We start from the raw sequence: 96,097 nt of genomic DNA on the forward strand, positions 1-96,097 counted from the left end.
ATCGGTGAGATCTCCTCGATCGTCGCCCAGATCTCCGACCGCCAGACCACCATCGCCTCCGCGGTGGAGGAGCAGACGGCGACGACGAACGAGATGTCGCGGTCGGTGGCCGAGGCCGCCCAGGGCTCCGGGCAGATCGCCGACAACATCACCGGTGTCTCCTCCGCCGCGGACTCCACCACGCAGGCGCTGAGCCAGACCCGGGTCGCCGTCGACGAGCTCTCGCGCATGGCCGCCGACCTGCGCACCAGCGTCGCCCGCTTCACCTACTGACTGGCGCAGCGCAGGTCGCTCAGTCGGGCTGTGAGATGACGTCCGGGCTGTCGGCGACGTCGGCCGGGAGGCGGTTGGGGCCGGCTTCGGCGGGTCGGGCCTTCGGATGCCAGACGGGCCCGGGGTTGGTGCATCAGCTCACAGATGGGACTTTGTAGTTCCGCAACCGGGCTCTGAGCGGCAGAGTCATCGACATGCAGGGCCCTGACGCGCACCTCCGGGACATCGCGGATCACCTCGACCGGGTCGCCGACGCGCTCGCCCTTCTCGCGGACGGCCTGCCCGAGCGCCTGATCGCCGCAGTGGAACCGGAGTGGCCGTCATTGGACGAGCGCCTGCAGAGCCTCGCCGATCACTCGTTGCCAACGCCTGCCCGAGATCTCGTCCTGGGCCTTCGGTGGCTGCTGCAGCGTGCCCTTGGCGGGGGCACGTATCGCTCGACCTTCGAGAGCATGAAGCCCGAGCACGTCCAGAGCTACATCCGCGACATCCTGCGCCTCCGCACCGACGCTGCCGGCTACGTCGACGTCGGCTAGCTCCCCGCAGCGGACATGTCGGTACGGCGGCTCCGACTGCGCACGAGCACCACACCGACGCCCGCGGCGGCTGCGATGACGAGGGCAGCTCCGGCCCCGTTGCCCTCGACGGGCATCTGGGTCGGGCTGCGACAGGCAGTGTCTGTCTTGCGGGCGGCGAGGTTGGTGTCACCCAGGTGCCACATCGGTCCGCCACCCCTGCTCACGGTCACGGAGAAGACCCCGTGCCGGATGCCCGTAGCGAATGTCGTCGGCTGCGGCTGACCGGATGACGTGGGCGTGACCTGGTTGGCCGGTCCCACAGGGACGTCGATCGAGGCGCCGGTGCGGTTGTCGTAGCCGAAGACCGCAGTCCAGGTCCCGTCGGCGTGGCTGACGATGCAATCGACCAGCGGGATGACGTCCGGCGGGCTCGAGCGGTCGACACCCGACCCACCGGGAGCCGCGCCGGCCACCCCGGGACCGAGGGAGACCGAGCTACCGATTGCCGCCGCCATCACCAGACGTGCGACGCGGGACGAACGTCTCACCGCACGGTGTCGTCCGCTGCCGTTCATGGGGAGTGGTGTCCTGTCTCGTCGGCGGGGTGTCTCTCCTGACACCCATGCATCGGTAGTAGTTGCGGCGTTCGACAGCCCAGACGAGCAGTCACAGCCGGCTTCAGCAGATCCGGGCGCTGACCCGGAGATCCGCCGCGGTCCGGCGACGGAGGTGGCCATCGCGAGGGCGGCACGACTCGAGGGGGCTGACACGGGGCCGGCCCTGCGCCAGCCGGGGCGCTGCACACGGGACCGGGGCGGACGCGGCTGCCCTGTCGCTGCCGTGGATGAGCATCCCGAGGGTCCTCCCCCACCTCCGCGCCTCCGACGATCTTCGCTTCGCCGAACCGGAGAAGCCGTGATCACGAGGGCGCACACCTCCTGCACCAGGCGGCGCGGAACTCGTTGTGACGAGAAGGCGCGGCGACCGTCGACGGGTACCCATCGCTTCACCGTGCGCTTGTCGGGCGGGTCAGCGGGTCGATGGACAGCGCTGAGCGCAGGAGCCTGTCGATCGCCTCCGCCGGCATCGGCCGGCCGAACAGGTAGCCCTGGACGGCATCGCATCCGAGACGCCGGAGCACCTCGAGCTGCTCCTCCGTCTCGACTCCCTCGGCCACCACGTCAAGCCCCAGACTGCCGCCCATCGCGACCATGGCTCCGGCGATCGAGCCGGACTCCCCGTGCGGCTCGAGGGCGGCGATGAACGACCGGTCGATCTTCAGGCGATCGACGGGCAGGGCCCGGAGCCGTCCGAAGGACGAGTGGCCCATCCCGAAGTCGTCGATGGCGATCGAGACGCCGAGCGCCCGGACCTCCTCGAGAGCACGGGCGGCCTCGATCGCGCAGCTCGTTGTGGCGGTCTCGGTGATCTCGATCTCCAGCCGGGCGGGGTCGACACCGGCCGCTCGTGCGCTCGAGCGGACGGCCTCTGCGAGGTCCCCTCGAGCCAGGCGACGCGCGGAGATGTTGATCGCGACCTGCAGGCTCGGGAGGCCTGCGGCGTCCCAGGCGGCCAGCTGCCGGCACGCCTCCTCGAGCGCCCAGTCGTCGATGAGGTCGATCGCGCCGGTGTCCTCGGCCACGGCGATGAAGGTGTCGGGCAGCACGAGGCCACGGTGGGGGTGCTGCCACCGGGCAAGCGCCTCGACCCCGGTGACACGCCCGGAGCGCAGGTCGACCTGGGGCTGGTAGAGCAGGAAGAACTGGCCTCCAGCGGCCGCTGAACGCAGGTCCCGCACCAGTTCGCTGTGCGCGACGACCTTCTCGTGCATCGCCGGCTCGAACACCTCGAACCGGTTGCGTCCGGCGCCCTTCGCCGCGTACATCGCGATGTCGGCGTCGCGGAGGATCTCGTCCGGATTCCGGTCGTCGGCCGGGTCGATGAGCGTGATCCCGATGCTGCAGCCGACCTCGAAGCTCTCCGGTCCCCACGGGACAGCCTCGTTCGACGCGGCGATCAGGCGCTCGGCGACGGCGCCGATCTCCTGCCGCCCGTGCGCGGTGCCGATGAGGACGACGAACTCGTCACCACCGAGGCGCGCAACGGTGTCCTCCGGCCGCACACCCGCCTGCAGTCGGCCGGAGATGGCGGTCAGGACGGCGTCCCCGGCACCGTGGCCGAACACGTCGTTGACGGCCTTGAAGTCGTCGAGGTCCAGGAGCAGGACCGCACTGGGACCGGTGCGGCGAGCGCTCAGCACGGCCTCGAGACGAGTGCGCAGCAGTGCCCGGTTGGCCAGTCCGGTCAGTGGGTCGTGCAGGGCGAGCCTCCTCAGCTCACCCGCCTGCTCCTGGAGGCGCTGGGCACTGCTCAGCGCCTCTGCCTGGGCACGCTTCTGCTCGGTGACGTCCCGCGCGATGGCGGCGTGGCCGGTGAGCTCACCGTCCTCGCCCCGGATGGCGGAGACGGTGAGCAGCGCCTCGAAGACCGAGCCGTCCTTGCGCTGGTGCAGCCTCTCGATGTGCAGACCGGGGTTCTGCTGGAGCGCAGCCAGTGCCGGCGCGACCAGCCGCTCCATGCCCGGCGCGACCAGGATGCGGACGTGTCGTCCGAGGACCTCCTCGGCGGTGTAGCCGTACAGGCGCTGCGCTCCCGGGTTCCACGTCTCGATCAGTCCGCCGAGCGTCGCGGTGAACACGGCGTCGTCCGTGGACTGCACCACTGCCGCCAAGCGCACCAGCTGGTCACGCTGCTCGTGCAGCTGGGCGGTGCGGTCAGACGCCAGTTGCTCGACGAACTCGCGGCGGTCCTCGAAGCGACGCCAGGCGACGAAGCACGCCCACGCCTCGATGAGGATGAAGACGGCGTGCAGCAGGGACATCTGGAGGACGGAGTGGCCGTGCGGGAACACCGAACCGTGCAGCATCGAGCCGAGGAGGAAGTGGTGCAGGGCCACGAAGCCGACGGCCATGACGAACGGCACCGGGGTCGCGTACAGCGCAGCCAGGGGCAGCAGGGCGAAGAAGAGGAAGTGGGCCTCGGTGCGCCCGCCGGAGATGTGGACGACCACCGCAGCCGCGGTCATCAACCCGACGGCCGCGACGTTGGCCTTCTCGCCCCGGGTCAGCATCGGGAGAGCAGCGGTCAGCCCCAGGACCGCCACAGGAGCGGCAAGACCTCCAGCCCCCAGGACGCCATGACCACTGACGAGGGCGTAGACGAGGACGGCCACGGTCAATCCGGCCAGGGTCCGCAGGACGAAGCGGTGGTGCTGCTCCCACTGCTCGTCCGGGAGCTGACGTCCCGAGGGCAGCGCCCGGGCCACCCGCCGGAGGAGGCCGTGCGCCGGCGTCGAACTCCGGTCCGAGCCGATCGGGGCCTCGAGCCCGTCGCCTCTCGCGGCGCCGACGGCCCATGATCCGGACGTGACAAGTGCGGCATTCTCGGTACTCACGCCGCGCTCCCGTTCATCCTGTGGGGCTGTTACACGCGATATCGGAACGGAACCGACCAGGCTGAACGCGACTCCTCCGGAATGGGGAGCGCTTTCACCGGCGGATGCCGGAGCCGCTGACCGGACTCGCGACCCGCTGCCCTGCTACTGGAGGACTTCCGGAGGAGTGCGCACGCGACGTGGGCCAACGACCTCGAGACTCGGAGTTCGGCCGGTGCCTACCGACCGCTGCCCATCCACGTGCCGATGAGCAACCTGTGGACACGTCCGTCTCTACCGGCGGGCTGGCTGACTGACGTGGTGAGGGTTGGAGGAGGACGCGGTGTCCAACATCTCGCGGCGGCCCAACGGCACCTGGCGTGCGCGGGTACCGGGACCTCGCGGGCCCGATGCGCGGACGTGCTGCGGACGCACGTGCTGCCTCGCTGGGGCGACGTACCCCTCGTACGTATCGCCCACAGCGACGTCCAGGCCTGGCCGGCCGAGCTGAGCGACCGCGGCCTGGCCGGCGCCTCGGTGCGCAAGACGCAGGGGGTGCTCTCCGGTGTCCTCGGACTCGCGGTGCGCGACCGGCGACTCGTCCTCGACCCCGCACTCGGCGTCGCGCTGCCTGCCCTCGAGCAGGGGTGCCGGCGCTACCTGACGGCCGGGCGGCTCGGGGCCCTCGCAGAGGCGGCCGGTCCCGGCAGAGTCGCCGTCCTCGTCCTCGGCTACTGCGGCCTGCGGCGGTCGGAGCTCGCCGCGCTGCGCGTGCGGCACGTCGACCTGCTCCGCCGCCGGGTGCTCATCGAGGAGGCGGTGACCGAGGTCGACGGCAAGCACCTCGTCTGGGGCACGCCGGAGAACAACAGCCGGCGCACCGTGCGCTCCCCCGCTCCCTGGTCGACGCCGTCCTCCGCAACCGCAACGCCCGGGCCGCGTGGTTCGGCGAGGCGGCCCGGGAGATCAGGGTCCCGGTGCTGACGCCCCACGAGCTGCGGCACACCGCGGCGTCCCTGGCCATCAGCGCCGGGGCCAACGTGAAGGCCGTGCAGCGGATGCTCGAGCACGCGTCGGCGGCCATGACGCTCGACCGCTACGCCGACCCCTTCGACGACGACCTGGACGAGGTGGCCGACCGGCTCGACGCCCTGCGGTACCGCTCGTGCGGACCGCGTGCGGACTCGTTGCGGACCGGAGCCTCTCCGGAGCCTTGCCGAGACGTTCCATCGAACGGGAACGACCAGGTCAGAACGGGGTCGTGCGAGTGGAGACGAGGGGAATCGAACCCCTAACCCCCGCCTTGCAAAGGCGGTGCTCTGCCAATTGAGCTACGTCCCCGAGCTGTCCCCGGGCGCTCCCGGACGGGAGCGCGGGGTCAGCGGGTGGTGGGGCGACTGACCGACTGCGGGCCGTTCGTGGCCTCGTGCCACAGGTCGGCCTCGCTCGTGCCGTTGCCGGACGAGCGTCGGCGGACTGCAGCGACGGCGCCGGCCGCGACTGCGGCCAGGGCCAGCTTCTTGAGCACGCGGTACCTCCTGGGACGGCGGCCACGGACGGGGCCTCGCTGCCGCGGTGCCGGGGGCACCGGTACACGGGTGGGCCTGGGAGGACTTGAACCTCCGGCCTCATCCTTATCAGGGATGCGCTCTAACCGCCTGAGCTACAGGCCCGTGGACCTCGACGAGCGTACCTGGACCCCGCCGGGCTCCTGCACGCGGGTACCGGCTAGTCGCGCTCGGCGAGCGTGACCTCGAGGCCGCCGACGAGGTCGGCGCAGAGGTTGTAGACGAACGCCGCGACGGTGCACAGAGCCGTCATCAGCACGATGTTGATGGCGCCGATGACCGCTGCCCCGCCGAAGACGACGCCCGGCGTGATGACGTTGCTGCCGCCCTCGCCGTCCGACGCCGTACCGAGCTGGCCGAACAGGTCGTTGAGGGTGTCGAAGACGCCGAGGCCGGACAGGACGCCGTAGAGGATCCCGACCGCGACCATCCAGACGAAGAACAGCGCGATCGACAGGACCAGCGAGATCTTCAGCGCCGACCAGGTGTCGATGTGCCGCAGCTGCAGCCGAGCCCGGCGCGGACCGCGGCCACCGCGGCCCTTGCCCTTCCCGGTCGCCTGCTGCTGCCCGGTGCGGGCGCCGGCGGCCGGCGGGGGCGCCACGGAGGCCGGCGGCACGACCTGGGTGCTGCCCGAGGGAGGCGGGACGGTGGCGTCGGCCGGGACCTGACCGGGGATCTGGCCGGGGGCCTGCGCAGGTGCCTGGCCGGGGAACTGGCCCGGTGCCTGACCGGGGATCTGGCCCGTGGGCGGCTTGGCCAGCGACGGGCCACCCGGGCCCTGCTGGCCGGCCGCGGACGCACCCACCGGAGACGCACCGACCGGGGACGCAGCCGCCCCCGGCGTGCCGTCCGACCCGAGCGCGCCGTCCGGGCGGACCCCGGTGCGCACCGCCTGCGGCCGGTCGCTCATGCCGTTCTCCCGTTCGCCTGCGGCCCTCGCCGCGTCGTCGCGTCCGGTCGCCCCGGCGTGGTGCCGGAGGCGCCCGAGCGCCGGTCGTTCCCGTCAGAGGGAGCCGGGGGCGAGCGGCGACCCGAGGTCGCCACTCGCCGTGCTCCCGGTCTCACACTAGGCGGCGGGCTCGTCGTTGTCCGTCGTCCGGGCGATCGCCACGATCGTCACGTCCTCGGGCAAGTTCATGAGCTTGACACCCATCGTGGCCCTGTCCTTGTTGTGGCGCACGCCGTTGACCGGTGTCCGGATGACGCCGCCGCCGGAGGTGATCGCGTACAGCTCGTCGCCGAGCCGCACCGCGAGGGCCCCGACCAGGGCGCCCTTGCGCGCCTTGGGGTCGGCGGTGAGCACGCCCTTCCCGCCGCGGCCCTGCGCCGGGTAGTTCTCGATGCCGGTCCGCTTGGCGAAGCCCCGCTCGGTGGCGACCATGACGTCGACGCCCTCCTCGACCACCATCATCGACAGCAGCCGGTCGCCGGGGGCCAGCACGATGCCGCGCACGCCCTCGGTGGCCCGGCCCATCGGCCGCAGCGTGGCGTCGTCGGCCTTGAACCGGATGGACATGGCCGCGCGGGTGACCAGCAGCAGGTCCTGCTCCGGGTCGATCAGCGCGGCGCCGACCAGCTCGTCGCTGTCCCGCAGGTTGATCGCGATGACGCCGCCGCTGCGGGGGGAGTCGAAGTCCGACAGCCGGGTCTTCTTCACCTGCCCGTTCGCCGTGGCCAGGACCAGGTACGGCGCGACGCCGTAGTCCTTGATCTGCATGACCTGGGCGATCTTCTCGTCCGGCTGGAACGCCAGGATGTTGGCCACGTGCGCGCCGCGGGCGGTGCGGTTGGCCTCGGGCAGCTCGTAGGCCTTGGCGCGGTAGACCCGCCCCTTGTTGGTGAAGAAGAGGATCCAGTCGTGGGTCGAGCCCACGAAGAAGTGGTCGACGAGGTCGTCCTGTTTGAGGGCGGCCCCCATCACTCCCTTCCCGCCGCGGCGCTGGGAGCGGTAGAGGTCGCTCTTCGTCCGCTTTGCGTAGCCGGTGCGGGTGATGGTGACGACGACCTCCTCCTCCGCGATGAGGTCCTCCATGGAGACGTCGCCGTCGTTCGCGACGAACTGCGTGCGGCGGTCGTCGCCGTACTTGTCGACGATCTCGGCCAGCTCGTCGCGGATGATCTCCCGCTGGCGCTGGGGCGAGTCGAGGATCGCCTGCAGCTCGGCGATGCGGGCCTCGATCTCGGCCAGCTCGTCGAGGATTCGCTGGCGCTCGAGGGCGGCCAGCCGGCGCAGCTGCAGGTCGAGGATCGAGATCGCCTGGATCTCGTCGACGTCGAGGAGCTCCATGAGTCCGCTGCGGGCCTCGTCGGCCGACGGGCTGCTGCGGATGAGCGCGATGACGGCGTCGAGCTGGTCGAGGGCCTTGGCCCAGCCGCGCAGGATGTGCGCGCGCTCCTCGGCCTTGCGCAGCCGGTAGCGGGTCCGCCGCTGGATGACCTCGATCTGGTGGTCGACGTAGAGGCGCACCAGCTCGTCGAGGCGCAGCGTCCGCGGGACGCCGTCGACGATCGAGAGCATGTTGCAGCCGAACGACGTCTGCAGCTGGGTGTGCTTGTAGAGGTTGTTCAGCACGACCTTGGCCACGGCGTCGCGGCGCAGCGTGATGACCAGCCGGCGGCCGACCCGGTCGCTCGACTCGTCGGCGATCTCGCTGATGCCCTGCAGCCGGCCGTCCTTGACGCCCTCGGCGATCGCCTCGGCGAGGTTGTCCGGGTTGACCTGGTAGGGCAGCTCGGTGACGACGAGCTGCACCCGGCCGCGGGCGTCCTCCTCGACGGTGACCACCGCGCGCATCCGGACCGAGCCGCGGCCGGTCCGGTAGGCGTCCTCGATGCCGTCGCGGCCGACGATGAGGCCGTGGGTCGGGAAGTCGGGGCCCTTGATCCGCTCCATGCACGCGGTGAGGGCCTCCTCCGCCTCGGCGTCGGGGTGCTCCAGCATCCAGAACACCGCGGAGGCGACCTCGCGGAGGTTGTGCGGCGGCATGTTGGTGGCCATGCCGACGGCGATGCCGGCCGAGCCGTTGATGAGCAGGTTGGGGATGCGCCCCGGCAGGACCAGCGGCTCCTGGTTCTTGCCGTCGTAGTTGGGCTGGAAGTCGACGGTCTCCTCGTCGATGTTGGCCAGCATCTCCATGGCCAGCGGCGTCAGCCGGGCCTCGGTGTAGCGCATGGCCGCGGCGGGGTCGTTGCCCGGCGAGCCGAAGTTCCCCTGGCCGTCGACCAGCGGGTAGCGCATCGACCACGGCTGGGCCAGCCGCACGAGGGCGTCGTAGATCGAGCTGTCGCCGTGCGGGTGGTAGTTACCCATCACCTCACCGACGACGCGGGCGCACTTGACGTAGCCGCGGTCGGGGCGGAAGCCCTGGTCGTACATCGCGAACAACACGCGGCGGTGCACGGGCTTGAGGCCGTCCCGGACCTCCGGGAGCGCGCGGCCCACGATCACGCTCATCGCGTAGTCGATGTAGCTGCGCTGCATCTCCTGCTGGAGGTCGACCGGCTCGACGCGGTCGCGGGGTGGGGTCTCCGTCACGGTTCAGTTCTCCACTGTCGAAGGAGGAAGTCGCAGGCCGGCGTGGTGAGGTCCCCGCACGCCCGCTGCGGACGTGCCGGCAGCGGGGGGCACGGGGTCCTCGTCACACGTCGAGGAAGCGGACGTCCTTGGCGTTGCGGGTGATGAAGCTGCGGCGGGCGTCGACGTCCTCGCCCATGAGCACGCTGAACAGCTCGTCGGCGGTCGCGGCGTCCTCGAGGGTGACCTGGAGCAGGATCCGGGTCTCGGGGTTCATGGTGGTCTCCCACAGCTCGGTGGCGTTCATCTCGCCGAGCCCCTTGAACCGCTGGATCGCGTCGTCCTTGGGCAGCTTGCGGCCGGCCTCGGCGCCGGCCTTGAGGACGGCGTCGCGCTCCTTGTCGGTGTAGACGTACTCGTCACCGAACTTGCCGCCCCACTTGATCTTGTACAGCGGCGGCTGGGCCAGGTAGACGTAGCCGGCCTCGACCAGCGGCCGCATGAAGCGGAACAGCAGGGTGAGCAGCAGCGTGCGGATGTGCTGGCCGTCGACGTCAGCGTCGGCCATCAGGACGATCTTGTGGTACCGGAGCTTCGAGACGTCGAACTCGTCGTGGATGCCGGTACCGAACGCCGTGATCATCGACTGGACCTCGGTGTTCTTGAGGACCCGGTCGATGCGCGCCTTCTCGACGTTGATGATCTTGCCGCGGATGGGCAGGATCGCCTGGAACATCGAGTCGCGGCCGGACTTGGCCGAGCCGCCGGCCGAGTCGCCCTCGACGATGTAGATCTCCGAGGCGCGCGGGTCGGTGGAGCGGCAGTCGGCGAGCTTGCCCGGCAGCGAGTTGTTGCTCAGCAGGTTCTTGCGGGCGAGCTTGCGCGCGTCCTGCGCGGCACGTCGGGCGCGGGCGGCTGAGGCGGCCTTGGTGATGATCGTCTTGGCCTCGGCCGGGTTGGCCTCGAACCAGTGCGAGATCTGCTCGTTGCAGACCTTCTGCACGAACCCCTTGACCTCGGTGTTGCCCAGCTTGGTCTTCGTCTGGCCCTCGAACTGCGGGTCGCCGATCTTGACCGAGACGATCGCGGCCAGGCCCTCGCGGATGTCCTCGCCGGTGAGCTTCTCGTCCTTCTCCTTGAGCAGCTTCTTCTCGACGGCGTAGCGGTTGACGATCGACGTCAGCGCGGTGCGGAAGCCCTCCTCGTGGGTGCCGCCCTCGTGCGTGTTGATCGTGTTGGCGAAGGAGTAGACCGACTCCGAGTAGGCGTCGGACCACTGCATCGCGACCTCGACGCTCATCCGCATGTCGTTCTTGCCGAGGCCCTCGGCGCCGAAGCCGACGATCGAGCGGTGGATCGGGGTCTTCTTCGCGTTGATGTGGCGGACGTAGTCCTCGAGGCCGCCGTCGTAGCGGTAGGTGATCTCGGTGGGCTCGAACGCCGCGGCCTCGTGCCCGGGGGCGGGAGCCGCCTCGGCCACCGAGATCTCGTCGGCCATGCCCGTGTCGGCCTTGCCCTGACCCGGTCGCTCGTCGCGCAGGACGATGGTCAGGCCCTTGTTGAGGAAGGCCATCTCCTGCAGGCGGCGGCTGATGGTGTCGAACGAGTAGGTGGTCGTCTCGAAGATGGACCCGTCGGCCCAGAAGGTGATCTGGGTGCCGCGCTTGGTGGTCGGCCCGACCTCCTCGAGCGGACCGGGCTTGGCCAGCGTGTAGGACTGGTGCCACTCCGTGCCGTCGCGCCAGATCCGGACGTCGAGCGAGCTGGACAGCGCGTTGACGACGGTGACGCCGACGCCGTGCAGACCACCGGAGACGGCGTAGCTCTTGCCGTCGAACTTGCCGCCGGCGTGCAGCACCGTCATGACGACCTCGACGGTCGGCCGCTTCTCGCGGGGGTGCACGTCGACCGGGATGCCACGGCCGTTGTCCTCGACCCGGACGCCGCCGTCGGCCAGCAGGGTGACCCGGACGGTGTCGCAGTAGCCGGCCAGCGCCTCGTCGACGGAGTTGTCGACGACCTCCCAGACCATGTGGTGCAGGCCGCGCTCGCCGGTGGAACCGATGTACATGCCGGGGCGCTTGCGGACCGCCTCGAGCCCCTCGAGGACGGTGATGGAACTGCCGGAGTAGGCGTTCTCGGTCTTCGGTCGAGCGACCACGTGGGGCCCTTCTGTCGAGCGACCGGCGTGCGGCACCCCCGCGGAGGGAGGGGGTCCGAGGGCGCACAGCGCCACTGAGCCGGATGCTGGGGATTCCTGGTTCCCATGTTACCGGGTCCACCGACAAGAACGGCGTCACGCACGCCCTGAGGGCGCTCCTGCGCCACTCACGGCCCCGGACGCACCACCTGTGTTGCCCCGGGGTCCGACACGCCCGCCCAGGGCCGCTGGCCGGGGACCGGGGAGCACGGAACCGTTCCGACCGTCCGGCGGGGGGTGCCCGCCGCTCGCAGACTGGTCGACATGGCACCAGCCGAGCGTGCACTCACCTGTCTGGTCACCGGCGCCACCGGCTACGTCGGCGGTCGCCTCGTCCCGGAACTGCTGGCCGCGGGACACCGGGTCCGCGTGCTCACCCGCTCGCCCCGCAAGCTCCGCGACCGGCCCTGGATCGGGCAGGTGGAGGTCGCCGAGGGCGACGCCTCCGACGAGGACGCCGTGGCCCGCGCCTGCGAGGGCGTGGACGTCCTCTACTACCTCGTCCACTCCCTGGGCAGCGGCCCGGAGTTCGAGGCGACCGAGCGGCGGACGGCGGAGGTCGTGGCCGGCGCCTCGCGCGAGGCCGGTGTCGGCCGGCTGGTCTTCCTCGGCGGGCTCGAGCCGGAGGACGAGGAGCTCTCCCCGCACCTGCGCAGCCGGACCGAGGTGGCGCGGGTGCTGCTCGACTCCGGGGTGCCCACCGTCGTGCTGCGGGCGGCGATCGTCCTCGGGTCGGGCTCGGTGTCCTTCGAGATGCTGCGCTACCTCACCGAGCGGCTGCCGGTCATGGTCACCCCGCGCTGGGTGCACAGCCGGATCCAGCCGATCGCCGTCCGCGACGTGCTGCGGTACCTGGTCGGCGTCGCCACGCTCCCGCCCGACGTCCACCGGAGCTTCGACATCGGCGGTCCCGACGTCATGGACTACGCCACGATGATGCAGCGCTACGCCGAGGTGACCGGCCTGCCGCGGCGGCGGATCCTGCCGGTACCGATCTTCACACCGTCGCTGTCGAGCCACTGGGTCGGCGTCATCACGCCGGTCCCGGCGGCCATCGCACGCCCGCTGGTGGAGTCGCTGCGCAACACCGTCGTGTGCAAGGAGCACGACATCGCGCAGTACGTGCCGGACCCGCCCGAGGGGCTGCTCGGCTTCGACGAGGCGGTGCGCCTGGCCGTGCTGAAGGTCCGCAACAACGCCGTCGACACCCGGTGGACCGGCGCCTCGGTGCCCGGGGCGCCGTCGGACCCGCTGCCCTCCGATCCCGACTGGGCCGGCGGGAGTCTCTACCTCGACGAGCGCACCCGCGAGACCGACGCCACCCCCGACGCACTGTGGCGGGTGGTCGAGGGCATCGGCGGGGAGACCGGCTGGTACAGCTTCCCGCTGGCCTGGGAGGTCCGCGGCTGGCTGGACCGGGCCGTGGGGGGAGTCGGCCTGCGCCGCGGCCGGCGCGACCCGGCCGACCTCTACGTCGGTGACGCGCTGGACTGGTGGCGGGTCGAGGAGCTCGACGAGGGCCGGCTGCTGCGGCTGCGCGCGGAGATGCGCCTGCCGGGCCTCGCCTGGCTCGAGTTCCACGTGGAACGAGCCGACTCCGGGCGTACCCGGCTGCGGCAGAAGGCGACGTTCCACCCGCTCGGCCTGCTCGGGCAGCTCTACTGGTGGAGCGTCTCGCCGTTCCACGGCGTCGTCTTCGGCAGCATGATCCGCAACATCACGCGCGCCGCCGAGGCGCTCGGCGAGAAGGGCACCCGGCCCCGCGACCGCGCCGCCTGAGGAAGGGCGAGCGTCCGTCCTGGCTCACCCTGACGCGTCCTGGCCCACCGTCGACCGTGGGCCAGGACGCAGCACGATCAGGTCACCTGATCGTGCGTGACCTCAGACGAGGAGCTGGGCGGTGGCCAGCTCGCGGTAGAGGGGGCTGGTCTCCACCAGCTCGGCGTGCGTGCCGCGGGCGACCACCCGGCCGCCGTCCAGGACGACGATCTGGTCGCTGTCGAGCACGGTGGACAACCGGTGGGCGACGACGAGCAGCGCCCGGTCGGCGGCCGCGGCGGCCAGTGTCTCGCGCAGCAGGTTCTCGTTGCGGGCGTCGAGGCTCGCGGTCGGCTCGTCGAGCAGCAGCAGCGCCGGGCGGGACAGCAGTGAGCGCGCGATGGCCAGCCGCTGGCGCTCCCCGCCGGACAGCAGCACGCCCTCGTCGCCGACGGGCACGTCCAGCCCGCGCGCCGAGCGCTGCACCACCCCGGTCAGCCCGACGTCGGCCAGCACCGCCCACAACGCGTCGTCGCCGGCGTCCGGAGCCGCCAGCAGCAGGTTCTCCCGCACCGTCCCGGCCAGGACCGGCGCCTCCTGCTCGACGTAGCCCAGCTGCGCGCGCAGCGCCGCCCGCGGCAGCTCGCGGACGTCGGTGCCGGCCCAGCGGATCGTGCCGCCGGTCAGCGGGTAGAAGCCCTCGACCAGCGCCAGCACCGTCGACTTGCCCGCGCCCGACGGCCCGACCAGCGCCACCCGGCTGCCGGCCGGGACCGACAGCGACACCCCGCTCAGCACCTGCGTGCCGTCGGGGTAGGCGAACGAGACGTCGTCGAGCTGCAGCAGCGGGACGCCGGCGGCCGGCCGGCGCGGTGCCGACAGCGACGAGACGTGCGCGCCACCCACCTCGGCGACGGCGTCGTGCTCGGGCTCGAGGACCAGCACCTCCTGGATGCGGGCCAGCGCCCCCAGCCCGGTCTGCAGCTGCGTCCACGCCGCGACCGCCTGCCCCAGCGGCATGACCAGCAGGAACAGGTAGAGGATGAAGGCGACCAGGTCGGCGACGGCGATCGAGCCGGTGGCCACGCGGTAGCCGCCCAGCCCGAGGACGGCGAGGAACGCGCCCTGGACGGCGATCGACCCCGCCGGCGCCACGTACGCCTCCACCCGGGCCACCGAGACGCCTGCCCGGTACGCCCGCTCGGCACTGGCGCCGACCGCGTCGACCTCGCGCGCGGTGGCACCGCTGGCCCGGATGGTGCGCACCGCCGACAGCGCCCGCTCGACGGCCGCCGTCATCGCGCCGACCTCCTCCTGCGCGACGCGCGACAGCGTCCGGATCCGCCGGCTGCTCAGCACCACCACGGTCAGGCCGACCGCGACGGCGGCGACGGTCACCAGCAGCAGCCAGACGTCGACCAGCGCCATCGCCACGAGGGCGCCGACGCCGACCACCGCCGAGCCCACGACCTCGACCACGCCGGAGGTGACCGTGGCGCGCAACAGCGTGGTGTCCGCGCCGACCCGCGACATCAGGTCGCCGGTCCGGCGCCGGTCGTACTCCGAGACCGGGAGCCGCAGCAGCCGGTCGGCCACCGCGCGGCGGGTGGTGAGCACGACGCCCTCCCCCGTGCGCTGCAGCACGTAGGACTGCACGGCGTTCAGCACCGCCCCGGCCACCAGCACCACCAGGAGCGCGGACACGGCGGGCAGCAGCGGCCGGCCGGCGCCGACGGCGGAGATGACCAGGCCGGTCAGCGCGGGCTGTGCCAGCGCGGCGGCCGCGCCCACGAGGGAGAGCCCGGCGGCGAGCAGCAGCGGGCGCCTGTGCGGGCGGACGAGGGGGAGCAGGTCGCGCAGGGCGGCGGAGGGCGCCTGCTCGGGAGCGGACACGCGCAGGTCAGGCGGCGCCGGCCAGGGCCGCGACCATCGCGCCCAGCAGGCGGGCGTGGTGCTCGATCAGCTCGGGGCGCTGGCCGTCGGGCCGGATGGCGGCGAGGTGACCAGCGGCCGCCCAGAACTCGTCGCCGTCGTCGGAGTGCATCAGCAGACCGCGGACGGTCACGTCGCCGACCAGCCGGCGCACCGCCTCGCCGTCCTCGGCGGCCAGCAGCACCCAGCGGGCGTCGAACTGCGGCTCGCCGCTGGGCACGTGCAGCAGGCCGCCGGTGCCGTGCCGCCAGAAGCGCGCCGGCGCGAGCCGCAGGCCGGGCAGCGGCAGGAGCACCGGCGCGGCGGTGACCGCGTACTCCGGCACGGTGTGCCGCTTGTCGACGAAGACGACGTCGAAGGCGACCAGCTCCAGGCTCCCGCTGCGGCCGCGCATCACCCCGGCCGGGCGGTGGTCCCTCGTCGCCCGCACCGGGGCGGTGGCCACCAGCTCGGCGAGGACGGCGTCCTGCGGCGCGGTGCCGTCGGAGATCTCCCAGCCGTGCTGCAGCGCCCAGCCCTGCGCGCCGACGGTGTCACCCCGGTAGGCGAAGACCTGCTGCACCACGCCCGGCTCCCGCGGCGGCCGGCCGGACCCGACGGTCACCGGGGCGCTCTGCGGTGCCCGGTCGTCGTCGCCGAGGTGGATCGGCTCCTGCCGGTCGTCGCGGGGGTCGTCGTCGCGGGGGTCGTCGTCGCGGGGGTCGTCGTCGCGGGGGTCGTCGTCGCCGGGCCGGTCGTCGCGGGGGCTGCTCATCGGGGCACCGTCCTCATCCGTACGTGTCGCGGGGCCCCCGCCCGCGGACCGACCGCGGGCCCTTCTTCCAGCTGGGGGCCGTCGGTCCGACAACGCGCAGCCGTGTCACGACGTCCCCGCCGACCGATGCGCGCAGCTTGGCGAGGATGGTCGGCGCGAGCAGCCGCAGCTGGGTGGCCCAGGCCGTGGACTCGGCGACGACGAGCAGCTCGCCCTCGGTGAGCGTCTCGGGCCGGCAGTGGCTGGCGATGTCCTGGCCGACGATCGTCGACCAGCGGCCGAAGACCGCGCCCACCCGGGTCTGCTCCGACCAGTCCTGCGTGCTGACCAGCGAGTCGACCAGGCGGGCCAGCGGCTGCGGGTCGTCCTCACCGGGTCCGGGACCGGTCCACCTCCGCCGCGGGCCGGCCACCCGGCGGCGGGTGGGCGCCGGGCGGGAGGCCGATGCCGCGCGGGCGGCCTCGAGCGCGGCGCGGGCGATGTCGCTGGGCCGGGTCGGTCGATCGGGTGGTGGCCGGTCGTCAGGCACCGGGACCCTCCTCGACGGTCGAGGCCAGCGTCGCCGTCCCCTCCCCGACCTCCACGCGGGCTCCCCTCAGCTCGTCGGGCACGTCGTCGAGCACGGCGGCGGTGATGAGCGTCTGCTCGGCGGACCGGGCGACCTCGGCCAGCGCCGCCCGCCGCCCGGCGTCCAGGGTGGCGAACACGTCGTCGAGCACCAGGATCGGCTCCTCGCCGTCGGCCCGCAGCAGGCCGAAGCAGCCGAGCTTGAGCGCCAGCGCGAGCGACCAGGACTCCCCGTGGCTGGCGAAGCCCTTGGCCGGCACGGCGCCCAGGTGCAGGACCAGGTCGTCGCGGTGCGGGCCGACCAGCGTCATCCCGCGGTCCACCTCGTCGCGGCGCCGCTCGGCGATCCGCTCGCGCAGCGCGGCCGACAGCTCGGCGGCCCGCGGCGTGGGTGCGTCCGGGACCAGCGGGGCGCCGTCGCCGGCCAGCGGCACGGTGCTGCTGTACCCGAGCCCCGCGGCCACGCCGCCGGCGCCGGCCACGGTGGCGTAGGCGCGCGCGACGTGCGGGACCAGGTCGGCGACCAGCGCGAGGCGGGCGGCCAGCAGCTGCCCGCCGAGCTCGACGAGGTGGGCGTCCCACACGTCGAGGGTGGCCAGCGCGTCGCCGCGGGCCATCCGCGCCGTCTTGAGCAGGGCGTTGCGCTGCTTGAGCACCCGCTCGTAGTCGCTGCGCACGCCGGCCAGCCGTGGGGTGCGGCTGACCAGCAGGTCGTCGAGGAACCGGCGGCGCTCGGCCGGGTCCCCGCGCACCAGCGCGAGGTCCTCGGGGGCGAACAGCACGCTCTTCACCAGCCCGAGGAGCTCGCGCGGGCGCGGCAGCGCCGCCCGGTTGACCCGCACCCGGTTGGCCCGGCCCGGGTTGACCTCGACCTCGACGAGCAGCTCGCGGTCCTCCCGGCGCAGCGCCGCGCGCACCACCGCCTGCCCCGCACCGTGGCGCACCAGCGGGGCGTCGGCCGACACCCGGTGGCTGCTCATGGTCGCGAGGTAGCCGACCGCCTCGACGAGGTTGGTCTTGCCCTCGCCGTTGCGGCCGACGAACACGGTCGGCCCGGGCTGCAGCACCAGGTCGACCTTCTCCCAGCTGCGGAAGTCCACCAGCTGCAGGTGCCGGACGTACATCAGCGCCCTGCGGGGAGGACGACGGCCGTGCTCACGCCGGGCGCTCGACCTCCTCGGCCTGGATCCCGCGGACCGCGTGCCCGCCGAACTGGTTGCGCAGCGCCGCGACCGCCTTCATCGTCGGCGAGTCGTCCTGGCGCGAGGAGAAGCGGGCGAACAGCGACGCGGCGATCGTCGGCATCGGGACGGAGTTCTCGATGGCCTGCTCGACGGTCCAGCGGCCCTCGCCGGAGTCCTCCGCGTAGCCGCGGATCCTCTCCAGCGCCGGGTCCTCGTCGAGCGCGCGCACCAGCAGGTCGAGCAGCCAGGACCGGATGACCGTGCCCTGGGTCCAGGACTTGACGACGCCCGGCACGTCCTCGATCAGGTCGACGGCCGCCAGCAGCTCGTAGCCCTCGCCGTAGGCCTGCATGAGCGCGTACTCGATGCCGTTGTGGACCATCTTGCTGAAGTGCCCGGCGCCCACGGGCCCGGCGTGCACGAACCCGGCACCGGGGACCGCCTGACCGGCCTCGTCGGTCGGCGACGGCGGCTTGAGCGCGTCGAACACCGGCTGCACCTTCGCGACGTCGTCCTTCGTCCCGCCGACCATCAGCGCGTAGCCGTTCTCCAGGCCCCACACCCCGCCGGAGACGCCGGCGTCGACGTAGCCGATGCCCTTCTCGCGGCACATCACGTCGTGGACCTGGTCGTCGGTGTACCGGGAGTTCCCGCCGTCGACGATCACGTCGCCGGGCTCCAGCAGGCCGGCCAGCTCCTTGACCGTGGCCCGGGTCGGCTCACCGGCCGGGACCATCACCCACACCACGCGCGGTGCCGACAGCGCGCCGATCAGCGCCTCGAGGCTGTCGACGTCCCGCTTCCCCGGCGCGCGGTCGTACCCGACCACCTCGTGACCGCCGCGGCGCAGCCGCTCGGCCATGTTGCCGCCCATCTTGCCCAGCCCGATCAGCCCCAGCTGCACGGTTCTCGTCCTCTCGTCGCACACCGTCGTCGTCACGCGGGCGCACGCGCCGGTGCGGGTGCCCGCGCACTGCCGTGCCCGGGCCGGCGGCCCGGGACACCTCGTGCCGGCCACCCTCCAGGTCCCGCGCCGAGCGTGCAGGCGTGGGGGAAGGGTGATCTTCGTTCAGCCGGGCAGTCGCACCGGCATGATCAGGTAGCGGTAGCTGCCGGGGCGCTCCGCGGGCCGCTGCCCGTCGTCGTCGGTCGCCGGCTCCTCGACGCCGGAGAGCACCGCGGGCTTCAGCGGGCTGGTGAAGTCCATCCGCGCCCGGCCGGTGTGCACCGCGGCCAGCCCGTCGAGCAGGAACGTCGGGTTGAAGCCGATGGTCAGCGGGTCGCCGTCGAACTCGACGTCGCAGCGCTCCTCGGCCTGGCCCTCGTCGTCGCTGCCGCCGGCGCGCAGGGTGACCTGCCCCGGGGTGAACTCGCAGCGCAGCGGCGTGCCGCGCTCGGCCACCAGCGCCACGCGCTTGGCCGCGTCGGTGAACTGCACGACCGGCAGCGTCGCGTACGCGGCGGACTCGCTCGGCATGATGGCCCGGTACTTGACGAACTCGGCGTCCAGCAGCCGGGTGGTGGTCTGCCGGTCCTTGCCCGACAGGCCGAGGATGCCCTCGCCCGAGCCGCCGGAGGACAGCGAGACGACGATCTCCGGGCCGCTGGTCAGCGTGCGGGCGGCGTCGGCGAGCGTGCGCGCCGGTACCAGCACCGCGGCCGAGGTGCCAGGGGTCTCCGGACGCCAGGCGAACTCGCGCACGGCCAATCGGTAGCGGTCGGTGGCGGCCAGGGTCACCCGGTCGTCCTCGATCTCCAGCCGGACGCCGGTGAGCATGGGCAGGGTGTCGTCCCGCCCGGCAGCGATGGCCACCTGGCCGACGGCCTCGGCGAAGACGTCGCTGTCGACCACCCCGGCCGACGAGGGCATCGACGGCAGCGACGGGTAGTCCTCCACCGGCAGGGTCGGGAGGCTGAAGCGGGCGTTGCCGCAGGTGATCGACAGCCGCGGGCCCTCGGCGCGGACGTCGACCGGGTGCGGCGGCAGCGCGCGGGTGATCTCGGCCAGCAGCCGGCCGGGCACCAGCACCCGTCCGCTCTCACCGGCCTGCACGTCGACCTCCGCGCGGGCGGACACCTCGTAGTCGAAGCCGGACACCGACAGCTGGCTGCCGTCGACCTCGAGCAGGATCCCGGCGAGGACCGGCACCGACGGCCGCGGCGGGAGGCTGCGCGCCGTCCACGCGACGGCATCGGCGAGCACCTCGCGTGTCACCCGGAACTCCATGACCGATCCACCCCAGCTCTGCACGGCTCACTGCTGTCTGTGCACCACTGCCGTCCGGCGTCCGTGCGGCGACCCGGAGCGGTGCTCTGTACGTCCTGCGCAGCTCATCGTGCCCGTCCGGCCACGGTGCGGGGAACCCGGGACCCGATCAGGTGTCCGTTCCGTTGCTCGTCGCTGTTGCTCGTCGCTGTTCCTGCGGCCCCGGAGCCCCTCCGGGCCGCAGCGTCCCCACCCCTACTGGGGTTCGAGAGATTCCCGGTCTACATCCCTCATCCTCGTCATCACCGGTGTGGAAGCTGGGGACGGAGCCCCTTCGTGCAGGTCAGCGCCCGAGTCGACATGTTGGCCCACTGTGGGGAACTCGTGTCCTCCTGTTGTCGACACGTGGATATCTCGACGGCCGTGCACAGTCACCCTCCGTCGTCCACGTCCTGTCCCCGCTCCGCCCCCTGCCTGTCCCCAGTCCGTGCCCAGGTCCGTCGGGCGTGCGCCGCCCGGCACCGGCGGGAGGTGGGGACGACGGCCCGCCGCAGCGGAGAAAGCGCAGGTCGGCGCGGCAGCGCCGAGCTGCGTGCACACATGGGGAACCACCTGGGGACGGAACGCGGTGCGACCGCTCCCCGGAGACACCCGGTCACTCACCGATCACGATCTCCCCAGGGTGTGCACATCCCTGGGGACAACTCGGCGGGATGTCGACGACACGGAGTCAGGTGACCGCCGGTCAGCCGCGCGACGACGGGCCACGACCCGGGTACGACCGGCCGCCGTCGACGTCCACGGCTGTGGACAGCGGGCGCGGCGTCCACACGCCGGCGGTGCTGCCGGTGGGCGCTACTGGCGGGCCCGGCTCTTGATGCGCGCGGTCAGCTCGGTGACCTGCGTGTAGGTGGCCCGGCGCTCGCTCATCAGGTTGGTGATCTTCTTGACCGCGTGCATGACCGTGGTGTGGTCCTTGCCGCCGAAGGAGGCGCCGATCCGCGGCAGGGACAGCTCGGTGAGCTCCCGGCACAGGTACATGGCGATCTGGCGGGCGTTGACCAGCGTGCGGCTGCGGTTGGCGCCCTGCAGCTCCTCCATCGTCACGGAGAAGTACTCCGCGGTCGCGGCCATGATGATCGCCGCGGTGATCTGCGGGCCCTGCTCGTCGCTGATCAGGTCCTTGAGCACCAGCTCGGCCAGCGGCAGGTCGACCTGCTGCTTGTTCAGGCTGGCGAAGGCGGTCACCCGGATCAGCGCGCCCTCGAGCTCGCGGATGTTGGTCTGCACCTTGCTCGCGATGAACTCCAGCACCGCGTCGGGCACCTGCAGCCGCTCACCGTAGGCCTTCTTCCGCAGGATCGCGATGCGGGTCTCGAGGTCCGGGGCCTGGACGTCGGTGATCAGTCCCCACTCGAACCGCGTGCGCAGCCGGTCCTCGAGGGTCGTCAGCTTCTTCGGCGCCCGGTCGGAGGTGATGACGATCTGCTTGCTGGCGTTGTGGAGCGTGTTGAAGGTGTGGAAGAACTCCTCCTGCGTCCGCTCGGCGCGCTCCAGGAACTGGATGTCGTCGATGAGCAGGAAGTCGATGTCCCGGTAGCGGCGGCGGAAGTCCTCGGCCCGGCCGGAGTGCACCAGGTTGATGAACTCGTTGGTGAACTCCTCGGTGCTGACGTAGCGCACCCGCACGTTGGGGAACATCCGCGCCGCGTAGTGCCCGATCGCGTGCAGCAGGTGGGTCTTGCCCAGGCCGGAGTCGCCGTAGACGAACAGCGGGTTGTAGGCCCGCGCCGGTGCCTCGGCGACGGCGACCGCCGCCGCGTGGGCGAAGCGGTTGCTGTTGCCGATGACGAAGCTGTCGAAGACGTACTTGGGGTTCAGCCCCGGGTCCAGGCCGGCCGGCGGACGGCGGTCGCCGAACAGCGGCACCGCCCCACCCGCGGTCCGGCCGGTGTTCCCGCGCCGCTGGGCGGACTCCTCGGGGGCGTCGTCGCCGAGGTCGAAGGGCAGCACCTCGGCACCCTCGCCGGCCGGGACCCCGCGGCGCCGGCCGCCGCTGCGCCCGCGGTTGGCCGGGCTCCAGTCGGTCCCGGGCCACTCGCCCGCCCCGTCACCGGAGGGTGCCGGCGGCTCGGCGGCGGCCGCCGGCACCGCGTCGTGGCGCTGGGTGTCGTAGGGCGAGCGGGGACCGGACTCGAACGGTGACGGCTCGAAGGGCGCCCGCTCCAGCGGCCGGGCGTCGCTGCGCACACCGAAGGCGCTGCGTCCGTCGTCGGCCCGCTCGCGGTCCTCGTCGGTAGGGCCGGCGTCGACCGGGGCCCACGGGCGGCGGGTGGGCGCCTGGTCGGGCTCCGACGCGGCCGACGCCGGGGAGTCCTCGAGCTGGATGGCCACGCCGATGTCACGGCCCAGCTGCTCGGAGAGCGCCTCGGCGAGCACCCGGCGCATCCGGGACTCCAGCACGGTCTGGGTGAACTCGTTGGGCGCGGCCAGGACCGCGGTACCGCCGACGAGCCCCACCGGCCGGGTGAGGTTGAGCATCGCGTTCTGCTGCCGGGTCAGGCTGGTGGCCAGCCGCTCGCGGACCGAGTCCCAGACCTCCGCCAGGTCCTCCGTGGCATCGGCCATGACCGTGTCCTCCCCTTGCAACTCGTCCCCGCTGTCGCGACCTCGGTGTCCCCGTGGCCGGCGTCCCCGTGCCGCGGTCGTCCGGGATGTGGACATCCAGGCACACGGGATCCACACGAGTGTCCACAGGCTGTGCACGACTGGCGACAGGGCGCCTTGTCGACCCGCTGTCGCGGGACGGTCCGGCGTCCTCGCTGGTCGGGAGGGAGGTCGTGATACGGCTCGAGGCGGACGGCGGTCAGGTCGACCGGGTGGTCGGCCCCCGGGCCGGACGGACTGTCCGGACCGGAGCGACGGCGACGCTAACAGCCCCGTCCACAGCCCGGCAACGACGTCCGGGGACGTTCGGGACGTCCGGTCCGCGTGTCGTTCGGCGTGTCGTCCCCCATCCGTCGGCGTGCCGACACGGCGCGTCCGCCCGGCCGGTGCAGCCTGACGGGTCGGTATCGTGTCGTCCCGGCGTCGGCGGGAGGTGCCCGGAGGGGTGTGCCTGGAGCGGGGTGCACAGAACGGTGCCGACGGCGTCCTCGGTCCTGACGGACCTCGGTTATGCTGGTCGGAGTCTGTGGACCGGTCCGGGCAGTTCCCCCCGGTCGGGCCGCAGCGACCAGCCTCGCGGGGTCCCGCGGAGGAGCCCGCCGCCCCTCCCCGGAGCCCCGCCGCGTGCCTGCCCGCCGGCCGGCCGCACCACCGATGTCCTGCCGTAGGAGTACCCCGTGAGCAAGCGCACCTTCCAGCCGAACAACCGCCGCCGGTCCAAGACCCACGGCTTCCGGCTGCGGATGCGCACCCGCGCGGGCCGAGCGATCCTCGCCGGCCGCCGCCGCAAGGGCCGCGAGAAGCTCTCCGCCTGAGGTGCTGCCCGCGCAGGCCCGCCTGCGCCGGCGTCCGGAGTTCACCGCGGTCGTCCGGTCGGGCCGGCGCGCAGGTCGGCCGACCATGGTGCTCCACTTCCTCCCCGTCCGACCCCCGGCCCGCACGGCCGGGGGTCTCGACGTACCCGCGGACGGTGCGGCGGGCGGCCCCCGGGCCGGGTTCGTGGTGGGCAGGGCGGTCGGCAACTCCGTGGTGCGCCACCGCGTGACCCGGCGGCTGCGCGCCGTCGTCCGCGAGGAGCTCGGCCGGCTGCCCGACACCGCCGACCTGGTCGTCCGGGCCCGTCCCGAGGCGGCGACGGCGACGTCGGAGCAGCTGCGCCGCGACCTGAGCGCAGGCCTGGACCGGGTGCTCGGCGACCGGCCCCCGGCCCCGCGGACCCGCTCGTGAGCACCCGCGGGGAGCGGCGCCCCGGACCGCTGGCGCGCGCGCTGCTGGCCGGCGTCGGCTTCTACTCCCGCGCCATCAGCCCCGCGCTGCCTCCGCGCTGCCGCTTCGCGCCGACCTGCAGTGCCTATGCCGCCGAGGCGGTCGCCGTCCACGGCGCCGGCCGCGGCTCCTGGCTGGCGCTGGTCCGGCTGCTGAAGTGCGCGCCCTGGCACCCCGGCGGCCACGACCCGGTCCCGCCGCCCCGCGCGGACCGGCGACGCCCTGGAACCGGCGGCGACGGCCGCACGTCGAGGACTGCAGGACCCGCAGCGGCTCCGGCCGCCGTGGTGCCCGCCGCCGACGGCGCCCGTCGTCCCGCCACCGAGACCCCGCCGGCTCCCCGCCGGACCCCGCAGCAGGAGGCTGGCGTTGCTTGACTGGCTGTACACCGCGATCGCCTGGGTCATGAAGCAGTGGCACGCGGTGTTCTCGACGTTCCTGCCGCCCGCGGGCGGCATCACCTGGGCCCTGTCGATCGTCTTCCTGGTCGTCACCGTCCGGTTGATCCTCTTCCCGCTGTTCGTCAAGCAGGTGAAGAGCCAGCGGGCGATGCAGGAGATCCAGCCGGAGATCCAGAAGCTGCGCAAGCAGTACGGCGCCGACCGTCAGGGCTTCAGCCAGGCGATGATGGCGCTGCAGAAGGAGCGCGGGGTCAACCCGCTGGCCGGCTGCCTGCCGATCCTCCCGCAGATCCCGGTCTTCCTCTCGCTGTTCCACGTCCTGCGCCGGCTGCGGCCGGACGCCCAGGGGCTCTACAGCTGGGACGACCAGCTCACCGACCAGGCCGCTCGCGCGGAGTTGTTCGGGGCGCCGATCTCCTCGTCGTTCAACATGACGGGGCAGAAGGCCACCGACATCCTCGCGCTGCCGGGCGTCACCGAGGGCGGCATCCGCGTGGTCGCGCTCGTGCTCATGGTGATCATGTGCGCGACGACGTTCTTCACGCAGAAGCAGATCATGGCGCGATCCGGCCCGGTCGAGGGCCAGGCCGCGATGGTGCAGAAGTTGCTGCTCTACGGCATGCCGATCAGCCTCTTCGTCACCGGCTTCTTCTTCCCGATCGGCGTCCTCCTGTACTGGATGACCAACAACCTGTGGACGCTGGGCCAGCAGTTCTTCATCCTCCGCAAGATGCCCCCGCCCGGGTCGCCCGGTGCCACGGCGAAGGCCGCGACCGACAAGCCGGCGATCGACCCGAAGGCCCTGGCGCCCAAGCCCGGCGCCAAGCCGGTGCGCACGAAGGGCCCCCGCCCCGCGAGCGGCGGCGTGGCGCTGACCAAGGACGGCGGCACGGTGGACGGCGCGGCCGGCGGCACCGTCGACGGCGTCCCTGACGGCACCGCAGCGGCCGGTACGGCTGCCGACGGCGTCGGCGCCGACGGCACCGGTACGCCCGGCACCGGCGCGACCGCGTCCGGCGCGACCGCGTCCGGCGGGACCGCGTCCGGTCGCCCCGGCGGCGCCAGCCGCTCCTCCCGGCCGTCGAACCGCGCGCCGCACGGCCGTCCCGCCGGCACCGGCGGGAAGCGCAAGCGCCGCTAGACCCGGGTCCGCACCGGCGTCCCCGCGACGCCGTCGCCCGCGGACCCGCCGGGAGGACGCCGCGCTCCCGCGCGCCCCCCGGCCCCCGACCACCGGGCCCGCCCCGGCTGCCCGCACCGACTGGAGGTACCTCCGTGAGCGTCCCGAACCAGAGCCCGGCCGCCACCGCGCCGGCCGAGACCCCCGACCTGCCCGACGCCGACGACGACAGCGCCGACGCCGTGCTCGAGCCCACCGACGAGGCCCCTGCCGACGGCACCTCCGACGGCGCCGCCGGCAACGGCCGGGCGGCCGCGGCCGGCGGAACGGACCTGCTGGTCCGCGAGGGCGACGTCGCCGGGGACTACCTCGAGCGGCTGCTCGACATCCTCGACGTGGACGGCGACATCGACCTCGACGTCGAGGGCGACCGCGCGTCGGTGGCCATCGTCGGCGGTGACCTCGACGACCTGGTGGGCGCCGACGGCGCGGTGCTGGAGGCGCTGCAGGAGCTCACCCGGCTCGCCGTCGCCCAGTCCACGGGCGTCCGCAGCCGGCTGATGCTCGACGTCGGCGGCTACCGGGCCCGCCGCCGCGCGGACCTGACCGCCATGGCCGCCGAGGCCGCGCGCCGGGTGGCCGGCGGTGGGCAGGCCGAGCGGCTGGCGCCCATGAACCCCTTCGAGCGCAAGGTCGTCCACGACGTCATCGCCGGCGTCACCGGGGTCCGCAGCGAGTCGGAGGGTGAGGAGCCCCACCGGCGCGTCGTGGTCCTGCCGGAGCGGTGAGCGACTCTCCCGTCCCGTCCGCCCCACCCGCCCCGGAGGTCGCGGCCTCCGTCTTCGGGGAGGGGCTGCCCGGCGCCGAGCGCTACGTCGCGCGGCTCGCCTCCGACGGCGTCACCCGCGGGCTGATCGGCCCGCGGGAGGTCCCGCGGCTGTGGGAGCGGCACGTGCTCAACAGCGCCGCCGTCGCCGAGGCGGTGCCCGAGGGTGCCCGGGTGGTGGACGTCGGCAGCGGGGCCGGCCTGCCGGGGATCCCCCTGGCGCTGGCCCGCCCCGACCTGCGGATGACGCTGGTCGAGCCCATGGCCCGGCGGGTCGAGTTCCTCGAGGAGGTCGTCGGCGAGCTCGGCGCCGCCTGGCGGGTCGTCCGCGGCCGTGCCGAGGAGCGCTCGGTCGTCACCGCGGTGGGGCCGGTCGACGTCGTCACCGCCCGGGCCGTCGCCGCGCTGCCCCGGCTGGTGGGCTGGTGCCGCGGACTGCTCCGCCCGGGTGCCCAGCTGGTGGCCCTCGTCGGTGCCCGTGCGCTGGAGGAGCTGCCGGCGCTGCTCCCGGACCTGGAGGCCGCCGGGATGCGCGACGTGCACCCTCGGGCTGTCGGCGCGGGGCTGGGGGAGGCTGCCACTACCGTGGTGGTGATGACGCGGGGCCGATCGTGAGGCCCCGTCGCACGGCGACGACGGCGTTCCACGTGGAACGCGCACAGGCACCCGCCCCGTTCCACGTGAAACGGGACGGCAGGGAGGACCCGCGATGACCGACCCGGGCCAGCGGCTGCGCAGCAGTCTCGCGGCCGACTCGCCGGCCGGTTCCGCCGGGGAGTTCGACAGCCCCATCGCCATGGAGGCGCTGCGGGCCACCCGGGTGCTGCACGCCGCCGACCAGGAGCCGTTCCCGCCACCCGGCCGCATCCGGGTCATCACCGTCGCCAACCAGAAGGGCGGCGTCGGGAAGACCACCTCGACGGTCAACCTGGGCGTGGCGCTCGCGCTCTACGGCCTGCGGGCGCTGGTCATCGACCTCGACCCGCAGGGCAACACGAGCACCGCCCTCGGCGTCGAGCACACGGTGGGGACGCCGTCCATCTACGACGCCCTGGTCGGGGACAGCTCACTGGCCGACGTCGTCCACCCGACGACGGCGAGCCCGAACCTGCGCTGCGTGCCGGCGACGATCGACCTGGCCGGCGCGGAGATCGAGCTCGTCTCGGTCGTCGCGCGCGAGTACCGGCTGCGCCGGGCTATCGAGGGCCACATCCACGCCCTGCCCGAGGACCAGCGGCCGCACTACGTGCTCATCGACTGCCCGCCGTCGCTGGGGCTGCTCACGCTCAACGCGCTGGTGGCCGGCGACGAGGTGCTCATCCCGATCCAGTGCGAGTACTACGCGCTGGAGGGTCTGGGCCAGCTGCTCAACAACATCGAGCTGGTGCGCGCACACCTCAACCCGGGGATCGCCGTCCGCACCATCCTGCTGACGATGTACGACGGCAGGACGAAGCTCGCCGACCAGGTCGCCGAGGAGGTCCGCAGCCACTTCGGCGACCTGGTGCTGCGGACGGTCATCCCGCGCAACGTCCGGGTGTCGGAGGCGCCGGGGTACGGCCAGTCGGTGCTCACCTACGACCCGGGGTCGCGGGGCTCGACCAGCTACGTCGAGGCCGCCCGCGAGCTCGCCGAGCGGGGCGTGCACCTGGCGCCGGAGACCGATCCACGGCCGATGGGCCCGCCACCTCCCCCGCTGCCGCCGGCGACCGCTCCCATGCCGGCGATCCGTCCGCAGACGGGCCGGGCCACCGGCTCGCGCACGGACAGCTCCCTCGCGAGCGGGGCCTTCGCCGGTACCGACGCCGCCGTCCTGCCCGTTCCCACCCCCGTCGACGAGGAGACCCGATGAGCAAGCGTGGCGGCCTCGGCCGGGGGCTGGCGGCGCTGATCCCCACCAGCGCCCCGCCGGTCGAGCAGCCGATGCTGCCCGAGACCGACGGCGGCGGCCCGGCACACGCCGCTGAGACGCCCGTGGCCCCTGGGACGGCCGGGACGCCGTCGGCGTCCGTGACGCTGCTCCCACCGGCCGCCCAGGCCGCCGCCACGGTCGCCGCGCAGGCCGTGTCGTCGGCCGGTGGAGCAACCGTCGGCGTCCCCGGCGCCCAGCTGCGCGAGGTCTCCGTCACCGACGTCGTCCCCAACCCCCGCCAGCCGAGGCAGGTGTTCGACGACGAGGCGCTCGAGGAGCTCACCTACTCGGTGCGCGAGTTCGGCCTGCTGCAGCCGATCGTCGTCCGCGAGCGCGGCGAGGGCGGCTACGAGCTCATCATGGGCGAGCGCCGGCTCCGGGCCGCCCGCGCCGCCGAGCTCGAGACGGTGCCGGCGATCGTCCGGGACACCGAGGACGACGCCCTCCTGCGCGACGCGCTGCTGGAGAACATCCACCGCGTCCAGCTCAACCCGCTGGAGGAGGCGGCGGCCTACCAGCAGCTGCTCGAGGAGTTCGGCGCCACCCACGAGGAGTTGGCGCAGCGGATCGGGCGCAGCCGCTCGCAGGTCACCAACACCATCCGGCTGCTCAAGCTGCCGGTGAAGGTGCAGACGCGGGTCGCCGCCGGGGTCATCTCCGCCGGGCACGCGCGGGCGCTGCTGGGTCTCGACGACGCCGAGGCGCAGGAGGCCCTGGCCGCGCGCATCGTCGCCGAGGGGCTGTCGGTGCGAGCCACCGAGGAGGCCGTCGCGCTGGCCGCCGCCGAGCAGCCGGCCTCCCGCCGCCGCAGCCGCCGGTTCAACGCGCCCGGCGTCGAAAACCTCGCCGGCCGGCTGTCCGACGTCTTCGAGACCAAGGTGAAGATCCAGATCGGCCGGGCCAAGGGGCGCATCGTCGTCGAGTTCGGATCGGTGGACGACCTGCAGCGCATCATCGGCCAGATGGCGCCGGACATCACCGGTCGCCGGGACGAGCCGGACGACGTCTGACACCACAGAGCCCGGGTTCCGTCACGGACGGAACCCGGGCTCTGTGGAGGGGACCTCAGGCGGTGCGGGCCCGGCGGGTGAGCAGCCGGGCGAGGACCTCACCCAGGTCGTGACCGGCGGCCTCCACGGCCATGGGGAACATCGACGTCTCGGTCAGTCCCGGGGACACGTTCACCTCGAGGAAGTGCACCTCGCCGTCGGGCGTGACGATCGCGTCGGTGCGGGACAGGTCGGCCAGGCCCAGCACCTCGTGCACCCGCACCGCCACCTCCGCCGCACGGGCGGCGACGTCGTCGGCCAGACGGGCCGGCGCGTGGTACTCGGTCAGGCCCGGGGTGTAGCGGGCGGTGTAGTCGAAGACCCCGGACTCCGGCTCGATCTCCACCGCCGGCAGGGCCTCGGGTCCCTCCCCCAGGTCGACCACCGACAGGGCCACCTCGACGCCGTCGACGAACCGCTCGACCAGCACCGTGTCGCCGTAGGCGAAGCAGCTGACCATCGCGGCGGGCAGGTCCTCGACCCGGGTGACCTTCTGCGCGCCGAGCGCGGAGCCGCCGGAGGCGGGCTTGACCATCAGCGGCAGCCCGAGCCGGGCGACGATGAGGTCGAGCACCGCGCCGGCGCCGAGCTCGCGGAAGGTGCTGTGCGGCAGCGCCACCCAGTCCGGCGTGGTCACACCGGCGGTGCGCACGACCGACTTGGCGGCCGGCTTGTCCCAGGCCAGCCGGCAGGCGGCGGCCGGGGAGCCGACGTAGGGGACGCCGGCCAGGTCCAGGACCGCGCGCAGGGCGCCGTCCTCACCGGTGGCGCCGTGCAGGGCGACGAAGACCGCGTCGGCCGGCGCGGCGGCCAGGCCCGGCAACAGCTCCGCGTCGGCGTCGCGCAGCTCGGCGTCCACGCCGACGCGGGCGAGCTCCTCGACCACCTGGGTGCCCGAGGAGAGGCTGACCTCGCGCTCGAAGGTCAGGCCACCGGCCAGGACGACGGCGCGCAGGGGGTTCTCCTCGGTGGGCCGGTCGGCGACCGGGGAGGGGGCGGGCTCGGTCACGGGCGTCAGTCCTCGATCCGGTCGCTGTTGGCGGGGCCGACGACGGTCCCGGCAGCGGTGCCGTCGGATCGGCCGACCGCGCGGAAGGTGCCGGTGTCGACCGCGTCGAAGGTGGAGTGCAGGTCCAGCTCGGCCTCGATGACCCGGGCGAGGCGGCGCACGCCCTCGCGGATCTGGTCGGGCTCGGGGTAGCAGTAGGACAGCCGCATGTACTCGCGGCCCGACCCGTCGGCGTAGAAGCCGATGCCCGGCACGTAGGCGACGTGCGCGCCGACCGCGCGCGGCTGCATCAGCTTGCTGTCCAGGCCGGCGGGGAGCTTCAGCCAGACGTAGAAGCCGCCGTCGGGGCGGGTCCAGGTGGTGCCCGGGGGCATGAGCGCGTCGAGGGACTCCAGGGTGGCGTCCCGCCGCTCGCGGTAGAGCTCGGTGAAGAGCTTGATCTGCTCGCGCCAGGGCTGGGTGTCCAGGTACCGGGCGACGGCGTACTGGGTGAGCGACGGCGGGCAGAGCACCTGTGCCTCGGTGGCCAGCACGAGCTTCTCGCGCACGGCGAGCGGCGCGAGCACCCAGCCCACGCGCAGGCCCGGCGAGAAGGTCTTCGAGAACGAGCCGAGGTAGATGACCCGCTGGGCGTCCCGGGCACGCAGCGCGCGCATCGACTCGTGGTCGAAGCCGAGCAGGCCGTACGGGTTGTCCTCGATGACCAGCAGGTCGTACCGGTCGGCGATGTCGACGATCGCCTGGCGGCGCGGCTCCGACAGCGTCACGCCGGCCGGGTTGTGGAAGTTGGGCACCGTGTAGAGGAACTTCACACGGTCGCCGTTGGCCCGGCACTCCAGGAGCGCCTGCTCCAGCGCCTCGGGGACCAGGCCGTCGTCGTCCATGGCCACGTGCCGCACGCGGGCCTCGGCGGCCTGGAAGACCCCGAGCGCGCCCACGTAGGACGGTCCCTCGGCGAGGATGACGTCGCCCGGGTCGACGAAGACGCGGGTGACCAGGTCCAGGCCCTGCTGGGAGCCGACGGTCACCACGACCTCGCTGGGCGAGGCGTCGGTGATGCCCTCGAGCGCCATGACGTCGCAGATCCGCTCGCGCAGCCGGGGGTCGCCCTGACCCGAGCCGTACTGCAGCGTCTGCGCGCCCATCCCGCTGACCAGCTCGCCGATCATCGAGCCGACAGCGTCCAGCGGCAGCGCCGTGACGGCGGGCATGCCACCGGCCAGCGAGACGACCTCGGGCCGGCTGACGACGGAGAAGAGTGCCCGGATCTCCGAGGCCTTCATGCCGTGCGTGCGGGCTGCGTACCGGTCGGCCAGCGGGTCCAGCCGCGGATGGCGGGGCACCACGTGCCCGTGCTGCTGCGGCGGCGTGCGGTGCGGCTGGCCGTGCGACGGCGGGAGAGAGGCCACGGACCGAGTGTAGGGAGACGCCGCGGCGCGCCCGCCCGACACGTCCGGTGAGACGGACCCGTCACACCTGGGGCGCCAGGCGCCCCACGCGTCACACGCTCCGGTCACGCCCTCTGGGGCAGCACGAAGGTGCCGGTGGGCGGGTCGGCGTCGGCGGGCAGGAACAGCCGCTGGACGGCGGCCAGGACGGCCGAGGCCACCGTGCCGCGCAGGCGGGCGTCGAGCAGCAGCAGCCGGTCGACCGGGTGGGACAGGTAGCCGACGTCCAGGCGCACCGCGGGCATCCGGGTCATCCGCAGCAGGTCCCAGGTCTTGGGGTGCCCGCCCAGGTCGAGCATGCCGGTCCGCGCCACCACCTCGCGCCGCGCGAGGTCGGCGAAGCGCTCCCCCACCGTCGACGACGTCCCGGAGCCGGTGCCGTAGTAGTAGCTGGCGACCCCGCGGGCGTGCGGGGAGTCCTGGGCGTCCACGTGCAGCGAGATGAACAGGTCGGCGCGGGCGTCGTTGGCGAACGCGGTGCGCTCGGCCGGCGTCGGGTCCTGGTGGCGGCCGCGGGTCAGGTAGACCGTCGCGCCCGCGGCGGCCAGCCGGCCCTCGATGCGGCTGGCGAGGTCGAGCACGAGGTCGGCCTCGGTGGTCTCACCGGCGGCGAAGCCGGTGTCCGCGCCGCCGTGCCCGGGGTCGACGACGATGCGCCGGCCGATGAGGTGCGGGCCGCTCTCGACGAACGAGGCGCTCTGCCGCAGCAGCTGGGGACGTCCGCCGGTGACCTTGCGGCCGAGCTGGCGCAGCGCCCGCAGCGTCGCCGGGCCGCAGGTGCCGTCGGCGGTGAGCCCGTAGTCGCGCTGGAAGGCCTGCAGGCCGGTCTCGGTCTCCCGGCCGAAGATGCCGTCGGCGCGGCCTGCGTCGTAGCCGAGCTCGAGCAGCCGCTCCTGCAGGTTGGTGACGTCGTCGCCGCGCGCGGGCCGCACCGGGTCGTGGTGCAGCAGCCGGTCGCCCAGCGACCAACGCGCCTCCGACAGCGCCCGGTAGGTCTCCTCGCCGACCCGGCCGTCCACCGACAGGCCGCGCACCTGCTGGAAGTGGCGGACCGCGAGCTCGGTGGCCCGGTCGTAGACGCCGTCGGAACCCGGCTCGAGCAGGCCCAGGCTGCGCAGCGCCGCCTGGACGTCGGCGACGGCGGCTCCGTGGCTGCCCGGACCCAGAGGCTGCATGTCGCTCTCGCTACCCATCGTGCTCCCGATTGTCGCCTCTGCGACCGCTGTCGGCCCAGCCGGGTGTCCCGGACCGGCCCGGGAGGTGTCCCGGAACGGCGAGGGCCCGCTCGTCCGGGTGGACGAGCGGGCCCTCGCTGACCGTCTGCGGCCCGTCCCGGAGGACGAGGGCTCAGAGGTAGTCGGACAGGTCGGAGAGGATCGCGCCCTTCGGCTTGGCGCCGATGATGCTCTTGACCGGCTTGCCGCCCTGGAAGACGGTCATCGTCGGGATCGACATGACCTGGTAGTCGCGGGCGATCTGCGGGTTCTCGTCGATGTTGAGCTTGGCGATCGTCAGCTTCTCGCCGTGCTCCTTCGCGATCTCCTCGAGCACCGGGGCGACCATCTTGCACGGCCCGCACCACTCGGCCCAGAAGTCGACGAGGACGGGCTTGTCACTGCCCAGCACCTGGTCGGCGAAGGTCGCGTCGGTCACCGTCACGGTGTTGCCTGCCATGGTCGTTCTCCCTGTGTCGCGTTCGAGGTCTGGAAGTGGGCTTCCGGGGGTGACAACCCGCGGAGGGGGCGCGCTATGCCCGGGGCCGGTACCCCGGCCCGGTGGTCGACTCAGCGCTCGTCGAAGGTCTCGGCGAGCCAGCGCTCGGCGTCGATGGCGGCGGCGGCACCGGTGCCGGCCGAGGTGATCGCCTGGCGGTAGACGTGGTCCACCACGTCGCCGCAGGCGAAGACGCCGTCGATGTTGGTGCGGGTGCTGGGGTGCTCGACCTGCACGTAGCCCTCGTCGTCGAGCTTGAGCTGCCCGGCGAACATCTCGCTGCGCGGGTCGTGGCCGATGGCGACGAACAGGCCCGAGACCGGGAGCTCCTCGGTGATGCCGGTGGCGACGTCGGTCAGCTGCACGGCGGCGACGGTCTGGTCACCGATGACGTCGGTGACCTGCTTGCCGAGCGCCCAGCGGATCTTCTCGTTGTCCTGCGCGCGCTTCTGCATGATCTTCGAGGCGCGCAGCTCCTCGCGCCGGTGCACCACGGTCACCGTCTTGGCGAAGCGGGTGAGGAAGGTGGCCTCCTCCATCGCCGAGTCGCCGCCGCCGACCACGACGATGTCCTGGTCGCGGAAGAAGAAGCCGTCGCAGGTGGCGCAGGCGGAGACGCCGCGACCGAGCAGGCGCTGCTCGTTGTCCAGGCCGAGGTACCGGTACTTCGAGCCGGTGGCGACGATGACCGCGTGCGCGAGGGTCACCTCGTCACCGACCTTGACCACCTTGGGCGTGGCCGTGAGGTCGACCTCGGTGACGTCGCGGGCGACCAGCTCGGCGCCGAAGCGCTCGGCCTGCTGGCGCATGTCCATCATCAGCTGGGGGCCCTGGATGCCCTCGGCGAAGCCGGGGAAGTTCTCCACCTCGGTGGTGGTCATCAGGGCGCCGCCGAACTGGGAGCCCTCGAAGACCAGCGGGTGCAGGTTGGCCCGGGCGGCGTAGACGGCCGCGGTGTACCCGGCGGGACCCGATCCGATGATGACCAGGTCACGGACGCCGTCGTGCTCCGCGGGCGGGATCACGGGCGAGTGGACCTCGGTGGTCGTCGCGGGGCCGGGGGTGGGCTGGGGATCGGTCACGCGCGGCACAACGACGCATCGTAGGGCGGGATTCCCGCCGGCAGGCCGCTGACGTGCGGCTCACCCTCAGGTGGCAGGGGTGACGCCGACCTCGGCGAGGGTGGCGGCGAAGCCGTCCTCGGCGGGCACGAGGCCGGTGACCCACACCAGCACGTAGCGCGCGGTGACCGGCTCCTCGAAGGCGAGGTCGGTGGTCCCGTCGACGCTGCCCGAGGTGGCGACGGCGAAGGAGTCGAGGTCGCCGTCGGGGGCGCCGCCGGTGCGGACCTCGACCGCGATGCCGGGCGTGGTGGTCGTCAACGTGATGCCGCCGACCGCCTGGTCGGAGCCGAGGTCGTAGACGATCCCGACGCCGGGCTTGAGGTTGCCGAAGTCGGCCGAGCCCCGGTAGTTCAGCGTCGACCAGGTGCTGGCCGGGTCGCCGTCATAGGTCGCGGGGACCTCGTCGTCGTTCTCCGGCTCGCCGTCGCCGAAGGGGTCGAACACCGAGGCGCCGGTGATGCCGACCAGTGGGCCGGCGGCGGAGGAGGGCGCGGCGCCGTCCTCGGCGGGGGGAGCGCTGCTCGTCCCGGCGGGCGGCGCGGTGCCGGGCCGCTCGTCGACGTCGCCGGCGACCGACAGCAGGTTGGTGCCGACCCACCAGGCCAGCAGCACGACGAGGACGACCGCGGCCAGCAGCAGGCCGCCCACCATCAGCCGGCGGCGGCCGGGGCGGTCCACCTCGTCCTCGTCGTAGCCGTCGGCGGCGTCCCCGAACACGTCGTGGACGTCGGCGTCGTCGTACGCGGGCTCTGCCGACACGGGCGGGAGCCCGCGCGCGCGGCCGGGGGGCACCGGCGGCAGCGTGTGCGGGTCGAGCCGCTGCGGGTCGTCGTCGGGGACCTCGGCGACCGCGGCGGCCTGCCTGGCGTCCCGGTCGGTCTCGCGGTCGGCCTCCCGGTCGGCCTCGCGGTGGTCGCGCAGCCGGCGCAGCCAGCCGCTGTCGCTCTCGTCGCCGCTGCGGACCGGGACGGAGCCGTGCGACCGCGGGCGCTCGGCGAGCAGGGCGGCCATCGCGGCGGCACTGGCCAGCCGCGCACCGGGCTCGGAGGAGCGGGCGCGGCGGACGAGCGCGGCCAGGTCGGGCGCCCCGATGACCGGCGGGTGGCCGGGGACGCCGTCGGGACCGGGGACACCGGCCCGCCGGCCGGTGAGGCAGTACTCGAGCAGCGCGCCCAGTGCCGCGATGTCCTCCTGGACGGTGCCCGTGGCGGCGGGGACGGCGCGCAGGCCGACCAGCCCGTTGGGCCGCAGGACGACGGTCTCGGGGCTCAGCCCGCCGACGGCGAGGCCGACCCGGTGCGCCTCGGCGACGCCCTCGGCCAGCCGGCGCAGGACGGTGCGGGCCTCCCGCTCGCCCATCGGCCCGGAGTCCAGCCGCTCGGCGAGGGTCCGGCCCTCGATCCACTCGTTGACGACGTAGGCGACGCCGCTCTCGCCGCCGTTGCCCTCGGAGGCGTCGTAGACCATCGCCAGCGCGGGGGTCGCGAGCCCGCCGGCGGTCAGCGCGCGGGTGATCCAGCCGCGCGCCGCGGGGCCACCGGGCACGTGCACGCGGATGGCGACGTCACGGTTGAGGATCCGGTCCTTGGCGCGCCAGCAGTGGATGACGCCGGTGTCGGTGCGTTCCTCGGGGCCGACCTCGTCCAGCGGGCGGTACCGGTCGGGGAGGCCGGTGATCGTGGCCGTCATGGACGCGTCCGACCCCCTGTCCTCTCCCCCGGCGGCGCGCTGCCCCGAGGACGGCGCCCGTGCCCGCGAGCCCGCGGCTCACCCGCGGCCCAGCCGCGCGCGGACGGCGGCGAGGGGTCCCCGGAGCTCCGGGATGCGGGCGAGCACGAACCCGGCGAGGGCCGTGACGCCGACGACCACGGTACCGATCAACAGGGTCCCGAGCGAGCCCGCCACGGACGATCCCAGGGCGTCGTCGGTCACGCGGACGACGACCCAGCCCAGACCCGCGGCGACGGCGGCGGCCACCACCATGCGCAGCACCGGGCCGAGCGCGCCGCCGCCCCGCTCGCCGGTGAGGTGCCGCCGCAGGGCGAGGTGCCCGAGCACCCAGCCGGCGAGGTAGGTGAGGCTCGTGGCCAGCATGAGCCCGGCGACGACGTGGCGGGGCTCGACCAGCACCGGGACCAGCAGCAGCAGCGGGACGCGGACCACGACCATGCCGACCTGGATCAGCGTCGGCGTCCGGGCGTCCTTCATGGCGTAGAAGACCCGCAGCTGCAGGAGCGTGACCGCCATCGGCAGCAGGCCGAAGGCGCCGACGGCCAGTGCCTCGCCGATCCCCCGGGCGTCCTCGACGGAGGTGTTGCCGCGGGCGAAGGCCACGATCCCCAGTGCCGGGCCGACGACGGTCAGCGCGGCGGCCACCGGCAGCAGCCCGAGCGCGGACAGCCGGGTCCCGAGCGCGAGGTCCTGGACCACGCCGGGGACGTCGTGCCGGGCGGCGGCGCGGCTCATCCGCGGCATCAGGGCGGTGAGCAGCGCGACACCGATGATCCCGTAGGGCATCTGGAACAGCAGGCTGCCGTAGGCGAACGCGCTCGAGCCCAGGCCGCCCTCGCGGGTGGCCGCGTTGGCCACGCGGGTGGCCACGATGACGCCGATCTGGCTGACCGCCACGTAGAGGACCACCCACAGCCCCAGCCCGCCGGCCTCGCGCAGGCCGGTCCGGCGCAGGCTCCAGCGGGGCCGCAGCGGGACGCCGGCCCGGTGCAGCAGCGGCACGAGGACCAGCGCCTGGACGGCGATGCCGAGCAGCGTGCCGCCGCCGAGCAGCCAGACCTGACCGGGGGTGACGGCGGCCGGGACGAGGCTGCCGGGCCCGCTGGCCATCACGAACAGCACGCCGGTGGCGATGACCACGACGTTGTTGAGCACCGGCGCCCACGCCGGCGGGCCGAAGACGCCGCGGCTGTTGAGGATCGCCTGCGCCAGCGCACCGACGCCGTAGAAGACGATCTCCACCAGCAGGATCCGGGCCAGCCAGTTGGCCAGCCGCACCTGCTCGGGGTCGCCCTGGATGCCGTAGAGGGCCGTGAGCAGCGGAGCCACGGCGACGGCGACGGCGGTGACCACCACGAGCCCGGCGATGGCCACCGTGGACAGCCGCTGCGCGTAGCCGACGCCGCCGTCGCGGTCGCGCTCCTGGGCGTGCACGAGCAGCGGCACGATGACCGAGGTCAGGACGCCGCCGAGTAGCAGCTCGTAGACGATGTTGGGCAGCGTGTTCGCGGTGTTGTAGGCGTCGTTGACCAGCCCGACGCCCAGCGCCGCGGCCAGCACCATCGTGCGCAGCAGGCCGGTCACGCGGGAGACCAGCGTGGCCACCGCCATCGTCCCGGCGGCCCGCAGGATCCCGCGGCTGCCGCCCGGGGCGCCCTCGCGCTCCTGCGCCTCCTCCTCGGTCTCCCCCTCGGGCGCCTGCGGGACCGGCGGCAGCTGCAGGATCGGGATGACCTGCGTCTCGTCGGCCGGGATGAACCGGCGCCGGGCCGGCGGGGGGACCGGCGGCAGCGGCCGGGGCGCCGGCCGCGCGGCCGCGGCCGGGGGGGTGGCCGCGGCCGGGGGGGTGGCCGCGGACACCGCTGAGGGCGCTGCCGGGGGCACTGCTGGGGTCGCCGCGGGGGTGGCGGGCGGCCGCGGCCGGGCCGGGGGCGGTACCGGCGGCATGGGACGGCGGGGCGCGGCACCCGTGAGGTCCGAGCCGGGGGGCGGCGCCACCGGGTACGGGGCCGGGGGCAGCGGCCGCGAGCGCTCGCGGGCCGGCCGCGACGGTGAGTCCCCCGACGCGACCGCCGGGGGCACCGGCGGCAGCGGGCGCTGCCCCGGCTCGCGGGCGGGGGCGTCCTCGTCGCTGCGCTGGCGGCCGGTCACACCGGGCTCCGGCTGGGCGGCCACGCGGCTCCGGCGCCGTCGGGGAGCTCCTCCTCGGCCCGCCCGCGGCGGCGCAGGAAGAGGACCCCGCGGCGGAGGAAGAGCAGCCCGAGCAGGACGGCCGCGCCGATGGTGATCGACAGCGAGATCGTCCCGTAGGCGGTGCTGCGGACCTGGATGGCGACGTCGTCGCCGAGGGTCCCGCCGCCGGGGGTGGTCAGGCTGGCGGTGACGGCGAAGCGCCCCGACTGGCGGACCTGGGTGGGGACCTCCAGCGTCGTGCGCTGGCCGGGGGCCAGTTCCTGCGCGCTGAGGTCGCCGATGGTCAGCCCGACGTTGTCGCGGGTGCGCACCTGCGGCAGCACCCGGACGGCGAAGGGCAGGTCGTTCTGGACGGTGAGCACCAGCGGCGCGTCGCTGGAGGCCAGGCTGTAGGTGCCGTCGGCCGGCGCCACCAGGGTCACCCGGTGCCGCAACCCCCCGACGGTCTCCCGGACGTCCCGCGCGGCGGCCAGGAAGCCGGCCGGGTCGTCCCGCCAGGCCGCTGAGGCCACCCGGGCCAGCGCGGCGTCGACGGAGGCCAGCGCCGTCGCCGGGTCCTCGCCGACGACGGCGCCGGCCAGGTCGTCGCGCAGGCCGGCGGCGGTGGCGAGCTCGCCGAGGCCGGAGGGGTCGGGCAGCCCGGCCCCGGCCTGGTCCAGCGGCGTACCGGCGTCGGCGACCGGGCCCGAGGCCAGGTCGGTCAGCGAGGCCGGGCGCAGGCCGGGCAGCGCCGTGTCGGCGATCATCGCGGCGACCGCCTCGGGATCGGGGTCGACGTCGCGGCCGGGGGCGACCAGGACGCTCTGGCCAGCGGGGTCGGTCCCCGCCTGCTGCGAGACCAGCACCAGCTCGGCGAGGTAGCGCTGCTCGGCGACCCGCGGCCCGCCCTCGGCGGTGTCCGCCGTGTCGACGACGGAGGACAGCCCGGCGTCGACCACCAGCGCCTCGACCGGGCCGTCGCCGGCGGGCACGGTCGCCCGCGCGGCGGCGCCGCCGTCGGGGACGCCGAGCACGGCGTCCCCGACGCTCAGCGCCGTGGAGGCGACCACCACCTGCTCGACCCCACCGGCGCGCAGCGTGGTCAGCGTGTCGGGCCGCAGGGCCCCGCCGGGCGCCCAGGCGAGGTCGGTCCGCGGCGCGACCCCGAGGACGTCGGTGAGCAGCGCGGCGCCGGCCGGTCCCGGTGAGGCGTCGGTGGCGGCGGGCCGCACGTCCGTGGCGCCGGGGTCCCCGTCGGTGCCGTCCCCGCCGGTCGGGGCGTCGGGCAGCGAGCGGGTGAGCGCGTCCGTCAGCCCGGTGGCCTGCAGCGCGTCGGCGTCGACGTCGCCGTAGGGCAGGGCGACGACGGGGTGGTCGGCGGCCGCGGCCCGCAGCCGCTCCAGCCACGCGCCGGCGGCCTCGGTGCCGGTGCCCGCGCCCTCCTCGCCGGCCACGTCGTAGGGGCCCTCGGCCATGACCGAGAGCTCCTCGACCAGCGCCGGGTCGACGGCGAGGGTCACCGGGGCGACCGGGGTCGGCTCGGGGGCGCCGGGCGCCAGCACCGCCGGCAGCCGCTCGACCACGGCCAGCGCACGGTCGAGCCGGCCGCCCTCGGACACCGCACCGGCCAGCCCGTCGTCGGTGAAGTCGCCGGCGGCGTCGCGGTGGCTGCGCTCGGTCAGGGGCCACAGCCAGGCGACGGCCGTGGCCGTGGCCGGAGGCGCGGTCTGCTGCACCAGGTGTGTGCGGATCTCGCCCACCCGGCGCTGCCCGCCGTCGGCGCCGGTGCCGTTGAGGTTGAGCAGCAGCGGGTAGACGCCGTCGCCGCCCAGGGCCAGGTCGGCGGTGGTCGCGGTGACGGTGAACGGGAGGGTGTCCCCGGGCGCGAGCGCTCCCGGCAGCGGGGAGAAGGGCGTGCCGACCACGGTGGCGAGGTCGGCGTCGGCGTCGGTGGCGAGCAGGTCGGCCCGGGTGGTGACGACCCCGCTGCGCTGCAGGCGGATGCCGAGGTCGGTCAGCGTCTCGCTGCCGGTGTTGGTGAGGGTGCCGGCCAGGGTCACCGTGCCGCCGGGGGCGACCGTGCGCGGGTCGAAGCGGGTGAGGTCGACGGTGACCGGGCGCTCGGCGGCCGGTGCGGGCGCGGCCGGTGCCGCCGCCGCGGGGGACACGGGGGCCACGACCGACGCGAGGACGGGCGCGGCGGCCAGCGGGAGGGCCAGCAACGCCGCCGTCAGGACGCGGTTCACCGTCCTCCCGTGCCGGCCGGCCCCGGGGTGCGGGGGACTCTGCCTGGGACGGACCTCGGGGTCCGGGTCACGCACTGTCGGCGAGCAGTGCGGGCGCCCGCTCGACCAGCGCCCGCTCGTCGGCGTAGGCCAGCCGGCCGGCCAGCTCGTCGAGGGGGACCCAGGCGACCTCGGTCACCTCGACGTCGGCGTCGGACAGGGCGCCACCGATGGCGCGCAGCAGGAAGTGGTGCACCGTCTTGTGCACGCGACGGCCCTCGGCGACGAACCAGAAGTCGATGATCCCGAGCGGGGCCAGCACCTCACCGATGATCCCGGTCTCCTCGGCGACCTCCCGGACGGCGGTGTCCTCCGGGGTCTCGCCCTCCTCGATGTGGCCCTTGGGCAGGGACCACAGCAGCCGGCCGCGCCGGTCGGTGCGCCCGATGAGCGCGGCGCGAGGACCGGTGAGGGGGTCGTCGGCGACGACCAGGCCCCCCGCGGAGGTCTCGTCGACCCGGCGCAGACGGCGACCGGGACGCCCTCGTCCGCCCGTCCCTGCCATGCGAGGAGGGTAGCGCGAGCCGCGCCACTACCCTGGCTCGTCGTGTCCGGAGAGCCGCAGAGTCGCCCGGCCGTCGGGGCAGTCCCGCCGGCGGTACAGCAGACCGTGCGGGAGCTGGTGGACGTCTCCCCGGTGCTCGTGGAGCTGGGCGGGCGCTTCGCCGCCGCCGGGTTCGAGGCGCACCTGGTGGGCGGCTCGGTGCGCGACGCGCTGCTGGCCGCGGGCACCGAGGCGGCGGCGCCGGCCGGCGACCTCGACGTCACCACCGACGCCCGGCCGGAACAGGTGCTCGGGCTCCTGCGCGGCTGGGCGGGTTCCACGTGGAACCAGGGCATCGCCTTCGGCACCGTCGGCGCCGAGGTCCGCGGCACCCGGCTGGAGATCACCACCTTCCGCGCCGACCGCTACGACCGGGAGTCGCGCAACCCCGAGGTGGCGTGGGGCGACTCGCTCGTCGACGACCTGGCCCGCCGGGACTTCACGGTGAACGCCATGGCGGTGTCGCTGGGTCCCGACCGCACGGTCACCGACCCGTTCGGCGGTCTCGGCGACCTGCTCGCCCGCCGGCTGCGGACGCCCGGAGCGGCCGCGGACTCCTTCGCCGACGACCCGCTGCGGATGCTGCGGGCGGTCCGCTTCGTCGCCCAGCTCGGTCTCACGCCGGCCGACGAGGTGGTCGGGGCCATGACCGCGATGTCCGGCGAGCTGGCCCGCATCACGCCGGAGCGGGTGCAGGCTGAGCTGTCGAAGACGCTGCTGCAGGACTCCCCCCGGGCGGCGCTGGAGCTGTTCGTCTCCACCGGCCTGGCCGACGTCGTCCTGCCCGAGCTGCCGGCGCTGCGCATGGAGATCGACGAGCACCACCAGCACAAGGACGTCTACAGCCACTCGCTAACCGTGCTGGACCAGGCGATCGCGCTGGAGCGCGCCGACCCGGACGCCCCGTCGCCGGACCTGGTGCTGCGGCTGGCGGCGCTGCTGCACGACATCGGCAAGCCGGCCACCCGCCGGCACGAGCCCCGCGGCCGGGTCTCCTTCCACCACCACGAGGTGGTCGGCGCCAAGCTCGTGCGCAAGCGGCTGACGGCGCTGCGCTACCCGAAGGACGTCGTGGAGGCGGTCGCGCGACTGACCTTCCTGCACCTGCGGTTCCACGGGTACGGCCGCGGCGAGTGGACCGACTCGGCGGTGCGCCGCTACGTCACCGACGCGGGCGACCTGTTGTCCCGGCTGCACAAGCTGGTCCGCTCGGACTGCACCACGCGCAACCGGCGGCGGGCCGCGGCGCTGTCGGCCACCTACGACTCCCTCGAGCAGCGGATCGCGGAGCTGTCGGAGGCCGAGGACCTCGCGCGGGTCCGGCCCGACCTCGACGGCAACGCGATCATGGAGATCCTCGGCCTCCCGCCCGGCCGCGAGGTCGGCGAGGCCTGGCGGTTCCTCAAGGACCTCCGGCTCGAGCGCGGCCCCCTCGACCGCGACGAGGCCGAGGCCGAGCTGCGCGCCTGGTGGGCCGCGCGCGTCTGACTCCCCCGCGCGCCCGGCTCACCCGCGCCCGGCTCACCCGCGCGGGTGGCACCGCCCGCCCGGCCCCTGCCCCGGCTCCCCGTCCGCCGGTAGGACGGACGGCCGGACCACGGGACGGGGCGACGGGTGCACGGGGCGGGACAGCAGCAGCGCGGCGGACGGCCGCCGTGGCCGTCGGAGCTGCCGCCCGGGCAGTGGCGGCCCCCCGTGCCGCCGCCGCTCCCGCCGGCCCTCCCGGCCTCACCCACCGCTCCCGCCTCGCCCACCGGCCGGGTGCCGCGGTGGGTGCTCGACGAGGCCACCGGCCGCGCCGTGGACCCCGCGCCCCGGCGCGCGTGGGAGGGCGGTCCCCCGCAGCCGCCGCGCCTCTGGTCGCCCGCCGTCCGCGGGGTGCTGTCGGTCGCCCTGGTCCTGGTGCTCCCCCTCGGGGCGGCCGTCCTGGCCGGCCCGCGCCCGTGGCCCTGGGAGGCCGGCTCCGCGTCCACCTCCCCCGACGTTCCGGCCCCCGGGGTCGGCGCGACGGCGGACCGGCCCACGCCCGGCCACGAGGCGGCGGACGCACCGCTGGGCACGCCGGCGGCGGCCTCCGCCACCGGGACGTACGCCTTCGTCGAGCACCAGTCCACCGACGACGCCGTCCCGGTCGCCTACGACCCCTGCCGGCCGGTCCACTGGGTCATGCGGCCCGACGGCGCGCCACCGGGCGCGACCGGCCTGGCCGAGGAGGCGTTGTCCCGGCTGTCGGCGGCCACCGGACTCCGGTTCGTCTTCGACGGCACCACCGACGAGGCGTGGTCGCAGGACCGGGCGCCGTTCCAGCCCGGCCGGTACGGCGACCGCTGGGCGCCGGTGCTGCTCACCTGGGCGACGCCCGACGAGGTCCCGGCCCTGGAGGGCACCGTCGCCGGCGTCGGCGGGAGCCAGGCCGCAGCGGCCGGCGCGACGTGGGTCTACGTCACCGGGGCGGTCGCCGTCGACACCGGCTGGACCGACACCGTCGCGGGGTCGGCCGAGGGGCGGGCGGCGATCCGGGCGATCCTCATGCACGAGTTCGCCCACGTGCTCGGCCTCGACCACGTCGACGACCCCGCGGAGCTGATGCACCCGGAGTACCGGGGGCAGGAGGGCTTCGGCCCCGGCGACCTCGCCGGGCTCGCGGAGCTCGGCCGCGGCGCCTGCGCGCCGGGCCTCTAGACCTGCGCGGGCCGCCGGCTGCCGCGGAGGAACGCGGCGGCGGTCAGCGCGTACACGGCCGCGACGGCGACCAGCACCGGCACCGAGACGCCCGAGGCCGGCAGGACCAGCGCACCGGCCACCAGCGCCGCGACGTAGGTGACGTTGACGAGGGTGTCGTAGACGGAGAACACCCGGCCGCGGACGTCGTCGCCGAGGGACTCCTGCAGCGTGGTGTCGACGCAGACCTTCACCCCCTGCGCGACGAAGCCGAGCACGAACCCGGCCGCCACGACGCCCGGCGGCGAGAAGGTCAGCCCCAGGAGCAGTTGCAGCGCACCGCCCCCCGCCAGCAGCAGCGCCGTCCACCGCCGGCGACCCAGCCGGCGCACCGCGGCCGGGGTGACCAGCGCCGCCAGCAGCGTGCCCACCGCGCCCGCGCCGACGACCTGGCCCAGGCCGACCAGTCCGCCGGGGAACAGCGGCCCGGACCCCTCGAGCAGGGGACCGCGGTAGAGCAGCAGCGACACCAGCGTCAGCAGGCCGTAGCAGACCCGGTGCCCGGCGATCGCCAGCAGCGCGGCCCCGGCCGGCGGGTGCGCCGCCACGGACCGCACGCCCTCGGCCATCCCGGCGACGACCTGCCGCGCCGTCAGCCCGGCCGAGCGGGTGGCGGTGTCCGGGCCCAGGTCGGTCCGGCCGAAGCCGGCGGCGGTGGCGGCTGCCGCCAGGTAGGGCAGCGCGGCGCAGAGCGCCACGGCCGCGTAGCCGGCGTCCCCGGCCGGTGCCAGCTGCACCAGCCCCACCGCGACGCCGCCGCCGCCGACGGTGGCCACCGCGCCGGACGTCGTCGACAGGGCGTTGGCGGTCACCAGCGTGCCGGCGTCGGCGGTGTGCGGCAGCCCCGCCGACAGCGCCGACAGCACGAACCGGGTCACCGAGAAGACCGCGAGCCCCGCGACGGCCAGCGGCAGGCCGGCCGCTCCGCCGAGGACCAGGGCCGCGACGACGGCGACCAGCCCGGCGCGCAGCAGGTCGGCGTGTACGAGCACCTGCCGCCGGCTCCACCGGTCCAGCCAGACGCCGGCGAACGGGCCGAGGAGCGAGTAGGGCATCAGGAGGACGGCGAAACCGGCTGCGACGGCGAGCGGATCGGTCGCCCGCTGTGGGTTGAACAGCACGGTCCCGGCGAGGGAGGCCTGGAAGACCCCGTCCCCGACCTGCGCGGACAGCCGGGTGAGGAGCAGCCGCCGGAAGTCAGGGCGGGACAGCAGGTGCCGCACGGTCGGAGCGGCCCGCTGCACCGGGTCACCCTACGGCGCGGGCTCGACCTCCCCCGGGCCCCGGACTGTTGCACACTGGACGGGATGACTCCGGTGCCCTCGTCACCCGATCCCGAGTCCGGCCCGCCGATCCGGCCGGTCGCGGGCCGACGTCGCGCGGCGGTGCCCCGGCTGTCGACCGGCACCCTCGACGACGTCGGCCCGGGCTCGCTGCTGGTCGCGATGCCCGCGCTCACCGACCCGAACTTCGCCGGCACCGTCGTCTACGTGCTCGACCACAACGACACCGGCACGCTCGGCGTCGTCCTCGGCCGGCCCAGCCAGGTCGAGATCCGCGACGTGCTGCCCGGCTGGTGCGACCTCGCCGTCGAGCCGGGGGTCTTCCACGTCGGCGGCCCGTGCGAGACCGACACCGCGCTGTGCCTGGCCAGCTGCCCCGGCGCCGCGGCCGAGGGCGCGGGGCTGCGGCGGGTGGCCGGCGACGTCTACCTCGTCGACCTCGACGCCGACCCCGACGCCCTGGACGGCGGCCTGGCCGGGCTGCGGGTGTTCGCCGGGTACGCGGGCTGGTCCCCCGGCCAGCTGGCCGCCGAGGTCGCCGAGGGCGCCTGGGCGTGCGTGCCGGGCACCCCGGGTGACGTGCTCAGCGACCTGTCCGGGCCGGAGCTGTGGCGGGCGGTGCTCGCCCGGCAGACCGGCCGGCTGGCCGTGCTGTCGACGGCGCCCGCGGACCCGTCCGCCAACTGAGTGATCCGGACACGCCGCAGGAGGACTCCGGGCGCGCACACCGGCGCGATCTGGTAAGAAAGGGGCCGGAGGGGGCGGTCTGGGGAAGAGGCCGCCCCCTCCTCCCATGTCCTGGTCCCTGCATAGGGTCCTGCGTCAGACCCCGACGGCCGCCGACACCTCCGGGTGCGCCGCCGCGTCCACCGTCTGCCCGTCCTCCGGCAGCGCGATCGTCCGCGGGCCGTGGTCGGACAGGGTCACGGTGACGTCGGCGTCCTGGCCGGGCAGCGGGGTCACGTACTGCAGCAGCAGGTCGCTGGTGTCGTCCACGGCCACCGACCAGCCCGCCTCGCCGGCGTACACCGTGGCCAGCCGCCGGTCGATCGAGCGCTGGCCCTCCCAGGTGTGCTCCCCGCCGCGGAAGGCGGCGGCGTCGTCGGCCTCCGCGGCGCCGAGGTTGAGCAGCACGGTCACGAGCACGTCGGTCAGCGGCACCGCGTCCGGGCCGGTCGCCACCGGGCGGCGGACGAAGGGGGCGTCGGGCAGGCCCGCGGCGGCCAGGGCGTCGGACAGGCCCGGCACGTCGCCGAACCAGATCTGCTCGCGCGTGAAGAACAGCGTCCGGACGTCGTCGGGACGCTCGTCGCCGTAGTCGGTCACCGCCTGGGCGCGGCCGGCGGAGCCGGCGAAGTCGACCTCGCCGGTGAGCGTCAGCAGCCCGCCCTCGCCGAAGGGCGCGGTGACGACGACGTCCGCGCCGCCCTCCTCGGTGTCCCGGGCCAGCAGTCCGGCGAGCACGTCCGCCTCCTCGGCGGTCACCGGGTCACCCGGCTGCCGGTCGGCCTCGGGGTCGGAGCAGCCCGCGAGCAGCACGCCGAGCGTGACCAGCGCGGACGCGAGCAGGCGGCGCGGCATGGCGGTCAGCGTAGGCAGCCCCTCGGCGTCGGCGGCGTCCCGACAGGCCCGGGACGCGACAGGGCCCGCCCTCCCGGAGGAGGACGGGCCCTGTCGCGGAGGGGGTCCTGGCGTCAGCGCTCGACGTCGCCGCGGATGAAGGCCTCGACGGCGTCGCGGGCCTCGCTGTCGCTGTACTGCACCGGCGGGGACTTCATGAAGTACGACGACGCCGACAGGATCGGGCCGCCGATCCCGCGGTCCATGGCGATCTTCGCCGCGCGGACGGCGTCGATGATGATGCCGGCCGAGTTCGGGGAGTCCCAGACCTCGAGCTTGTACTCCAGGTTCAGCGGGACGTCGCCGAACGCGCGGCCCTCGAGGCGGACGTAGGCCCACTTGCGGTCCGACAGCCACGGCACGTGGTCCGACGGGCCGATGTGCACGTTGTCGGTGCCCATGTCGCGGTCGACCTGGCTGGTGACGGCCTGGGTCTTGGAGATCTTCTTGGACTCCAGGCGCTCGCGCTCGAGCATGTTCTTGAAGTCCATGTTGCCGCCGACGTTGAGCTGCATCGTGCGGTCGAGCTGCACGCCGCGGTCCTCGAACAGCTTGGCCAGCACCCGGTGGGTGATGGTCGCGCCGACCTGGCTCTTGATGTCGTCGCCGATGATCGGGACGCCGGCGGCGGTGAACTTGTCCGCCCACTCCTCGGTCCCGGCGATGAACACCGGCAGGGCGTTGACGAAGGCGACACCGGCGTCGAGGGCGGCCTGCGCGTAGAACTCGGCGGCCTGCTGCGAGCCGACCGGCAGGTAGCAGACGAGGACGTCGGCACCGGACTCGCGCAGGGCGGTGACGACGTCGACCGGCTCCTCGTCGGACTCCTCGATCGTGGCCCGGTAGTACTTGCCCAGGCCGTCGAGGGTGGTGCCGCGCTGCACCGTCACGCCGAGCGGCGGCACGTCAGTGATCTTGATGGTGTTGTTCTCGCTGGCGACGATGGCCTCGGAGAGGTCGCGGCCGACCTTCTTGGCGTCGACGTCGAACGCCGCGACGAACTGCACGTCGGAGACGTGGTAGTCGCCGAAGCGGACGTGCATGAGCCCGGGCACCGAGGTGTTCTCGTCGGCGTCGCGGTAGTAGTGCACACCCTGGACGAGCGAGGCGGCGCAGTTACCGACGCCGACGATGGCGACCTTGACAGCTCCCATTGCTTTCCCTTCTCCCTGGACCGGGTGGTCCGTGTCGCGGGACCGTTCCGGTCCTGGCGGTGGCTGCCGGCGGGCTCGACAGCCGTCGTGCCTGTGGTGCGGTGCTGCTCGGGGTGGTGCCGCGGAGGTGCGGCGTCACCCGTCGCCGGTCGGCGGGCGCTCGTCCCCCGGGCCCGGCTCGGGCCGGCGCCGCTCGCTGTCGATGAGCTCCGACAGCCAGCGCACCTCCCGGTCGACCGAGTCCAGGCCGTGGCGCTGCAGTTCCAGCGTGTAGCGGTCGAGCCGTTCGCGGGTCCGCGCCAGTGAGGACCGCAGGCCGTCCCGCTGCCGTTCGACCGTGCGGCGGCGCCCCTCGAGGATGCGCAGCCGCACGTCGGCGGCGGTGTGCCGGAAGAAGGCGAGGTGGACGCCGAAGAGCCTGCCGTCGTCGTACGCCTCGGGGCCGGCCTGGCTGACCAGCTCCGCGAAGCGTTCCTTGCCCTCCGCGGTGATCGTGTAGACCACCTTCCCGCGCCGGCCGGTGAGCGGCGGTGCGTCGGCCGGCAGCGGTGAGTGCCGGTCGGGCTCGTCGGTGGTGACGAGCCCGGCGGCGTACAACCGCTTGAGCGCGGGGTACAACGACCCGTAGGAGATGCTGCGCAGGCCCCCGAGCACCTCTGCGAGCTGTTTGCGCAGCTCGTAGCCGTGCATGGGGGACTGCTGCAGCAGTCCGAGGATGGCGAACTCGAGCATCTCGCCTCCCGCCGGATCCTGCCGTTCGATGTATCGAGACGATACATCGGCAGGTGAACGGGCCGACAACTCGGCGTCCGTCGCCCGATCGGGGCCCGCCCGCACCCGTCCTCGCGCGCGGGGACGGGGGACGCGGGACTGCGTACATTGGCGGCCGTGCCCGGACGTCGCTCCGTCGTCGACTACTCGCTGCAGCGGCGGGCCGTCCTGGCCGACGTCAGGTCCGGCCGCACCGGCCTGTTCGAGGTCTGCGACGCCAGCCCGTACCTGACCCGCGCGGCCCGCTACCACGGCCGGCAGACCGACGTGCCGTGCCCGGTCTGCCGCCGTGAACGGCTCACCCTGGTCGACTACGTCTACGGTGAGGGGCTGGGCCACGTGTCCGGGCAGGCGAAGACCGAGGCGGAGCTCGCCCGGATGGACGCCGCGCAGGAGGAGTTCTCCGTGTACACCGTCGAGGTGTGCCGCGGGTGCGGGTGGAACCACCTGGACTCCTCCTACGTCCTGGGAGTCGAGCCCGAGCCGGGGCGGCAGCCGCGCCGGCGCCGCCGCACCGCCACGGACTAGCGCCTCCACGGGCCGGACCGCGCCGGTCGGCGGAGCACACCGGCGGACCCGTCCGTCACACCCGTCCCGGGGGGACGGCGCGCCCGCGCGTCCTCCCCGGGCGCCACAGGTAACGACGCCACGCTGGGCCGGACCCGATCCGCCCACCGACACCCGAGGAGGGGCTCCCTGGTGCCTCCCCACGACGAGACCACGCCGGTCGGGCCGTCCGGCGGCCCGCCGCGGCGCCCACCGGCAGGCCGCGCGCCCGCTGCCGGCGGGGCCGGCGGCCGCGCCCGCACGAGCGCGTCGCGGTCCGGGGGCTCCGCCGGCTCCCGCCCCGGCGGTTCGCGCCCCACGGGCTCGCGTCCCGCGGGGGGCAAGCCCGGCGGCAAGAAGGCGCGCACCACGAAGCAGCGGCGCCGTCGCCGGCTGAAGGTCGCGCTGGGCACCCTGCTCGGCCTGTTCCTCCTGCTCGGCGTCTTCGTCGGCGTCGTCTACGCCACGACCGAGGTGCCCGACCCCGGCTCGGTGCAGAACTCGCAGACCACGGTCGTCTACTACGCCGACGGCACCACCGAGATGGCCCGCCTCGGCGACACCAACCGCACCAACGTCGGCCTGGACCAGGTGTCCGAGGCCGCGCGCGACGCGGTGCTCGCCGCGGAGAACCGGAACTTCTACTCCGACCCCGGCATCTCCTTCACCGGCATCGTCCGTGCGGCCTGGAACAACCTGACCGGCGGCTCGACGCAGGGTGGCTCGACGATCACCCAGCAGTACGTGAAGAACGCCTTCCTGACGGCGGACCAGACGTTCAGCCGCAAGTTCCAGGAGCTCTTCCTGGCGGTCAAGCTCGACAACGAGTACTCGAAGGACGAGATCCTCGAGAACTACCTCAACACCATCTACTTCGGCCGCGGCGCCTACGGCATCGAGGCGGCGGCCGACACCTTCTTCGGCGTCCCGGCCGCCCAGCTGACCCCGCAGCAGGGTGCGGTGCTCGCCGTCCAGATCCGCAGCCCCAGCTCCTACGACCCGGAGTCCAACCCGGAGGGCGCGCAGGACCGCTGGGGGCTGGTCCTCGACGCGATGGTCGAGGAGGGCTGGATGACCCAGGCCGACCGCGACGCGTCGGTCTACCCGCCGGTGTCGCCGCGGCCGGAGTCCTCCGCGCTGGGCATCCCGACCGGCTCCGAGGGCCTGGTCGTGTCGCAGGCGATCGACGAGCTCGAGGCCCGCGGTTACTCCGACGAGCAGATCCGGGCCGGTGGCCTGCGGATCACCACGACCGTCGACAAGCCCACCCAGGACGCCGCGCTCGCCACGGTCGCCGAGGTGATGGACGGCCAGCCGGACAACCTGCGGCAGGCGCTGGTCGCGGTCGACCCGCGCACCGGCGGGGTCCGCGCCTACTACGGCGGCGACATCGGCGCCGGTGACGGCGCGGTGGACTACGCGCAGAGCCGGCGTCAGCCGGGCTCGTCGATGAAGCCCTACGTGCTGGCCACCGCACTGGACCAGGGCATCAGCGTGACCTCGCGCCGGTACGGCAGCTCGCCGCAGACCTTCCCCGACCGCGACGCCCCGGTGCGCAACTCCGGCGGCGCCTCCTGCGGGGCCTGCACCCTGGTCGAGGCGATGACCCGCTCGCTGAACACCACGTTCTACGGGCTGGCCTACGAGGTGGGCCCGGAGAACGTCCGCGAGACGGCGCTGGCCGCCACCGGCATGCCCGACACCTGGCCGGCCAACGGCGGGCTGCTCGACGACAAGCCGACCCTGGCCGCCCCCGACTCCGGGGTCACCGGGTCCTCGATCGGCATCGGCGAGTACGAGATGCGCCCGATCGACCAGGCCGTCGGCTTCGCCACCTTCGCCAGCGGCGGCGTGCGGCACGACGCACACTTCGTCAGCCGCGTCACCGACACCGTCGGCACCGTCCTGCTGGACAACGGCGCCCCGGCCGGCGAGCAGGTGATGCGCGAGGAGGTCGCCAGCGACGTCACCTACGCGCTGGAGGGCGTGGCGCAGTACTCGCGCCGCGCACTCGACGACGGCCGCGAGGTGGCCGCGAAGACCGGTACGCAGGGCATCGACGCCGACGACAACTCCGACGCCTGGATGGTCGGCTACACGCCGTCGCTGTCGACCGCGGTCTGGATGGGGACCGACGGCTACCAGCCGATCCGCAACGCCGACGGCGCGATCGTCTACGGCGCGGGCCTGCCGGGCGCCATCTGGCAGCAGTTCATGGACACGGTGCTCGACGGGACGCCGGAGGAGGACCTGCCGGACCGGCCGGTCATCCGCGGTGACACGGGCGAGGGCGTGCCGGAGCCGGTGACCGAGCCGGCGACGCCGACGACCCGGTCGGCGCCCCCGACCCAGTCGGCGCCTCCGACCCAGTCGGCGCCGTCCACCCCGGCCACCCCGACCGAGACCGTGCCGCCGGACGACGGGACGGACGAGGAGCCGCCGAACGACCCGGTGGTGCCGTCGCCGCCCACGGACCCGACCCCGCCGCCCCCCGCGGGCACCACCGCCCCGGAGCCGCCCGTCCCGGGTGGCGGGAACGGCAACGGCAACGGTCAGACCCAGCCCGGCCAGCCGGCACCCACCACGCAGCAGCAGCCGCAGCTGACCGGCTGACCGGCCCGGCACACTGATCGGGTGAGCTCCTCCCCCACGGGCCCGTCCGCCCCGGCGCAACCCCCGGCGGACGGGCCCGCGGCGTTCCCGGCCCCGGTACCGGTGCCCGCGGGCCGGCCGGACCGCGTGGTGCCGACCTGGTCCGACCCGGTCGCGGCACAGGCCAGCGAGGCGGTCGGTGGGCCGTGGGGACGGCACGCGGTGACCGGCCGGGCGCTGTTCTGGACGCCGCTGCGGGTCTGCCTGCTCTACGCCACCGTCGTCCTGGCCGCGGCCTGGCTGAAGCAGGCACCCTGCTCGGACGGGAACTGGGCGGGCTCGGTGCAGTACACGCACCTCTGCTACTCCGACACCGTCCCGCTGTTCACCCTGCACGGCCTGGACGCCGGATCGGTCCCCTACCTCGACTCGCGGGTCGAGTACCCGGTCCTCACCGGCGCCTTCATGGCGCTGGCCGCGGTCCTCGGCCGCGTCTACGGCGACCTCGCGACGGCGTCCGGCCTGCTGCCGCAGGTCCCGCCCGTGCAGGCCTACTACGTGGCCACCTGCCTGCTGCTGAGCGTCTGCGCGTTCCTCGTCGTCCGCGGGGTGCTCGCGCTGGCCGGGCACCGGCCCTGGGACGCGGCGATGATCGGTCTGTCCCCGCTGCTGCTGGTGCACGCGTTCACCAACTGGGACCTCTTCGCCGTCGCGCTGGCCACCGGCGGGATGTGGGCCTGGGCGCGCCACCGGCCGGTGCTGGCCGGGGTGCTGATCGGCCTCGGCATCGCCGCGAAGTTCTACCCGCTGCTGCTGCTCGGCGCGCTGTTCCTGCTGTGCCTGCGGGCCGGCCGACTGCGCGAGTGGCTGCGCGCCGCCGTCGCCGCCGCGGCGGCCTGGCTGGCCGTCGACGTGCCGGTCGCGGTCCTGGCGCCGCAGAACTGGTCGCTGTTCTTCCGCCTCAACACCGCCCGCCCGGCCGACCCCGACAGCCTGTGGAACGTCCTGATCACCGCCTCCGACGGCCGGTTCCTCGACGGCCCGCTGCCCGAGGGCACGCCGCCGGTGCTGCTCAACACGGTCGTGGCGGTCTGCGTGCTGCTCGTCGTCGCCGGGCTCGGCTGGCTGGTGCTGCGGGCACCGGTGCGGCCGCGGGTGCCGCAGGTGGCCTTCCTCCTGGTCGCGGCGTTCCTGCTGGTGACCAAGGTCTGGAGCCCGCAGTACTCGCTGTGGCTGCTGCCGCTGGCGGTGCTCGCCCGGCCACGCTGGCGGGCGCTGCTGCTGTGGCAGGCCGGCGAGGTCGTGCTGTGGGTGCTGCGGATGCTCTGGTACCTCGGCACCGAGGACCGCGGCGTCGGCATCGAGTGGTTCTTCCTCGCCGTGGTCGCGCGCGACCTCGCCGTCGTCGTGCTCATGGGCCTGGTCGTGCGCGACGTCCTGCACCCCGACGAGGACGCCGTCCGCACCAGCTGGCCCGGCGTCGACGACCCCGCCGGCGGCCCGCTGGACGGCGCTCGAGACCGGGTGACGCTGCGACGCTCCGTCGAGGCATAGGAGGCTCTCCGCACGTCCTGGCGCCGGGGACGTGCGTACCGCTTCCTACGCCGCGCGCAGCGCCTCGCGGACGAGCTGGACCTCCTCGGCGTGCGACGCGGCGTCGCCGGGGGTCTCCAGCACCACGGGGCAGTCGGCGGCCCGCGCCACCTCGAGCAGCAGCTCCAGCGGGATCTCACCGCCGGTGAGGGGCGCGTGCCGGTCGCGGCCGGAGCCGTGCGGGTCGCGGCTGTTGTTCAGGTGCACGAGGTCGACGCGGCCGGTGAGCGCGCGGACGTCGTCGAGGGCGGTGGCGAGGTCCCAGCCGGCGGCCCAGGCGTGGCAGGTGTCGAGCACGAAGCCCGCGCCGAACTCCCCGACGGCGTCCCACAGGCGCGCCACCGCACCGAGCTCGCGGGCCATCGCGTTGTCGCCGCCGGCGGTGTTCTCGATGAGCACCGGCAGCGGGAAGCCGCCGTCCTCGGCCTGCCGGGCGAAGGTCTTGCGCCAGTTGTCGAAGCCGGCGGCCGGGTCGTCCTTGGCCAGCACGTGGCCGCCGTGCACGATCATCCCGCGGGCGCCGATCGCCGCCGAGGCCCGCGCGTGCACCGCGAGGTTCTTGCGGCTGGGGATGCGGATCCGGTTGTTGGTCGAGGCCACGTTGAGCACGTAGGGCGCGTGCACGAACACCGCGACGTCGGAGGCCAGCAGGTCCTCGGCGTCGGGGCGCGGCAGTGGCGCCTTCCAGCCCTGCGGGTCGCCGAGGAAGACCTGCACGCCGTCGGCGTCCATCTCCGCCGCGCGCGCCAGCGGACCGCCGGCGTCGAGCTCGTTGTCCGCCGTCAGGCCGGGGCCGACGTGTACGCCGATCGGGTGCTCTGCCACCCCGGCGACAGTAGTTCCGCCCGTGGCGGGGACCCACCCGTGTCGCCTGGGTCACGTCCTCGTCGAGACCCGTGACACCACGACCGGCCGGCAGCGACGCCGGCCACCGACGTCACGCTCGGGTTGCCCTCGGGCGGCACGTCGCTGGCCGAGGACGCGAGCGTGACCGAGCGGTTCGACGGCACCTGCCTCACCTGCACGATCACCTACACCCACCGGGTGGTCGTCCCGGGCACCTCGATCACCGGCAGCGTCCTCAGCACCGTCACCACCCGGGCGCTGAGCACGCTGCCGCAGGACCAGCCGGTCACCTACGACGGCCGGCAGACGACGGTGCAGATCGGCGTCCCGACGCCGTTCCTCGTCGACACGCCCGTGCCGCTGCCGAACCTGCCGTCGGTGGACCTGCCGTCGCTGTCCCCGGTCGACCTCCCGCTGCCCTCGCTGCCGGCGCCGGTCCCCACGCCGCCGGCGACGCCCGTCCCGCCCGTCCCGGACCAGGCGCCCGCGGCGCCCCAGGTCTCCGGCGTCGACGGGACGGGCTACGCCTACGACCTCGACGGCGGTGCCGCCGAGATGGCCCCGTCCGGTGACGGGGCCGCGGCCTTCGACCCGTCCGTGCTCCTGCCGGGTGCGGCCGCCGGCACGGGTACCGGTGCCGGTTCCGGTCCGGGCCCCGGCGGGGTCGCGGGTGGCCACGACGGCGCGGCCGTGCCGGTCTCCGGCGCGCTCGAGGCCCTCGGCGGCACCGCGCTGGACGAGGAGAGCAGCACGGTGAGCGCCGACGGCGCCGCGACCGGCCCGGGGCTGCCGCTGCCCGCGCTGCTCGCCGTCGTCGCCCTGGCCGGCGCCACCGCCGCGCTGGTCCGCAGGCTCCGGGCGGTCCGCGCCCGCTGACCCCGCGGCCGTCCTCCCTGGATGGGCACGGTGGCCGTGCTGGTACCCTCGACCTGCGCGCTCCGTGTGCCGTCCCGGCGCACAGGGCGCGCGACGCGTGTTCGACCCTCCTGCTGCAGACGTCCTGCAGCCGCCACAGACCAGAGGAGGTGGGGTTCTCCGTGCGTCGCTACGAACTGATGGTCATCCTCGACCCCGACCTGGAGGAGCGCACCATCGCTCCCTCCCTCGACCGGTTCCTGACCGTCGTCACCAACTCCGGTGGCACCGTCAAGACCGAGATCTGGGGCCGGCGTCGCCTGGCCTACGAGATCAAGAAGCACGTCGAGGGCATCTACGCCATCGTCGACATCCAGGCCGAGCCCGCTGCGGTCGCCGAGCTGGACCGCCAGCTCAACCTCAACGAGTCGGTCCTGCGCACCAAGCTGATGCGCCCCGAGGTCCACTGACCATGGCCGGCGAGACCGTCATCACCGTCATCGGCAACCTGACCTCCGACCCGGAGCTGCGCTTCACTCCGTCGGGGGCCGCGGTCGCCAACTTCACCGTCGCCTCGACGCCGCGCACCTTCGACCGGCAGTCGCAGGAGTGGAAGGACGGCGAGGCGCTCTTCCTGCGCTGCAACGTCTGGCGGCAGGCGGCGGAGAACGTCGCCGAGTCGCTCACCCGCGGCTCGCGGGTCATCGTCTCGGGGCGCCTCAAGCAGCGCTCGTTCGAGACGAAGGAAGGCGAGAAGCGCACCGTCATCGAGCTGGAGGTCGACGAGATCGGCCCCTCGCTGCGCTACGCCACCGCCAAGGTCACCCGGGCCTCCCGTGGTGAGGGCGGCGGCGGTGGCGGCGGCGGCTTCGGCGGCGGCGGCGGTGGTGGTTTCGGCGGCGGTGGCGGCGGAGCGAGCGACCCCTGGTCGACGCCGGCCGGCCCGTCCGACGAGCCGCCGTTCTGATCCCTCTTTCCCAGCTCTAGTCGTACCTGGAGAACCCAGTGCCCAAGCCCCCCGTGCGCAAGCCCAAGAAGAAGGTCTGCCAGTTCTGCAAGGACAAGGCGACCTACATCGACTACAAGGACACGACCCTGCTGCGGAAGTTCATCTCCGACCGCGGCAAGATCCGTGCCCGCCGCGTGAGCGGCAACTGCAGCCAGCACCAGCGGGACGTCGCCACGGCCGTCAAGAACAGCCGTGAGATGGCCCTGCTGCCCTACACCTCGACGGCGCGCTGACCATGAGCACCACGAAGCTGATCCTGACGGCGGAGGTCACCGGTCTCGGGTCCTCCGGTGACACGGTGGAGGTCAAGGGCGGGTACGCCCGCAACTACCTCCTGCCCCGCGGCCTGGCCATCGTGGCCACCCGCGGTGCCGAGAAGCAGGTCACCTCGCTGCGGCGCGCGCGTGCCGCGCGTGAGGTGCGGTCGCTCGAGGAGGCGCAGGGCCTGGCCGGTCGTCTCTCCGGCCTGACCGTGCGCGTCCCCGCCCGCGCCGGCGACGGCGGCCGGCTGTTCGGCCGCGTCACCACCGCCGACGTGGCCGCGGCCGTCACCGCCGCCGGCGGCCCGGAGCTCGACCGCCGCCGCATCGAGCTGCCGAGCAGCATCAAGACCACCGGCCAGCACCAGGTCACCGTGCGGGTGCACCCGGAGGTCACGGCGACCCTGCCCATCGAGGTCGTCGCGGGCTGAGCCCGAGCACTGCAGGACCGCCCGAGAGGGGCGCCGGACACCCGTCCGGCGCCCCTCTCGGCGTCTCTGGCCCCCGTACGGCGTCCCGCGGCTCTGAGGGCCCCGGCGCCGCCGTCACCTGCCGTCGGCGGGCGGTGTGACGGCTGTTCAGGGCGGGGCGACGCGACACGCCCGGCGTCTGCGCCACGCCGACTTTCTGCTGTCCACAGCCGGTGGGCGGCCGCCGCGCAGGTGACACCCGCAGGACCGCGGGATGGCCGGTCGGTGTCCCGCCCGTCTCCACATGTCGACTCGGTCTGTCCACCGACTTGTCCACAAGTTGTGCAGAACGCGGCCCACACGGGTGTTGGACGGGTCCGTCCCCGCTTCCTAACGTCGTCCCCGGCGCCGGGGCGCCGAGAAGTGTCGGTGGCTCCCGGTAGCAATGTCCTCGAACGCGTGTTCGAGTGGCACGTGAGGTGTCCTGGTGCTTCCCCCACCGGGCCCCGGCCGGGCGGCCGGGGTCTACACGCGCGTGCCGACGAGGAGAGGGAGGTACCCAGGTGGCGGTGGCCGACGACTTCAGCCGGCCCCAGGCGGCGGCGCCGGCGTACGACCGGCAGCCCCCGCAGGACGTCGCGGCGGAGCAGTCTGTGCTCGGCGGCATGCTGCTGAGCAAGGACGCGGTCGCCGACGTCGTCGAGGTGCTGCACGGCGCCGACTTCTACCGGCCGGCGCACCAGGTGATCTTCGACTGCATCCTCGACCTGTACGGCCGGGGTGAGCCGGCCGACGCGATCACCGTCGCCGCGGAGCTCAACCGCACCGACCAGCTGTCGAAGATGGGCGGCGCAGTTTACCTGCACACCCTGATCGCCTCGACACCGACGGCGGCCAACGCCGGCTACTACGCCGCCATCGTGGCCGAGCAGGCGGTGCTGCGGCGGCTGGTCGAGGCCGGCACCCGCGTGGTCCAGCTGGGCTACGGCGCGGCCGGCGGCAAGGGCGACGTCGACGACATCGTCGACCGCGCCCAGCAGGAGATCTACGACGTCACCGAGAAGCGCATGAGCGAGGACTACTCGCGCCTCGAGGACGTCCTGCAGCCGACGATGGACGAGCTCGACGCCATCGCCTCCCGGGGCGGTACCGCCCGCGGCGTGCCCACCGGGATCCGTGACCTCGACGAGCTGACCAACGGCCTGCAGGCCGGTCAGATGGTCGTCATCGCCGCCCGACCCGGTGTGGGCAAGGCCCTGGCGCTGGACACCCCGATCGCCACGCCCGCGGGCTGGACGACGATGGGTGAGATCCGGGTCGGTGACCGTGTCCTGGGCGTCGACGGACGCCCCACGACGGTCGTCGCCGCCACCGACGTGATGACCGACCGGCCCTGCTACGAGGTGCACTTCTCGGACGGCACGGTGATCGTGGCCGACGCGCAGCACCAGTGGGTCACCACCGACCGTGCCGCCCGCCGGCTCGGCGAGCGGGGTGAGGCCCGGGTCCGGACCACCGAGGAGCTGGCCCGCACGGTCCGCTGCGCCACGGCCGACCAGCGGCTCAACCACGCCGTGGCCAACGCAGCTCCGTTGGACCTGCCGGCCGCCGACCTCCCCGTCCCGCCGTACGCGCTGGGTGTGTGGCTGGGTGACGGGACGTCGGCCGCAGCCCAGTACACGAGCGCCGACCCCGAGATCGCGGCCTACATCGAGGGCGAGGGCCTGGTCGTCCTCCCGACGGGCGTTGACCGGCGCTACTCGCTGCGGCTGCCTGCCCGTCCCGCGCCGGCCGAGCGGCCGTGCCCGATGTGCGGCGAGCCGTTCGTCCCGCGGACCTCGCAGGTCCAGACGTGCGGCAAGACGTGCGGCGGCCGGCTGCGCGCCGGCGGCGGCGTGGGCCTGCAGGCCTCCTGCCCCGACTGCAGCGGCCCGTCGAGCGGCATGGCGCAGTGCCAGGCGTGCCGGGACGAACACGGCACCGTGAAGGGCCTCCTGCGCACCCTGGGCGTGCTCGACGACAAGCACATCCCGACGTCGTACCTCCGCGCGTCGGTGGCGCAGCGGCGGGCGCTGCTGGCCGGCCTGCTCGACACCGACGGCACCGTCACGCCGAGCGGGGCCGTCCAGTTCGCCGTCACCAACCGCCGGCTGGCCGAGGACGCCCGCGAGCTGATCGCCGGCCTGGGTCACCGGGTGAAGCTGAGCACCGAACGGGTGCGCGGCCGGTCCGAGGCGTCGTCCACCTGCTACACGCTGACGTTCAGCACCGACGACGAGGTCTTCCGCCTCGAGCGCAAGAAGCTGGTGCACAAGGAGCGGGGTGCCCGTACGTACACGGCCCGCGGCGTCCGATTCGTCACCGACGTGCGCCCGGTGGCCGGCGTCCCCGTGCGCTGCATCCAGGTCGACGCCGCCGACTCGCTGTTCCTCGCCGGCCGGAGCTTCGTCCCCACGCACAACTCCACGCTGGGGCTCGACATCGCGCGGTCGGCCACGGTGAAGCACAACATGCCGGCGGTCATCTTCTCGCTCGAGATGAGCAAGCACGAGATCACGATGCGTCTGCTCTCGGCCGAGGCGAAGGTGCCGCTGCACCACATGCGCGCCGGCACGCTGTCGGACGAGGACTGGTCGAAGCTGGCCCGCCGGATGGGCGAGGTCGCCGACGCGCCGCTCTACATCGACGACTCACCGAACATGACGATGATGGAGATCCGGGCCAAGGCGCGCCGGCTCAAGCAGCGTAACGACCTCAAGCTCGTGGTCATCGACTACCTCCAGCTGATGACCTCGGGCAAGCGCGTCGAGAGCCGCCAGCAGGAGGTCTCGGAGTTCTCCCGTGCGCTCAAGCTGCTGGCCAAGGAGCTCGAGGTCCCGGTCATCGCGATGTCGCAGCTCAACCGAGGATCCGAGCAGCGTCAGGACAAGAAGCCGATGCTGTCCGACCTCCGTGAGTCCGGCTCGATCGAGCAGGACGCCGACATGGTCATGATGATCCACCGCGAGGACATGTACGAGAAGGAGTCCCCGCGGGCCGGCGAGGCCGACATCATGCTGGTCAAGCACCGCAACGGCCCGACGGCCAACGTCACCGTCGCCTTCCAGGGCCACTACAGCCGCTTCGTCGACATGGCGAACTAGGTCGGCACCCCGCAGGACGGACGAGGGGTCCGGGACCGTGCTGGTCCGGACCCCTCGTGCGTCGCGACGGTGGTCAGGCCACCGCCACCCGGGCCAGGCTCTCCGCCCGCGCGCGGATCTGACCGCGGGCCATGTTGACCGCGCCGGTCATCCCGTAGACGGTGCGGTTGAGAGCGGCCAGCGAGGGGTCGGCGGTGCGCATCGTCGCCGCGCCGTGGACGGGCACGTCGACGTCCGGCCACTCGGTGTCCGGTGTGATCTGGTCCAGGGGCGGTAGCGGGAACGGCGGGTGCAGGTACCCCGTCACCGCCAGCGACACCGTGGCGCCGGCGGGCAGGCGCACCACCTCCCGCACGTCGAGCACCCCGATCCCGTCGGGCCGGACCAGTAGGTAGTCGGTGCCGGTGACCTGGCCGCCGGCCATGGGGCCCTCGGTGATGGTCCCCTCTACGCCGACGTCCATCCGCAGGCCCTCGGGCACGACCCCGATCGGCACCATGCCGCTGATCGTCGCCTCCAGGACGTATCCGTCCATGGTCCCCTCCTCCGGTCGACAGAACGGTGCGTCCATGGCAGCGCCGGCGGTGGCCGGGCAGAAGAGGTGCTGGTCCTGAGTGGTGAAGAGCCGTCGCGCCGCTCACTGAGCGCTCGGACGGCAGCACACCGTGTTCCACGTGGATCCGCAGCGGCCGGGCGCCGCGGTCCGTCCCGCGCGGCGGTCTGCGGCACCGGCGATGTGTGATGCGCCTCACCGGCGGCTAGGAAGGACCGGTCCTTCCCTTCCATCTGGAGATGCCTTGCAGCAACGACGCTGGCACCGCGCGACCTCCTCGCTCGTCGGTGCACTGGCCCTCACGGCCACCGTGGGGATCACCGCCACCCCGGCGGCCGCCACCCCACACAAGGCCGAGCCCCTCTCGGTCTTCCCGTCCGACACCCTCACCGTGCACGACCCCGCCCAGATCACCGGGCGGCGCGTCAACCTGCCGCTGGAGGGCTGCGGTCAGCCCATCGCCTGCGGCCTCGTCGCCGAGCTCAACGAGCTCGACGGCTTCGACCTCGACCCGCGCATCGCCGTCCGCTTCAGTGGGCCGGTCGACCCGGCTCAGGTCGCCGCCCGGATCACGGTGCAGGAGGCCCACGGCGGGTGGCGCACGGGCGTCGACCGCGTCGTGTGGGACCCGGCGACGAACACGCTCTACGCCCACCCGGCCGAGCAGCTCCGCCCGTCGACCACGTACAAGCTGCGCGTGCAGGGCGGGCCGGCGAACAAGGCCGTGCATGACACCTTCACGACGCTGAGCGCCACCGACGGCCTGCTCGACATCCGCGAGCAGATCGACACCGGCGCGGCGTTCGGCAGCACCGGCATCACCCCCGGCCTGCGGGTGGAGGGCGCCTTCCCCGTGGCCGGCACGACCGTCGCCTACCGGGCGGACAACGCCAACCCGCCGACTCCTCCGGCGACCAACCCCGCCCCCGTGCCCACGCAACAGTTGCCACCGGACAGCACGCTGGTGTTCGGCTCCTACCTGGCCCCGTCGTGGCTGCAGTCCGACGTCACCATCGCCCAGACCCCGACCGGCGACGACGGCCCGGCACCCGTCGGTGCCGTGCGTCTGCCGTTCGTCGCCGTCCTCCCGCCCGGCCCGGCGCCCGAGGGTGGCTGGCCGACGGCGATCTACGGCCACGGCTTCACCCAGTCGACGACCAACGTCTTCCTCGCCGCGACGACCAACGCCCGCGCCGGCCTCGCCACGATCGGCACGAACGTGGTCGGGCACGGGTTCGGACCCGGCAGCACCTACGTGGTGACCCGGGACGGCGTGACGACGGAGCTGGGCGCCTACGGGCGCGGGGTCGACCAGACCGACGCCGACAGCACCATCGGCAGCACCGAGGGCTCCTCGGCCACGGGTGCCGCCTCGGCGCAGTCCTCGCGGGACGCGCTGCGGCAGACCGCCGCGGACGTCATGACGCTGGCCCGCTCCCTCGGCGCCACGACCGCCGACAGCGTCGGCACGGCGGCGTTCTCGGGGGAGGACGTCACCTACTTCGGGCAGAGCTTCGGCGGCATCTACGGGACCCTGGTCACCGGTGCCGACGACGACATCACCCGGTCGGTGCTCAACGTGCCGGGGAGCCCGATCACCGAGATCGCCCGCCTGTCGCCGTCCTTCCGCCTGCTGACGACGCAGTCACTGCAGGCGGCCGGGCTGCTCAACCGCCCCGACCTGGCGCCGTACTACTTCCAGGAGCAGCTGCCGCTGCGCGGGGAGGGCCCGGTGACCCTGACGGTGCCGGGGGCGTCGGCCATCCAGGAGTTCCTGGCCCGGTCCACCTGGCTGTCCCGGCCGGGCAGCCCGGAGACCTTCTCGCCGCTCATCGAGCCGGAGCGGGTCGTCGTGCAGGTCGCCTTCGGTGACCAGACGGTGCCCAACCCGACGTCGTACACCCTCGTCGACGCGGGTGACCTGTGGTCGCGGACCAGCCTCTTCCGCAACGACATCTCGCCGACGCCGCTGCAGAACCCGCACTCCTTCCTGCTCACGCTCACCGACGAGTCGGCGTTGCAGGGGCAGGCGCAGGTGGCGGCGTTCCTGGGTGCGGGACAGGTCGTCGACCCGGACGGGCCGGCGCCGGTCTGGGAGGTGCCGATCGTGGACCCATCGGTGCTGCTGCCGCTGAACTACCCGTTCCCCGCGGTGGACGACCAGTTCTGACCGGTCGCTGAACGGCGAGGGGCCCGGGACGCGATCAGCGTCCCGGGCCCCTCTGCGTGCGCGGTGCTTTATGCGGCGGCGGCCATGGCGGCCTGCTCGCGGATCAGCGCGCGGCGGACCCTCGGCGCACCGGTGGTCATCTTCCACAGCTTGGCCACCTGCGAGGGCAGGTTGCGCCGGGTCGTGTTCTGCAGCCAGCCGTTGGGCAGCGACAGCCGGATGATCTTGTGCCAGGCCGAGCCGACCTGCTGCGGCAGCGGCGCCGTGTGGTAGTTCAGGCCGTAGCGGTCGAACAGGTCGCGGATCTTCGGCGCGATCTCGGCGTACCGGTTGCTCGGCAGGTCCGGGAACAGGTGGTGCTCGATCTGGTGGGACAGGTTCCCGGTCAGGATGTGCATCGCCTTCGAGCCGGAGATGTTGGCCGAGCCGAGCATCTGGCGCAGGTACCAGTCCCCGCGGGTCTCGCCCTCGATGGACTTCTTCTCGAAGGTCTCGACGCCCTCGGGGAAGTGCCCGCAGAGGATGACCGAGTTCGACCACAGGTTGCGCACGAGGTTGGCGGTGAAGTTCGCCGCCACGGTGGCGAGGAAGTTCGGGCCCGACAGCAGCGGGTGGATGACGTAGTCCTTGCGCACCTGCCGGCCGATCTTCACCAGCACGGCCTTGGCGCGCGCCCGGAACTCGGGGTCGCCGGTCTGCTTCTTGGCGACGACGGCGGCCAGCTCGAGGTCGTACGCGGCGATCCCGTACTCGAAGAAGCAGGCGTTGATGAAGCTCCACAGCGGCTGACCGAGGTGGAAGGGCGACCAGGGCTGGTCCTCGTCGACGCGCATGATGCCGTAGCCGAGGTCGTTGTCCTTGCCGACGACGTTCGTGTACGTGTGGTGCATCTCGTTGTGCGAGTGCTTCCACTGGTCGGCCGGGCTGGCCATGTCCCACTCCCACGTCGTGGAGTGGATCTTCGGGTCACGCATCCAGTCCCACTGACCGTGCAGGATGTTGTGCCCGATCTCCATGTTCTCGAGGATCTTGGCGATCGAGAGGCCGACCGTCCCGGCGATCCAGGCCGGCGGGAAGCCCGAGGCCAGCAGGACGGCGCGGCTGCCCAGCTCGATCTTGCGGTGGACGTCGATGACCTTGCGGATGTAGCGCGCGTCGGACTCGCCGCGGCTGTCGATCACGCCCTGGCGGATCTCGTCGAGCTCCTTGCCGATGAGCTCGATGTCCTCGGGGGTGAGGTGCTCGATGGGGTTGACGCTCTTCTTCTGCAGGACGGTCATGCGATGCGGCTCCTGGGGTGTCGCTGGGTCAGTGGTCGATGTCGCAGGCGCCGGCGGCGGCGCTGATGCAGGTCTGGACGAGGACGCCGTCGCCGGGCGCGGCGGTGGTGACCTCGCCGGTGCGCAGGTCGCGGACAGCGCCCTCGCGCAGCGGGAGGACGCAGCCGTAGCAGATGCCCATCCGGCAGCCGCTCGGCATGAGGACGCCCGCTTGCTCCGCGGCGTCGAGGATCGGGATGGCGCCGTCGGCCTCGAGCGACGTCCCGTTCTTCGTGAACGTGAACGTGACCGTGCCACCCTCGCCGGTGACGAGCACCTTCGGGCGGAACCGCTCGGTGTAGAGCCGGTCGGCGATGCCGGCCGCCGCCCAGTGCTCCTCCAGCGCCTCGAGCATGCCGACCGGGCCGCAGGCCCAGGTCGCGCGCTCCGCGAGGTCGGGGACGAGCGCGGCGAGCGCGGCGGCGTCGAGCATCCCGGCGGTGTCGGTGTGCTGCTCGACCAGCCGGATCCGGCCGTCGGCGGCCAGCTGCCGCAGCTCGGCGCCGAAGACGACGTCCTCGGGCGTGGGCGCGGAGTGCACCAGGACCGTGTCGGCCTGGCTGTCGGTGAGCTCGGGGTGGTTGCGCAGGATGCCCATCACGGGCGTGATGCCCGAGCCGGCGGTGACGAACAGCGCCTTGGCCGGCTGCTGCTCGGGCAGGCAGAACTCCCCGGTGGCCTGGTCGAGCTGCACGATCGTGCCCGGCCGCGTGCCGCGGACCAGGTGGTTGCTCACCTTGCCGCCGGGGATGGCCTTCACCGTGACGGTGAAGCAGCCGTCGGTGCGGCCGAGGTCGGAGGTGATCGAGTAGGCGCGCCACATGCGGACGCCGTCGACGTCGATGCCGATGCGCACGTACTGGCCCGGCCGGTGCGGCTGCCAGTCGGCGCCGGGGCGGATGACCACGGTGGCCGCGTCACGGGTCTCGGGCAGCACCGCCTCGATCCGGCCACGCAGGGCGGCACCGGAACGCAGCGGGTCGATGAGGTCGAGGTAGTCGGCCGGCAGCAGGGGCGTGGTGACGAGCTCGGCGACGCGCATGACGCGGTCGCGCAACACCCGGAGCGCCGGCTTGGCCGCGGTCGGGCGCGGAACGGTCGCGGTCATGTACTCACTGTTCCCTGCACGAGGCGCAATCACCTGTGCTCTGGACGTGAACGTCGCAGCAGTTACTGTTCGCAGAGGACAACCGCGGCCACGGGGAGGTCACGTGGTACCCCAGCAGGAGACCTTCTCGCCGGAGGTCGCCTCGGCGTTGCGCGGCGAGCTGACGCCGGTCGCCGAGCAGACGGTGGCGGCCATCGTCGTCGAGGTGCCCAGCTACGCCGAGGCCTTCCGCGGGCCGATGGGCCGCAAGATCGAGGGCGCCGTCGAGCTGGCCCTCGGCGGCTTCCTGGAGCTGGCGACCGGCGGCGCGGACGCCAGCCGGCCGGTGGACCCGGCCATCGAGGGCGCGTACGTGCTGGGCCGCGGCGAGGCGCGCACCGGGCGGTCGATGGACGCACTGCTGTCGGCGTACCGGGTGGGCGCCCGGGTGGCCTGGCGGCACCTGAGCGAGAGGGCGGTGGCGGCCGGGATGTCCGCGGCGACGCTGGCGCGGTTCGCCGAGCTCGTCTTCGCCTACATCGACCAGCTGTCGGCCGCCAGCGCCTCCGGGCACGCCGACCAGCTCGCCGCCAGCGGCCGGGTGCGGCGCCGGCACCTCGAGCGGCTGGCCGAGCTGCTGGTCACCGGTGCGCCGCCGTACGAGCTGCACGTCGCCGCGGAGCGGGCGGACTGGACGCCACCGCGCACGCTCACCGCCGTCCTGCTGCCCCCGTCCGGCGCCCGCGACGCGGTGGCGGTGATCGACGCGCGCACCCTGCAGGCCGGCGAGGACCTGCCCGGCGCGGAGCCCTCGACCGAACGGGCGGTGCTGCTGGTCCCCGACGCCGAGGGCTTCGCGCGCGCGGCGCTGCTGACGTCGCTGACCGGGCGCGGCGCCGTCGTCGGGCCGGCCCGGCCGTGGCAGGACGCGCGGTCGTCGTACTCGCGCGCGCTGCGGGCGCTGCAGCTGGGCCTCACCCCCGAGGGCGAGACGCCGGTGGACACCGAGGTCCGGCTGGCCGAGCTGGTGCTGCGGGCCGACGGCGAGGCGCTGACCGACCTGCGCGCCCAGGTGCTCGCCCCGCTCGACGACCTCGGTCCCGGCCCGCGGGAGAAGCTGCTGGAGACCCTGCGCTCGTGGCTGCTGCACCACGGCCGGCGCGAGCAGGTGGCCGCCGAGCTGTTCGTCCACCCGCAGACCGTGCGCTACCGGATGGGGCAGCTGCGCGACCTCTACGGCAAGCGCCTCGACGACCCGCAGACGGTGCTCGAGCTGACCCTCGCCCTCGGCGCCCGCTGAGGGGCCTCTCGGCGATCACGGTGCGCGGACCACGACACACCGGCACGGTCCGGCGTGTCGCTCGCCCGGCTCCGTGATCGTCGCGCGGGTGCCCGGGGGCGCGCACCGCACGGAGGTCAGCAGGGAACTGGCACGGCGTCCCCAGGTCGCTCCCAGCCGGGGGCCGGAGTCTCGGACCCGTCGCGGCACCGCACCGGCGCCGCGGGGAGCGAGGAGGTCCGCCGTGTACCGCAGCACCGAGACCGTCGGCCGGCACGCCTGGGTCCGCACGCCGCGCCGCCCGTTGCCGCCGGAGCTCACCGCCGACGTCGCCGCCGAGGTGGCCGCGGCCGCCCTCGCCGAGCACCCCGGCGCGACGATCGAGTGGCTCGAGGTCGGCGAGTCGGGCCTGTTCGAGGCGCACCTGCGCGGCGCCGACGGCCAGACGCTGGTCGTCCGCCTCGACGGCGACCTGCGTGTCGTCGGACGAAGGACCCCCGTGCCCCCCACCGCTCGCAGGCTCGCGGCGGGACCCTGCGCGGGGGCCGGGGACCTCTGCGAGGTCGGCTGACCCGGCTCACGAGGGACGCAACACCGCCACCAGGAAGTCCGACCCCGCGGTGAACGGGTGCAGGTGCCAGCTCGACAGGAGCAGGTCCGGCTCGAACCCGGCCGCGCGGGCGTCGGCGAGGAAGTCGTCGAAGGCGTAGTCCCGCCCGGCGCCGAACCCGACGACGGCCCGCCCGCCGTCGGCCAGGTGCGACCGGAACCGCCGCAGGACCTCGCCGCGGGTGCTCGGCGCGAGGAACGTGACCACGTTGCCCGCGCACACGATCGCGTCGAAGCGGTCGGGCAGGTCGAGCTCGGCGAGGTCGCCGACCAGCCAGCGCGGGCCCGGGTGGTCCTGCTGCGCCGCGTCGATCAGCACCGGGTCGACGTCGACCCCGACGACGTCGTGTCCCACGGACGCCAGGTGGCCGCCCACCCGGCCCGGACCGCAGCCGGCGTCGAGCACCCGCGAGCCGCGCGGCAGCATCGCGTCGACCAGCCGCGCCTCGCCCACGATGTCCGTGCCGCCGGCGGCCAGCGTCCGGAACCGCTGCACGTAGGCCGCCGAGTGGCCCGGGTCGGCCTGCGTGATCCGCACCCACGCGCTCGGTTCCGTCATGCCCCCATCGTCGCCGGACGCCAGTCCGGCGGGTCGCCCGGGTGCAGCGCGGGGTCGTCGGCGGCCAGCGTGCGCACCGGCCCGGGCGCGGTGAGCGGCCCCTCGAAGCGCACGGTCACCCGGCCGAGCCCGCGGCCCCACACCCAGCCGGGCCCGAGCTCGTCGTGGACGACGTCCTGCCCCGGCCACCACCGCCGGTCGGCCGGCGGCTCGGGCGCGGCCGGCTCCTCGACGACGGCGTCCTCCACCTGGGCCGGGGCGGGACCCTCGACGGCGAACAGGTCGCCCTGCGCGTACTGGGACAGCCCCGAGACGCCGACGCCGAGCAGCCGCAGCCCTCCGCCGGTGCCGGCCTCGGCCAGCAGCCGCCGGGCGATGGTGGCCACCTGCCGGTCGTCGTCGGTGGGCTGGGGCAGCGTCTGCGACCGGGTGATCGTCGTGAAGTCGTAGCGGCGCAGCTTGAGCGTCACCGTCCGCCCCGAGAGCGCCGAGGAGCGCAGCCGGGCGCCCACCCGCGTGGCCATCGAGTCGATCAGCCGGTTGAGCTCGGCGAGGTCGGTGAGGTCGCGCTCGAAGGTCTCCTCGTGCGACACCGACTTGGCCTCGCGCTCGGCCACCACCGGCCGGTCGTCGTCGGCCCGCGCCAGCTGGTACAGCCCCGTCCCGTGCGCGCGGCCGGCCAGCGCCACCAGGTCGGGCAGCGACTTGGCCGCCAGGTGGGCCACCGTGGCGACGCCGACCTGCCGCAGCCGCTCGGCCGTGGCCGGGCCCACGCCGCCGAGCCGGGTCACGGGGAGCGGGTGGAGCACGTCGAGCTCGGTGCCCGGGGCGACGACGACGAGGCCGTCGGGCTTGTCCAGGTCGGAGGCGATCTTGGCCATCAGCTTGGAGCTGCCGATCCCGATCGAGCCGGTCACCCCGCCGGTGGCCTCGGCGATGCGCGCCTTGAGGTCGCGGGCCAGTGCGGTGACGCCGTCGACGGACAGGTCGGAGCCCGCGCCGGCCGCCAGGTCGACGTAGGCCTCGTCGATCGACACCGGCTCCACCAGCGGGGAGACCTCGCGCAGCAGCCCCATGACCACGTCCGAGGTCCGCCGGTAGGCGCCGAACCGGCCGCCGAGGAACGCCGTCCCGGGCGGGCACCGGCGCCGGGCCTCCGCTGTCGACATGGCCGAGCGCGCCCCGTAGGCGCGCGCCTCGTAGGACGCCGTGGCGACGACGCCGCGCCCGCCGGTCCCGCCGACGACCACCGGCCGGCCTCGCAGCGAGGGCTTGTCGCGCTGCTCGACGGCGGCGAAGAACGCGTCCAGGTCCAGGTGCAGGACGCTCGCCTCCCGCCGCACGCCCCCGATTCTCCCTGTGCGCCGCCGGGCCGTTTGCCGGGACACCGCGGCCCCGGCAGGCTCCGGCCATGGGGGACCCCCGGGCGGCGTTCGACGCGGCCTACGACGCCGCCCTGGCCCGCTGGCCGGTGCCGGTGCGGTCACGGGAGGTCGACACGCGGTTCGGCCGCACGCACGTGCTGGTCAGCGGGGCGGCGTCGGCTCCCCCGCTGGTGCTCGTCCCCGGCGGCGGCGCCACGGCGCTGGCCTGGTCGGGCGCGATGCGGCTGCTGGCCGCCGTCCGCCGGGTGCACGTCGTCGACCCGGTCGGCGACGCCGGCCGGAGCCCCGCGACCACCCCGCTGGCCGGAACCGACGACGTCACCGAGTGGCTCGAGCAGGTCCTCGACGGGCTCGACCTGCGCGCCGTCGACCTCGCCGGGCACAGCTACGGCGGGTGGCAGGCGCTGACCTTCGCGCTCGACCGTCCCGGCCGGGTGCGGCGGCTGGCGCTGCTCGACCCGACCACCACCTTCACCGGCTTCTCCCCCGGCTACCTGCTGCACGCGGTCCCGGTGCTCACCCGGCCCACGGCCGGGCGGATGCGGGCGCTGGTGCGCTGGGAGACCGGCGGCCGGCCGGTCGACGACGCGTGGCTCGACGTCGCCGCCGCGGGCGCCGAGGTGCCGGCGCCGGTGCGCACCCGGCGACCCGACCCGGCCCGGCTGGCTGCGCTGACCGTGCCGACGCTGGTCGTCGTCCCCGCCGACGGCCGGGCCCAGGACCCGCGCCGGGTGGCCCGCGGCGCGGCGGAGGTCATGCCGAGGGCCGCGGTGGTGACCCTGCCCGGGGCCTCGCACCACACGCTCCCGGCGGCGCCGAGCGCGCGGTCACCGAGTTCCTGCGCTGAGCGCCGCGGTCAGCGCAGCGCGAGGACCAGGCAGACGACGGCCAGCGCGAGCGCGATCGGCGTCATGACCAGCCGCTCGGGCCGGCTGCGTGACGCCGCGTTGAGCGCGACCCCGAGCGGGAAGTACCCGGTCAGCACCCACATCCCGACGTCGACCACGCCGCGGGGCAGGACGCTGTGCGCCCCGCCCGCCTGCAGGAGGAACAGCGCGACGACGCCGTAGACCACGATCGACACCGCGCTGCCGACCCGCAGCCGTGCCGGCAGGACGACGTGCTGCCCGCCCCACGCGAACCGGCCGAGCGGTGCGCCGGCGATGAGCGCCAGCTGGAAGACGGCGAGGGCGGCGAGGACGGCGGTACCCGCGACCGCGACCGAGATCACGGGCGGCAGGTCAGCGGGGTGCGCACGCCGCGTTCGGCACCTCGGCGGCGCACCGTCCGGGTGAACCGGCACGGCCCCGTCCCCGAACCGGTTGATCACCGCGTCCGCGGCTGTGAGTCTGCAGGCTCCGACGAGGACTTCAGGGGAGGACCGTGAGCGCCGTCGCCACCGCGTTCCTGGTCGTGGGCGGGATCGGCGTCGCGCTGCTGGTGCTGTCCCTGGTCGTCGGCGAGATCGCGCACCTCGGTGCCGCGGACGCCGACGGGCCTGTCTCGCTGGAGGTGGTCGCCGCGCTGCTGGGCGGCGCGGGCTTCGGCGGGGCGGCGGCCACGGCCCTGGTGCCCGCGAGCCTGCCGACGTCTCTCACCGTGCTCGTCGCCCTGCTCGTGGGCGTCGTCGTCGCCGTCCCGCTGGCGTGGGGGGCCTACCGCCTGTCCCGCGCGCTGCGAGACATGCCCACCACCGAGACCCTGACCTGCCACCACCTGGCCGGCGCGCAGGGCGTCGTCGTGTCCGCGGTGCCGGCCGGCGGGTTCGGCGAGGTCCGGCTCGACCTCGCCGGCCAGGGGCTGAAGTACGCCGCCCGCAGCGACGCCCCGCTGCGGGCCGGCACCCCCGTCTACGTCGTCGAGGCGCTCAGCGAGACCGCCGTCCACGTCGTCTCGACCGCACCGGATCCCCTCCCAGACCCCGGAGACCCCGCATGACCCTCGTGATCGCCGTGGGCGGCATCGTCGTCCTCGTCATCGTGCTGGTGCTGTTCGTCCTCAGCCGGATCAAGGTGGCCGGGCCGAACCAGGCCTTCATCGTCACCGGCCGCCAGGGCCGGCAGGTCACCGACTCGACCGGGATCGTCTCGCGGGACAGCTCGGGCCAGAAGGTGGTCATGGGTGCCAGCGTCTTCGTGCTCCCGGTGGTCCAGAAGCTGCACACCATGGACCTGTCCAGCCGGCGGATCCCGGTCGGCATCCGGGGCGCGGTCTCCAAGCAGGGCGTCAAGTGCGACCTCGAGGGCGTCGCGATCGTCAAGGTCGGCGGCAGCGAGGGCGCCATCCGGGCCGCCGCCCAGCGGTTCCTCAACCAGCAGCAGGGCATCGACACCTTCACCTCGGAGGTGCTCGCCGGCGCGCTGCGCTCCATCGTGGGCCGGCTGACGATCGAGGAGATCATCCGCGACCGCGCCGCCTTCGCCTCCGCCGTCGCCGAGGAGGCCGAGTCCTCGCTGACCGGCCAGGGCCTGGTGCTCGACACCTTCCAGCTGCAGGACATCCAGGCCGAGGGCACCTACCTCGCCGACCTCGGCCGCCCCGAGGCCGCCCGGGTGTTGAAGGAGGCGTCGATCGCCGAGGCGCGCGCCCGCCAGGCCGCGCAGCAGGAGCAGCTGCTCGCCGACGAGGCGATCGCGGTGGCGCAGCGGCAGCTGGCCCTGCGGCAGGCCGAGATCAGCGCCGAGACCGACGCCGCCTCGGCCAGGGCCGCCGCGGCCGGACCGCTGGCGCAGGCCGCGCAGGACCAGGCCATCCTCAGTGAGCAGGAGAAGGTCGCCGTGCGCACCGCGGCCCTGACCGAGCGGCAGCTCGACACCCAGGTCCGCCGGCCCGCCGACGCCCAGCGGTACAAGGTCGAGCAGGAGGCCGAGGCCCGCAAGAACGCCGCCATCCTCACCGCGGAGGCCGACCGTCAGGCGACGATCGCCGCCGCGCAGGCCGCGGCCGAGCAGGCCAGGCTCTCCGGCGAGGGTGAGCGGGCGCGCCGGTCGGCACTCGCGGAGGCCGAGGCGATCGAGGGCGCCAAGCGGGGCGAGGCCGAGAAGCTGCGCCGCCAGGCCGTGGCCGACGCCGTGGAGCGCGAGGGTTCCGCCGAGGCCGCCGCGATCCTGGCCCGCGGTCAGGCGGAGGCGACCGCCATGGACGCCCGCGCCGAGGCCTTCGAGCGCTACGGCGAGGCGGCGATCCTGGACCTGCTGGTCAAGGTGCTGCCCGAGGTCGTCGGCGCGGCGTCGGCCCCGCTGTCGGCCGTGGACAAGATGACGGTGATCTCCGCCGACGGCGCGAGCGCGCTGAGCCGGTCGGTGGCGAGCAACGTGGCCCAGGGGCTGCAGCTGTCCGGGGACCTGACCGGTCTCGACGTCGCCGCGCTGCTGCGCCGCCTGTCGGGACCCCGGCCGGCGCCGAGGGCGTCACCCGGATCCCGGTGACCGCCGACGGGAACGGCGACGGCGCCACCGACGGCCGGACGCCGCGGGGCAGGTGAGGCTCAGCCGGTGTCGCTGAGGGCCGCGGGCGGCAGCCAGTCGGCATCGAGCAGCTCGGCGATCTCCTGCAGCGAGGAGGTGTCCGCGCCCGCCGTCGACCCGCTGACCGCCAGCCGCTCCACCATCACCCGGGCCACCTGCTCCTCGACCGTGCCCTCGGCGAAGGCGACCCGCCAGGGCGAGACCTGCCCGTCGCGGTGGGTGCGGCCGGTGACCTGGCGGGCCTGGATGCCGGAGAAGCGCGGCTGGTGGAACAGGCCCACCCGCGGCGTCGTCGAGGCGGTGGTGCCGCCGGGCAGCAGCTCGCCGGCGTGCAGGCTGATCGACGCGGTCACGGTGAACACGCACACCGGGGCGGCGCCGGTCTGGAAGCGCAGCCGCTCGGCCTCGACGTCGAACCGGTCGCGGCCGTAGATCGAGGCGACGGCGACGCCGGAGTCCAGCAGCGCCTCACGGATCGGGTCGGCCGCCGTCTCGACGAACTCGACCGACACCGCCACCTGGCGCTCGGCCTCGACCTGGGCGCGCGCCCAGTCCACGGTGGCCTGCGCGCGGATCAGCCCCGCCTTCTGCCGGAACCGCAGCAGCGCGGCCCGGCCGCGGGCGCTCTGCCGGGCCTTGCGGGCCAGCTGCATCTCGGCGCGGAACTCCTGCCACTCCGACGCGTAGGCGGACTGCTCGGCGGGGGTGAGCGCCACCGGCGTCCCGGTCACCGACACCGGGCCCCACGGCGCGGAGCGGTGCAGGGTCGCGGGCGGGTCGCCGCCGGCGAGCCAGCCCTGCAGCCGGGCGAGGTCGGTGCGGCGCTGGTCGGGGTCCTCGGTCCACGACCAGCCGTAGCGGCCGCGTTCCACGTGGAACCCGTGCTCGGCGAGCCGCGCCGGGAGGTCGGCCCAGGCGCGCAGCGGCTCGTCGTGCCGCTGGGCGAACTGCGGCGCGAGGTAGGGCAGCTCCAGCGGCGTGTGCGCGGGCGTCGCGGTGGCGGCGACGACGAACGGGACGTCCTTCGCCCGGGCACCCCCGGAGACGGCCTTCCAGTGCTTCCACCGCTGCGTCGTCGTGTGCCGGACCATGTGCGCCTCGTCGGCGATCACGACGTCGAACCGGAGCTCCGCGACCTTCGCCAGCCGGTCCCAGGTGGTCACGCACCAGCGCAGGCCGCCGTCGCCGAAGCCGGCGATCGAGCGGGTCCAGTGCGGGATGGTGATCGCCGCCGGGCGGTCGGCGACGACGAGCACGCGCTCGCCGCCGCGCAGCTGGCAGATCTCCCGCGCGGCCATCACGGCGGTGCCGGTCTTGCCGACGCCGGGGTCGTCGCCGAGGAGGAACACGCGGTGCCCGGCCGCGGCGGAGGCGACGACGGCCTCGGCGCCGGTGCACTGCTCCTCGCGCGGCACCATCGGCAGCGCCTCCGGCAGCGGGCGCGGGGTCTCGTTGAGCTCGTCCTCGAGGAAGCGCTCGAGGGTGTACGGCGGCGGGTCGTAGGGCGCCAGCGCCGGGGGCAGCTCCGCGCCGACCCACACGTGTGCCTGCAGGCCGGCGTGCCACACCGCGCCGGGCGCCGGGGCGCGGAACGGGACGGCGAGGACCCACACCCGCTCGCCGGGGCCTGCGGTGGGCAGGTCCGGGACGGCGGGCTTCCGGGCCGGCGAGCGGCGGCGGGTCGCCGTCCGTCGCTTCGGAGTGGTGCTGGCGGCGCGGCGCCGTCCGGGCATGGTGGGACCTCCCCCGTCGTCCCCGGCACGGTAGGTGGCCGGGGGCCGGGGATCTGGTGGAATCGCCGGGTGACCGCCGATGCGCCCTCCGACGAGCGGCTGGCCTCGCGGACCGTCGGCGAGACCGGACCCCGGGTCGTGTTCGTCCACGGCCTGTTCGGCCAGGGCAAGAACTGGACGACGGCGGCGAAGGGGCTGGCCGACGGGCACCGGGTGACGCTGCTCGACCTGCCCAACCACGGGCACTCGCCGTGGACCGAGCGGGTCGACTACGAGGACATGGCCGAGCTGGTCGCCGCGGAGCTCGAGTCCTTCGGCGAGCCGGCGACGCTGGTCGGGCACTCGATGGGCGGCAAGGTGGCGATGACGCTGGCGCTGCGCCGGCCCGAGCTGCTGCGTGCGCTGGTCGTCGTCGACATCGCCCCGGTCGAGTACCCCCTCACCGGCGGGCGCACCGACGACCCGCACGAGGAGGCCTCCCCCTTCGCGGCCTACATCGCCGCGATGCGGGCCGTGGACCTCGGCGCGCTGCGCACCCGGGAGGACGCCGACCGGGCGCTGCGCGAGGCGGTGCCCAGCACGATGGTGCGGTCGTTCCTGCTGCAGAGCCTGGTCCGCGAGGGCGTCGGGTCCGGGCGGTGGCGGTGGCGGCTGAACCTGGAGACGCTCGAGCGCGACCTCGGCGAGCTGCGCGGCTTCCCCGACCCGCCGCCGGGTGCCACGTTCGACGGCCCGGTGCTCTGGGTCGCGGGCGCGAACAGCCACTACGTGCTGCCCGAGGACCGCGCCCGGATGGACGAGCTGTTCCCCTCGACCCGGCTGGTGAAGGTCAAGCACGCCGGCCACTGGGTGCACTCCGAGCAGCCGGAGGTCTTCGTCGAGACGCTGCGCCGCTTCCTCGACGCAGTCGAGTGACGGTGCCGAGCCTCGACGCAGTCGACGCTCAGCCCCTCCGGACACGCGCGGAGCCGGCAGGCGCGAAGGCGTGACACTCCCGGTGGGACCGACCTCCCATGCTGGTACCCGACGACGTCCATCGCATGTGCCGAACATGCGCAGACATGTCCAATGCATGTACGGTGTCGGGGTGCCGAAGATGCTGCAGGTCCGGAACGTGCCGGACGATCTCCATGCGGTCCTCAGGAACCGGGCGCTGGAGAGTGGACTGAGCCTCTCCGAGTACGTGCTCCGTGAGCTCCAGGCCGTAGCGGCGCGGCCCAGCAAGGCCGAGGTGCTGGCGCGTGCGGCGCGGAGGGGTGGACGGTTGTCCTTCGACGAGGCGGTCGCGGCCGTGTCAGCGGAGCGGCCGGACACACCGTGATCGTCGCGGATGCCTCGGTACTGGCCCCCGCGCTGGTCGATGAGGGCGGATCCGGGGCTCTGGCTCGTGAGCGGCTCCTCGCCTCGGACGTGCACGTCCCGGCGCTCGCGGACGTCGAGGTGCTGTCCGTGGTCCGCCGTGGCGTCCTGGCCGGCCGCCTCACTGCCGAGCGGGGTGCCGTCGCCCTGCAGGACTGGAGCGAACTGGCGGTGGAGCGGTACCCCCACCTGCCGTTGCTGGCGCGGGCCTGGCAGCTCCGCGACTCGGTGACTGCCTACGACGCCCAGTACGTGGCGCTCGCCGAACTCCTCGACGTGCCCCTGGTCACCGCTGACCGACGGCTGTCACGAGCGCCCGGATTGCGGTGCACCGTCGACCTGCTGCGCTGACGTCCTCCCGGACGAGTCCCGCCGCTGCCATCCTGATCGGGTGACCAGCGAGTTCGTCGTGCACCGGCCGCACGCCGCGCTGCGCGGGCTGGTCGCCGACGCCGTGGGCTACCGGCAGGAGGGTCTCGCCCCGGGGACGCACCGCGGGCTGCCCTCCCCCACGCTCACGCTGGTCGTGACGCTCGGCGAGCCGCTCGACGTCACCGCCCACCCCGACCCCGCCCAGGCCCCCGGCCGCTACGACGCGCTCCTCGGCGGCCTGCACACCACCCCGGCGCTGATCCGGCACCCCGGCCGGCAGACCGGCATCCAGTTCTCGCTGTCCCCGCTCGGCGCCCGCCGGCTGCTCGGCGTGCCCGCCGGGGAGCTCGCCGGGCTCGACGTCGACCTCGTCGACGTGCTGGGCGCCGTCGGCACCGAGCTGGTCGACCGGGTCCGCGCCGCCGACGGCTGGCCGGCCCGCTTCGCCGCCGCCGAGGACGTCCTGCGACGGGCGGCCGGACCGGCCGGCGACCCCGCGCCCGAGGTCGCCGAGGCGTGGCGGCTGACCCTCGCCGGCGGCGGGCGGGTGCGGGTCGGCGAGATCGCCCGCCGCGTCGGCTGGTCCGAGCGGCACCTGACCAACCGGTTCCGCGCCGAGACCGGGCTGGCGCCCAAGGAGGCGGCCCGGGTGGCCCGCTTCGACCGCGCCCGCCGGGCACTGGCCGTGCGCTCCCGCCCCGACCTCGCCGGCCTCGCGGCGACCGGCGGCTACGCCGACCAGGCCCACCTGACCCGTGAGTGGCGCGCGTTCACCGGGCTCTCGCCACTGCGCTGGCTGGCGGCGGAGTTCGGATTCGTCCAAGACCGCGTCCCGGCGGTCGGGCCAGGCTCGGCGGCATGACTCCTCCCGCACCCACCGTCTGGCCCGCCTTCCCCGCCGCCGACGCCCCCGCCCTCATTCGCTGGCTGGTCGACGCCCTCGGCTTCGAGGAGACCCTCGTCGTCCCCGACGGCGACCTGGTCGTCCACGCCGAGCTCGCCTGGCCGCCCGGCGGCGGGGTCATGCTCGGCTCGGTCCGCGACGACGGCGGCTGGTCGGTCCGGCCCGGCGCCACCGGCGCCTACCTCGTCACCGACGACGTCGAGACCGTGTGGAAGCGCGTGCAGGCCGCCGGCGCCGACGTGCAGCGGCCGCTCGGCGAGCCGGGGCACGGCGGCCGGGAGTTCACCGTCCGCGACCCCGAGGGCAACAGCTGGAGCGTGGGCGACTACCGGGGGGCCCCGCGGACGTGACCGAGCTGGCGAGGTCACGCAGGGGTACGGCACCGCCGGGCACGATGCCGACGAGCGCCGGCGAGGAGGCAGCGTGACCGAGGAGCAGGTCCGCGCGCTCGCCCTCGCCCTCCCGGAGGTGACCGAGGCCGACCACCACGGCCGCCCGTCGTTCCGGCTCGGGACCACGGTGCTCGCCACGCTGTGGGCACCGGGCATCCTCAACGTCATGCTCGGGGAGTCGGAGGCGCGCGCGGCCGAGGGCGGCGCGGTCTCGCTGCTGTGGTGGGGCGAGCGCCTGTCCGGCGTCCGGGTGGACCTCGCGGCGGCCGACGAGGCGCTCGTCGGCGACCTGCTGGAGGAGGCGTGGACCCGGCGCGCGCCCGCCCGGCTGCGCCGGGACCGCCCGTGAGCTACCCGCGTCCCGTCCCGGTCATCGGCGACGCCACCTCGGCCGCCCAGCGCGCCGGCGACCCCGCCGCGTGGGCGATGCCGGAGGAGGCCGACGGCCTCTACGCCGTGGTCGCCGCGCGCCGCGACGTCCGCCGCTACCGCCCCGACCCGGTCCCCGACGACGTCCTGCGGCGGGTCCTCGCCGCCGGGCACGCCGCACCGTCGGTGGGGCACAGCCAGCCGTGGCGGTTCGTCGTCGTGCGGGACGCGGCCGTCCGCGACCGCGCCGCCGTCCTCACCGACCGGGAGCGGCTGCGCCAGGCCGCGCAGATGGAGCCCGACGCCGCCCGCCGGTTGCTGGACCTGCAGCTGGAGGGCGTGCGCGAGGCGCCGCTGGGGATCGTCGTCTGCTGCGACCGGCGCACGCCCGCGGCCGGGGTGCTCGGCCGGGCCACCTTCCCCGACGCCGACCTGTGGAGCTGTGCCGCGGCCATCCAGAACCTGTGGCTGGCCGCCCGCGCCGAGGGCCTGGGCATGGGCTGGGTGACGCTGTTCCGCCCCGAGGAGCTCGCCGGGCTGGTCGGGCTGCCCGACGGCGTGGCCACCCTCGGCTGGCTGTGCCTGGGCTGGCCCGACGAGCGCCCGCCCGCGCCCGGCCTGGAGCGGGCCGGCTGGTCGCGGCGGCTGCCGCTGGACGCCGTCGTCGTGGAGGACCGCTGGCCGGTCGACGACGGCGGCCCCGCGGCGCCCCCCTCGCACCTGCGCGCCCCCGGCCGGCAGGCGGTGGTGGGCGCCCGCGACGAGGCCGACCGGCTGCTCACCCCGCCCGGCTCGCTCGGCGTGCTCGACCGCGCCGTGGACCGCGTGGTGGCGCTCGGCCGCGGCGCGGTCACCGGCGGCACGCTCGTGCTCGCCGCCGCCGACCACCCGGTCGCGGCGCGCGGCGTCTCGGCCTACGGCGGGCACGTCACCCGCGACGTCGTCCGCGCGGCGCTGGCCGGCACCTCGGTCGGCGCCACGGCCGCCGCGGCGGCGGGGCTCGCGACCGTCGTCGTCGACGCCGGGGTGGCCGGCGACCCGCTCCCCGGCGCGGTCGACGCCCGCCCGGCCGGCCCCCGCGGCGACCTGACCTCCGCCCCCGCGCTCACCCCCGCCGACGTCGGGCGGCTGCTGGACGCCGGCCGGGCGCTCGGCGCCGCGCAGGACGGCCTGCTGGCCCTCGGCGAGGTGGGCGTGGGCAACACGACCGTCGCCGCCGCGCTCGCTGCCGGGCTGCTCGGTGCCGACCCCGCCGACGTCACCGGGCTGGGCTCGGGCGCCGACAGCGAGGTGCTGGAGCGCAAGCGGTCGGTGGTGGCCGCCGCCCTGGCCCGGGCCGGGACCGGCCTCGGTCCCGCGCGGGCGCTGGCCGAGCTCGGCGGGCCGGAGCTCGCCGTCCTCACCGGCGCGGTGCTGGGCGCCGCGGAGGCGCGCACGCCCGTCGTCCTGGACGGGTTCGCCGTCTCGGTGGCCGCACTGGCCGCCGTGCTGCTCGAGCCGGGCGCGCAGGCCTGCCTGGTGGCCGGCCAGCGCAGCCGCGAGCGCGGCCACGACCTCGTGCTGCAGGCCCTCGGACTCGAGCCGCTGCTGGACCTGCGGCTGCGCGCCGGGGAGGGCGCGGGCGCGGCGCTGGCCGCCGGGCTGCTGCTCGACGGCCTGCGGGTGCGCCGCACGACCGCCCGCACCGGGTGACCCCGGTCGCCGTCAGGGGGCCGGTCAGGCCAGGATCACGGGCGTGACCGATCCCCGCGCCGGCCAGCCGGCCTCCCCCGCCGACCTGGTCGACGTCGCCTCGCTGGTGACCGCGTACTACACCCTGGTGCCCGATCCGGCCGAGCCGGCGCAGCGGGTGTCCTTCGGGACCTCGGGTCACCGTGGGTCGTCGTTCGACACCGCGTTCAACGAGGCGCACATCCTGGCCACCACGCAGGCCATCTGCGAGTACCGGGCGGCCCAGGGGTACGACGGGCCGCTGTTCCTCGGCCGGGACACCCACGCGCTGTCGGAGCCGGCGTGGGCCAGCGCGCTGGAGGTGCTGGCCACCAACGACGTGACCGTGCTGGTCGACGCCGCCGGCCGGTACACGCCCACGCCGGCGGTCAGCCACGCGATCCTCGCCGCCAACCGGGGGCGCAGCAACGGCCTGGCCGACGGCATCGTCGTCACCCCGTCGCACAACCCGCCCCGCGACGGCGGCTTCAAGTACAACCCGCCGTCGGGCGGCCCGGCCGACACCGACGCGACCTCGGTCATCGCCGCCCGGGCCAACGAGCTGCTCGCCTCCGGGCTCGACGGCGTGCGCCGGATCCCCTTCCCCCGCGCGCACGCCGCCGCGCACCGCTACGACTTCGTGGGCACCTACGTCGACGACCTGCCGTCGGTGCTCGACCTCGACGCGATCCGGTCGGCCGGCGTGCGCATCGGCGCCGACCCGCTGGGCGGCGCGAGCGTCGACTACTGGGGCGCGATCGCCGAGCGGCACCGCCTCGACCTCACCGTGGTCAACCCGCTGGTCGATCCCACGTGGCGGTTCATGACGCTGGACTGGGACGGCAAGATCCGGATGGACTGCTCGTCGCCGTCGGCAATGGCCTCGCTGATCGGCAAGCGGGCCGACTTCGCGATCGCCACGGGCAACGACGCCGACGCCGACCGGCACGGGATCGTCACCCCCGACGCCGGGCTGATGAACCCCAACCACTTCCTCGCCGTCGCCATCTCCTATCTGTTCGCGCACCGCCCGGAGTGGGCCGCCGACGTCGCCGTCGGCAAGACGCTGGTGTCGTCCTCGCTCGTCGACCGGGTGGTCGAGGGCCTGGGGCGGCGGCTGGTGGAGGTGCCGGTCGGGTTCAAGTGGTTCGTGCCCGGGCTGCTCGACGGGTCGGTCGGCTTCGGCGGCGAGGAGTCGGCCGGGGCGTCGTTCCTGCGCCGCGACGGCGGGGTGTGGACGACGGACAAGGACGGCCTCCTGCTGGCGCTGCTGGCCAGCGAGATCCAGGCGGTCACCGGCAGCTCGCCGTCGCAGCTGCACGCGGACCTGGTCGCACGGTACGGCGAGTCGGCCTACGCGCGGGTGGACGCCCCCGCGACCCGCGAGCAGAAGGCCGCGCTGGGCAAGCTGTCGCCCTCCGACGTCACCGCCACCGAGCTGGCCGGCGAGCCGATCACCGCCAAGCTCACCGCGGCCCCGGGCAACGGCGCCGCGATCGGCGGCCTGAAGGTGGTCACCGAGAACGCCTGGTTCGCCGCCCGCCCGTCGGGGACCGAGGACGTCTACAAGGTCTACGCCGAGTCCTTCCAGGGCCCCGAGCACCTCGCCCGCGTGCAGCAGGAGGCCCGCGCCGTCGTCGGCGCCGCCCTCGGCGCCTGACCCGAGCGGCAGAGATGGCCATTCCTGCCGGTCTCACCAGGTGGCGAGCGCTGCGCGGACCCGCTGGACGACGGCGTCCGGGGCGCGGAGGTCGGCAGCACCCAGGCGGATGACCCGCCACCCGGCCGCCAGGAGCCGCGCGTGGCGCTCGCCGTCCCGCACGATCTGGACGCCGTCGACGTGGTGCTCGCGGCCGCGTCCCAGGCGGTCCGCGAAGCCGTGGTGACGGGGACGCCGTCCCGCCACTCGCCCTCGCCCGGCTCGAGGGTGCTCCGGTGCACGCGGACCCCGCGCGGTCCCCTCCACTCGACGTCCGGCGGTCGCAGGACGGTGACCGGGTCCCCCGGCGCGGGCCACGGGGCGCCGTGCCAGCCGGCCGCCGAGCTGCCACCCAGGACGGCGCCGGCTGGCAGGAGCAGCGCCACCGCCTCGCAGCGCAGCCGGTGGTGGAGGGGCAGGGCCGGATCGGCGTGGACACCCTGGACCACACGGCGGAACGACCGCAGCTGCCGTGGGGTGAGGTCGCCGGCGGACACCGCGTGGCTGCCGATGAAGACGCCGGTCACCAGGTGAGCGGGGCTGGGCATCGACGGAGACTGCCCCGGGCTGCACGGATCCCGCCGGCGTCGTCCACGGGTGCGGCAGGAATGGCCATCTCTGCCGCTTCCGGGTGGGGACACGCGGGCCGCGCACCGGGGAGCAGGCGCGGCGTCGGCAGACTGGGGGCATGACCGGCCAGCCGTACGAGCAGGAGTGGGACGCCGTCCCGCCCGGGTCCGTCCCGCAGCCCCCGCCGTACGGCGCGCCGTCCCCCTACGGCCTGCCCCCCGCCCAGGCCCGGCCCTCGGCCTACGGACAGCCCGCCCCCTACGGTGCGGTGCCCCCGTACGGCGCCGTGCCGCCCTACGGCGCGGTGCCGCCGTACGGCCAGCCGGGTCCCTACGGCCCGGGCTGGGCGGCGGTCCCGCCGGCGCCGCCGGCCTGGTCGGACGGCCCGGGGCGGCCGGGGTCGGCGACGACCGCGGCCGTGCTCGGTTTCGTCACCGGCGGGCTGACCGCGCTGGTCTCGCTGGCACTCCTCGTCGCGGTGCTCACCGGTGAGGAGGACGACCCGATCACCATCACGCTGCTGCTGGGCATCCCCTGCGCCGCGGGGCTGATCACCGGGGCCGCGTGGCTGCTGGGCCGGCGCTCCCCCGTGGTCCTCTTCGCCTCGGCGCTGGCCTCGGTCGTCGTGCTGTTCCTCGCCCTCGTGGTGGGGGCCGCGAGCCAGGATGCCGACGACATCGTCGGGTTCACCGTCTTCCTCGTCCTGGCGGTCCCGCTGCCGGTGATCACGGCGGTCTTCGCGCGGCTGCCACGGACGCTGGGCTGGGCGGGCTCCCGCCCCTGACGGCGGAGTCAGCGGCGGCTGGCCTTGTCGGCGTACATCGCCGCGTCGGCCTCGCGGACCACCGCCTCCTGCGCCACCTCGGGGTCGACCCCGCCGTCGACCGAGCCGATGCCGATGCTCAGGCCCACGGGCACGGTGCTCGGGCCGAGGGTCAGGGTCCCGGGGAGCGCCTCGCGCAGCCGGGTGGCCAGCACCTCCGCGTCGCCCCGCTCGGTGTTCTCGCAGACGACGGCGAACTCGTCGCCGCCCAGCCGTGCCGCCGTGTCGCTGGCGCGCAGCACCGACGTCAGGTGACCCGCGACCGCCACGAGGACGGCGTCGCCGGTGGGGTGGCCGAACTCGTCGTTGACCGCCTTGAACCCGTCCAGGTCGAGGACGAGCACGCAGGTCGGCGTGTGCTCGCGGTGCCCCCGGTCGAGGGCGTGCCGCAGCCGGTCGTGGAACAGCAGCCGGTTGGGCAGCCCGGTGAGCGGGTCGTGCGCGGACAGGTGCAGCAGCCGGGCCTCCATCGCCTTCCGGTCGGTGACGTCCTCCACGACCAGCACGAGGTGCGGCGGTGCGCCGCCCGGCGAGCCGTCGACCCAGGACGCCGTCACCTGCACCGGCACGATGACGCCGTCGGACCGCACCAGCCGGCACTCGTGCCGGGTGCGCGCGCGGGTCGGGCCCAGGTCGTTGCAGACGGCGACCGCGCCGGGCAGGTCCTCGGGATGGGTGACGGCGAACAGCGTCGAGCCGCGCATCGCCGCGGAGTCCAGGCCGAGCAGCTCGCCGAGCGCGGTGTTGGCCTCGATCAGCACTCCCTCGGGAGTGGCCAGCGCGACGCCCATCGGGGAGTTGGTGAACGCACTGCCCAGGTCCGGGGGCGGCAGGGTGCCCATGGCCTCGCCGACGTCCACGGTCACCGCCTCCCACTCAACCCGGTCGTACCCACCCCACTCTTTACCGGATGGGTTCCACGTGGAACCTGTACGACAGGCAGGATGGTCAGGGTTCCCCCGTCCAGGCGAGCAGACAGGAGGGCAGCCGGTGCCGTCTGACTTCGACCTGGTGCTGCCGACGGCCGTCGACGTCCGCGAGGTCGGCATGCGCGACGGCCTGCAGCTGGAGGCCCCCGTCCCCCTCGAGGGCAAGCTGGCGATGCTCGAGGCGCTGGTGGCCACGGGCGTGCGCCGCATCGAGGTGACGTCGTTCGTCTCCCCGAAGGCCGTGCCGGCGCTGGCCGACGCGGACCGGGTGGCCGCCGAGCTGTCCCGCTGGCCGGGCGTGCACTGGTCGGCCCTGGTGGCCAACCCCCGGGGTGCCGTCCGCGCGGTCGACGCCGGGATCGCCGACCTCGAGCTGGTCGTGTCGGCCTCCGACGGGCACAGCCGCGCCAACGCCGGCCGCTCGACCGCGGAGGCGCTCGCGGGCGTCGGCGAGGTGGCCGCCCTGGCGCACGGGGCGGGCGGCTCGCTCGAGGTCGTCGTCGCCACCGCCTGGGACTGCCCCTTCGACGGGCCCACCCCCATCGCCCGCACCGTCGACGTCTGCCGCGCCGCGGTCACCGCCGGCGCCGACGCGCTGTGCCTCGGCGACACGATCGGGACGACGACGCCGGCCCGCGTGGTCCGCCTGCTGCACGCCGTCCGCCGCGCCTGTCCCGGGACGACGGTCGCCGTCCACTTCCACGACACGCGGGGCACCGGCCAGGCCAACGCGCTGGCCGCCGTCCAGGCCGGGGTGACCCAGCTCGACGCCTCGATCGGCGGGCTCGGCGGCTGCCCGTTCGCGCCGGGCGCCAGCGGCAACATCGCCACCGAGGAGCTCGTCTACTGGCTCGAGGACGGCGACGTCGCCACCGGGATCGACCTGGACGCGCTGCTGGCCGCGGCGCGGGTCACCGAGTCCGCGGTGGGCCACGAGCTGCCCAGCTCCCTCCACCGGGCAGGGGGCCGTTCCGTGCCGCGGTCGGCCGTGGGGGACCCGGCGTGACCGGTCCCGTGGACGTCGTCGACCCCCGGGTCATGCGCGACGTGCTCGGGCACTTCGCCTCAGGCGTCACCGTGGTCACCGCCGACACCGACGACGGCCCGATCGGCTTCACCTGCCAGTCCTTCAGCTCGCTGTCGCTGGACCCGCCGCTCGTGGCGCTGGCGCCGGCCCGCACGTCGAGCACCTGGCCGCGGCTGCGCGACATCGGCCGCTTCTGCGTGAACGTCCTCGCCGAGGACCAGTCGGGACTGTCGGCCGCGTTCGCGCGGTCGGGCACGGACAAGTTCGCCGGGGTCTCCTGGCGGCCCAGCAGGCACGGCTCGCCCGTGCTCGAGGGCGTCGTGGCGTGGATCGACTGCGCGCTGTGGGCCGAGTACGACGGCGGCGACCACACGATCGTCGCCGCCCGGGTGCTCGACCTCGGTGCCGAGCCCGGGCGCCGGCCGCTGCTGTTCCACCGCGGCGGCTACGGCCTGGCGGACTAGCGCCGGCCTACAGGAAGCGGACGGCGATGAGCGCGACGTCGTCGCGGCCGTCCAGGGTGCCGCTGACCGCTGCGTCGCACAGGTCGCGCGGAGAGGCGTCGGCCGGGGTGGCCGCCAGCCGCTCCACCAGCGCGGCGATGCCCTGGTCGAGGTCCGACCCGGGCGACTCCACCAGCCCGTCGGTGTAGGCGAGGACGGTCGAGCCGGGCTGCAGCTCCATCGTGCGGGTGGCCCGCTCGGCGTCGACGTCGACGCCCACGAGCAGGCCGGTGACGCCGTCGACCGGCCGCACCTGCCCGTCGGGCGAGCGCAGGACCACCGGTGGGTGCCCGGCGTTGGCCATCTGCACGGTCCAGTTGCCACCGGGCTCGGCCGGCGGGACGGCGCGCAGGTAGGCCATCGTCGCCAGCGAGGCGACCCGCAGGCCCTGCACGAGCCGGTCGACGCGGGTGAGCACCGTGCTGGGGTACGGGTCCGGGGCGTCCCACAGGCACGCGCGGATCAGGCCGCGCAGGTGCCCCATGGCGGCCGCTGCGGCGACGTCGTGGCCGGCGACGTCGCCGATCACCATCCCCACCGAGCCGTCGGGCAGCTGCAGCAGGTCGTAGAAGTCCCCGCCGACGTCGGCGGCGGTGGACGCGCTCACGTAGTGCGCGGCCGCCTCCAGGCCCGCGACGTCCGGCAGGTCGGGCAGCAGCGACCGCTGCAGGGTGTCGGCGACGGCGTGCTCCTGCTGGTACAGGCGCACGTTGTCCATGACGAGGGCGGCCCGCCGGGCGAGGTCCTCGACCAGGCTGACGTCGTCGGACGTGAAGGGGCGCTCCGGTGAGCTGCGCACCAGGGTGATCGCCCCCCGGGTCCGCCGCCGGGCCACCATCGGCGCGCTCAGCGACGCCACCGCCCCCAGCCGCCCGGCGATCTCCTGGGCCACCGGGGAGGCCATCGCGCCGTCCAGCCGGCCGGGCAGGTGCTCGACGAGCACCGCGCGGGAGGTGGTGATGCTGCGCTGGCTCGGTGAGTCGGGCGGCAGCCGCATCGCGTGGCCGGCGTCGAACTGGCGCAGGTCGGTCCGCTGCCGCTCGCGGTCGCGGGAGGCCAGCTCGCGGACCTCACCGGCCTCGTCGACGAGCGTGACGACCACCCAGTCGGCCAGCTGCGGCACGCACAGGGTGACCAGCCGGTCGAGCAGGTCGGCGACGTCGAGGGTGGCGATCAGCGTGCTGGTGGCCTCGGCCATGAGCGCGAGCCGGGCCTGGGCGCCCTCGGCCTCGCGCTGCGACCGCTCGGCGTCGGACCGGGCCTGCTCGGCCACCGCGCGGGCCAGCTCGGCCTCCTGGCGGGCGGCCTGCTCGGCGGCGAACGCGGCCTCGCGCTCACCTTCGACCCGCACCCGCTCGGTGACGTCGGTCTGCACGCCGACGAAGCTCACGAGCTCGCCCTCGCCGTCGAAGACCGGGCTGACGGCGAGCTGGTTCCAGAACGCCGTGCCGTCGCGCCGGTGGTTGAGCAGCGTGACGGTGACCGCCTCCTGCGCGGCCAGGGCGGTGCGGACCTGGTCGACGGTGGCCGGGTCGGTGTTCGAGCCCTGCAGGAAGCGGCAGTTGCGGCCGACCGACTCCTCGTAGGAGTACCCGGTGATCCGGGTGAACGAGGGGTTGACCCACACCAGCGGGTTGTCCGGCTGGCGGGGGTCGGTGATCGTGAAGGCGATGTCGGTGGCCACCACGGCCCGCTCGCGCAGTGCCTGCAGCTCGGCGTCGGCGTCGGCGGTGCCGGCCACGCTCTCGACCTCGAGCAGCACGACCAGCGACAGTGCCTGGGTGCTGCCGGGCTGGGACAGCGGGAAGCCGGTCACCCACAGCAGCCGGCTCTCGGTGTGCTCGCCGCTCGAGGCCCGCTCCTCGTCGGTGCTGCGCCCGGGCGAGAGCCGCACCGCCTCGCCGGTGACCGGCAGCCCCTGCGCGACGAGGGACAGCGGCCCGCTGGTGCGGGCCAGGGGGGCGCCGCCGAGGTCGGTGAGGCCGGCCGAGGCGCCCCAGGTGTCGACGTCGACCGGGAGACGGACGTTGCCGGCCATCTCGACCGCCGCGGTGTTGGCGTAGGTGACCGCGCCGGACTTCTGGTCGATGAGCAGCACCGCGACCGGGACGTCGGACAGGACCGCGGGCAGGGCGGTGGAGGCGGACTGGGTCTCGCCGTGCTCGGAGACGACGGTGGTGGCGGCGCTGACGATGCCGGCCTGCCGTCCGCCGGCCCGGTCCCCGGCAGGGGTCGTGGCATCGGCCATCGCGGCGCGGGTGCGCGGGGGGATGCCGTCGCTCGACGGAGCGTCCGTGGGAGCGGTCACGCCGGGGAACACGCCTGGTGGGGGTGCCTTCCCCGCTCGCGGTCGGTCGTCCGGTCGCACGCAACGAATCTACCGGTTGTACCGGGCGGGCTGTCCTCGACCGTGAGGGTGACCTCCCCCTGACAGGTGTGCCCGGCTCCCAGGAGGGCACCTCAGACGCCGACCACCTCGGGAGGGAGACGACATGGGACTGCTCGACCGGCTCCTGGGCCGACGCCGCGCTCCGGAGCCCTCGGCGTACGGGGGGTACGACGGCTACAGCTCGCCGCAGCCCCCGCCTGCCCGGCCGGCGGCCGGGCACCGCGCGCCGCTGACCGACCAGCAGGCGGTCGAGCGCTACCGCTACCTGTTGCGCACCGCGCCGCCGGACCAGATCGAGCAGGCGCACGCCGAGGCCTTCGGCCAGCTCACCCCGCAGCAGCGGCAGGAGGTGCTCACCCAGCTCGCGGCCGGGGTGCCGGCGTCCGAGCGCCCGCGCAGCGACGACGCGCAGACCCTCGCCCGGGTCGCCACCCGCGCCGAGCTGCGCCAGCCCGGGTTCCTCGAGCGGACCTTCGGCGGCTACGGCGGCGGACCCGGCTACGGCCCGGGCTACGGCGGCGGCGGGTACGGACCCGGTCACGGCGGCGGCGGATACGGCGGCGGCTACGGACCCGGGTACGGCGGTGGGTACGGCGGTGGCTTCGGGCCGCGGATGGGCGGCATGGGCGGGCTGGGCGGCTCGATCGGCGGCAGCCTGCTCGGCACCATCGGCGGCCTCGTCGTCGGGACCGCCGTGGCCGACGCGCTGTTCGACACCGGTCTCGGTGACGGCGGCCTGTTCGGCGGCGGCGACGAGGAGGCCTACGCCGAGGGCTACCAGGACGGCGCCGGGGCCGACGGCGGCGGCGACGGCGGCGATGGCGGCGGGGACGGCGGTGGTGGCGACTACGCGGCCGGCGACGGCGGCTACGGCGGGGAGCCGGGCGCCGACTTCGCCGGTGGGGCCGACAACGGCTACGACGGCGGGGACTACGGCGGCGGCGGCGACTTCGGGGGCGGGGACTTCGGCGGCGACTTCGGGGGCGGCGACTTCTGACCGCTCAGGCCCGGCCGGGACCGTCCTCCGGGGCGGTCCCGGCGGCCTCCTGCTCGGCCGCCACCTCGGACTGGTGGCGCAGCCACAGCAGGCCCAGCACCGGCAGCACCAGCGGCACGAACCCGTAGCCGCGGCCGAACGCCGACCACACCGTCTCGTCGGGGAAGGCCGCCCGGTCCAGCAGCGACAGGGTGCCCACCACCAGCACGCCGGCCAGCTCGACGGAGCAGGCGACGACGGCCGTCCGCCGTCCACCCCGCCCGCCGCGGGCGAGCCCGACGGTGGCCACCACGTAGACCGCCGCCGCCAGCGCCGACAGCAGGTAGGCCACCGGCGCCTCGGCGAACCTCGTCGCCACCTGCACCGCGGCCCGCGCCCCGGCCGCCAGCGCGAACACGGCGTAGACCGCCACCAGCACCCGCCCGGGCCCGGCGGCCGTGCCGCCGGGCTCGCTTCCGACCGGCTCAGGCACCCGGGGCCTCCCACAGCTGGACCAGCCGCCAGATCATCACGGCGGTGACCAGCGAGGCCACGGCCAGCACCGTCCCGGCCCACCGGCTCGGCTCGGTCCGCGACCACAGCACGCCGGCCACCGGCAGCAGGACGACGCCGGCGAGGTAGCCCGTGAAGGTCGCCGTCTCCGGGGGCCGCTGCCCGCCGGCCAGCGCCGCCCCCGCCACCACCGCCTGGACGACGAGCAGCACCTCGAGCACCGCGGCACCGGCCAGGTGGAGCAGGCCGATCCGCCGGCGGGCGAGCGTGGAGGCCAGGCCGGCGAGCGCCACGAGGACGGCGACCGCCGTGGCCGACCAGACGAGGAAGGGGGTCATCGCCCCCATGATCGCGCGTTCCCCGTGCGAGCCGGTTGCGGGCAGGGGGTAGTGATGGGGGCATGACCGTCCGCGACCTCGTGGTGGACCTCTGCACCGAGCACCTGGACGCCCTCGGCGGCGACCCGGTGTCCCTGCAGACGCTGGTCCGGCTGCTGGCCGCGTGCGGTGTCGCCGAGCCCAGCGCCCGGGTGGCCGCGGCGGCGCTGCGGCGCGCGGGGTGGCTGAGCGCCACACGCCGCGGACGGGAGACGCTGGTCCTCCCGACGGCGCTGCTGCGCGAGTCGGTGACCGCCCGCGGCGAGCGCATCCAGCGGCGGCTGGACCCGTGGGACGGGCAGTGGCGGATGGTCGTCTACAGCGTCCCGGAGACCGACCGGGCGGCTCGCGAGCGGGTGCGCCGCGGCCTCGCGCGCGCCGGGTTCGGCCCGCTCGCGCCGGCCACCTGGGTGTCGCCGCACCCCTCGGCGCTCGACGAGGTGCACGCCGAGCTGGCCGGCGAGCGCACGTCCCGGCTGGACCTGCTCACCGCGCACGTGGCCGACCCGCGGCTGTCCGACGTCGACCTGGCCGCGCGCTGCTGGGACCTCCCCCTGCTGGCCGCCGGGTGGTCGCGGGTGCTCGACCGGCTGCGCACCGTCGCCGGGACGGTGCCCCAGGGCCCGGCCGCGCTCGCCCTGCACCTGCGGCTGCGCGCGGACCTCCGGGCGGTGCTCGCCGCGGACCCGCTGCTGCCCGCTCCCCTGCAGCCGGCGGGCTGGCCCGCGCGCGACGTCCGCGACGCGTGGGCCGACAGCGGCGCCCGGCTGGCCGCCGCGGCCCGGGCGCACGTCGCCGACGTCCTCGGCGCCGTCGCCCCGCGGGCCGCCGTCGCCTAGTCGCTACTGGTGGACGCCGGACATGTCGGGGTAGCGGTCGCCCACCGCGGCGCCGACCGGAGCGGCCTCGTCGAGGCGGCGCAGGTCGTCGTCGCCGAGCTCGACGTCGGCGGCCGCCGCGTTCTCCTCCAGGTAGTGCACCCGCTTGGTGCCCGGGATCGGGACGACGGCCGGGTTGCCCCCGCGGTCGCTCTGCGCCATGACCCACGCGAGCGCCAGCTGCGAGGCGGTGACGCCCTTCTCGTCGGCGATCTCGCGGACCCGGTCGACCAGCCGCAGGTTCTGCTCGAACGCCTCGCCCTGGAAGCGCGGGTTGCGCCGGCGGAAGTCGTCGGGCGCGAGGTCGTCGACGCTGCGGATCTGCCCCGACAGGAAGCCGCGGCCGATCGGCGAGTAGGCGACGAAGCCGATGCCGAGCTCGGCGCAGGTGGGCAGGACGCCGTTCTCCTCGGGGTCGCGGCTCCACAGCGAGTACTCGGTCTGCACCGCGGTCACCGGCTGGACGGCGTGCGCGCGGCGGATCGTCGCCGGCGCGGCCTCGGAGATGCCGGCGGCGCGGACCTTGCCCGCCTCGACCAGCTCGCGGATCGCGCCCCAGGTCTCCTCGACGGGGACCGTGGTGTCCACCCGGTGCTGGTAGTAGAGGTCGATGACGTCGACGCCGAGCCGCTGCAGCGACGCGTCGCACGCCCGTCGCACGTACTCGGGCCGGCCGTTGATGCCGCGGAAGGAGCCGTCCTCGCCGCGCTCGTTGCCGAACTTGGTGGCCAGCACGACCTCGTCGCGGCGGCCGGCGATCGCGCGGCCGACGAGCCGCTCGTTGGTGAAGGGCCCGTACATGTCCGCGGTGTCGAGGAAGGTGACGCCGAGGTCGAGGGCCCGCTGGACGGTGCGCTCGGCCTCGGCCTGGTCACCCGTCCCGTAGAACTCGCTCATCCCCATGCAGCCGAGCCCCATGGCGGGCACGGACAGGGACCCGAGGGTGCGTGTCTGCATGGCGCCGCTCCTGCCCAGCGCCGGTCGTGCCGAACCGGTCAGCGCGTCCCGACCCGCCGCACCGGGCAGACCACCGGCGTCCCCGACGTCGGGTCGCGCAGCACCACCGACTCCACGCCGTAGAGCTCGCGCACCAGGCCGGGGGTGACGACGTCGGCCGGCGGGCCCTCGGCCACCACCCGGCCCTCGCACATGGCCACCAGGTGGTCGGCGTGCCGGCAGGCGGTGGACAGGTCGTGCAGCACCAGGACGACGGTGCGGCCCTGCGCCGCCAGGTCGTGCACCAGGTCGAGCACCTCGAGCTGGTGACCGAGGTCGAGCGCCGAGGTCGGCTCGTCGAGCAGCACGACGGCGGTCTCCTGGGCGACGACCATGGCGATCCAGGCCCGCTGCCGCTGGCCGCCGGAGAGGGTGTCCAGCGGCCGGTCGGCGAGCTCGAGCAGGTCGGCGGCGGTCAGCGCGCGGTGCACGGCGGCGGCGTCCTCGGGCGACCACTGCCGCAGCAGCCCCTGGTGCGGGTGGCGGCCGTAGCGGACCAGGTCGCGGATGGTCAGCCCGTCGGGGGCGTCGGCCTGCTGCGGGAGCAGGCCGATCCGGCGGGCGGCGTCGCGGGGGCGCAGGGTCGCCAGGTCGCGGCCGTCGAGCAGCACCGCTCCGCCCTGCGGGCCGTGCACCCGGGCCAGCGCGCCGAGCAGCGTGGACTTGCCGCAGCCGTTGGGCCCGACGATCGCCGTCACCCGGCCCGGCGGGAGCCGCAGGTCGAGGGCGTGGACGACGCGGGTGCCGTCGTAGCCCAGGTCCAGCGCCTCGGTCGCCAGGTCGGCGGCCTCGACCGCGGGCTGCGTGCCCGGCGCCTCCAGCAGGCTCACGGCATCCTCCTCGTGCGGGTGGTCAGCAGCAGCCACAGCAGGTAGGGCCCTCCGACGACGGCGGTGACCAGTCCGGCGGGCAGCTCCAGGGGCGCGGCCACCGTGCGCCCGAGCAGGTCGGCCAGGAGCACCACCAGCGCCCCGGCGAGGGCCGCGCCGACCACCGGCACCACGCGCGGCCCGGCGGCCTTGCGGGCGATCTCCGGTGCCAGCAGCGCGACCAGGCCCAGCGGACCCGCCGTCGCCACCGCCAGGCCCGCCGTGACGACGGCGGTGCCGATGACGGCCAGCCGGACCCGGGCCACCCGCGAGCCGAGGCCGGTCACCACGGCGTCGGCCAGCCGCAGCAGCCGCAGCCGGCGGCCGAGGACCACGGCCACCGGCAGGGCGACGGCGAGGCCCACGGCGAGCACCGTCACCGACGTCGCCGAGCGGCTGTTGAGGCTGCCGACGCTCCAGGGGAACGCCTGGTTGGCCTCGTCGATCGGGGCGCGGGCGAGCATCAGCTGGGTGACCGCGCCGAGCGCGGCGCCGACGCCGAGACCCACCACCAGGAAGCGGTAGCCGCGGCGGCCTGCACCGCCGGCGAGCCCGAGCGCCAGCGCCGCGGCCGTCGCCGACCCCACGAGCGCGAAGGCCGACGGCGTGATGCTCGTGGACACCGCCACCACCGACGCGGTCGCGAACGCGGTCGCGCCGTCGTTGAGGCCGACGGTGTCGGGGGTGGCGAGCCGGTTGCGGGCCAGCGTCTGCAGCAGCACGCCGGAGACGCCGAGCGCGGCCCCGACGGCCAGCCCCGCGGCGATCCGCGGCAGCCGCAGCTGCTGGACCAGCAGCACGTCCCGGGCCTCCCCGACGCCGAACGCCGCGGGCAGCGTCCGGTTCAGCGGCACCGACGCCGTGCCGAGGGCCAGGCCCACCGCGACCGTGGCGGCGACCAGCACGGCCAGGACCGCTGCGGCGGTGGCCGCCCGGCGGTCGACGAGCAGCGAGCGGTCCCGGTGGGCCAGCCGCCAGGTGCCGGGCGGGGCCGGGGGGGCCGCCGGCCGGGGAGGTGCGGGCCGGGCAGCTGCCGCGGTCACAGGGAGGGCATCCGGGTCGAGCGGACGACGGCCACCAGCACCGGCGCGCCGATCAGCGCCGTGACCACGCCCAGCGGCATCTCGTAGGGCCGGACCAGCAGCCGGGAGGCGACGTCGGCGGCCAGCACGACCGCGGGCCCGAGCAGGACCGCCACGGCGAGGACCCGCCGGAGGTCGGGGCCGACCAGCGCGCGGGCGAGGAACGGCACGACCAGGCCGACGAACGCGATCGGCCCTGCGGCGGCGACCGACCCGCCGACGAGCAGGGCCACGGCGGCCATGGCCAGGCCGCGCGCCCGGGCCGGGCGGTGCCCGAGCCCCTGCGCCACCGTGTCGCCGAGGGCCAGGGCCGAGAGGGGGCGGGCCGCCAGCAGCGCGATCGCCAGGCCGGCCGCCAGCACCGGGCCGACCTGCGACAGCGTGCCGAGGTCGCGGCCGGCCACCGAGCCGACCGTCCAGAACCGCACCTCGTCGGCGGTGCGCTGGTCGAGCAGCAGGACGATCGAGGTCGCGGCGCCCAGCAGCGCGGACAGGGCCGCGCCGGCGAGGACCAGCCGCACCGGGTCGTCGCCGGTGCCGCGCAGCCGGGCCGCGCCCAGGGCGAGCAGGCACCCCGCCCCGGCGCCGAGGACGGCGACCCACGGGCCGAGGGCGGCCGCGCCGGCGCCGGAGGCGATGACCAGGACGACGGCGAAGGAGGCGCCGGCGCTCACGCCCAGCAGCCCGGGCTCGGCCAGCGGGTTGCGCGCCGCGGTCTGCAGCACCGCGCCGGCGACGCCGAGCGCCGTCCCGACGGCCACCGCGACGACGGTGCGCGGCACCCGCAGCTGCAGGACGGCGAAGCGCGCGTCGTCGTCGCCGACCCCGGCCAGGACGGCCAGCGCCCGCCCGGGCCCCACCTCGCCGGCGCCGAACAGGAGGCTGGCCAGGACCGTGGCGGCCAGCGCCGCGGTGCCCCAGGCCAGGCCGCGGGCGAGCCGGCGGGGCGGGGCCGGGGTGCCCTGCGCGGTCTCACGGCGGCTGCGGGCACGCAGCGCGAGCCGGTCGTCCACGTCGGTCCTCCCCCCGGACCGCCCGGTGCGGAGCCGTTGTTAGGCCAGGCTAACCTACGGCCCGGCGTCGACGGACGGCGCCGTCCGATCTGAGGAGCACCACCCGTGACCCACCTTCCCGGAGGCCGCCGCCGCGCGGTCCTGCCGACCGCGACGCTCGCCACCGCCCTGCTGCTCACCGCGTGCGGCGGCGGGTCGTCCGAGGCGACGGACACGTCGGAGGCCGCCGCGGAGGAGAGCACGGTCGGCACCGCCTTCGGCGACGTCACCGTCCCGGCCGACCCCGAGCGGGTCGTCACCCTCGCGGAGTCCGCCCTCGACGTCTCCCTCGCCGTGGGCGTCACCCCGGTGGGCACCACGGCCAGCCGGGGCGGGGACACCGCGCCGGCCTACCTCGGCGAGGACGCCGCGGACATCCCGATCGTCGCGACGGTCTCCGAGCCCAACCTGGAGGCGATCCTCGAGGCGCAACCCGACGTCATCCTCGCCTCGGCGGGCCTGGCGCAGGACCAGTACGACGCCCTGACGGCGATCGCGCCCACCGTGGTGCCCGACACGGCCACCGGCGGGGACTGGCAGGAGCCGCTGCACACCTACGCCGAGGCCCTCGGCGCCGACGACGAGCTCACCGCGGCTCTCGACGACGTGACCTCGCGCGCCGAGGCGATCGCCGAGGAGGGCTCGCTCGACGGCACCGCCACCGTGCTGCGCTGGATGGCCAACGGGCCGGTCCTGATGAACGCCGCGCTGATGCCCGGCTCGCTGCTGCAGTCCGCCGGCGCCGGCCCGGTGGAGGCCGCCCAGCTCGGCGACCGGCCGCACAGCGACCCGCTGTCGCTGGAGAACCTCGCCCAGGTCGACGCCGACCGGCTGTTCCTCGCCGCCTTCGGCGCCGACGGCACCGGCGCCCTCGAGGCCGCCCGCTCGCAGCCGGCGTTCACCCAACTGGAGGCGGTCCAGGAGGGGGCGACGACGGAGGTGAACGGCTCGGTGTGGAGCAGCGCCTCGGGCCCCATCGCCGCCGACCTCGTGATGGACGACATCGAGGCCGCCGTCTCCTGACGCGTCCGGGGTCCTGGGGAGCGCATCCCCGGGACGCCGCTCGTCTGACCTGCGGAAACTGTCGTACCCCTCCGTAGGTTCGGGGTCGTGCAGGAGGTCGCCGGTCCCGGGTCGCTCATCGAGCGGGCCCTCGCAGGGTGGCTGGTCGAGCGGCCAGCGCCTTTCCGGCGGCTTCCCGTGGCTCTCCTCTCCCGTGAGCAGAAGGCCGCCGAGCTGCAGCGGGTGCAGGCGATCAAGGCCAGGACCGCCGCCTATGAGGCCGAGCTCGTGCTCGGGCTCGCTGATGACAGTCCCGATGACGACGACCCTGCTCCCGGGACACCGGGTGCCGGCACGCGGTCGTGGAAGCCCGATCCCGAGCTGCCCGGGGTGTCGGAGTTCTTCCCCGCCGAGCTGGCGATGGTGCTCAACTGCGGGCGGCTGGCGGCGAGCCAGTTGGCGCACCGGGCCTGGACCTACCGCACCCACCTACCGGCCACCTGGGCGGCGATGGCCGCCGGGGAGCTGGACGAGTACCGCGCCCGGACGCTGGTCGAGGTGCTGGAGCACACCGACCCCGCGATCGCCCGCCAGGTCGAGGCCCGGCTGCTGCCCGAGGCCGCCCAGCTGACCGTCGGCAAGCTGAAGAAGCGCGCCCTGGCGCTGCTGCTCGAGCTGGACGCCGAGGCCGCCGACCGGCGGCGGGCGCAGGCAAAGCGGCGGTCCGACGTCCGGGTCCACCCGTCCCCGCAGGAGGGCATGGCCACCCTCGCCGCTGATCTGCCCGCCGGCGTCGCCGCCGCCTGCCACGCGCTGGTCGACCAGCTGGCGCGGATGCTCGAGGCCGACGGCGACGAGCGGCCCATCGGTGAACTGCGCACCCTGGTGTTCGCCGACCTGCTGCAGCGCCCCTGGGACGACACCCGCCCGCCGGTGACCGCGCACCTGCAGATCATCGCCACCCTCGCCGCACTGGCCGGCCGCAGTGACCAGCCCGGCGAGGTCGACGGCCTGCCGATCACCGCCGCCCAGCTGCGCGACCTGCTCGCCCAGCTCGACGCGCTCGGGGTGCGCGCCCCGGCGGGCGGATCGGTCACCCTCGCCCTCACCGACGAGGACGGCGCCCTGCGGGCCACCAGCACGCTGGACCAGCTGCGCCGCCTCG

Annotated in this window: 86 protein-coding genes, 2 tRNA genes and 1 pseudogene; 46 read left to right on the top strand and 43 right to left on the bottom strand. The window is 74.9% G+C overall.

The features are described from left to right. Positions 1 to 273, top strand: a pseudogene (locus tag BM414_RS21935) (methyl-accepting chemotaxis protein); the annotation flags it as partial. 194 nt (positions 274 to 467) lie between these two features. Beyond that, a complete protein-coding gene (locus BM414_RS21940; protein WP_093582977.1) occupies positions 468 to 809 on the top strand; it encodes a hypothetical protein in 342 nt (113 codons plus the stop codon). Positions 810 to 1,797: 988 nt separating this feature from the next. Here BM414_RS21940 and BM414_RS21950 read toward each other — a convergent pair. Further along, positions 1,798 to 4,116, bottom strand: a complete 2,319-nt coding sequence (locus BM414_RS21950; RefSeq protein WP_139245983.1) for a putative bifunctional diguanylate cyclase/phosphodiesterase — start codon at positions 4,114 to 4,116, stop codon at positions 1,798 to 1,800. A gap of 528 nt (positions 4,117 to 4,644) precedes the next feature. On the opposite strand from BM414_RS21950, the gene BM414_RS29600 reads away from it, so the two are divergent. Then, the gene (locus BM414_RS29600; RefSeq protein WP_175551732.1) at positions 4,645 to 5,208 is read left to right on the top strand and encodes a tyrosine-type recombinase/integrase; all 564 of its coding nucleotides are present in this window, start codon (positions 4,645 to 4,647) and stop codon (positions 5,206 to 5,208) included. Further along, entirely contained in the window at positions 5,202 to 5,519 is a 318-nt protein-coding gene (locus BM414_RS31880; RefSeq protein WP_175551733.1) for a tyrosine-type recombinase/integrase, read from the top strand. Before BM414_RS29600 ends, BM414_RS31880 begins: the two co-directional genes overlap by 7 nt. On the opposite strand, the gene BM414_RS21965 is transcribed toward BM414_RS31880, so the two are convergent. The 6 genes from BM414_RS21965 to gyrB all read right to left on the bottom strand — a co-directional run bounded on the left by BM414_RS21965 (position 5,493) and on the right by gyrB (position 11,470). Further along, a tRNA-Ala gene (locus BM414_RS21965) sits at positions 5,493 to 5,565 on the bottom strand. The two genes, BM414_RS31880 and BM414_RS21965, sit on opposite strands and share 27 nt — an antisense overlap. A 37-nt stretch (positions 5,566 to 5,602) precedes the next feature. After that, positions 5,603 to 5,752, bottom strand: coding sequence for a DLW-39 family protein (locus BM414_RS29610; RefSeq protein WP_175551734.1), 150 nt, complete (start codon positions 5,750 to 5,752; stop codon positions 5,603 to 5,605). Between the two features lie 71 nt (positions 5,753 to 5,823). Further along, positions 5,824 to 5,897, bottom strand: a tRNA-Ile gene (locus BM414_RS21970). A gap of 55 nt (positions 5,898 to 5,952) precedes the next feature. Further along, positions 5,953 to 6,705: a DUF3566 domain-containing protein gene (locus tag BM414_RS21975; protein ID WP_093582984.1), complete on the bottom strand. Its 753-nt coding sequence runs from the start codon at positions 6,703 to 6,705 to the stop codon at positions 5,953 to 5,955. 156 nt (positions 6,706 to 6,861) lie between these two features. After that, on the bottom strand, positions 6,862 to 9,330 hold the full coding sequence (gene gyrA / locus BM414_RS21980) for a DNA gyrase subunit A (RefSeq protein ID WP_093582986.1): 2,469 nt from the start codon (positions 9,328 to 9,330) through the stop codon (positions 6,862 to 6,864). 103 nt (positions 9,331 to 9,433) lie between these two features. Further along, the gene (gene gyrB, locus BM414_RS21985) at positions 9,434 to 11,470 is read right to left on the bottom strand and encodes a DNA topoisomerase (ATP-hydrolyzing) subunit B (RefSeq protein WP_093582988.1); all 2,037 of its coding nucleotides are present in this window, start codon (positions 11,468 to 11,470) and stop codon (positions 9,434 to 9,436) included. 303 nt (positions 11,471 to 11,773) lie between these two features. Here gyrB and BM414_RS21990 point away from each other — a divergent pair, with 303 nt between their 5' ends. After that, the gene (locus tag BM414_RS21990) at positions 11,774 to 13,288 is read left to right on the top strand and encodes an SDR family oxidoreductase (protein WP_093583102.1); all 1,515 of its coding nucleotides are present in this window, start codon (positions 11,774 to 11,776) and stop codon (positions 13,286 to 13,288) included. Positions 13,289 to 13,390: 102 nt separating this feature from the next. Here BM414_RS21990 and BM414_RS21995 read toward each other — a convergent pair whose 3' ends face one another. The 7 genes from BM414_RS21995 to dnaA form a co-directional block, all read right to left on the bottom strand. Further along, the gene (locus tag BM414_RS21995) at positions 13,391 to 15,160 is read right to left on the bottom strand and encodes an ABC transporter ATP-binding protein (protein WP_217644873.1); all 1,770 of its coding nucleotides are present in this window, start codon (positions 15,158 to 15,160) and stop codon (positions 13,391 to 13,393) included. 7 nt (positions 15,161 to 15,167) lie between these two features. Further along, positions 15,168 to 15,953, bottom strand: coding sequence for a hypothetical protein (locus BM414_RS22000; protein ID WP_093582990.1), 786 nt, complete (start codon positions 15,951 to 15,953; stop codon positions 15,168 to 15,170). Positions 15,954 to 15,966: 13 nt separating this feature from the next. Next, positions 15,967 to 16,482, bottom strand: a complete 516-nt coding sequence (locus tag BM414_RS22005) for a DciA family protein (protein WP_093582992.1) — start codon at positions 16,480 to 16,482, stop codon at positions 15,967 to 15,969. After that, positions 16,475 to 17,644, bottom strand: a complete 1,170-nt coding sequence (gene recF, locus BM414_RS22010; protein ID WP_093582993.1) for a DNA replication/repair protein RecF — start codon at positions 17,642 to 17,644, stop codon at positions 16,475 to 16,477. Before recF ends, BM414_RS22005 begins: the two co-directional genes overlap by 8 nt. A 31-nt stretch (positions 17,645 to 17,675) precedes the next feature. Then, complete coding sequence (gnd, locus tag BM414_RS22015; protein ID WP_093582995.1) at positions 17,676 to 18,608, bottom strand: phosphogluconate dehydrogenase (NAD(+)-dependent, decarboxylating); 933 nt, start codon at positions 18,606 to 18,608, stop codon at positions 17,676 to 17,678. 165 nt (positions 18,609 to 18,773) lie between these two features. Then, entirely contained in the window at positions 18,774 to 19,931 is a 1,158-nt protein-coding gene (gene dnaN / locus BM414_RS22020) for a DNA polymerase III subunit beta (RefSeq protein WP_093582997.1), read from the bottom strand. An 834-nt stretch (positions 19,932 to 20,765) separates the two neighbouring features. Further along, entirely contained in the window at positions 20,766 to 22,538 is a 1,773-nt protein-coding gene (dnaA, locus tag BM414_RS22025; RefSeq protein ID WP_093583000.1) for a chromosomal replication initiator protein DnaA, read from the bottom strand. Between the two features lie 716 nt (positions 22,539 to 23,254). On the opposite strand from dnaA, the gene rpmH reads away from it, so the two are divergent. The 8 genes from rpmH to BM414_RS22065 all read left to right on the top strand — a co-directional run bounded on the left by rpmH (position 23,255) and on the right by BM414_RS22065 (position 29,112). Further along, positions 23,255 to 23,392, top strand: coding sequence for a 50S ribosomal protein L34 (rpmH, locus tag BM414_RS22030; RefSeq protein ID WP_040338882.1), 138 nt, complete (start codon positions 23,255 to 23,257; stop codon positions 23,390 to 23,392). Between the two features lies 1 nt (position 23,393). Then, complete coding sequence (gene rnpA / locus BM414_RS22035) at positions 23,394 to 23,804, top strand: ribonuclease P protein component (protein ID WP_093583002.1); 411 nt, start codon at positions 23,394 to 23,396, stop codon at positions 23,802 to 23,804. Next, entirely contained in the window at positions 23,801 to 24,220 is a 420-nt protein-coding gene (yidD, locus tag BM414_RS31885) for a membrane protein insertion efficiency factor YidD (RefSeq protein WP_425432367.1), read from the top strand. The genes rnpA and yidD overlap by 4 nt, the downstream gene beginning before the upstream one ends. Beyond that, complete coding sequence (yidC, locus tag BM414_RS22045) at positions 24,213 to 25,385, top strand: membrane protein insertase YidC (RefSeq protein WP_175551735.1); 1,173 nt, start codon at positions 24,213 to 24,215, stop codon at positions 25,383 to 25,385. Before yidD ends, yidC begins: the two co-directional genes overlap by 8 nt. 134 nt (positions 25,386 to 25,519) lie before the next feature. Next, positions 25,520 to 26,152: a Jag family protein gene (locus BM414_RS22050; RefSeq protein WP_175551736.1), complete on the top strand. Its 633-nt coding sequence runs from the start codon at positions 25,520 to 25,522 to the stop codon at positions 26,150 to 26,152. After that, positions 26,149 to 26,805 (top strand): 16S rRNA (guanine(527)-N(7))-methyltransferase RsmG, encoded by a 657-nt coding sequence (rsmG, locus tag BM414_RS22055; RefSeq protein WP_093583006.1) that lies wholly within the window; start codon positions 26,149 to 26,151, stop codon positions 26,803 to 26,805. The genes BM414_RS22050 and rsmG overlap by 4 nt, the downstream gene beginning before the upstream one ends. Positions 26,806 to 26,899: 94 nt before the next feature. Continuing rightward, positions 26,900 to 28,042 (top strand): ParA family protein, encoded by a 1,143-nt coding sequence (locus BM414_RS22060; RefSeq protein ID WP_093583008.1) that lies wholly within the window; start codon positions 26,900 to 26,902, stop codon positions 28,040 to 28,042. Further along, positions 28,039 to 29,112 (top strand): ParB/RepB/Spo0J family partition protein, encoded by a 1,074-nt coding sequence (locus BM414_RS22065; RefSeq protein ID WP_093583010.1) that lies wholly within the window; start codon positions 28,039 to 28,041, stop codon positions 29,110 to 29,112. The genes BM414_RS22060 and BM414_RS22065 overlap by 4 nt, the downstream gene beginning before the upstream one ends. A gap of 55 nt (positions 29,113 to 29,167) precedes the next feature. Here BM414_RS22065 and BM414_RS22070 read toward each other — a convergent pair whose 3' ends face one another. The 9 genes from BM414_RS22070 to BM414_RS22110 all read right to left on the bottom strand — a co-directional run bounded on the left by BM414_RS22070 (position 29,168) and on the right by BM414_RS22110 (position 41,138). Next, complete coding sequence (locus BM414_RS22070; protein ID WP_093583012.1) at positions 29,168 to 30,160, bottom strand: D-alanine--D-alanine ligase family protein; 993 nt, start codon at positions 30,158 to 30,160, stop codon at positions 29,168 to 29,170. A 5-nt stretch (positions 30,161 to 30,165) separates the two neighbouring features. After that, complete coding sequence (locus BM414_RS22075) at positions 30,166 to 31,569, bottom strand: aminotransferase-like domain-containing protein (RefSeq protein WP_093583014.1); 1,404 nt, start codon at positions 31,567 to 31,569, stop codon at positions 30,166 to 30,168. 104 nt (positions 31,570 to 31,673) lie between these two features. Beyond that, complete coding sequence (locus BM414_RS22080) at positions 31,674 to 32,783, bottom strand: N-acetylmuramoyl-L-alanine amidase (RefSeq protein ID WP_093583110.1); 1,110 nt, start codon at positions 32,781 to 32,783, stop codon at positions 31,674 to 31,676. 172 nt (positions 32,784 to 32,955) lie between these two features. Next, the gene (trxA, locus tag BM414_RS22085) at positions 32,956 to 33,282 is read right to left on the bottom strand and encodes a thioredoxin (protein ID WP_093583016.1); all 327 of its coding nucleotides are present in this window, start codon (positions 33,280 to 33,282) and stop codon (positions 32,956 to 32,958) included. Between the two features lie 110 nt (positions 33,283 to 33,392). After that, positions 33,393 to 34,403, bottom strand: coding sequence for a thioredoxin-disulfide reductase (gene trxB / locus BM414_RS22090; protein WP_217644874.1), 1,011 nt, complete (start codon positions 34,401 to 34,403; stop codon positions 33,393 to 33,395). 66 nt (positions 34,404 to 34,469) lie between these two features. Beyond that, entirely contained in the window at positions 34,470 to 36,134 is a 1,665-nt protein-coding gene (locus tag BM414_RS22095) for a protein kinase family protein (protein ID WP_093583018.1), read from the bottom strand. A 78-nt stretch (positions 36,135 to 36,212) separates the two neighbouring features. Further along, positions 36,213 to 38,351, bottom strand: coding sequence for a murein biosynthesis integral membrane protein MurJ (murJ, locus tag BM414_RS22100; protein ID WP_245784900.1), 2,139 nt, complete (start codon positions 38,349 to 38,351; stop codon positions 36,213 to 36,215). Next, positions 38,324 to 40,594, bottom strand: a complete 2,271-nt coding sequence (locus tag BM414_RS22105; RefSeq protein WP_093583020.1) for a DUF6049 family protein — start codon at positions 40,592 to 40,594, stop codon at positions 38,324 to 38,326. The genes murJ and BM414_RS22105 overlap by 28 nt, the downstream gene beginning before the upstream one ends. Positions 40,595 to 40,661: 67 nt before the next feature. After that, positions 40,662 to 41,138, bottom strand: coding sequence for an NUDIX hydrolase (locus BM414_RS22110; RefSeq protein WP_093583022.1), 477 nt, complete (start codon positions 41,136 to 41,138; stop codon positions 40,662 to 40,664). 42 nt (positions 41,139 to 41,180) lie between these two features. Here BM414_RS22110 and BM414_RS22115 point away from each other — a divergent pair, with 42 nt between their 5' ends. Next, the gene (locus tag BM414_RS22115) at positions 41,181 to 42,665 is read left to right on the top strand and encodes a CCA tRNA nucleotidyltransferase (protein ID WP_245784901.1); all 1,485 of its coding nucleotides are present in this window, start codon (positions 41,181 to 41,183) and stop codon (positions 42,663 to 42,665) included. 207 nt (positions 42,666 to 42,872) lie between these two features. Continuing rightward, positions 42,873 to 43,859: a matrixin family metalloprotease gene (locus BM414_RS22120; RefSeq protein WP_093583118.1), complete on the top strand. Its 987-nt coding sequence runs from the start codon at positions 42,873 to 42,875 to the stop codon at positions 43,857 to 43,859. Here BM414_RS22120 and BM414_RS22125 read toward each other — a convergent pair. Continuing rightward, a complete protein-coding gene (locus BM414_RS22125) occupies positions 43,856 to 45,142 on the bottom strand; it encodes an MFS transporter (RefSeq protein WP_093583024.1) in 1,287 nt (428 codons plus the stop codon). The two genes, BM414_RS22120 and BM414_RS22125, sit on opposite strands and share 4 nt — an antisense overlap. Positions 45,143 to 45,205: 63 nt before the next feature. On the opposite strand from BM414_RS22125, the gene BM414_RS22130 reads away from it, so the two are divergent. Next, the gene (locus BM414_RS22130; protein WP_093583026.1) at positions 45,206 to 45,868 is read left to right on the top strand and encodes a YqgE/AlgH family protein; all 663 of its coding nucleotides are present in this window, start codon (positions 45,206 to 45,208) and stop codon (positions 45,866 to 45,868) included. 135 nt (positions 45,869 to 46,003) lie between these two features. Here BM414_RS22130 and BM414_RS22135 read toward each other — a convergent pair whose 3' ends face one another. The 3 genes from BM414_RS22135 to BM414_RS22145 form a co-directional block, all read right to left on the bottom strand. Then, positions 46,004 to 46,762 carry a hypothetical protein gene (locus BM414_RS22135; RefSeq protein WP_093583028.1) on the bottom strand — a complete coding sequence of 253 codons (759 nt, stop codon included), beginning with the start codon at positions 46,760 to 46,762 and terminating at the stop codon, positions 46,004 to 46,006. Positions 46,763 to 46,875: 113 nt separating this feature from the next. Then, the gene (locus tag BM414_RS22140; RefSeq protein WP_093583030.1) at positions 46,876 to 47,955 is read right to left on the bottom strand and encodes an inositol-3-phosphate synthase; all 1,080 of its coding nucleotides are present in this window, start codon (positions 47,953 to 47,955) and stop codon (positions 46,876 to 46,878) included. 135 nt (positions 47,956 to 48,090) lie between these two features. Continuing rightward, complete coding sequence (locus BM414_RS22145; RefSeq protein WP_093583032.1) at positions 48,091 to 48,687, bottom strand: PadR family transcriptional regulator; 597 nt, start codon at positions 48,685 to 48,687, stop codon at positions 48,091 to 48,093. A gap of 156 nt (positions 48,688 to 48,843) precedes the next feature. Between BM414_RS22145 and BM414_RS22150 the strand changes: the two genes are divergently transcribed. The 3 genes from BM414_RS22150 (at position 48,844) to BM414_RS22160 (ending at position 53,418) form a co-directional block, all read left to right on the top strand. Next, on the top strand, positions 48,844 to 49,254 hold the full coding sequence (locus tag BM414_RS22150; protein WP_093583034.1) for a DUF5318 family protein: 411 nt from the start codon (positions 48,844 to 48,846) through the stop codon (positions 49,252 to 49,254). 171 nt (positions 49,255 to 49,425) lie between these two features. Next, positions 49,426 to 51,885 carry a transglycosylase domain-containing protein gene (locus BM414_RS22155; protein WP_093583036.1) on the top strand — a complete coding sequence of 820 codons (2,460 nt, stop codon included), beginning with the start codon at positions 49,426 to 49,428 and terminating at the stop codon, positions 51,883 to 51,885. Positions 51,886 to 51,906: 21 nt separating this feature from the next. Continuing rightward, a complete protein-coding gene (locus BM414_RS22160) occupies positions 51,907 to 53,418 on the top strand; it encodes a glycosyltransferase family 87 protein (protein ID WP_093583038.1) in 1,512 nt (503 codons plus the stop codon). 45 nt (positions 53,419 to 53,463) lie between these two features. Here the strand turns inward: BM414_RS22160 and BM414_RS22165 are convergent, their stop codons facing one another. After that, positions 53,464 to 54,282, bottom strand: a complete 819-nt coding sequence (locus BM414_RS22165) for a deoxyribonuclease IV (protein WP_093583040.1) — start codon at positions 54,280 to 54,282, stop codon at positions 53,464 to 53,466. Positions 54,283 to 54,444: 162 nt separating this feature from the next. On the opposite strand from BM414_RS22165, the gene BM414_RS22170 reads away from it, so the two are divergent. The 6 genes from BM414_RS22170 (at position 54,445) to dnaB (ending at position 59,980) form a co-directional block, all read left to right on the top strand. After that, positions 54,445 to 55,179 carry a hypothetical protein gene (locus BM414_RS22170; protein WP_093583042.1) on the top strand — a complete coding sequence of 245 codons (735 nt, stop codon included), beginning with the start codon at positions 54,445 to 54,447 and terminating at the stop codon, positions 55,177 to 55,179. 161 nt (positions 55,180 to 55,340) lie between these two features. After that, positions 55,341 to 55,628 carry a 30S ribosomal protein S6 gene (gene rpsF, locus BM414_RS22175; protein WP_093583120.1) on the top strand — a complete coding sequence of 96 codons (288 nt, stop codon included), beginning with the start codon at positions 55,341 to 55,343 and terminating at the stop codon, positions 55,626 to 55,628. A 2-nt stretch (positions 55,629 to 55,630) separates the two neighbouring features. Continuing rightward, a complete protein-coding gene (locus BM414_RS22180; protein WP_093583044.1) occupies positions 55,631 to 56,125 on the top strand; it encodes a single-stranded DNA-binding protein in 495 nt (164 codons plus the stop codon). Positions 56,126 to 56,163: 38 nt separating this feature from the next. Next, complete coding sequence (gene rpsR / locus BM414_RS22185; protein WP_073422051.1) at positions 56,164 to 56,400, top strand: 30S ribosomal protein S18; 237 nt, start codon at positions 56,164 to 56,166, stop codon at positions 56,398 to 56,400. A gap of 2 nt (positions 56,401 to 56,402) precedes the next feature. Beyond that, the gene (gene rplI / locus BM414_RS22190) at positions 56,403 to 56,858 is read left to right on the top strand and encodes a 50S ribosomal protein L9 (RefSeq protein ID WP_093583046.1); all 456 of its coding nucleotides are present in this window, start codon (positions 56,403 to 56,405) and stop codon (positions 56,856 to 56,858) included. Positions 56,859 to 57,406: 548 nt separating this feature from the next. Next, positions 57,407 to 59,980: a replicative DNA helicase gene (gene dnaB, locus BM414_RS22195; protein ID WP_245784902.1), complete on the top strand. Its 2,574-nt coding sequence runs from the start codon at positions 57,407 to 57,409 to the stop codon at positions 59,978 to 59,980. Positions 59,981 to 60,053: 73 nt separating this feature from the next. Here dnaB and BM414_RS22200 read toward each other — a convergent pair whose 3' ends face one another. Next, on the bottom strand, positions 60,054 to 60,515 hold the full coding sequence (locus tag BM414_RS22200; protein WP_175551737.1) for a DUF3237 family protein: 462 nt from the start codon (positions 60,513 to 60,515) through the stop codon (positions 60,054 to 60,056). A 262-nt stretch (positions 60,516 to 60,777) separates the two neighbouring features. Between BM414_RS22200 and BM414_RS22205 the strand changes: the two genes are divergently transcribed. Continuing rightward, positions 60,778 to 62,703 carry an Ig-like domain-containing protein gene (locus tag BM414_RS22205; protein ID WP_093583052.1) on the top strand — a complete coding sequence of 642 codons (1,926 nt, stop codon included), beginning with the start codon at positions 60,778 to 60,780 and terminating at the stop codon, positions 62,701 to 62,703. Positions 62,704 to 62,771: 68 nt separating this feature from the next. On the opposite strand, the gene BM414_RS22210 is transcribed toward BM414_RS22205, so the two are convergent. Together BM414_RS22210 and BM414_RS22215 are read right to left on the bottom strand one after the other, a co-directional pair. Further along, positions 62,772 to 63,983, bottom strand: a complete 1,212-nt coding sequence (locus BM414_RS22210; protein WP_093583054.1) for a fatty acid desaturase family protein — start codon at positions 63,981 to 63,983, stop codon at positions 62,772 to 62,774. Positions 63,984 to 64,011: 28 nt separating this feature from the next. Next, on the bottom strand, positions 64,012 to 65,130 hold the full coding sequence (locus BM414_RS22215; protein ID WP_093583056.1) for a ferredoxin reductase: 1,119 nt from the start codon (positions 65,128 to 65,130) through the stop codon (positions 64,012 to 64,014). 103 nt (positions 65,131 to 65,233) lie between these two features. On the opposite strand from BM414_RS22215, the gene BM414_RS22220 reads away from it, so the two are divergent. Together BM414_RS22220 and BM414_RS22225 are read left to right on the top strand one after the other, a co-directional pair. After that, entirely contained in the window at positions 65,234 to 66,409 is a 1,176-nt protein-coding gene (locus BM414_RS22220; protein ID WP_245784903.1) for a PucR family transcriptional regulator, read from the top strand. A gap of 223 nt (positions 66,410 to 66,632) precedes the next feature. After that, positions 66,633 to 66,959, top strand: coding sequence for a hypothetical protein (locus tag BM414_RS22225; RefSeq protein ID WP_093583058.1), 327 nt, complete (start codon positions 66,633 to 66,635; stop codon positions 66,957 to 66,959). A 6-nt stretch (positions 66,960 to 66,965) separates the two neighbouring features. Here the strand turns inward: BM414_RS22225 and BM414_RS22230 are convergent, their stop codons facing one another. Together BM414_RS22230 and BM414_RS22235 are read right to left on the bottom strand one after the other, a co-directional pair. After that, complete coding sequence (locus tag BM414_RS22230) at positions 66,966 to 67,556, bottom strand: class I SAM-dependent methyltransferase (RefSeq protein ID WP_093583060.1); 591 nt, start codon at positions 67,554 to 67,556, stop codon at positions 66,966 to 66,968. Then, on the bottom strand, positions 67,553 to 68,899 hold the full coding sequence (locus tag BM414_RS22235; RefSeq protein WP_093583062.1) for a DNA polymerase IV: 1,347 nt from the start codon (positions 68,897 to 68,899) through the stop codon (positions 67,553 to 67,555). Before BM414_RS22235 ends, BM414_RS22230 begins: the two co-directional genes overlap by 4 nt. A 68-nt stretch (positions 68,900 to 68,967) precedes the next feature. On the opposite strand from BM414_RS22235, the gene BM414_RS22240 reads away from it, so the two are divergent. From BM414_RS22240 to BM414_RS22255, 3 genes are all read left to right on the top strand, one after another. Continuing rightward, on the top strand, positions 68,968 to 70,011 hold the full coding sequence (locus BM414_RS22240; protein ID WP_217644875.1) for an alpha/beta fold hydrolase: 1,044 nt from the start codon (positions 68,968 to 68,970) through the stop codon (positions 70,009 to 70,011). 313 nt (positions 70,012 to 70,324) lie between these two features. Further along, positions 70,325 to 70,879 (top strand): NfeD family protein, encoded by a 555-nt coding sequence (locus tag BM414_RS22250; RefSeq protein ID WP_093583064.1) that lies wholly within the window; start codon positions 70,325 to 70,327, stop codon positions 70,877 to 70,879. Next, positions 70,876 to 72,369 carry a flotillin family protein gene (locus BM414_RS22255; protein ID WP_093583066.1) on the top strand — a complete coding sequence of 498 codons (1,494 nt, stop codon included), beginning with the start codon at positions 70,876 to 70,878 and terminating at the stop codon, positions 72,367 to 72,369. The genes BM414_RS22250 and BM414_RS22255 overlap by 4 nt, the downstream gene beginning before the upstream one ends. A gap of 59 nt (positions 72,370 to 72,428) precedes the next feature. Here the strand turns inward: BM414_RS22255 and BM414_RS22260 are convergent, their stop codons facing one another. Further along, a complete protein-coding gene (locus tag BM414_RS22260; protein ID WP_093583068.1) occupies positions 72,429 to 74,141 on the bottom strand; it encodes a DEAD/DEAH box helicase in 1,713 nt (570 codons plus the stop codon). Positions 74,142 to 74,210: 69 nt separating this feature from the next. Between BM414_RS22260 and BM414_RS22265 the strand changes: the two genes are divergently transcribed. From BM414_RS22265 to pgm, 8 genes are all read left to right on the top strand, one after another. After that, positions 74,211 to 75,056 carry an alpha/beta fold hydrolase gene (locus tag BM414_RS22265; RefSeq protein WP_093583069.1) on the top strand — a complete coding sequence of 282 codons (846 nt, stop codon included), beginning with the start codon at positions 74,211 to 74,213 and terminating at the stop codon, positions 75,054 to 75,056. Between the two features lie 181 nt (positions 75,057 to 75,237). Further along, entirely contained in the window at positions 75,238 to 75,462 is a 225-nt protein-coding gene (locus BM414_RS22270) for a FitA-like ribbon-helix-helix domain-containing protein (RefSeq protein WP_093583126.1), read from the top strand. Then, the gene (locus BM414_RS22275; protein ID WP_093583071.1) at positions 75,459 to 75,851 is read left to right on the top strand and encodes a type II toxin-antitoxin system VapC family toxin; all 393 of its coding nucleotides are present in this window, start codon (positions 75,459 to 75,461) and stop codon (positions 75,849 to 75,851) included. The genes BM414_RS22270 and BM414_RS22275 overlap by 4 nt, the downstream gene beginning before the upstream one ends. A 40-nt stretch (positions 75,852 to 75,891) precedes the next feature. Next, a complete protein-coding gene (locus BM414_RS22280; protein WP_093583073.1) occupies positions 75,892 to 76,734 on the top strand; it encodes an AraC family transcriptional regulator in 843 nt (280 codons plus the stop codon). Next, positions 76,731 to 77,126, top strand: coding sequence for a VOC family protein (locus BM414_RS22285; RefSeq protein WP_093583075.1), 396 nt, complete (start codon positions 76,731 to 76,733; stop codon positions 77,124 to 77,126). Before BM414_RS22280 ends, BM414_RS22285 begins: the two co-directional genes overlap by 4 nt. A gap of 73 nt (positions 77,127 to 77,199) precedes the next feature. After that, entirely contained in the window at positions 77,200 to 77,517 is a 318-nt protein-coding gene (locus tag BM414_RS22290) for an MmcQ/YjbR family DNA-binding protein (RefSeq protein ID WP_093583077.1), read from the top strand. Further along, positions 77,514 to 79,229, top strand: a complete 1,716-nt coding sequence (gene bluB, locus BM414_RS22295) for a 5,6-dimethylbenzimidazole synthase (RefSeq protein WP_245784904.1) — start codon at positions 77,514 to 77,516, stop codon at positions 79,227 to 79,229. The genes BM414_RS22290 and bluB overlap by 4 nt, the downstream gene beginning before the upstream one ends. 43 nt (positions 79,230 to 79,272) lie before the next feature. Next, complete coding sequence (gene pgm, locus BM414_RS22300) at positions 79,273 to 80,907, top strand: phosphoglucomutase (alpha-D-glucose-1,6-bisphosphate-dependent) (protein ID WP_093583079.1); 1,635 nt, start codon at positions 79,273 to 79,275, stop codon at positions 80,905 to 80,907. A 33-nt stretch (positions 80,908 to 80,940) separates the two neighbouring features. Here pgm and BM414_RS22305 read toward each other — a convergent pair whose 3' ends face one another. Further along, complete coding sequence (locus BM414_RS22305) at positions 80,941 to 81,153, bottom strand: hypothetical protein (protein ID WP_093583081.1); 213 nt, start codon at positions 81,151 to 81,153, stop codon at positions 80,941 to 80,943. A 481-nt stretch (positions 81,154 to 81,634) separates the two neighbouring features. Between BM414_RS22305 and BM414_RS31485 the strand changes: the two genes are divergently transcribed. Then, a complete protein-coding gene (locus BM414_RS31485) occupies positions 81,635 to 82,300 on the top strand; it encodes a hypothetical protein (protein ID WP_093583083.1) in 666 nt (221 codons plus the stop codon). An 8-nt stretch (positions 82,301 to 82,308) separates the two neighbouring features. Here BM414_RS31485 and BM414_RS22315 read toward each other — a convergent pair whose 3' ends face one another. After that, positions 82,309 to 83,205: a sensor domain-containing diguanylate cyclase gene (locus BM414_RS22315; protein WP_245784905.1), complete on the bottom strand. Its 897-nt coding sequence runs from the start codon at positions 83,203 to 83,205 to the stop codon at positions 82,309 to 82,311. 124 nt (positions 83,206 to 83,329) lie between these two features. On the opposite strand from BM414_RS22315, the gene BM414_RS22320 reads away from it, so the two are divergent. Both BM414_RS22320 and BM414_RS22325 read left to right on the top strand, forming a co-directional pair. Continuing rightward, positions 83,330 to 84,274, top strand: coding sequence for a hydroxymethylglutaryl-CoA lyase (locus tag BM414_RS22320; protein WP_245784906.1), 945 nt, complete (start codon positions 83,330 to 83,332; stop codon positions 84,272 to 84,274). Continuing rightward, the gene (locus BM414_RS22325; RefSeq protein WP_245784907.1) at positions 84,271 to 84,759 is read left to right on the top strand and encodes a flavin reductase family protein; all 489 of its coding nucleotides are present in this window, start codon (positions 84,271 to 84,273) and stop codon (positions 84,757 to 84,759) included. Before BM414_RS22320 ends, BM414_RS22325 begins: the two co-directional genes overlap by 4 nt. Positions 84,760 to 84,766: 7 nt before the next feature. Here BM414_RS22325 and BM414_RS22330 read toward each other — a convergent pair whose 3' ends face one another. Continuing rightward, positions 84,767 to 87,106, bottom strand: a complete 2,340-nt coding sequence (locus BM414_RS22330; protein WP_245784908.1) for a GAF domain-containing SpoIIE family protein phosphatase — start codon at positions 87,104 to 87,106, stop codon at positions 84,767 to 84,769. Between the two features lie 184 nt (positions 87,107 to 87,290). Here BM414_RS22330 and BM414_RS31490 point away from each other — a divergent pair, with 184 nt between their 5' ends. Further along, a complete protein-coding gene (locus BM414_RS31490) occupies positions 87,291 to 88,184 on the top strand; it encodes a hypothetical protein (protein ID WP_175551738.1) in 894 nt (297 codons plus the stop codon). Between the two features lie 4 nt (positions 88,185 to 88,188). Here the strand turns inward: BM414_RS31490 and BM414_RS22340 are convergent, their stop codons facing one another. Continuing rightward, positions 88,189 to 88,656 (bottom strand): hypothetical protein, encoded by a 468-nt coding sequence (locus tag BM414_RS22340; RefSeq protein ID WP_093583090.1) that lies wholly within the window; start codon positions 88,654 to 88,656, stop codon positions 88,189 to 88,191. Beyond that, positions 88,649 to 89,014, bottom strand: a complete 366-nt coding sequence (locus BM414_RS22345) for a hypothetical protein (protein WP_093583134.1) — start codon at positions 89,012 to 89,014, stop codon at positions 88,649 to 88,651. Before BM414_RS22345 ends, BM414_RS22340 begins: the two co-directional genes overlap by 8 nt. 62 nt (positions 89,015 to 89,076) lie before the next feature. Here BM414_RS22345 and BM414_RS22350 point away from each other — a divergent pair, with 62 nt between their 5' ends. Further along, the gene (locus tag BM414_RS22350; protein ID WP_093583092.1) at positions 89,077 to 89,892 is read left to right on the top strand and encodes a PaaX family transcriptional regulator C-terminal domain-containing protein; all 816 of its coding nucleotides are present in this window, start codon (positions 89,077 to 89,079) and stop codon (positions 89,890 to 89,892) included. A gap of 3 nt (positions 89,893 to 89,895) precedes the next feature. Here BM414_RS22350 and BM414_RS22355 read toward each other — a convergent pair whose 3' ends face one another. Genes BM414_RS22355 through BM414_RS22370 form a run of 4 tightly spaced genes read right to left on the bottom strand, consistent with a single transcriptional unit; the run spans position 89,896 to position 93,891 of the window. Continuing rightward, entirely contained in the window at positions 89,896 to 90,888 is a 993-nt protein-coding gene (locus tag BM414_RS22355; protein WP_093583094.1) for an aldo/keto reductase, read from the bottom strand. A gap of 38 nt (positions 90,889 to 90,926) precedes the next feature. Further along, entirely contained in the window at positions 90,927 to 91,757 is an 831-nt protein-coding gene (locus tag BM414_RS22360) for an ABC transporter ATP-binding protein (protein WP_245784909.1), read from the bottom strand. After that, the gene (locus tag BM414_RS22365; protein WP_093583096.1) at positions 91,754 to 92,839 is read right to left on the bottom strand and encodes a FecCD family ABC transporter permease; all 1,086 of its coding nucleotides are present in this window, start codon (positions 92,837 to 92,839) and stop codon (positions 91,754 to 91,756) included. Before BM414_RS22365 ends, BM414_RS22360 begins: the two co-directional genes overlap by 4 nt. Further along, on the bottom strand, positions 92,836 to 93,891 hold the full coding sequence (locus BM414_RS22370) for a FecCD family ABC transporter permease (protein WP_245784910.1): 1,056 nt from the start codon (positions 93,889 to 93,891) through the stop codon (positions 92,836 to 92,838). Before BM414_RS22370 ends, BM414_RS22365 begins: the two co-directional genes overlap by 4 nt. 105 nt (positions 93,892 to 93,996) lie before the next feature. Between BM414_RS22370 and BM414_RS22375 the strand changes: the two genes are divergently transcribed. Together BM414_RS22375 and BM414_RS22380 are read left to right on the top strand one after the other, a co-directional pair. Continuing rightward, the gene (locus BM414_RS22375; protein ID WP_093583098.1) at positions 93,997 to 94,953 is read left to right on the top strand and encodes an ABC transporter substrate-binding protein; all 957 of its coding nucleotides are present in this window, start codon (positions 93,997 to 93,999) and stop codon (positions 94,951 to 94,953) included. Positions 94,954 to 95,040: 87 nt separating this feature from the next. Further along, the coding region (locus BM414_RS22380) for a DUF222 domain-containing protein (protein ID WP_093583100.1) at positions 95,041 to 96,097 on the top strand (1,057 nt) is incomplete at its 3' end.

The organism is Geodermatophilus amargosae (assembly GCF_900116515.1).
GTDB classification, from domain to species: Bacteria; Actinomycetota; Actinomycetes; order Mycobacteriales; family Geodermatophilaceae; genus Geodermatophilus; species Geodermatophilus amargosae.

Coding starts and splice junctions, on each gene's coding strand:
- BM414_RS21940 (WP_093582977.1), top strand. CDS start 468: ATGCAGGGCCCTGACGCGCACCTCCGGGACATCGCGGATCACCTCGAC.
- BM414_RS21975 (WP_093582984.1), bottom strand. CDS start 6,705: ATGAGCGACCGGCCGCAGGCGGTGCGCACCGGGGTCCGCCCGGACGGC.
- BM414_RS21990 (WP_093583102.1), top strand. CDS start 11,774: ATGGCACCAGCCGAGCGTGCACTCACCTGTCTGGTCACCGGCGCCACC.
- BM414_RS22000 (WP_093582990.1), bottom strand. CDS start 15,953: ATGAGCAGCCCCCGCGACGACCGGCCCGGCGACGACGACCCCCGCGAC.
- recF (WP_093582993.1), bottom strand. CDS start 17,644: ATGTACGTCCGGCACCTGCAGCTGGTGGACTTCCGCAGCTGGGAGAAG.
- dnaN (WP_093582997.1), bottom strand. CDS start 19,931: ATGGAGTTCCGGGTGACACGCGAGGTGCTCGCCGATGCCGTCGCGTGG.
- dnaA (WP_093583000.1), bottom strand. CDS start 22,538: ATGGCCGATGCCACGGAGGACCTGGCGGAGGTCTGGGACTCGGTCCGC.
- BM414_RS22060 (WP_093583008.1), top strand. CDS start 26,900: ATGACCGACCCGGGCCAGCGGCTGCGCAGCAGTCTCGCGGCCGACTCG.
- BM414_RS22065 (WP_093583010.1), top strand. CDS start 28,039: ATGAGCAAGCGTGGCGGCCTCGGCCGGGGGCTGGCGGCGCTGATCCCC.
- BM414_RS22080 (WP_093583110.1), bottom strand. CDS start 32,783: ATGCAGCCTCTGGGTCCGGGCAGCCACGGAGCCGCCGTCGCCGACGTC.
- trxA (WP_093583016.1), bottom strand. CDS start 33,282: ATGGCAGGCAACACCGTGACGGTGACCGACGCGACCTTCGCCGACCAG.
- BM414_RS22095 (WP_093583018.1), bottom strand. CDS start 36,134: ATGACGGCCACGATCACCGGCCTCCCCGACCGGTACCGCCCGCTGGAC.
- BM414_RS22110 (WP_093583022.1), bottom strand. CDS start 41,138: ATGGCAGGGACGGGCGGACGAGGGCGTCCCGGTCGCCGTCTGCGCCGG.
- BM414_RS22130 (WP_093583026.1), top strand. CDS start 45,206: ATGACTCCGGTGCCCTCGTCACCCGATCCCGAGTCCGGCCCGCCGATC.
- BM414_RS22135 (WP_093583028.1), bottom strand. CDS start 46,762: ATGCCGCGCCGCCTGCTCGCGTCCGCGCTGGTCACGCTCGGCGTGCTG.
- BM414_RS22140 (WP_093583030.1), bottom strand. CDS start 47,955: ATGGGAGCTGTCAAGGTCGCCATCGTCGGCGTCGGTAACTGCGCCGCC.
- BM414_RS22145 (WP_093583032.1), bottom strand. CDS start 48,687: ATGCTCGAGTTCGCCATCCTCGGACTGCTGCAGCAGTCCCCCATGCAC.
- BM414_RS22180 (WP_093583044.1), top strand. CDS start 55,631: ATGGCCGGCGAGACCGTCATCACCGTCATCGGCAACCTGACCTCCGAC.
- rplI (WP_093583046.1), top strand. CDS start 56,403: ATGAGCACCACGAAGCTGATCCTGACGGCGGAGGTCACCGGTCTCGGG.
- BM414_RS22200 (WP_175551737.1), bottom strand. CDS start 60,515: ATGGACGGATACGTCCTGGAGGCGACGATCAGCGGCATGGTGCCGATC.
- BM414_RS22210 (WP_093583054.1), bottom strand. CDS start 63,983: ATGACCGTCCTGCAGAAGAAGAGCGTCAACCCCATCGAGCACCTCACC.
- BM414_RS22215 (WP_093583056.1), bottom strand. CDS start 65,130: ATGACCGCGACCGTTCCGCGCCCGACCGCGGCCAAGCCGGCGCTCCGG.
- BM414_RS22230 (WP_093583060.1), bottom strand. CDS start 67,556: ATGACGGAACCGAGCGCGTGGGTGCGGATCACGCAGGCCGACCCGGGC.
- BM414_RS22240 (WP_217644875.1), top strand. CDS start 68,968: ATGGGGGACCCCCGGGCGGCGTTCGACGCGGCCTACGACGCCGCCCTG.
- BM414_RS22255 (WP_093583066.1), top strand. CDS start 70,876: ATGACCCTCGTGATCGCCGTGGGCGGCATCGTCGTCCTCGTCATCGTG.
- BM414_RS22260 (WP_093583068.1), bottom strand. CDS start 74,141: ATGCCCGGACGGCGCCGCGCCGCCAGCACCACTCCGAAGCGACGGACG.
- BM414_RS22270 (WP_093583126.1), top strand. CDS start 75,238: ATGCTGCAGGTCCGGAACGTGCCGGACGATCTCCATGCGGTCCTCAGG.
- BM414_RS22285 (WP_093583075.1), top strand. CDS start 76,731: ATGACTCCTCCCGCACCCACCGTCTGGCCCGCCTTCCCCGCCGCCGAC.
- BM414_RS31485 (WP_093583083.1), top strand. CDS start 81,635: ATGACCGGCCAGCCGTACGAGCAGGAGTGGGACGCCGTCCCGCCCGGG.
- BM414_RS31490 (WP_175551738.1), top strand. CDS start 87,291: ATGGGACTGCTCGACCGGCTCCTGGGCCGACGCCGCGCTCCGGAGCCC.
- BM414_RS22345 (WP_093583134.1), bottom strand. CDS start 89,014: ATGACCCCCTTCCTCGTCTGGTCGGCCACGGCGGTCGCCGTCCTCGTG.
- BM414_RS22350 (WP_093583092.1), top strand. CDS start 89,077: ATGACCGTCCGCGACCTCGTGGTGGACCTCTGCACCGAGCACCTGGAC.
- BM414_RS22355 (WP_093583094.1), bottom strand. CDS start 90,888: ATGCAGACACGCACCCTCGGGTCCCTGTCCGTGCCCGCCATGGGGCTC.